This is a genomic window from Streptomyces sp. G45, assembly GCF_049542095.1.
Classification (GTDB): Bacteria; Actinomycetota; Actinomycetes; order Streptomycetales; family Streptomycetaceae; genus Streptomyces.
The window spans coordinates 1544924-1660266 of record NZ_JBMUZU010000001.1 but is presented as its reverse complement, the minus strand read 5'-3'; the positions used below and the strand labels follow the sequence as shown (position 1 = coordinate 1660266).

At 73.8% G+C, this 115343-nt stretch carries 87 protein-coding genes, 1 tRNA gene and 6 pseudogenes (2 of these 94 running past the window's edge); 73 read left to right on the top strand and 21 right to left on the bottom strand.

The genetic code is table 11. The annotated features are described in order from the left end of the window. Together ACOBQU_RS06570 and galE are read right to left on the bottom strand one after the other, a co-directional pair. A protein-coding gene (locus tag ACOBQU_RS06570; RefSeq protein ID WP_423624947.1) for a cation diffusion facilitator family transporter crosses the window boundary here: on the bottom strand, positions 1–910 show its 5' portion. Its footprint begins 23 nt before the window's first position; the window shows 910 of its 933 coding nt (coding positions 1–910); the start codon lies at positions 908–910; its stop codon lies beyond the left edge, outside the window. A 177-nt stretch (positions 911–1087) separates the two neighbouring features. Beyond that, a complete protein-coding gene (galE, locus tag ACOBQU_RS06565) occupies positions 1088–2080 on the bottom strand; it encodes a UDP-glucose 4-epimerase GalE (RefSeq protein WP_423624946.1) in 993 nt (330 codons plus the stop codon). A 264-nt stretch (positions 2081–2344) separates the two neighbouring features. Here galE and ACOBQU_RS06560 point away from each other — a divergent pair, with 264 nt between their 5' ends. From ACOBQU_RS06560 to ACOBQU_RS06470, 19 genes and pseudogenes are all read left to right on the top strand, one after another. Further along, positions 2345–4168, top strand: coding sequence for a DUF5941 domain-containing protein (locus tag ACOBQU_RS06560; RefSeq protein WP_423634296.1), 1824 nt, complete (start codon positions 2345–2347; stop codon positions 4166–4168). After that, complete coding sequence (locus ACOBQU_RS06555) at positions 4165–4917, top strand: sugar phosphate nucleotidyltransferase (protein ID WP_423624945.1); 753 nt, start codon at positions 4165–4167, stop codon at positions 4915–4917. The genes ACOBQU_RS06560 and ACOBQU_RS06555 overlap by 4 nt, the downstream gene beginning before the upstream one ends. Continuing rightward, complete coding sequence (locus ACOBQU_RS06550; protein WP_423624944.1) at positions 4905–5969, top strand: iron-containing alcohol dehydrogenase family protein; 1065 nt, start codon at positions 4905–4907, stop codon at positions 5967–5969. The genes ACOBQU_RS06555 and ACOBQU_RS06550 overlap by 13 nt, the downstream gene beginning before the upstream one ends. Then, positions 5947–6726, top strand: a complete 780-nt coding sequence (locus ACOBQU_RS06545; protein WP_423624943.1) for a CDP-alcohol phosphatidyltransferase family protein — start codon at positions 5947–5949, stop codon at positions 6724–6726. The genes ACOBQU_RS06550 and ACOBQU_RS06545 overlap by 23 nt, the downstream gene beginning before the upstream one ends. A 17-nt stretch (positions 6727–6743) precedes the next feature. Beyond that, on the top strand, positions 6744–7616 hold the full coding sequence (locus ACOBQU_RS06540; protein WP_423634294.1) for a glycosyltransferase family 2 protein: 873 nt from the start codon (positions 6744–6746) through the stop codon (positions 7614–7616). A gap of 95 nt (positions 7617–7711) precedes the next feature. Next, positions 7712–8641, top strand: coding sequence for an ABC transporter permease (locus ACOBQU_RS06535; protein ID WP_423624942.1), 930 nt, complete (start codon positions 7712–7714; stop codon positions 8639–8641). Continuing rightward, positions 8634–9419, top strand: a complete 786-nt coding sequence (locus ACOBQU_RS06530; protein WP_423624941.1) for an ABC transporter ATP-binding protein — start codon at positions 8634–8636, stop codon at positions 9417–9419. Before ACOBQU_RS06535 ends, ACOBQU_RS06530 begins: the two co-directional genes overlap by 8 nt. 333 nt (positions 9420–9752) lie before the next feature. Further along, a pseudogene (gene hpnC / locus ACOBQU_RS06525) lies at positions 9753–10654 on the top strand (squalene synthase HpnC). Then, complete coding sequence (hpnD, locus tag ACOBQU_RS06520) at positions 10651–11601, top strand: presqualene diphosphate synthase HpnD (protein WP_423624940.1); 951 nt, start codon at positions 10651–10653, stop codon at positions 11599–11601. Before hpnC ends, hpnD begins: the two are co-directional and overlap by 4 nt. A 109-nt stretch (positions 11602–11710) precedes the next feature. Continuing rightward, positions 11711–13315, top strand: a complete 1605-nt coding sequence (gene hpnE / locus ACOBQU_RS06515) for a hydroxysqualene dehydroxylase HpnE (protein ID WP_423624939.1) — start codon at positions 11711–11713, stop codon at positions 13313–13315. Further along, positions 13312–14436 (top strand): polyprenyl synthetase family protein, encoded by a 1125-nt coding sequence (locus ACOBQU_RS06510; protein ID WP_423624938.1) that lies wholly within the window; start codon positions 13312–13314, stop codon positions 14434–14436. Before hpnE ends, ACOBQU_RS06510 begins: the two co-directional genes overlap by 4 nt. Before the next feature lie 105 nt (positions 14437–14541). Then, entirely contained in the window at positions 14542–16533 is a 1992-nt protein-coding gene (shc, locus tag ACOBQU_RS06505) for a squalene--hopene cyclase (RefSeq protein WP_423624937.1), read from the top strand. Next, positions 16533–17182, top strand: a pseudogene (locus ACOBQU_RS06500) (1-hydroxy-2-methyl-2-butenyl 4-diphosphate reductase). The gene shc and the pseudogene ACOBQU_RS06500 overlap by 1 nt, the downstream one beginning before the upstream one ends. 5 nt (positions 17183–17187) lie before the next feature. After that, a complete protein-coding gene (gene hpnH / locus ACOBQU_RS06495; protein ID WP_384795990.1) occupies positions 17188–18207 on the top strand; it encodes an adenosyl-hopene transferase HpnH in 1020 nt (339 codons plus the stop codon). Between the two features lie 4 nt (positions 18208–18211). Then, the gene (gene ispG / locus ACOBQU_RS06490; RefSeq protein ID WP_423624936.1) at positions 18212–19378 is read left to right on the top strand and encodes a flavodoxin-dependent (E)-4-hydroxy-3-methylbut-2-enyl-diphosphate synthase; all 1167 of its coding nucleotides are present in this window, start codon (positions 18212–18214) and stop codon (positions 19376–19378) included. Positions 19379–19415: 37 nt separating this feature from the next. Further along, positions 19416–21434, top strand: a complete 2019-nt coding sequence (dxs, locus tag ACOBQU_RS06485; protein ID WP_423624935.1) for a 1-deoxy-D-xylulose-5-phosphate synthase — start codon at positions 19416–19418, stop codon at positions 21432–21434. Then, complete coding sequence (locus ACOBQU_RS06480) at positions 21431–22900, top strand: aspartate aminotransferase family protein (RefSeq protein ID WP_423624934.1); 1470 nt, start codon at positions 21431–21433, stop codon at positions 22898–22900. Before dxs ends, ACOBQU_RS06480 begins: the two co-directional genes overlap by 4 nt. 104 nt (positions 22901–23004) lie before the next feature. Then, complete coding sequence (locus ACOBQU_RS06475) at positions 23005–23646, top strand: helix-turn-helix domain-containing protein (protein ID WP_423624933.1); 642 nt, start codon at positions 23005–23007, stop codon at positions 23644–23646. A gap of 37 nt (positions 23647–23683) precedes the next feature. Next, positions 23684–23800 (top strand): DUF6126 family protein, encoded by a 117-nt coding sequence (locus ACOBQU_RS06470; RefSeq protein WP_423634292.1) that lies wholly within the window; start codon positions 23684–23686, stop codon positions 23798–23800. A 45-nt stretch (positions 23801–23845) separates the two neighbouring features. Here ACOBQU_RS06470 and ACOBQU_RS06465 read toward each other — a convergent pair whose 3' ends face one another. Next, positions 23846–24643: a tyrosine-protein phosphatase gene (locus ACOBQU_RS06465; RefSeq protein WP_423624932.1), complete on the bottom strand. Its 798-nt coding sequence runs from the start codon at positions 24641–24643 to the stop codon at positions 23846–23848. Positions 24644–24970: 327 nt separating this feature from the next. On the opposite strand from ACOBQU_RS06465, the gene ACOBQU_RS06460 reads away from it, so the two are divergent. The 3 genes from ACOBQU_RS06460 (at position 24971) to ACOBQU_RS06450 (ending at position 27892) form a co-directional block, all read left to right on the top strand. Then, a complete protein-coding gene (locus ACOBQU_RS06460) occupies positions 24971–26011 on the top strand; it encodes a glycoside hydrolase family 36 N-terminal domain-containing protein (RefSeq protein WP_423624931.1) in 1041 nt (346 codons plus the stop codon). A gap of 145 nt (positions 26012–26156) precedes the next feature. Continuing rightward, the gene (locus ACOBQU_RS06455) at positions 26157–26960 is read left to right on the top strand and encodes an SGNH/GDSL hydrolase family protein (RefSeq protein WP_423624930.1); all 804 of its coding nucleotides are present in this window, start codon (positions 26157–26159) and stop codon (positions 26958–26960) included. A 152-nt stretch (positions 26961–27112) separates the two neighbouring features. Continuing rightward, entirely contained in the window at positions 27113–27892 is a 780-nt protein-coding gene (locus ACOBQU_RS06450; protein ID WP_423624929.1) for an SIMPL domain-containing protein, read from the top strand. Positions 27893–28003: 111 nt separating this feature from the next. Here ACOBQU_RS06450 and ACOBQU_RS06445 read toward each other — a convergent pair whose 3' ends face one another. The 3 genes from ACOBQU_RS06445 to ACOBQU_RS06435 form a co-directional block, all read right to left on the bottom strand. Next, the gene (locus ACOBQU_RS06445) at positions 28004–28615 is read right to left on the bottom strand and encodes a TetR/AcrR family transcriptional regulator (protein ID WP_423624928.1); all 612 of its coding nucleotides are present in this window, start codon (positions 28613–28615) and stop codon (positions 28004–28006) included. A 10-nt stretch (positions 28616–28625) separates the two neighbouring features. Continuing rightward, complete coding sequence (locus ACOBQU_RS06440; protein WP_423624927.1) at positions 28626–29867, bottom strand: Glu/Leu/Phe/Val dehydrogenase dimerization domain-containing protein; 1242 nt, start codon at positions 29865–29867, stop codon at positions 28626–28628. Positions 29868–30004: 137 nt separating this feature from the next. Then, on the bottom strand, positions 30005–30583 hold the full coding sequence (locus ACOBQU_RS06435; RefSeq protein ID WP_423624926.1) for a carboxymuconolactone decarboxylase family protein: 579 nt from the start codon (positions 30581–30583) through the stop codon (positions 30005–30007). A gap of 301 nt (positions 30584–30884) precedes the next feature. Here ACOBQU_RS06435 and ACOBQU_RS06430 point away from each other — a divergent pair, with 301 nt between their 5' ends. The 15 genes from ACOBQU_RS06430 (at position 30885) to ACOBQU_RS06360 (ending at position 45599) form a co-directional block, all read left to right on the top strand. Further along, the gene (locus tag ACOBQU_RS06430; RefSeq protein WP_423624925.1) at positions 30885–32093 is read left to right on the top strand and encodes an MBL fold metallo-hydrolase; all 1209 of its coding nucleotides are present in this window, start codon (positions 30885–30887) and stop codon (positions 32091–32093) included. A gap of 501 nt (positions 32094–32594) precedes the next feature. Further along, positions 32595–34487: an ATP-binding protein gene (locus ACOBQU_RS06425; RefSeq protein ID WP_423624924.1), complete on the top strand. Its 1893-nt coding sequence runs from the start codon at positions 32595–32597 to the stop codon at positions 34485–34487. A 77-nt stretch (positions 34488–34564) separates the two neighbouring features. Next, positions 34565–35011 carry a roadblock/LC7 domain-containing protein gene (locus ACOBQU_RS06420; RefSeq protein ID WP_423624923.1) on the top strand — a complete coding sequence of 149 codons (447 nt, stop codon included), beginning with the start codon at positions 34565–34567 and terminating at the stop codon, positions 35009–35011. A 2-nt stretch (positions 35012–35013) separates the two neighbouring features. After that, positions 35014–35385, top strand: a complete 372-nt coding sequence (locus ACOBQU_RS06415) for a DUF742 domain-containing protein (protein WP_423624922.1) — start codon at positions 35014–35016, stop codon at positions 35383–35385. Then, a complete protein-coding gene (locus ACOBQU_RS06410) occupies positions 35363–35959 on the top strand; it encodes a GTP-binding protein (protein ID WP_423624921.1) in 597 nt (198 codons plus the stop codon). The genes ACOBQU_RS06415 and ACOBQU_RS06410 overlap by 23 nt, the downstream gene beginning before the upstream one ends. Before the next feature lie 16 nt (positions 35960–35975). Next, positions 35976–36623, top strand: coding sequence for a GAF domain-containing protein (locus ACOBQU_RS06405; RefSeq protein WP_423624920.1), 648 nt, complete (start codon positions 35976–35978; stop codon positions 36621–36623). A 147-nt stretch (positions 36624–36770) separates the two neighbouring features. Further along, positions 36771–37955 (top strand): Gfo/Idh/MocA family protein, encoded by a 1185-nt coding sequence (locus ACOBQU_RS06400; protein WP_423624919.1) that lies wholly within the window; start codon positions 36771–36773, stop codon positions 37953–37955. A 294-nt stretch (positions 37956–38249) separates the two neighbouring features. Further along, positions 38250–39278, top strand: coding sequence for an L-threonine 3-dehydrogenase (gene tdh / locus ACOBQU_RS06395; protein WP_423624918.1), 1029 nt, complete (start codon positions 38250–38252; stop codon positions 39276–39278). A 61-nt stretch (positions 39279–39339) separates the two neighbouring features. Next, positions 39340–40539, top strand: a complete 1200-nt coding sequence (locus ACOBQU_RS06390) for a glycine C-acetyltransferase (protein WP_423624917.1) — start codon at positions 39340–39342, stop codon at positions 40537–40539. Between the two features lie 207 nt (positions 40540–40746). Next, the gene (locus tag ACOBQU_RS06385) at positions 40747–41652 is read left to right on the top strand and encodes a LysR family transcriptional regulator (protein ID WP_423624916.1); all 906 of its coding nucleotides are present in this window, start codon (positions 40747–40749) and stop codon (positions 41650–41652) included. Positions 41653–41725: 73 nt separating this feature from the next. Next, positions 41726–42313, top strand: a complete 588-nt coding sequence (locus tag ACOBQU_RS06380) for a helix-turn-helix domain-containing protein (protein WP_423624915.1) — start codon at positions 41726–41728, stop codon at positions 42311–42313. Next, entirely contained in the window at positions 42310–42834 is a 525-nt protein-coding gene (locus ACOBQU_RS06375; RefSeq protein WP_423624914.1) for a GNAT family N-acetyltransferase, read from the top strand. Before ACOBQU_RS06380 ends, ACOBQU_RS06375 begins: the two co-directional genes overlap by 4 nt. A gap of 136 nt (positions 42835–42970) precedes the next feature. Then, positions 42971–44134 (top strand): serine hydrolase domain-containing protein, encoded by a 1164-nt coding sequence (locus ACOBQU_RS06370; protein ID WP_423624913.1) that lies wholly within the window; start codon positions 42971–42973, stop codon positions 44132–44134. 110 nt (positions 44135–44244) lie between these two features. Next, the gene (locus ACOBQU_RS06365; RefSeq protein ID WP_423624912.1) at positions 44245–45171 is read left to right on the top strand and encodes an alpha/beta fold hydrolase; all 927 of its coding nucleotides are present in this window, start codon (positions 44245–44247) and stop codon (positions 45169–45171) included. Between the two features lie 71 nt (positions 45172–45242). After that, positions 45243–45599, top strand: coding sequence for an MmcQ/YjbR family DNA-binding protein (locus ACOBQU_RS06360; protein WP_423624911.1), 357 nt, complete (start codon positions 45243–45245; stop codon positions 45597–45599). A gap of 41 nt (positions 45600–45640) precedes the next feature. Here the strand turns inward: ACOBQU_RS06360 and ACOBQU_RS06355 are convergent, their stop codons facing one another. Both ACOBQU_RS06355 and ACOBQU_RS06350 read right to left on the bottom strand, forming a co-directional pair. Next, on the bottom strand, positions 45641–46591 hold the full coding sequence (locus ACOBQU_RS06355) for a transketolase family protein (protein WP_423624910.1): 951 nt from the start codon (positions 46589–46591) through the stop codon (positions 45641–45643). 100 nt (positions 46592–46691) lie between these two features. After that, positions 46692–47414, bottom strand: coding sequence for a transketolase (locus ACOBQU_RS06350; protein ID WP_423624909.1), 723 nt, complete (start codon positions 47412–47414; stop codon positions 46692–46694). A gap of 128 nt (positions 47415–47542) precedes the next feature. Between ACOBQU_RS06350 and ACOBQU_RS06345 the strand changes: the two genes are divergently transcribed. The 3 genes from ACOBQU_RS06345 to ACOBQU_RS06335 all read left to right on the top strand — a co-directional run bounded on the left by ACOBQU_RS06345 (position 47543) and on the right by ACOBQU_RS06335 (position 49428). Next, a tRNA-Pro gene (locus tag ACOBQU_RS06345) sits at positions 47543–47616 on the top strand. Positions 47617–47854: 238 nt separating this feature from the next. After that, positions 47855–48412 carry a hypothetical protein gene (locus ACOBQU_RS06340; RefSeq protein WP_423624908.1) on the top strand — a complete coding sequence of 186 codons (558 nt, stop codon included), beginning with the start codon at positions 47855–47857 and terminating at the stop codon, positions 48410–48412. A 179-nt stretch (positions 48413–48591) separates the two neighbouring features. Next, positions 48592–49428, top strand: a complete 837-nt coding sequence (locus ACOBQU_RS06335; protein WP_423624907.1) for a DUF4097 family beta strand repeat-containing protein — start codon at positions 48592–48594, stop codon at positions 49426–49428. A gap of 538 nt (positions 49429–49966) precedes the next feature. Here ACOBQU_RS06335 and ACOBQU_RS06330 read toward each other — a convergent pair. Next, positions 49967–51202: an IS701 family transposase gene (locus ACOBQU_RS06330; RefSeq protein WP_423624906.1), complete on the bottom strand. Its 1236-nt coding sequence runs from the start codon at positions 51200–51202 to the stop codon at positions 49967–49969. A 1301-nt stretch (positions 51203–52503) separates the two neighbouring features. Between ACOBQU_RS06330 and ACOBQU_RS06325 the strand changes: the two genes are divergently transcribed. Beyond that, positions 52504–53193, top strand: a complete 690-nt coding sequence (locus ACOBQU_RS06325; protein WP_423624905.1) for an LmbU family transcriptional regulator — start codon at positions 52504–52506, stop codon at positions 53191–53193. A 354-nt stretch (positions 53194–53547) separates the two neighbouring features. On the opposite strand, the gene ACOBQU_RS06320 is transcribed toward ACOBQU_RS06325, so the two are convergent. Continuing rightward, positions 53548–54192 carry an FMN-binding negative transcriptional regulator gene (locus ACOBQU_RS06320; protein ID WP_423624904.1) on the bottom strand — a complete coding sequence of 215 codons (645 nt, stop codon included), beginning with the start codon at positions 54190–54192 and terminating at the stop codon, positions 53548–53550. A 400-nt stretch (positions 54193–54592) separates the two neighbouring features. Between ACOBQU_RS06320 and ACOBQU_RS06315 the strand changes: the two genes are divergently transcribed. Beyond that, positions 54593–55927: a lysine N(6)-hydroxylase/L-ornithine N(5)-oxygenase family protein gene (locus tag ACOBQU_RS06315; protein ID WP_423624903.1), complete on the top strand. Its 1335-nt coding sequence runs from the start codon at positions 54593–54595 to the stop codon at positions 55925–55927. Positions 55928–56120: 193 nt separating this feature from the next. Here the strand turns inward: ACOBQU_RS06315 and ACOBQU_RS06310 are convergent, their stop codons facing one another. Next, entirely contained in the window at positions 56121–56345 is a 225-nt protein-coding gene (locus tag ACOBQU_RS06310) for an MbtH family protein (RefSeq protein WP_423624902.1), read from the bottom strand. A gap of 674 nt (positions 56346–57019) precedes the next feature. On the opposite strand from ACOBQU_RS06310, the gene argJ reads away from it, so the two are divergent. The 5 genes from argJ (at position 57020) to ACOBQU_RS06285 (ending at position 63140) form a co-directional block, all read left to right on the top strand. Further along, the gene (gene argJ, locus ACOBQU_RS06305) at positions 57020–58171 is read left to right on the top strand and encodes a bifunctional glutamate N-acetyltransferase/amino-acid acetyltransferase ArgJ (RefSeq protein WP_423624901.1); all 1152 of its coding nucleotides are present in this window, start codon (positions 57020–57022) and stop codon (positions 58169–58171) included. Then, positions 58168–59076, top strand: coding sequence for an acetylglutamate kinase (gene argB / locus ACOBQU_RS06300; RefSeq protein WP_423624900.1), 909 nt, complete (start codon positions 58168–58170; stop codon positions 59074–59076). Before argJ ends, argB begins: the two co-directional genes overlap by 4 nt. 61 nt (positions 59077–59137) lie before the next feature. Further along, positions 59138–60379 carry an acetylornithine transaminase gene (locus ACOBQU_RS06295; RefSeq protein WP_423624899.1) on the top strand — a complete coding sequence of 414 codons (1242 nt, stop codon included), beginning with the start codon at positions 59138–59140 and terminating at the stop codon, positions 60377–60379. Between the two features lie 392 nt (positions 60380–60771). Further along, the gene (locus ACOBQU_RS06290; RefSeq protein ID WP_423624898.1) at positions 60772–61611 is read left to right on the top strand and encodes a DUF4097 family beta strand repeat-containing protein; all 840 of its coding nucleotides are present in this window, start codon (positions 60772–60774) and stop codon (positions 61609–61611) included. A gap of 275 nt (positions 61612–61886) precedes the next feature. Further along, positions 61887–63140 carry a cytochrome P450 gene (locus ACOBQU_RS06285; RefSeq protein ID WP_423624897.1) on the top strand — a complete coding sequence of 418 codons (1254 nt, stop codon included), beginning with the start codon at positions 61887–61889 and terminating at the stop codon, positions 63138–63140. A gap of 420 nt (positions 63141–63560) precedes the next feature. On the opposite strand, the pseudogene ACOBQU_RS06280 reads toward ACOBQU_RS06285, so the two are convergent. Continuing rightward, a pseudogene (locus ACOBQU_RS06280) lies at positions 63561–63932 on the bottom strand (hypothetical protein); the annotation flags it as partial. A gap of 862 nt (positions 63933–64794) precedes the next feature. On the opposite strand from ACOBQU_RS06280, the gene ACOBQU_RS06275 reads away from it, so the two are divergent. From ACOBQU_RS06275 to ACOBQU_RS06265, 3 genes are all read left to right on the top strand, one after another. Beyond that, positions 64795–67053, top strand: a complete 2259-nt coding sequence (locus tag ACOBQU_RS06275; RefSeq protein WP_423624896.1) for an MMPL family transporter — start codon at positions 64795–64797, stop codon at positions 67051–67053. Between the two features lie 728 nt (positions 67054–67781). After that, positions 67782–68780, top strand: coding sequence for an ABC transporter ATP-binding protein (locus ACOBQU_RS06270; protein WP_423624895.1), 999 nt, complete (start codon positions 67782–67784; stop codon positions 68778–68780). After that, a complete protein-coding gene (locus ACOBQU_RS06265) occupies positions 68777–69559 on the top strand; it encodes an ABC transporter permease (RefSeq protein WP_423624894.1) in 783 nt (260 codons plus the stop codon). The genes ACOBQU_RS06270 and ACOBQU_RS06265 overlap by 4 nt, the downstream gene beginning before the upstream one ends. 54 nt (positions 69560–69613) lie before the next feature. Here ACOBQU_RS06265 and ACOBQU_RS06260 read toward each other — a convergent pair whose 3' ends face one another. Beyond that, positions 69614–71113 (bottom strand): amidohydrolase family protein, encoded by a 1500-nt coding sequence (locus ACOBQU_RS06260; RefSeq protein ID WP_423624893.1) that lies wholly within the window; start codon positions 71111–71113, stop codon positions 69614–69616. A gap of 141 nt (positions 71114–71254) precedes the next feature. On the opposite strand from ACOBQU_RS06260, the gene ACOBQU_RS06255 reads away from it, so the two are divergent. Beyond that, positions 71255–72253 (top strand): Ppx/GppA family phosphatase, encoded by a 999-nt coding sequence (locus tag ACOBQU_RS06255; RefSeq protein ID WP_423624892.1) that lies wholly within the window; start codon positions 71255–71257, stop codon positions 72251–72253. 178 nt (positions 72254–72431) lie between these two features. Here the strand turns inward: ACOBQU_RS06255 and ACOBQU_RS06250 are convergent, their stop codons facing one another. The 3 genes from ACOBQU_RS06250 to ACOBQU_RS06240 form a co-directional block, all read right to left on the bottom strand. After that, positions 72432–73493, bottom strand: coding sequence for a mechanosensitive ion channel family protein (locus ACOBQU_RS06250; protein ID WP_423624891.1), 1062 nt, complete (start codon positions 73491–73493; stop codon positions 72432–72434). 133 nt (positions 73494–73626) lie between these two features. Then, positions 73627–74583: a hypothetical protein gene (locus ACOBQU_RS06245; RefSeq protein ID WP_423624890.1), complete on the bottom strand. Its 957-nt coding sequence runs from the start codon at positions 74581–74583 to the stop codon at positions 73627–73629. Continuing rightward, positions 74580–75605, bottom strand: a complete 1026-nt coding sequence (locus tag ACOBQU_RS06240) for an SPFH domain-containing protein (protein WP_423624889.1) — start codon at positions 75603–75605, stop codon at positions 74580–74582. The genes ACOBQU_RS06245 and ACOBQU_RS06240 overlap by 4 nt, the downstream gene beginning before the upstream one ends. Positions 75606–75864: 259 nt before the next feature. Between ACOBQU_RS06240 and ACOBQU_RS06235 the strand changes: the two genes are divergently transcribed. From ACOBQU_RS06235 to ACOBQU_RS06210, 6 genes are all read left to right on the top strand, one after another. Beyond that, positions 75865–76992, top strand: a complete 1128-nt coding sequence (locus ACOBQU_RS06235) for an ROK family protein (protein WP_423624888.1) — start codon at positions 75865–75867, stop codon at positions 76990–76992. Between the two features lie 50 nt (positions 76993–77042). After that, positions 77043–78305 (top strand): ABC transporter substrate-binding protein, encoded by a 1263-nt coding sequence (locus ACOBQU_RS06230; protein ID WP_423624887.1) that lies wholly within the window; start codon positions 77043–77045, stop codon positions 78303–78305. After that, entirely contained in the window at positions 78302–79249 is a 948-nt protein-coding gene (locus ACOBQU_RS06225) for a carbohydrate ABC transporter permease (protein ID WP_423624886.1), read from the top strand. Before ACOBQU_RS06230 ends, ACOBQU_RS06225 begins: the two co-directional genes overlap by 4 nt. Further along, a complete protein-coding gene (locus ACOBQU_RS06220) occupies positions 79242–80081 on the top strand; it encodes a carbohydrate ABC transporter permease (RefSeq protein WP_423624885.1) in 840 nt (279 codons plus the stop codon). The genes ACOBQU_RS06225 and ACOBQU_RS06220 overlap by 8 nt, the downstream gene beginning before the upstream one ends. Before the next feature lie 133 nt (positions 80082–80214). Further along, on the top strand, positions 80215–81246 hold the full coding sequence (locus tag ACOBQU_RS06215) for a Gfo/Idh/MocA family protein (protein WP_423624884.1): 1032 nt from the start codon (positions 80215–80217) through the stop codon (positions 81244–81246). Then, the gene (locus ACOBQU_RS06210) at positions 81243–82250 is read left to right on the top strand and encodes a Gfo/Idh/MocA family protein (protein ID WP_423624883.1); all 1008 of its coding nucleotides are present in this window, start codon (positions 81243–81245) and stop codon (positions 82248–82250) included. The genes ACOBQU_RS06215 and ACOBQU_RS06210 overlap by 4 nt, the downstream gene beginning before the upstream one ends. Before the next feature lie 205 nt (positions 82251–82455). Here ACOBQU_RS06210 and ACOBQU_RS06205 read toward each other — a convergent pair whose 3' ends face one another. Continuing rightward, a complete protein-coding gene (locus ACOBQU_RS06205) occupies positions 82456–83835 on the bottom strand; it encodes a CAP domain-containing protein (RefSeq protein WP_423624882.1) in 1380 nt (459 codons plus the stop codon). Between the two features lie 267 nt (positions 83836–84102). Between ACOBQU_RS06205 and ACOBQU_RS06200 the strand changes: the two genes are divergently transcribed. From ACOBQU_RS06200 to ACOBQU_RS06185, 4 genes are all read left to right on the top strand, one after another. Beyond that, positions 84103–85446, top strand: coding sequence for a radical SAM protein (locus ACOBQU_RS06200; protein WP_423624881.1), 1344 nt, complete (start codon positions 84103–84105; stop codon positions 85444–85446). 123 nt (positions 85447–85569) lie between these two features. Beyond that, positions 85570–85758 (top strand): hypothetical protein, encoded by a 189-nt coding sequence (locus ACOBQU_RS06195; RefSeq protein ID WP_423624880.1) that lies wholly within the window; start codon positions 85570–85572, stop codon positions 85756–85758. Positions 85759–85848: 90 nt separating this feature from the next. Beyond that, on the top strand, positions 85849–86577 hold the full coding sequence (locus ACOBQU_RS06190; RefSeq protein ID WP_423624879.1) for an SDR family NAD(P)-dependent oxidoreductase: 729 nt from the start codon (positions 85849–85851) through the stop codon (positions 86575–86577). Positions 86578–86588: 11 nt separating this feature from the next. Next, the gene (locus tag ACOBQU_RS06185) at positions 86589–87170 is read left to right on the top strand and encodes a GNAT family N-acetyltransferase (protein WP_423624878.1); all 582 of its coding nucleotides are present in this window, start codon (positions 86589–86591) and stop codon (positions 87168–87170) included. 16 nt (positions 87171–87186) lie between these two features. Here ACOBQU_RS06185 and ACOBQU_RS06180 read toward each other — a convergent pair whose 3' ends face one another. Next, a complete protein-coding gene (locus ACOBQU_RS06180) occupies positions 87187–88170 on the bottom strand; it encodes a DUF5937 family protein (protein ID WP_423624877.1) in 984 nt (327 codons plus the stop codon). 205 nt (positions 88171–88375) lie between these two features. Between ACOBQU_RS06180 and ACOBQU_RS06175 the strand changes: the two genes are divergently transcribed. Then, the gene (locus tag ACOBQU_RS06175; protein ID WP_423624876.1) at positions 88376–88888 is read left to right on the top strand and encodes a nuclear transport factor 2 family protein; all 513 of its coding nucleotides are present in this window, start codon (positions 88376–88378) and stop codon (positions 88886–88888) included. Positions 88889–88995: 107 nt separating this feature from the next. On the opposite strand, the gene ACOBQU_RS06170 is transcribed toward ACOBQU_RS06175, so the two are convergent. Then, entirely contained in the window at positions 88996–90507 is a 1512-nt protein-coding gene (locus tag ACOBQU_RS06170; protein WP_423634290.1) for an amino acid permease, read from the bottom strand. Positions 90508–90819: 312 nt separating this feature from the next. Next, positions 90820–91818 (bottom strand): hypothetical protein, encoded by a 999-nt coding sequence (locus ACOBQU_RS06165; RefSeq protein ID WP_423624875.1) that lies wholly within the window; start codon positions 91816–91818, stop codon positions 90820–90822. A 446-nt stretch (positions 91819–92264) separates the two neighbouring features. Between ACOBQU_RS06165 and ACOBQU_RS06160 the strand changes: the two genes are divergently transcribed. From ACOBQU_RS06160 to ACOBQU_RS06145, 4 genes and pseudogenes are all read left to right on the top strand, one after another. After that, on the top strand, positions 92265–93707 hold the full coding sequence (locus tag ACOBQU_RS06160) for an FGGY family carbohydrate kinase (RefSeq protein ID WP_423624874.1): 1443 nt from the start codon (positions 92265–92267) through the stop codon (positions 93705–93707). Beyond that, positions 93707–95155, top strand: a complete 1449-nt coding sequence (locus tag ACOBQU_RS06155; RefSeq protein ID WP_423624873.1) for an FAD-dependent oxidoreductase — start codon at positions 93707–93709, stop codon at positions 95153–95155. The genes ACOBQU_RS06160 and ACOBQU_RS06155 overlap by 1 nt, the downstream gene beginning before the upstream one ends. Beyond that, positions 95155–96150: pseudogene (locus ACOBQU_RS06150) on the top strand (NAD(P)/FAD-dependent oxidoreductase); the annotation flags it as partial. The gene ACOBQU_RS06155 and the pseudogene ACOBQU_RS06150, both read left to right, overlap by 1 nt. A 508-nt stretch (positions 96151–96658) precedes the next feature. Further along, the gene (locus ACOBQU_RS06145; protein WP_423624872.1) at positions 96659–97471 is read left to right on the top strand and encodes an AfsR/SARP family transcriptional regulator; all 813 of its coding nucleotides are present in this window, start codon (positions 96659–96661) and stop codon (positions 97469–97471) included. Between the two features lie 147 nt (positions 97472–97618). Here ACOBQU_RS06145 and ACOBQU_RS06140 read toward each other — a convergent pair whose 3' ends face one another. Then, positions 97619–99136 carry an AMP-binding protein gene (locus ACOBQU_RS06140; RefSeq protein WP_423624871.1) on the bottom strand — a complete coding sequence of 506 codons (1518 nt, stop codon included), beginning with the start codon at positions 99134–99136 and terminating at the stop codon, positions 97619–97621. Between the two features lie 279 nt (positions 99137–99415). Here ACOBQU_RS06140 and ACOBQU_RS06135 point away from each other — a divergent pair, with 279 nt between their 5' ends. The 7 genes and pseudogenes from ACOBQU_RS06135 to ACOBQU_RS06105 all read left to right on the top strand — a co-directional run. Continuing rightward, the gene (locus tag ACOBQU_RS06135; RefSeq protein ID WP_423624870.1) at positions 99416–100408 is read left to right on the top strand and encodes a 4-aminobenzoate N-oxygenase; all 993 of its coding nucleotides are present in this window, start codon (positions 99416–99418) and stop codon (positions 100406–100408) included. Positions 100409–100527: 119 nt separating this feature from the next. Next, positions 100528–104471: pseudogene (locus ACOBQU_RS06130) on the top strand (type I polyketide synthase); the annotation flags it as partial. Next, entirely contained in the window at positions 104445–106325 is a 1881-nt protein-coding gene (locus ACOBQU_RS06125; protein ID WP_423634288.1) for a type I polyketide synthase, read from the top strand. The pseudogene ACOBQU_RS06130 and the gene ACOBQU_RS06125, both read left to right, overlap by 27 nt. A 131-nt stretch (positions 106326–106456) precedes the next feature. Further along, positions 106457–108676, top strand: coding sequence for an aminodeoxychorismate synthase component I (gene pabB / locus ACOBQU_RS06120; protein WP_423624869.1), 2220 nt, complete (start codon positions 106457–106459; stop codon positions 108674–108676). Positions 108677–108725: 49 nt separating this feature from the next. Next, a complete protein-coding gene (locus ACOBQU_RS06115) occupies positions 108726–109640 on the top strand; it encodes an aminotransferase class IV (protein WP_423624868.1) in 915 nt (304 codons plus the stop codon). Between the two features lie 50 nt (positions 109641–109690). After that, a complete protein-coding gene (locus tag ACOBQU_RS06110) occupies positions 109691–110926 on the top strand; it encodes a cytochrome P450 (protein ID WP_423624867.1) in 1236 nt (411 codons plus the stop codon). A 195-nt stretch (positions 110927–111121) separates the two neighbouring features. Beyond that, positions 111122–115343, top strand: a pseudogene (locus tag ACOBQU_RS06105) (type I polyketide synthase); its annotated part runs 4298 nt beyond the window's last position; the annotation flags it as partial.

Here is a 115343-nt window from a genome sequence, read left to right as displayed (position 1 = left end):
GCTCCGCGTGGCCGCTCGGCTCCAGTTGGAACGTGCAGTGCTCGACGTCGAAGTGGTCGCCGAGGCAGCCCTGGAGGTCGTGCAGCATCTTCTCGTGGCCGATGGCGCTCAGCGTCTCGGTGCTCACCACGACGTGCGCGGACAGCACCGGCATGCCCGACGTGATGGTCCAGGCGTGCAGGTCGTGGACGTCCTCGACGCCGGGCAGGGCCAGGATGTGGGCGCGCACCTCGGCCATGTCGACGCCCTTGGGCGCCGCTTCGAGCAGCACGTTCAGGGTCTCGCGCAGCAGCTTCCAGGTGCGCGGGACGATCATGAGGCCGATGACGATCGAGGCGATCGGGTCGGCCGCCTGCCAGCCCGTGAGCAGGATCAGCGCCGCCGAGACGAGCACGGCCACCGAGCCGAGCGCGTCCGCCATGACCTCAAGGAAGGCGCCGCGCACATTGAGGCTGTCCTGCTGGCCGCGCATCAGCAGCGCCAGCGAGACCAGGTTCGCCACCAGGCCGATCAGGCCGAAGACGATCGTCAGGCCGCCCTCGGTCTCGGACGGCGTGACGAACCGCTGGACCGCCTCGTACAGGACGTAGCCGCCGACGCCGAAGAGCAGCAGGCAGTTGGCGAGCGCCGCGAGGATCTCGGCGCGGGCGTAGCCGAAGGTCCGGTTCTCGCTCGCCGGGCGGTTCGCGACGTGGATGGCGAGCAGGGCCATGCCGAGGCCGAGCGCGTCCGTGGCCATGTGCGTCGCGTCCGCGATCAGCGCGAGCGAATCCGCGACGATGCCGCCGACGATCTCCACCACCATGACGGTGAGCGTGATCGTCAGGGCGATGCGCAGCCGCCCCCGGTACGCGGCGGTCGCCGTGCCGCTCGCGGGCGGCGCGTGGCCGTGGTCGTGTCCAGCCCCCATGGCGCGGTCCTTCCGTGTCGGGATTCCTCCGTGGTCGCGATCTCAGTGAACTACGGGTGGGGGGTATGTGCAACACGCTTCTGAACACCGTTGTCATATGCTGTGACCTGCGTAAACGCTTAAAGCGGCGATCCGCAGGTCAGGGCGCCGACTACGGGGCGACGTCCGCTCGCGGGGCTAGCCGCGCCGGGCGTCGGGGTGGCGCAGGCACCAGCCCGCCCACGCCGACTCGACCATCTCGCGCACCCCGCGCCGCGCAGTGAAGCCCAGTTCCTTGGCGGCGAGGCGCACGTCCGCCACGGCGTGCGGCGCGTCGCCGGGGCGCCGCGGCTCGATCACCGGGGCGCGCCGGTCGCCGGTGACCTCCCCGATGACAGTGATGAGTTCGCGTACGGAAACGCCCTCGCCGCGGCCGATGTTCACCGTCAGATCGGTGCCGGGCGCGGCCGGGCGGCGCGCGGCGGCCAGATGGGCCTCGGCCAGGTCGCTCACGTGGATGTAGTCGCGCACACAGGTGCCGTCCGGTGTCGGGTGGTCCGTGCCGAAGATCCGCGGGGCCTCGCCGCGGGTGAGCCGGTCGAAGACCATCGGGATCACGTTGAAGATCCCGGTGTCGGCCAGGTCGGGGCGCCCGGCGCCCGCCACGTTGAAGTAGCGCAGACAGGTCGTCGTGATCCCGTGTGCCCGCCCCGCCGCGCGCACCAGCCACTCACCGGCCAGCTTCGTCTCGCCGTACGGACTCACCGGCGCGCATGGCGTCCGCTCGGAGACCAGCGCGTCCGGCGCGCCCCCGAGCGGCGGATCGCCGTACACCGCGGCGGACGACGAGAACACGAACCGGTCGATCCCCGCCCCGGCGACCACGTCGAGCAGCGTCACCAGGCCCCCGACGTTCTCCCGGTAGTAGCGCAGCGGCTGCTCCACCGACTCCCCGACCTGCTTGCGCGCCGCCAGGTGCACCACGCCCGTCACCGCGTGCTCCGCGCACACCCGGCGCAGCAGCTCCCCGTCGAGCGCCGACCCCCGTACGAGCGGAACGTCCGACGGCAGCCGCTCCGGCACCCCGGAGGAGACGTCGTCCAGCACCACGACCCGCTCCCCGGCACCCGTCAGGGACCGCGTCACATGTGCCCCGATATATCCCGCCCCACCTGTGATCAGCCATGTCATGGGCGTCCACCTTAGGCGGGGTTGAGCGGGTCCGGGCCCTCGCGGTTTGTGGCCGCGGGCCGCCATCGACCATGATGATCAGGGCGCCCGCGGCCCCAGCGGACCGCGCTGACCGGAGCGTGAACGGGCGGTGAACGCCCGCTTCCCATCATCCGATAGCCTCTGCCGACATGCCGCCCGGCCGCGCCGAGACGCTGAGGCCGGGTGCCCCCCGTCACGCACGTGCCCGCGCGAGCCGCGCCGGTATCCAAGGAGTGAGTTCGTCTGTCGACCGCCATCCTCACCGGCCGACCGGTGCCCGGTTCGCCGCTCGAAGGCGATCTGCGGTCCCTCGGCTTCGACGTGCACACCGCCCTGGACGCGGCCGACGCCGAGGCGCTCGTGCGCTCCGTCCCCGCCGACCAGCGCGTCGCCGTCGTCGACACCCGCTTCGTGGGCCACGTCCACGCGCTGCGCCTGGGTCTGACCGATCCGCGCTTCGCGGTCTCCGCCGTGACCGGCGCGGTGACCGCCAAGCCCGAGGCCCGCGCGGCGCTCACGCGGGCGCTGGGCGCGGCGGTCGGCACGGGCGCCACCACCGGCGGCACGGGCGGCACGCTCAGCGCCGTCGGCGCCGTGCCCGACAAGATCGCCGCCGCCATCGAGGCCGACCCCGCCGCCCGGGTCGCCGTGCACCGGCCCGACCTTGGCACCCTCGTCGCGGCCGTGCCCGAAGGGCCCGAGGCCCGCAACGCCGCGCGCCAGTCCGTCGCCGCCGTCGACGAGGAGGCGGTGCGCCTGCGCAGCGCGGTCAAGGCCCGCGACGGGTTCTTCACCACATTCTGCATCAGCCCCTACTCCCGCTACCTCGCGCGCTGGTGCGCCCGCCGGGGCCTCACGCCGAACCAGGTCACCACGGCCTCGCTGCTCGTCGCCCTGGTCGCGGCGGGCTGCGCGGCCACCGGCACCCGCGGCGGCTTCGTCGCGGCGGGCCTGCTGCTCCTCTTCTCCTTCGTCCTGGACTGCACCGACGGCCAGCTCGCCCGCTACTCCCTCCAGTACTCCACGCTGGGCGCCTGGCTGGACGCGACCTTCGACCGCGCCAAGGAGTACGCCTACTACGCGGGCCTCGCGCTCGGCGCGGCCCGCGGCGGCGACGACGTGTGGGCGCTGGCGCTCGGCGCGATGGTCCTGCAGACCTGCCGCCACGTCGTGGACTTCGCCTTCAACGAGGCCAACCACGACGCCACCGCCAACACCAGCCCCACCGCCGCCCTCTCCGACCGGCTCGACAGCCGCGGCTGGACGGTCTGGGCCCGCCGCATGATCGTGCTGCCCATCGGCGAGCGCTGGGCGCTGATCGCCCTCCTGACGGCGCTCACCACCCCGCGCGTCACGTTCACCGTGCTCCTGATCGGCTGCGGCCTCGCCGCCTGCTACACCACCGCGGGCCGCGTCCTGCGCTCCCTGACCCGCAAGGCGAAGCGCACCGACCGCGCGGCCACGGCCCTCGCCGACCTGGCCGACACCGGACCGCTGGCCGCGGCCGTCGCCGCGCTCAAGGGCGCCCCGGCGCTCGCCCCGGCCCTCGCCTTCCTCGGGGGCGCCGCCGTCGTCGGCACCGCCGCCCTCACCTCGTACGGCAGCGCCTGGCCCGTCGTCGGCGCCGCCGTCTACGCGATCACCTCGGGCCTGGCCGTCTCCCGCCCCCTCAAGGGCGCCCTCGACTGGCTGGTTCCGCCGTTCTTCCGCGCCGCCGAGTACGGGACCGTACTGGTACTGGCAGCCAAAGCGGACGTGAACGGGGCGCTTCCCGCGGCTTTCGGCCTGGTGGCCGCGGTCGCCTACCATCACTACGACACCGTGTACCGCATTCGCGGTGTCGTAGCGCCCCCGCGCTGGCTGGTGCGGGTGATCGGCGGGCACGACGGCAGGACGCTGGCGGTCACGCTGGCCGCCGCCCTGCTGACAAACACAGAGTTCACCGCCCTGCTCACGGCGCTCGCCGTGGCCGTGGCCCTCGTGGTGCTCGTCGAGAGCATCCGCTTCTGGGTGACCGCGCACAACCGTGGCGCACCCGCCGTACACGATGAAGGAGAACCCGCATGATCGGCCTCGTCCTGGCCGCCGGCGCCGGCCGGCGTCTGCGCCCCTACACCGAAACGCTGCCGAAGGCGCTGGTGCCCGTGGTGGGCGAGGGAACCGAGAACGAGCTGGCCGTCCTCGACCTCACCCTGAAGAACTTCGCGGAGATCGGCCTGACCGAGGTCGCGGTCATCGTCGGCTACCGCAAGGAGGCCGTGTACGCGCGCAAGGAGGCCCTGGAGGCCAAGTACGGCGTCAAGCTCACCCTCATCGACAACGACAAGGCCGAGGAGTGGAACAACGCCTACTCCCTGTGGTGCGGCCGTGATGCCATCAAGCACAGCGTGATCCTCGCCAACGGCGACACCGTGCACCCGGTCTCCGTCGAGAAGACCCTGCTCGCCGCCCGCGGCGACGGCAAGAAGATCATCCTCGCCCTCGACACGGTGAAGCAGCTCGCCGACGAGGAGATGAAGGTCGTCGTCGACCCCGACAAGGGCGTCCAGAAGATCACCAAGCTGATGGACCCGGCCGAGGCCACCGGCGAGTACATCGGCGTCACCCTCATCGAGGGCGAGGCCGCCGACGAGCTGGCCGACGCCCTGAAGACCACCTTCGAGCGCGACCCCGACCTGTACTACGAGGACGGCTACCAGGAGCTCGTCAACCGCGGCTTCAAGGTCGACGTCGCGCCCATCGGCGACGTCAAGTGGGTCGAGATCGACAACCACGACGACCTCGCCAAGGGACGTGAGATCGCGTGCCAGTACTGACGAGGCTCATCCCCTCGCCGGTCGTCGTCGACATCCGGGCGGGGGCGCTCAACGACCTCGCGAGCGTCCTCGCCGACCAGCGGATCTGCTCGGCGACCGGCAAGCTGGCCATCGCCATCAGCGGCGGCTCGGGCGCGGTGCTCCGCGAGCGCCTCGCCCCGTCGCTGCCGAACGCCGAGTGGTTCGAGGTCGGCGGCGGCACGCTCGACGACGCCATCAAGCTCGCCGACGCCCTGAAGAAGGGGCGCTACGACGCCCTCGTGGGCCTCGGCGGCGGCAAGATCATCGACTGCGCCAAGTTCGCCGCCGCGCGCGTGGGCCTGCCGCTGGTCGCCGTCGCGACGAACCTGTCGCACGACGGCCTGTGCTCGCCCGTCGCGACCCTCGACAACGACGCGGGCCGCGGCTCGTACGGCGTGCCGAACCCGATCGCCGTCGTCATCGACCTCGACGTCATCCGCGAGGCCCCGGTGCGCTTCGTGCGCTCGGGCATCGGCGACGCCGTCTCGAACATCTCCTGCATCGCCGACTGGGAACTCGCCAACCGCGAGACCGGCGAGGCCATCGACGGCCTGGCCGCCGCCATGGCCCGGCAGGCGGGCGAGGCGGTGCTGCGCCACCCCGGCGGCGTCGGCGACGACGGCTTCCTCCAGGTGCTCGCCGAGGGGCTCGTCCTCACCGGCATCGCGATGTCCGTCTCCGGCGACTCCCGTCCGGCGTCCGGAGCCTGCCACGAGATCAACCACGCCTTCGACCTCCTGTTCCCCAAGCGGGCGGCGAGCCATGGCGAGCAGGTCGGTCTCGGTGCGGCCTTCGCGATGCACCTGCGTGGTGCCCACGAGGAGTCCGAGCAGATGGCCGAGGTGCTGCGCCGCCACGGCCTGCCGGTGCTCCCCGCGGAGATCGGCTTCACCGTGGACGAGTTCGTCCAGGTCGTGGAGTACGCGCCGCAGACCCGCCCGGGCCGCTACACGATCCTCGAACACCTCAATCTGAACCACGACCAGATCAAGGACGCATACGCCGACTATGCCAAGGCCATCGGTAGCTGAACTCCGGCCCGTCGTTCACCCCGCCGGGGTGAAGGACCGCCGCAGCGGTGAGCACTGGGCGGGACGCCTGTACATGCGAGAGATCTCGCTGCGCTGCGACCGCTACCTGGTGAACACCAGGATCACGCCCAACCAGCTCACCTATCTGATGACCGTCGCGGGCGTCCTCGCGGCCCCGGCCCTGCTCGTTCCGGGGATCTGGGGCGCCGTGCTCGGCGTCGTCGCCGTTCAGCTCTACCTGCTGCTCGACTGCGTCGACGGCGAGATCGCCCGCTGGCGCAAGCAGTACTCGATGTCCGGGGTGTACCTGGACCGCGTCGGCGCCTACCTGTGCGACGCCGCGGTCCTGGTCGGCTTCGGGCTGCGCGCCGCCGACCTGTGGGGGTCCGGGCGGATCGACTGGCTGTGGGCCTTCCTCGGCACCCTGGCCGCGCTCGGCGCGATCCTCATCAAGGCCGAGACCGACCTGGTCGGCGTCGCCCGGCACCAGCAGGGCCTGCCGCCGGTGCAGGAGTCGGCGTCCGTGCCGCGCGCCTCCGGAGTGGCCCTCGCCCGCAAGGCGGCCGCCGCGCTGAAGTTCCACCGGCTGATCCTCGGCATCGAGGCGTCCCTGCTGATCCTGGTCCTCGCGGTCGTGGACGCGGTCCGCGACGACCTGTTCTTCTCGCGCCTGGGCGTCGCCGTCCTGGCGGGCATCGCCCTCCTCCAGACGGTGCTGCACCTGGTGTCCATCCTCGCGTCGAGCAGGCTGAAGTGAGCACCCCTGCCGAGCGGCTGCGGGTCGGCGCGGTCGTCATCACCATGGGCAACCGCCCGCAGGAGCTGCGCGCCCTCCTCGACTCGGTCGCCAAGCAGGAGGGCGACCCTGTCGAGGTGGTCGTGGTCGGCAACGGCGCGCCCGTGCCGGACGTCCCCGCGGGCGTCCGCACCGTGGAGCTGCCCGAGAACCTGGGCATCCCCGGCGGCCGCAACGCGGGCATCGAGGCCTTCGGGCCCGGCGCCCGCGACGTGGACGTCCTGCTGTTCCTCGACGACGACGGCCTCCTGGCGCACACCGACACCGCGCGGCTGTGCCGCGAGGCCTTCGCCGCCGACCCCCAGCTCGGCATCATCAGCTTCCGCATCGCCGACCCGGACACCGGCGCCACCCAGCGCCGCCACGTGCCGCGGCTGCGCGCCTCCGACCCGATGCGGTCCTCGCGCGTGACGACGTTCCTCGGCGGCGCCAACGCCGTGCGCACCCGGGTCCTCCAGGAGGTCGGCGGGCTGCCGGAGGCCTTCTTCTACGCGCACGAGGAGACCGACCTGGCCTGGCGGGCCCTCGACGCGGGCTGGCTGATCGACTACCGCGCGGACATGGTCCTGCACCACCCGACCACGGCCCCCTCCCGGCACGCGGTCTACCACCGAATGGTGGCCCGCAACCGCGTCTGGCTCGCCCGCCGCAACCTGCCCGCGCCCCTGATCCCCGCGTACCTGGGCGTGTGGCTGCTCCTGACCCTGGCCCGGCGCCCCTCGCGGCCCGCGCTGCGCGCCTGGTTCGGCGGCTTCAAGGAGGGCTGGACGAGCCCGTGCGGGCCGCGCCGCCCCATGAAGTGGCGCACGGTGTGGCGGCTGACCCGACTGGGCCGCCCTCCCGTCATCTGACAAGCTCGGATCTGAGAACATTCGGGCCGTATCCCGGTCCGCGGCCCACACCCACGCCCGACCGGCCGTGCACTTGAAGACGAAAGTTTCCACTCGTGAGTGAGACAACGCAGGACGGTGGCGTCGCCGTGACCGCGCCACCGTCGCCCGACGACGGGCTTACCCCGGCCGAGCTCGCCGCCAAGTACGGCCTGGCCGTCAGCGGCGCCCGTCCGGGACTCGTGGAGTACGTCCGCCAGCTCTGGGGGCGACGCCACTTCATCCTCGCCTTCTCCCAGGCGAAGCTGACCGCCCAGTACAGCCAGGCCAAGCTCGGCCAGCTCTGGCAGGTCGCGACCCCGCTGCTCAACGCGCTGGTCTACTTCCTGATCTTCGGCCTGATCCTCAAGGCCGACCGCGGGATGTCGCGTGAGGTGTACATCCCGTTCCTGGTGACGGGTGTGTTCGTCTTCACCTTCACACAGAGCTCGGTCATGGCGGGCGTCCGCGCGATCTCGGGCAACCTCGGCCTGGTGCGGGCGCTGCACTTCCCGCGCGCCTCGCTGCCCATCTCGTTCTCGCTCCAGCAGCTCCAGCAGCTGCTGTTCTCGATGATCGTGCTGTTCGTGGTGGCGATCGGCTTTGGCAGCTACCCGCGCCTGTCCTGGCTCCTGATCGTGCCGGTCCTGGCGCTCCAGTTCCTCTTCAACACCGGCCTCGCCCTGGTCATGGCCCGCCTCGGCAGCAAGACCCCGGACCTGGCCCAGCTGATGCCGTTCGTGATGCGTACGTGGATGTACGCGTCCGGCGTGATGTTCTCCATCCCGGTGATGCTCAAGGAGCACCCGGCGTGGATCGCCGACATCCTCCAGTGGAACCCGGCGGCCATCTACATGGACCTGATGCGCTTTGCGCTGATCGACGGCTACGGCTCGGAGAACCTGCCGCCGCACGTCTGGGCGGTCGCGCTCGGCTGGGCCGTGCTCGTCGCCCTCGGCGGCTTCGTCTACTTCTGGAAGGCAGAGGAGCGGTACGGCCGTGGCTGAGGACAAGAACGCGGGCCGCACCCATGTGCCCACGGTCATCGCGGATGAGCTGCACATCGTCTACCGGGTCAACGGCGGCAAGACCGGCAGGGGCAGTGCGACGGCGGCGCTGAGCCGGATCATCAGGCGGGGCGAGTCCCCGGGCGTGCGCAAGGTGCACGCGGTGCGCGGGGTGAGCTTCACGGCGTACCGGGGTGAGGCGATCGGGCTGATCGGGTCGAACGGGTCGGGCAAGTCGACGCTGCTGCGGGCGATCGCGGGGCTGCTGCCCGCCGAGCGCGGCAAGGTCTACACCGACGGCCAGCCCTCCCTGCTGGGGGTGAACGCGGCGCTGATGAACGATCTGACCGGGGAGCGCAACGTGATCCTGGGCGGTCTGGCGATGGGCATGAGCCGCGAGCAGATCAAGGCCCGCTACCAGGAGATCGTGGACTTCTCGGGCATCAACGAGAAGGGCGACTTCATCACGCTGCCGATGCGCACGTATTCCTCGGGCATGGCGGCGCGGCTGCGGTTCTCCATCGCCGCCGCCAAGGACCACGACGTGCTGATGATCGACGAGGCGCTCGCCACGGGTGACCGCAAGTTCCAGAAGCGCTCCGAGGCCCGCATCCGCGAGCTGCGCAAGGAGGCGGGCACGGTGTTCCTGGTCAGCCACAACAACAAGTCGATCCGTGACACCTGCGACCGGGTGCTGTGGCTGGAGCGCGGTGAGCTGCGGATGGACGGGCCGACCGACGAGGTCCTGAAGGAGTACGAGAAGTTCACCGGCAAGTAACCGGATGGCCGCCCCCGGGGCGGCCGGACGAGCGGGGCCCCGCCAGGATCATCTGGCGGGGCCCTGACATGTTTTCAGCCATGGTGCTCGCCTCAAGTCATGTGAGCTCAGGGAAGATTGAAGCCAATCGGTGCGTTCTTGTGATGTGCGGAACGCCCCGACGAACCGCTGTGCGTTGTACAACGTAAGCTGTACCGGTGCTGATTCGCGGCAAGTGGGGCGATATCGCTCCCTGCCTGGGGGTGACGCACGGTCCGCCGCGCGACGGCCTTGGCGGCGTGTCCGAAATAGGATGTATTGGGTCGGCAGTGTAGAACGGGAGATGTGACGGCAATGGCTACGGACGATCTCCGGCTCCGCGATGCGTCCGCCGTCCTCGCCAAGGCCGCGGACGAGAACTTCCCCGTGGCCCCGTTCTTCCTCCCGCGCGCCTGGCGCGAGGACCTCATGGCCGTCTACGGCTTCGCCCGCCTGGTCGACGACATCGGCGACTCCGACCTGGAGCGGGGCACCGCCCACGCCCGCTACCTGGGCCTTGACCCGGCCGCCGCCGGTGACCCGCTGGCCCTCCTGGACGCCTTCGAGGCCGACCTGCGCAAGGTCTTCGCCCCCGGGCAGCAGCCCGGCCACCCGCTGCTGCGGGCCCTGGAGCCCACCGTCCGGCGCCGCGACCTGACCCCCGAGCCGTTCCTCGGACTGATCGCCGCCAACCGCCAGGACCAGGTCGTCAAGAGGTACGAGACCTACGACGACCTGCTCGCCTACTGCGAGCTGTCCGCCAACCCGGTCGGCCGCCTGGTCCTCGCCATCACCGGCACCGCCACGCCCGAGCGCGTCCGCCTTTCCGACGCCGTGTGCACCGGGCTGCAGATCGTGGAACACCTCCAGGACGTGCGCGAGGACCTCGCGCGCGACCGCGTCTACCTCCCCCTCGAAGACATGAAGAGGTTTCATGTCCAGGAACGGGACCTGGGCGTGCCTACGGCAGGCGCGTCGGTGCGCGCACTGGTTGCATATGAAGCGGAACGCGCCCATCGCCTCCTGAATGAAGGCATCCCCCTGGTGGGTAGCGTCCACGGCAGACTCAAGCTGCTGCTGGCAGGGTTCGTGGCAGGGGGAGGGCGGCCGTCACCGCGATCGCCGCCGCGGGATACGACGTACTTCCAAGGCCGCCGAAGCCCACGAAGCCGCGCTTGCTGCGCGAGGTGGGTGCGGTTCTGCGAGGAGAGGGGTGAGCCGGACCGTGGAGTCAGAACCTCGCGTGTCCGCGCCGGTACTCGCCGCGTACAGCTATTGCGAGGCCGTGACCGGGCAGCAGGCCAAGAATTTCGCGTACGGCATCAGGTTGCTGCCGACGCCCAAGCGGCGCGCGATGTCCGCGCTCTACGCGTTCTCGCGGCGCGTGGACGACATCGGTGACGGCGCGCTCGCACCGGACGTGAAGCAGACGCGGCTCGACGAGACCAGGGCGGTGCTCACCCGGATCCGCGACGGAGCGGTGGAGGAGGACGACACCGACCCGGTGGCGGTGGCGCTGAGCCACGCCGCCCGGCACTTCCCCATCCCGCTCGGCGGGCTCGACGAACTCATCGACGGCGTCCTGATGGACGTGCGCGGCGAGACCTACGAGACCTGGGACGACCTGAAGGTCTACTGCCGCTGCGTGGCCGGAGCCATCGGCCGCCTCTCGCTCGGCGTGTTCGGTACGGAACCGGGGGCGCAGCACGCGGAGCGCGCGCCGGAGTACGCCGACACGCTCGGTCTCGCGCTCCAACTCACCAATATCCTCAGGGACGTTCGCGAGGACGCCCTGGAGGGGCGCACCTACCTTCCGGCAGAGGACCTCGCCAAGTTCGGCTGCTCCGCCGGGTTCTCCCGGTCCGAGCCGCCCGCCGGATCGGACTTCGCGGGCCTCGTCCACTTCGAGGTGCGCCGCGCCCGGGCCCTGTTCGCCGAGGGCTACCGCCTGCTGCCCATGCTCGACCGGCGCAGCGGCGCCTGCGTCGCCGCCATGGCGGGCATCTACCGCCGCTTGCTCGACCGGATCGAGCGGGAGCCGGAAGCGGTCCTTCGGGGCCGCGTTTCGTTGCCGGGCCGGGAGAAGGCGTATGTCGCCGTGCGCGGTCTGTCCGGGTTCGACGCGCGCAGCGTCTCCCGGGGGAGCGTCAGGAGGCGTACGTGACGCGCACCCGTGCCGACGCCGGGGCGCACGGTCCGGGCCGCCGCAAACGGCGGGCAACCCTCCGCATGACCTTGGCGTCCCAGACTGCGACCGCCGAAAGTGAGGATGCATGAGGCAGGACGACCGGTCGCCGCGCCCGGGGCGCTTCGCTGAGAAGGGCGAGGCGGATCCTCGTCCGGCCGCGGCGCCGTCGCGCCCGGACACGCAGTCCGCCTCCGGTGACCGAACGGCGTCCGGGCTCCAGGTGAACGGGTCCACGGGCGAAGCGGCCCGTGCCGACCGGGTCGCGGCCACGGCCTCCCTCAGCGCGGCGGCCGACGCCGCCCCGGGCGCCCGGTCCAGTGAAGGCGCCCCCGCCAGCAACCGTGCCGTGGTCGTCGGCGGCGGGCTCGCCGGGATCACCGCCGCGCTCGCCCTCGCCGACGCGGGCCTCGCCGTGACGCTGCTCGAAGGGCGGCCGCGCCTGGGCGGGCTCGCCTTCTCCTTCCAGCGCGGCGACCTCACCGTCGACAACGGCCAGCACGTCTATCTGCGCTGCTGCACCGCCTACCGCTGGTTCCTCGACCGCGTCGAGGGCGCGCACCTGGCACCGCTCCAGGACCGCCTCGACGTACCCGTGCTCGACGCCGACACCAACCGCCTCGGACGGCTGCGCCGCACCGCGCTGCCCGTGCCGCTGCACCTGGCCGCGAGCCTCGCCACGTACCCGCATCTGTCGCTCGCCGAGCGCGCCCAGGTGGGCCGCGCGGCGCTCGCCCTCAAGGGGCTCGACCCGGCCGATCCGGCGCTGGACAGCCAGGACTTCGGCAGCTGGCTGGCCGCGCGCGGCCAGTCGGCGCGCGCCATCGAGGCCCTGTGGGACCTCGTGGGCGTCGCCACCCTGAACGCCGTCGCGGGCGACGCCTCGCTCGGGCTCGCCGCGATGGTGTTCAAGACCGGGCTGCTCTCGGACCCGGGCGCCGCCGACATCGGCTGGGCGCGGGTGCCCCTCGGTGAACTCCATGACCGCCTGGCCCGCAAGGCGCTCGACTCCGCGGGCGTCCGTACCGAACTGCGAACACGTGTCACCTCCATCTCGCGTACTAAGAACGGCTGTTGGAGCGTGGAGGTTCCCGGCGAACGCGTCGAGGCCGAAACCGTCGTCCTCGCCGTGCCCCAGTCCGAGACCCACGACCTGCTCCCGGACGGCGCCCTGGACGAGCCCGACCGGCTGCTCGCCATCGACACGGCGCCGATCCTGAACGTCCACGTCGTGTACGACCGGAAGGTCCTCAAGCGGCCCTTCTTCGCCGCGCTCGGCTCGCCCGTGCAGTGGGTCTTCGACCGGACCGACGCCTCGGGCCTCAGCGAGGGGCAGTACCTCGCGGTGTCCCAGTCGGCGGCCAAGGACGAGATCGACGCGCCCGTGGCCGCGCTGCGCGAGCGCTATCTGCCGGAGCTCGAGCGGCTCCTGCCCGCCGCGCACGGCGCACGCGTCAAGGACTTCTTCGTGACCCGGGAGCGCACCGCCACGTTCGCGCCGACCCCGGGCGTCGGCCGCCTGCGACCGGGCGCGCACACCAAGGCGCGCGGCCTGTACCTGGCGGGCGCGTGGACGGCGACCGGCTGGCCCGCGACGATGGAAAGCGCTGTACGCAGCGGAATCTCCGCCGCCCGGGCCGCTCTGACCGCACTGGACCGCCCCCGCGGCCATCTCTTCGAGGAGGCGGCGTGACCCTCGACCTCCTGGGGCCATCGCCCCGGACCCCCAGCACCGGAACAAGAGGAGAAACTGTGCCGACTGTGCCCTCGGCCGAATCGGCCGCTGTGGACGTGACCTCGCTCCTTGAGCGGGGCCGGACGCTGGCCACCCCGGTGCTGCGGTCCGCGGTGGACCGCCTCGCGCCGCCCATGGACACCGTCGCCGCCTACCACTTCGGCTGGATCGACGCCGAAGGCAACCCGGCCGACGGTGACGGCGGCAAGGCCGTGCGCCCCGCGCTCGCGCTGCTCTCGGCCGAGGCCGCGGGCGCGCCCCCGCAGACCGGCGTGCCCGGCGCGGTGGCCGTGGAGCTGGTGCACAACTTCTCGCTGCTGCACGACGACCTCATGGACGGCGACGAGCAGCGCCGCCACCGCGACACCGTATGGAAGGTGCACGGCCCCGCACAGGCGATCCTCGTCGGCGACGCCCTGTTCGCCCTCGCCAACGAGGTTCTCCTGGAACTCGGCACCGTCGAGGCGGGCCGCGCCACGCGCCGTCTGACCACCGCCACGCGCGCCCTCATCGACGGCCAGGCCCAGGACATCTCCTACGAGCACCGCGAGCGGGTCACCGTCGAGGAGTGCCTGGAGATGGAGGGCAACAAGACGGGCGCCCTGCTCGCCTGCGCGGTCTCCATCGGCGCCGTGCTCGGCGGCGCGGACGACGCCACCGCCGACACCCTGGAGAAGTACGGCTACCACCTCGGGCTCGCCTTCCAGGCCGTCGACGACCTGCTCGGCATCTGGGGCGACCCGGAGGCCACCGGCAAGCAGACCTGGAGCGACCTGCGCCAGCGCAAGAAGTCGCTGCCCGTGGTGGCCGCGCTCGCCGCGGGCGGCCCCGCCTCCGAGCGGCTCGGCGAGCTGCTCGCCGCCGACGCCAAGAGCAATGACTTCGACAGCTTCTCCGAGGAGGAGTTCGCCGCGCGCGCCGCGCTCATCGAGGAGGCGGGCGGCCGCGAGTGGACCGCCGAGGAGGCCCGGCGGCAGCACACCGTCGCCCTCGAGGCCCTGGACGCGGTCCAGATGCCGGACCTGGTGCGGGCGCAGCTCACCGCGCTCGCCGACTTCGTCGTCGTACGGAAGAGATGATCACTATCGGGCACACCTGACTCGCAGTCGCCGAGCACCGCCGGGTGAAGGCGGTGTCCGACGGCGGACCCAGCAGAGAAAAAGCACTGCATCGAAGGGGAAGCCATGACAGCGACGACCGACGGTTCCACCGGAGCGGTGACGCCCCGCGCGGCCTCGGCCACCGAAACAACCGACACCACCCCCGGGGCGGCCGGGGCACCGGAAGCCGCCAAACGCGCCATACAACGGTCCACCGAGTTCCTGCTGTCCCGCCAGGACCCCCAGGGCTGGTGGAAGGGCGACCTGGAAACCAACGTGACCATGGACGCCGAGGACCTGTTGCTCCGTCAGTTCCTGGGCATCAGGGACGAGTCGACCACGCGCGCCGCCGCGCTCTTCATCCGCGGCGAGCAGCGCGACGACGGCACCTGGGCCACCTTCTTCGGCGGGCCCGGCGAACTGTCCACCACCATCGAGGCGTATGTCGCGCTGCGCCTGGCCGGGGACGCGCCCGACGAGCCGCACATGGCCAGAGCCGCCTCCTGGATCAGAGACCAGGGCGGCATCGCCGCGGCCCGGGTCTTCACCCGCATCTGGCTCGCCCTGTTCGGCTGGTGGAAGTGGGACGACCTGCCCGAACTCCCGCCGGAACTCATCTACTTCCCGAAGTGGTTCCCGCTCAACATCTACGACTTCGGCTGCTGGGCGCGGCAGACCATCGTGCCGCTGACGATCGTCTCCGCCAAGCGCCCGGTGCGCCCGGCGCCGTTCCCGCTCGACGAGCTGCACACCGACCCGCGCGTCCCCAACCCCGCCAAGCCCCTTGCCCCCGTGGCGAGTTGGGGCGGCGTCTTCCAGCGCCTCGACAAGGCGCTGCACCTCTACCACAAGGTCGCGCCGCGGTCGCTGCGCAGGGCGGCGATGAACAGCGCCGCGCGCTGGATCATCGAACGGCAGGAGAACGACGGCTGCTGGGGCGGCATCCAGCCCCCGGCCGTGTACTCGATCATCGCGCTGCACCTGCTGGGCTACGACCTCGACCACCCGGTCCTGAAGGCGGGCATCGAGTCCCTCGACCGGTTCGCGGTGTGGCGCGAGGACGGCGCCCGCATGATCGAGGCCTGCCAGTCGCCGGTGTGGGACACCTGTCTGGCCACCATCGCGCTCGCCGACGCCGGAGTGCCCGCCGACCACCCGCAGTTGGTGAAGGCCGCCGACTGGATGCTGGGCGAGCAGATCGTGCGGCCCGGCGACTGGGCGGTGCGCAAGCCCCATCTCACGCCCGGCGGCTGGGCGTTCGAGTTCCACAACGACAACTACCCCGACATCGACGACACCGCCGAGGTCGTGCTCGCGCTGCGCCGCGTCGCCCACCCCGACCAGCGGCGCATGGACAGCGCGGTCGCCCGGGGCGTGCACTGGAACCTGGGCATGCAGTCGAAGAACGGCGCCTGGGGCGCCTTCGACGTCGACAACACCAGTCCGCTGCCGAACAAGCTGCCGTTCTGCGACTTCGGCGAGGTCATCGACCCGCCGTCCGCCGACGTGACCGCGCACGTCGTGGAGATGCTCGCCTACGAGGGCAAGTCCCACGACCCGCGCACCCGCCGCGGCATCGAGTGGCTGCTCACCGAACAGGAGGCGAGCGGCGCCTGGTTCGGCCGCTGGGGCGTCAACTACGTCTACGGCACGGGCTCCGTGGTGCCCGCCCTGGTCGCCGCGGGCCTGCCCGCCTCGCACGGCGCGATCCGGCGCGCGGTGGCCTGGCTGGAGTCGGTGCAGAACGACGACGGCGGCTGGGGCGAGGACCTGCGCTCGTACCGCGAGGAGAAGTGGATCGGGCACGGCGAGTCCACCGCCTCGCAGACCGCCTGGGCGCTGATCGCGCTGCTCGCCGCAGGGGAGCAGGACTCCAAGGCCGTCGAGCGGGGCGTCGCGTGGCTCGTCGAGACCCAGCGCGCCGACGGCTCCTGGGACGAGCCGTACTTCACCGGGACCGGCTTCCCCTGGGACTTCTCCATCAACTACCACCTCTACCGGCAGGTCTTCCCGCTGACCGCGCTCGGCCGGTACGTCAACGGAGAGCCGCGCGTCGGCTCCGGCAAGGGGAGCTGATGTCCACGGACCCGGCCCCGCCGGGGCCCGCGCCGCTCCTCGTCGCCTGTGCGCTCGGCATCGAGCACCTCGCCCTGCGCACCGGCGAGCGGGGCGGCGCGAGCGGTCCCGTGACCGTGCTGCGCACGGGCATGGGGCCCAAGGCCGCCGGGCGCGCCGTCACCAGGGCGCTCGGCAGGGACGCCCTGCGGGACGCCGCCGTCGTGGCCACTGGCTTCTGCGCCGGGCTTGCCCGGGGATGCACCCGGGGGACCTGGTCGTCGCCGAGGAGACCCGGCACGACGGCGGCCGCACCCCGTGCGTGGGCACCGAACTCCTGGTGAAGGAACTGGTGCGGACCGTGCCCGACCGCACGGTGCACACCGGGCCGCTGACCGGCTCCGACCACGTGGTGCGCGGCCACGAGCGCGGCGAGCTGCTCGCCACGGGTGCGATCGCCGTCGACATGGAGTCCGCCGCCACACTGCACACCGCCGTGACCGCCGGACCCCGCCCGGTGGCGGCCGTCCGGGTGGTCGTCGACGCCCCCCAGCACGAACTCGTCCGCATCGGCACGGTGCGCGGTGGAATGAAGGCCTTCCGCGTCCTGCGTGCCGTGCTTCCCGCTTTCTTTGAATGGCACCGTTCTTCGTTGCTCCCCCGGAGGTGAGCCAGATGGCTATGCCGCTGCGTCAGTCAATCAAGGTCGCTACCTATCTTTTTGAACAGAAGCTGCGCAAGCGGGACAAGTTTCCGCTGATCGTCGAATTGGAGCCGCTGTTCGCCTGCAATCTGAAGTGCGAGGGCTGCGGCAAGATCCAGCACCCGGCCGGTGTGCTCAAGCAGCGCATGCCGGTGGCCCAGGCCGTGGGCGCCGTTCTTGAGTCGGGTGCCCCGATGGTGTCCATCGCCGGTGGTGAACCGTTGATGCACCCTCAGATCGATGAGATCGTGCGGCAGTTGGTGGCGAAGAAGAAGTACGTCTTCCTGTGCACCAACGCGATGCTGCTGCGCAAGAAGATGGACAAGTTCACGCCCTCGCCCTATTTCGCGTTCGCCGTGCACATCGACGGCATGCGGGAGCGGCACGACGAGTCGGTGGCGAAGGAGGGCGTGTTCGACGAGGCGGTGGCCGCCATCAAGGAGGCCAAGCGGCGCGGCTTCCGGGTGACCACCAACTCGACCTTCTTCAACACCGACACCCCGCAGACCATCATCGAGGTCCTGAACTTCCTCAACGACGACCTGAAGGTCGACGAGATGATGCTGTCGCCCGCCTACGCCTACGAGAAGGCCCCCGACCAGGAGCACTTCCTGGGCGTCGAGCAGACCCGCGAGCTGTTCAAGAAGGCCTTCGCGGGCGGCAACCGGCGCCGCTGGCGGCTCAACCACTCGCCGCTGTTCCTGGACTTCCTCGAGGGCAAGGTCGACTTCCAGTGCACGGCGTGGGCGATCCCCAACTACTCGCTCTTCGGCTGGCAGCGCCCCTGCTATCTGATGAGCGACGGCTATGTGCCGACGTACCGGGAGCTGATCGAGAAGACCGACTGGAGCAAGTACGGCCGCGGCAAGGACGACCGGTGCGCCAACTGCATGGCGCACTGCGGCTACGAGCCGACCGCCGTGCTCGCCACCATGGGCTCCCTGAAGGAGTCCCTGCGGGCCATGCGCGAGACCGTCAACGGGAACCGGTGACGCCATGACCGCTGGAGTGCCCGTCGCGCTGGGCCTCCCCGAGCTGCCGGTCCGGCCGATCGCGGAGCGCCGTGTGTCGCGGCGCATCCAGGTCGGACCGGTGGCCGTCGGGGGCGGCGCGCCGGTGTCGGTGCAGTCGATGACGACGACGCGTACGTCGGACATCGGGGCCACGTTGCAGCAGATCGCCGAGCTGACGGCGTCCGGCTGCCAGATCGTGCGGGTGGCGTGTCCGACGCAGGACGACGCGGACGCGCTCGCGACGATCGCGCGGAAGTCGCAGATCCCGGTGATCGCGGACATCCACTTCCAGCCGAAGTACGTGTTCGCGGCGATCGACGCCGGGTGCGCGGCGGTGCGGGTGAACCCGGGCAACATCAAGCAGTTCGACGACCGGGTCCGCGACATCGCGCGGGCGGCGTCCGCCGCGGGGGTCCCCATCCGGATCGGGGTGAACGCGGGCTCGCTGGACAAGCGACTGCTGGCCAAGTACGGCAAGGCCACGCCGGAGGCGCTGGTCGAGTCCGCCCTGTGGGAGGCGTCCCTCTTCGAGGAGCACGGCTTCCGGGACATCAAGATCTCGGTGAAGCACAACGACCCGGTGGTGATGGTGAATGCCTACCGGCAGCTCGCTGCCCAGTGCGACTACCCCCTGCACCTGGGGGTGACGGAGGCGGGCCCGGCGTTCCAGGGCACGATCAAGTCGGCGGTGGCCTTCGGTGCCCTGCTCTCCGAGGGCATCGGCGACACGATCCGCGTGTCGCTTTCGGCGCCCCCGGCGGAGGAGGTCAAGGTCGGCATTCAGATCCTGGAGTCGCTGAACCTGCGCCAGCGCCGCCTGGAGATCGTCTCCTGCCCGTCGTGCGGGCGCGCCCAAGTCGACGTCTACAAGCTGGCCGACGAGGTCACCGCCGGTCTTGAGGGCATGGAGGTGCCGCTGCGCGTCGCCGTCATGGGCTGCGTCGTCAACGGCCCCGGTGAGGCCCGCGAGGCGGACCTCGGTGTCGCGTCGGGCAACGGCAAGGGGCAGATCTTCGTCAAGGGCGAGGTCATCAAGACCGTGCCCGAGTCGAAGATCGTGGAGACCCTGATCGAGGAAGCGATGAAGATCGCCGCACAGCTGGAGGCCGCAGGCGTCCCGTCCGGGGTGCCCGACATCACCGTGAGCTGAGCAGGAGCTCAGGAACAACCAGTAAGGGGGCCCGAGCATGACCGTTCTGGAGACCATCCGGGGGCCGCGCGACCTGAAGGCGCTGACCGAAGCCGGCCTTGGCGAACTGGCGGAGGAGATCAGGGAGTTCCTGGTGCAGGCGGTCGCCAGGACCGGCGGACACCTCGGGCCCAACCTGGGGGTGGTGGAGCTGACCATCGCCCTGCACCGGGTCTTCGAGTCGCCCGTCGACCGCATCGTGTGGGACACCGGCCACCAGGCCTACGTACACAAGCTGCTGACAGGGCGTCAGGACTTCTCCAAGCTGCGCCGCAAGGGCGGTCTGTCCGGCTATCCGGCGCGCGAGGAGTCCGAGCACGACATCGTGGAGAACAGCCACGCGTCGACCGCGCTCGGCTGGGCCGACGGGCTTGCCAAGGCCCGGCAGGTGCTCGGGGAGCGCGGGCACGTCGTGGCCGTCATCGGCGACGGCGCCCTGACCGGCGGCATGGCCTGGGAGGCGCTGAACAACATCGCCGCCGCCAAGGACCGCCCGCTGATCATCGTCGTCAACGACAACGAGCGGTCGTACGCCCCCACGATCGGCGGCCTCGCCAACCACCTCGCCACGCTGCGCACCACCGACGGCTACGAGCAGGTGCTCGCCTGGGGCAAGGACGTCCTCCAGCGCACGCCCCTCGTCGGCCGCACCCTCTACGAGTCGCTGCACGGCGCCAAGAAGGGCTTCAAGGACGCCTTCGCCCCGCAGGGCATGTTCGAGGACCTCGGCCTGAAGTACGTCGGCCCCATCGACGGGCACGACACGGCGGCCGTGGAGTCGGCGCTGCGCCGCGCCAAGCGCTTCCACGGGCCGGTCATCGTCCACTGCATCACCGAGAAGGGCCGCGGCTACGAACCCGCGCTCGCCGACGACGCCGACCGCTTCCACACCGTCGGCGTGATGGACCCGCGCACCTGCGAGCCGCTCGCCCCCTCCAACGGGCCCTCCTGGACCTCGGTGTTCGGCGACGAGATCGTCCGCATCGGCGCCGAGCGCGACGACGTCGTGGCCATCACGGCCGCCATGCTGCACCCGGTGGGCCTCACCAAGTTCGCCGCGGCCTACCCCGACCGGGTCTGGGACGTCGGCATCGCCGAGCAGCACGCGGCGGTGTCCGCGGCCGGGCTCGCCACGGGCGGCCTGCACCCCGTCGTCGCCGTCTACGCCACCTTCCTCAACCGCGCCTTCGACCAGCTCCTGATGGACGTGGCGCTGCACCGGTGCGGGGTGACGTTCGTCCTCGACCGCGCCGGGGTCACCGGCGCCGACGGGCCCTCGCACAACGGCATGTGGGACATGTCGGTGCTCCAGGTCGTCCCCGGCCTCAGGATCGCCGCCCCGCGCGACGCCGACCAGCTGCGCGCCCAGCTCCGCGAGGCCGTCGCCGTCGACGACGCGCCCACGGTCCTGCGCTTCCCCAAGGAGTCGGTCGGACCCGCGATCCCCGCCGTCGACCGCGTCGGCGGCATGGACGTGCTGCACGCGGACGAGGGCGCGGACGTGCTGCTCGTCGCCGTCGGCGTGATGGCGCCGGTCTGCCTCCAGGCCGCCGAGCTGCTGCGGGGCCGGGGCATCGGCTGCACCGTGGTCGACCCGCGCTGGGTCAAGCCCGTCGACGCCGCGCTGCCGCCGCTCGCCGCGCGGCACCGCCTCGTCGCCGTCGTCGAGGACAACAGCCGCGCCTCCGGCGTCGGATCGGCGGTCGCCCTCGCCCTCGACGAGGCCGAAGTGGACGTCCCCCTCAGGCGGTTCGGCATCCCCGAGCAGTTCCTCGCGCACGCCAAGCGCGGCGAGGTCCTCGCCGACATCGGGCTCACCCCGGTCGAGATCGCCGGGCGGATCAGCGCCACGCTCGCCCGCAAGGAGGCCGCAGGCGAGGCCGGGGCGGCCGTCATCGGCGCGCAGCACACCCCGGACCCGGCCGCCGCCGTCGGCGCCGCCGGAACAGAGGAACAGGCCGGTGCCACCACCGGCACGGAGAGAGCCGGTGCGTCCGGCGAGGAGAACCGGGCATGACCAGCACGAGCGAGCCCCAGGTGACCAGCGAGACCCTAGCAGCCGGTGGGACCGGCCCCAGCGAGCCCCAACCGACCGGTACGGGCAAGGAGTTCGACCTCGGCAGGCTGCTGGCCGAGCGCGGCGGCGAGCGGTACGAGCTGCACAGCCGCCACCTCAACCACCAGCTGCCCCGCATGCTCCACACCATCGGCTTCGACAAGGTCTACGAGCGTGCCGAGGGCGCCTACTTCTGGGACGCCGACGGCAACGACTACCTCGACATGCTCGCCGGTTTCGGCGTGATGGGGCTCGGGCGCCACCACCCCGTCGTCCGCAAGGCGCTGCACGACGTGCTCGACGCCTCCCTCGCCGACCTGACGCGCTTCGACTGCCAGCCGCTGCCGGGCCTGCTCGCCGAGCAGCTGCTCGCCCACAGCCCGTACCTGGACCGGGTGTTCTTCGGCAACAGCGGCACCGAGGCCGTGGAGACCGCCCTGAAGTTCGCCCGGTACGCCACCGGCAAGCCCCGCGTGCTCTACTGCGCGCACGCCTTCCACGGCCTGACCACCGGCTCCCTCTCGGTGAACGGCGAGACCGGCTTCCGCGACGGCTTCGCGCCGCTGCTGCCCGACACGGCGGTGCCGCTCGGCGACCTCGACGCCCTGGAGCGCGAGCTGCGGCGCGGCGACGTGGCCGCGCTGATCGTCGAGCCCATCCAGGGCAAGGGCGTGCACGAGACCCCGCCCGGCTATCTGCGCGCCGCCCAGGAGCTGCTGCACCGGCACAAGGCGCTGCTGATCGCCGACGAGGTGCAGACCGGCCTCGGCAGGACCGGCGCGTTCTACGCCCACCAGCACGAGGAGGGCGTCGAACCCGACCTGGTGTGCGTGGCCAAGGCCCTGTCCGGCGGCTACGTACCCGTCGGGGCGACCCTCGGCAAGGACTGGATCTTCAAGAAGGTCTACTCGTCGATGGACCGCGTCCTGGTGCACTCGGCGAGCTTCGGGTCCAACGCGCAGGCCATGGCGGCCGGGCTCGCCGTGCTCGCCGTCATGCGGGACGAGCGGATCGTGGAGAACGCGCGGGCGACGGGCGAGCTGCTGAAGTCCCGGCTCGCCGCGCTCGTGGACCAGTACGAGCTGCTGAGCGACGTCCGCGGGCGCGGCCTGATGATCGGCATCGAGTTCGGCAGGCCCAAGTCGCTGAAGCTGCGCAGCCGCTGGGCAATGCTCCAGGCCGCCCGCAAGGGGCTGTTCGCGCAGATGGTCGTCGTACCGCTGCTGCAGAAGCACCGGATCCTCACCCAGGTCTCCGGCGACCACCTGGAGGTCATCAAGCTGATCCCGCCGCTGACCGTCGGAGAGAAGGAGGTCGACCGCTTCGTGGCGGCGTTCACCGACGTCATGGACGAGGCGCACGGCGGGGGCGGGCTGATCTGGGACTTCGGCAAGACCCTGGTGAAGCAGGCGGTGGCGAACCGGTAGGCGCGGGCCCGGCGGTGGCCACGGGCCCGGCGGCGGGCCTCGCGGAGCTTTGCCTCTGAGGCAAGAAAATTGCCCCAGAGGTAAAGCTCTGGCTCAATCGAGGTATGAGCCCCCCGAGCCCCGCTCCCTCGGGCGGCGGAGACGCGGCCGACGCGCTGCCCGCCGTCGCCCCCCAGCTGCGCGAGCTGCGCCGCAGGGCCGCACTGACCCTGGAGGCCGCGGCCTCGGCGGCGGGCCTTTCGCCCGCGCACCTGTCCCGCCTGGAGACCGGGCAGCGCCAGCCGTCGCTGCCGATGCTGCTCGCTCTCGCCCGTACCTACGGTACGACGGTCTCGGAGCTGCTCGGCGAGACGCCCGCCGACCGGGACGCCGTGGTCCGCGCCGCCGAGATGGAGCCCACCCCCGCCGGGGGCTGGACCTACTGGCAGGCGGGCGCTCGGGGCCGCGGCATGCAGGCGCTGCGCGTGCACGCGCCGTACGGCGCGCAGAGCGACATCGTGCGCGTCCACCCCGGAGAGGAGTGGCTGCACGTCCTCGACGGACGGGTGCGGCTGCGCCTCGGCGACACCTCGTACACCCTCGCGCCCGGCGACAGCGCGCACTTCGACTCGCTGACGCCGCACCGGATCACCGCCGTGGACCCGGGAGGCGCGGACTTCCTGTTCGTCCACACCTTGCTCCAGAGCCCTGCCGCCGCGCTCTGCCTCGGCGGCCCTACCAGGGGAGACCGACATGACGGACACTGACCCGCAGCCCTCGGGGCAGCCCGCGCGCCGCATGGCCATGGAGGAGAAGTTCCCGCGCGCCCTGTGGGTGCGCCTGATCATCTACGTGGCCGTGGGCCACCTGTTCGCGGGCTTCATCTATCTGCTGTTCGTCCTGGGCGGGCAGAACCAGTGACCGGACCGGCCGGGGCCGCCGGGGCGCCCCGGCCGGGCGGGCCGCTCAGTCCAGGAGCCGCTCGCGCAGGCGCTCCCGCGTCGTGTCGGTGAGCCCGAGCCCCTTGGCGAGGTAGGTGTCCGTGTCGCCCCAGGTCTGCTCCATGGTGGTGAAGGCCGCCGCCAGGTACTCGGCGCGGGCGTCGAACAGCGGGTTCAGCAGCTCCATGACCTCGGGCGACGTGCCGCCCGGCGCCGAGCTGCCGCGGCTGACCTTGTAGCGGCGGTGCGCCGCGTTCGACTCCAGGTAGTCCGCCACGATGGCGTCGCGCTCCACGCCCACGGCGAGCAGCGTCACGGCGATCGACAGGCCCGCGCGGTCCTTGCCCGCCGCGCAGTGCATCAGCGCGGGCAGGCTGTCCTCGGCCAGTGCGCGCAGCACCTGCCCGTGCTCGGCCGCGCGCTCCTTGACCATGACGCGGTACGAGGCCGCCATGCGCTCCGCGGCCCTGCCGTCGGCGAGGGCCGCGCGGAGCTGGTCGAGGTCGCCTTCGCGGACCATCTTCCAGAACTCGGCGCCGTCGGCCGGGTCCGTCAGCGGCAGGTTCACGTTGCGCACGCCCGGCAGCTCCACGTCCGGGCCCTCCAGGCGCTGGTCGGCGGCGTTGCGGAAGTCGAAGACGGTGTGCAGGCCGAGCGAGGACAGAAACGTCACGTCGGCCGCGGTGGCGTGCGCCAGGTGGCCGCTGCGGAAGAGGACGCCATGGCGCACCCTGCGGCCGTCGACGGTCGGCAGGCCGCCCACGTCACGGAAGTTGCGCACACCGGCGAGCTCGGGTTCGGTCGACGGGACCTGCTGCGTCACGGAGTCTCCTCTGGGTCGGGGCTCAGGGTGGGGGCGGCTCGGCCCCGCTGCCCGGCCGCACGCGGACCGCCGTCGGCCGACGGCGCCCACCGGGAAGCGGCGCCCGGCGTCCACCGCGCGCCGGGGCCGATGTCCACCGCGTACGGATGGTCGGACTGTGCGACTGGCTGCGCCTTCGACGATACGACATGGGTTCCTCAGGCAATCAGCTCCGTGCGGGGGCGTGCACGGGCGTTGCCCCGGCGGCCGGAAGGCCCCGAAGATGTGCGGTGACGCGCGTGCCTGTCGAGTTCAGCCGAGCCGGACCCAGGGACCCGTGGGGGTTTGATGATCGAGGTAGGCGACGACGGCCGCACCTGGCTGCTCTCCGGCCCCACCAGCAGCTACGCCCTCCACGTCACCGGCCGCCACGAACTGCTGCACCTGCACTGGGGGCCCCGGCTCGCGCTCACCGACGCCGAGGCCCTCGCCGCCGAACAGACCCCGCCCGGGCGGCTCTTCGAGCCGCCGACGCCCGGCGCGCGTGAGGAGTACCCCGTCGAGGGCGGCCCCCGCTGCGCGTACCCCGCCCTGTCGGTGCGCGGCGGCGGGCCGCGCGGCACCGCGTGGCGGTTCGACGGCGCCGACGCCGACGGCGACGCGCTCCGGCTCTCCTTCACCGTGCCCGCGCACCACCTGGAGGTCCTGCTCGGCTACCGGACGCGCGGCGACGTCGTCGAGCGGTACGCGGCCCTCGTCCACAGCGGCCCCGAAGGCTCCCCGGACCTGGAGGTGCTGCGCGCCGAGGCGGCGGCCTGGACGCTGCCGCCGCGCGAGCGCTGGCGCCTCACCCAGCCGCACGGGCGCTGGGCGGCGGCGTCCCGGCCGCTGCGCGGTGACCTGACGTACGGCGAGCAGGTCATCGGCGGCCGCACCGGGCGCCGGGACCTGCCCTGGGTGGCGCTCGACGCCGACGGCGCCACCGAGGAGCGCGGCGAGGTCTACAGCTGCGCGCTCGCCTGGTCCGGGCCGTGGCGCGTCGTCGTCCACCGGCTCCCCGGCGGGGCCGTGCGGATCACCGGCGGCTGCGGCCACGACGACTCCGGGCGGCAACTCCTCGCGCCCGGGACCGCCATGGTCACGCCCGTGTGCGCGGGGCTGTGGAGCGCGGGCGGCTTCGGCGGCACGAGCCGCGCCTGGCACGCCTACCGGCGCGCGCACGCCGTCCCGGCCGCCGACGAGGCGCGGCCGGTGCGCCACGACTCCTGGGCGGCCACCGGCCGCGACGCCCGCGCCGGGCAGCGGCGCGCACCCGCCACGTCCGCCCCGCGCGCGTGCGGGGCGCCGGGAGCACCGACCGCCCTCAGGCCCGGCCCCACGGCCGGGTGAGCCCGCCGCCGTCCCGCTGGCCCCCCGGCCCCCGGTACGGCCGTATTCCGGCTTGGCGCAATCTTGACCAATGGCCTATCTCACGCCTCGTCAACCCCTTATTACGATGGCGTAGGTCACTTGTCGCGCGGAAAGATGGGGCGACGTGAGAGCAGAGTCGACACCCATCACCAAGAACGCACCCACGGGCACCTTCACCTCCTACGTGGCGGTCGGCGACAGCTTCACCGAGGGCGTGGGGGACCCCGGGCCCGACGGGACCTTCGTCGGCTGGGCCGACCGGCTCGCCGTGCTGCTCGACGACCTGGCGCCGGAGCACACCTTCCGGTACGCCAACCTCGCCGTGCGCGGCAAGCTGCTCGACCAGATCGTCGCGGACCAGGTGCCGCGGGCCAAGGAGCTGGCGCCCGACCTGGTCACCTTCGCCGCGGGCGGCAACGACATCATCCGCCCCGGCACCGACCCCGACGAGGTCGCCGAGCGCTTCGAGCGGGCCGTCGCCGACCTGGCGTCCGCCGTCGGCACCGTCGTCGTCACCACCGGCTTCGACACCCGCGGCGTCCCCCTCCTGAAGCACCTGCGCGGCAAGATCGCCACGTACAACGGGCACGTCCGCGCGGTCGCCGACCGGTACGGCTGCCCGGTGCTCGACCTGTGGTCGCTGAGGTCCGTGCAGGACCGCCGCGCCTGGGACGACGACCGGCTGCACCTGTCGCCCGACGGGCACACCCGGGTCGCGCTGCGCGCCGCCCAGGTGCTCGGCATCGGCGTGCCCGCCGACCCGGAGCAGCCGTGGCCGCCGCAGCCGCCGCGCGGAACCCTCGAAGTGCGGCGCGACGACATCCACTGGGCGCGCGAGCACCTGGTGCCGTGGATCGGGCGACGGCTGCGCGGGGAGTCGTCGGGCGACCACGTGGCCGCCAAGCGGCCTGATCTGATGCCGCTGTAGCTCCGGAACGCGGGCGGCTCGTCACGCCGGGGCGGGTCGCCCGGTGGGGTGACGCGGCGGAGTGTCGGCCTCGCGCGCGCGTGCGCGCGTGCTGGCATGGGCGGTCCGCGTCCCTCGGGGCGCACGACCGGACCACCGGAAGGACCCCCGCCATGCCCGCACACCGCCCCGCCAGGCCCGCACCCCGTGCCGTCCGGCCCGCCCGGTGCCTCACCGCCGCCGTCGTCGTGCTGGCCGCGCTCGGCCTGCCCGCCGCGCAGGCCGCCGCCGCGCCCGCCCCGGCGCGCGTGGCCGCCGCCGCGCCGGAGCCCGAGGCCACCACCGTGACCGTCACGGGCACGGGCACCGCCAGCGCCGCACCCGACCTGGCGCTCGTCCTCGCGGGCGTCGAGACCACCGGCGCCACCCCCGAGAAGGCGCTCGCGGCGCACAAGACGGCCGCCGACGCGCTGCTCGCCGCCGTGCGCCAGGCGGGCGTGGCCGAGCGGGACATCCGTACCGAGAACCTCTCCGTGTCACCCGTGTACGAACAGCAGGACGGCACGTCCAAGCTCACCGGCTACCAGGCCACGCAGACGTTCTCGCTGAAGGTCCGCGACACGGACACCACCGGCCGGGTCGTCAAGGCCGCCATGGACGCCGCCGGGGACGCGGGCCGCGTCCACTCGGTGACCTTCGACGTCGCCGACCGTGACGCCCTGCGGACGCGGGCCCGCGAGGTCGCGTTCCGCGACGCGCGCGCCAAGGCCGAGCAGTACGCCAAGCTCAGCGGGCGCACCCTCGGCCGCCTCGTCTCGCTCGCCGAGAGCGGCGGGGCCGCCCCGCACCCGCTGCCCGCGCCCGCCGGCGCCCTCGGCAAGGACGAGGTGCCGGTCGCACCCGGCGAGATCGAGGACACGGTGACCCTGACGGCGGTGTACGCACTGGACTGAGCGGCACGCGTGCACGCGCTGGACCGAGCGGCACCGGTGCACGCACCTCACTGAGCGGCACCGGTGCACGCACCGCACTGAGCGGCGCGCCCTGGCCCCCGGGGCCGTCGCTCAGGCCCTCAGGTCAGCGACCGGCAGGCCGAGCTCGCGGGCCAGGGCCTCGTCCGTCCAGGCCCTGGCGCGGGCCCGGGACAGCGCGCCCGGGTAGGCGGTCATCTGCACGGCCAGGCCGTCGAGCAGGGCCGTCAGGCGCAGCGCCGCGCCCATGGGGTCCGCGCAGCGGAACTCGCCCGCCGCCACGCCCTCCGCGATGACCTCGGCCAGCGCCGCCTTCCAGCGCTGGTCGAGGTCGCGCGTCACCGACCGCAGGGCGGGCTCGCGCACGGCCGCCGCCCAGCCCTCGATCCACAGCCGCCAGCCCTTGGCCTGGCCCGTCGGGGCGTACCAGCGGACCGCCGCGCGCAGCCGCCGCAGCGCGGACGTGCGCCGCGCGAGCAGCCCGTCCAGGCGGGCCAGGTCGCTCTCGGCGGCGTGCGCGAACGCCGCCGCGACCAGCTCGTCCTTGGTCGAGAAGTGGTACAGCACGAGCGCGTTGCTCACGCCGAGCGCCGCCGCGACGTCGGCGATGCGCACCGCCGCCACGCCCCGCGCCTCGATCTGCTCGACGGTGGCGGCCAGCAGCTCCGCCCGCCGCTCCGCCACACTCAGCCGTACTCTCGTCACGCCCCGCACCCTACCCAGCGGGCGGGGCCCCTTCGGCGCGGGCCGCGGGGCCGTGCCAGCCGAAGCGCCCGGTGATCTCCGGGAGGCGGTCGCCGACCAGCGCGTGCGCGGCGGCGCGGGGCGTCGTGCCGTCCCGCCCGGCGCGGTCGAGCACCCGCCCGACGAGGGCGCGCATGGCCCGGCGGACGTGCCCGAAGGCCTCCTCGGCCGCGGCGGCGCCACGGGCCGCGCCGATGTCGCCGAACAGGGTCCACCACCACCAGGCGTTGGTCGCCGAGTTCACCACCACGTCCGGCAGCACCGTGACGCCGCGCGCCGCGAGCAGCCGCTCCGCCTCCGGCCGCACCGGCATGTTCGCGGCCTCGGCGATCCACCGCGCCGTGATCCGCTCCTGGTTGGCCGCGTCGATCGCGTACGACACCGCGGCGGGCACCAGCACCTCCGCGTCCGCGGCGAGCCAGGCGTCGCCCGGCAGTTCGCGGTCGTCCGGGCGCAGCGCCGCGCGGTCGACGGTGCCGTACGCGTCGCGGGCGGCGAGCAGCGCCTCCACGTCCAGGCCCGCCGGGTTGGCGACGGTGCCCCTGACGTCGGCGACGGCCACCACGGTGAGCCCGGCGCGGGCCAGGAAGCGGGCCGTCGCGCCGCCCATGGTGCCGAAGCCCTGCACCGCCACACGCGTCCGGCCCGGCTCGGCGCCCGCCGCGTCGAGCGCCGTCAGCACGGACTCCGCGACCCCGCAGCCGCCGACCAGCGCGTCCAGGCCGATCCCGTCGACGGTGACGGCGAAGGCGTCCGCGAGCCGCCGCCGCGCCGCCGCCTCGTCGTCCAGGAGCGGATAGACGGCCTGCACGGAGGAGACCAGGCCCGCGTCGGCCACGGCCCGGTCGACCACCTCCTGGGTCAGGCCCAGGTCCTCCCCGGTGGTCCAGCAGGACGCGACGTACGGGCCCATCGCGCGCAGGTAGCGCACCAGGACGCCGTACGCCTCGGGGGCCCGGGGGTCGCAGTCGATGCCGCCCTTGGCGCCGCCGAGCGGGACGTAGCGGGCCCGCGGGTCGTAGTGCAGGGCCTCCTTCATCGTCATGCCGCGGGCGAGCCCGGCGACCTCGTCGAGGGTGCAGCCCGGCCGCATGCGCAGGCCCCCGCTGCACACCCCGCGCACCAGCCGGTCCACGACGAGGAATCCCCGGCGGCCGGTGACGTGGTCGGTCCAGGTGAGCGACATGAAGGGCGGGGGCGTCGTCACGGGCATGGGACCTCCTGCGCGGCTACTGAACTTCCGGTCAGTAGAACACGCCGGGAGGGCGGCCCGTCGCGGCGGACCGTCCGGTTCCGGACAGCCGCCGGGACCGGGGCGGGCCGCCCGGCTCCGAGGCCGCCCCGCCGCGCTCACCCGGCCTGGCGGGTGCCCCGCGCGGGCGCCTCGCGCAGGTCGCAGAACTCCTTGAAGCCCTGGCTGGTGAGGCCCATCGCGGAGTTGAAGCGCGAGCGCAGGTTCTCCACGGCCACGATCATGGTCAGCTCGACGAACGCGGCCTCGCCGAGGCCCCTGAGCAGCCGCCCCGACAGCTCGTCGTCGACCTCCGGCGGGTTCGCGGTCATCGCCTCCGCGTACTCCATGACGTCCCGCTCCAGGGCGGTGTAGGCGTCGCTCTCCCGCCACAGCGGCACGTCGTGCAGCTTGCGCGGGTCCAAGCCGAGCTTGTGCCCCTCCCAGTAGCCGAAGTCCATGCACCAGGCGCAGCCGATCGAGGCCGCCGACGCCATCACCGCCAGCTCCTTCAGGTCCGCGTCCAGCGTGTTCCACTTGGCCACGGACTGCTCGAAGCGGAGGTACGACCACAGGGCGCGCCGGTGGTGGCCCATCGCCCGGCCCGGGTCCAGGACCTTGCCGTAGGCGCGCTTCGAGTACCACTCCATGGCGCGGAAGAGCAGCGTGCGGGGCGGGGTGAGCGAGATGCGGGCCACGGGGGCCACCTCCAGAGTCGTACGCGGCGAGGTTCGTCGCCGGGTCGAGCTGTCGTGTTGGTTGTCGTGTTGGGCTGTCGTGTTGAGCTGTCGTAGGGGGCTGTCTTGGCGAGTTCTCGTCGAGTCGTCTCGCCGGGCTCTCGGTGAGCCGTCTCGCCGGGCTCTCGTCGAGCGGTCCTGTCGGGCCGCTCACTGATGCGACGGACCGGGGGTGCGCGGATGTGACATCGGGGGAGGTCCGGACCTGGCACCGGGTGCCGCCGGGTCGGCCCGGCGGTCGATGTCGGTGGGGGCGCACATAATGGGGGAACCTGAGCAGCCTGTTCCTGGAGGTTCCGTGTCCCGGTCCCTGAGCCCCGCGCTGCGCCCCCTGCGGCCCGCCGCCTTCGGCGCGGAGCCGACCGGCGAGCGGCTCGCGCGCATCCGCAGATCGCCGCACTTCGAGAACGGCTCGTTCCAGAACCCGGTGGGCGCGCGGACCCGCCCCTCCGGCTCGGCCCTGGACTTCGCGAAGGTCTATTTCCGCCGGGAGGCGCGCGCCCGCCGCGCCCCCGCCACCCACGTGCCGGTGCACGCCACGACGCTCGCCGACCTGGCCAGGCCCCCCGCGAGTGGTCTCCGGCTCACCTGGATGGGGCACTCCAGCGTGCTCGCCGAGATCGACGGGCGGCGCGTGCTCTTCGACCCGGTGTGGGGAGAGCGCTGCTCACCGTTCGCCTTCGCCGGGCCGAGGCGGCTGCACCCCGTGCCGGTGCCGCTCGCGGCGCTCGGCCCGGTCGACGCGGTCGTCATCTCCCACGACCACTACGACCACCTGGACCTGCCCACCGTCAAGGCGCTCGCGGGCACGGACACCGTCTTCGCCGTGCCGCTCGGCGTCGGCGCGCACCTGGAGCACTGGGGCGTGCCCGCGCGGCGCCTGCGCGAGCTGGACTGGCACGAGTCCGCGGACGTGGCGGGCCTGACCCTGACGGCCACGCCCGCCCGCCACTTCTGCGGCCGGGGCCTGCGCAACCAGCAGCACACGCTGTGGGCCTCCTGGTGCGTCGCGGGCCCCGAGCACCGCGTCTTCCACAGCGGTGACACCGGGTACTTCCCCGGCTTCGCCGACATCGGCGACCAGCACGGGCCGTTCGACGCCACGATGATCCAGATCGGGGCGTACTCCGAGTTCTGGCCGGACATCCACATGCGGCCCGAGGAGGGGCTGCGGGCGCACCTCGACCTCCAGGGCGGTCGGGCGCGGGGCGTGCTCCTTCCGATCCACTGGGGGACCTTCAACCTCGCGCCGCACGCCTGGGCGGAGCCGGGGGAGGGGACGCTTGCCGCCGCTCGGAGCGAGGGGGTCGCGGTGGCGCTGCCGATTCCTGGGGAGCCGTTCGAGCCCTCGTCCGGTGCGGTGCCGGGGGCTCCCTGGTGGCGGGAGGTCGCCGTGGCCCCCGAAGGGGGTTGGGTGGAGGTGCCGCCGCCGTTCGGGGCCGCGGATCCGGAGGCGGCGCCGGTGGGGTGACGGGGCCCTCGCGGGGCGCCCCGGGCCCGCCCCTTTCCCGAAACCAGGGGGCGCCGCCCCCTGGCACCCCCGGTTGTCGCCGCTGCGCGGCTCGTCCTCAAACGCCGGACGGGCTTATTTCCCCGCCCACCCGCCCCTTTTTGGGGCGGGTGGGCGGAGAGCATCCGCCGCGAAGCGGCGGATCACGGACAGCCGAAGACGGCGAGGACGACAGATCCAGCCCGCCCGGTGTTTGAGGGCGAGCGCGCGGCGCGACGGGCGCCGACTGCTCAAGGCCCCCGGCCAGAATCGCTCGGGTGTGCGGGGCGTCATACCAGAGCGGGACGCTCCCCGGTGGACTTTGCCAACTGTCCACCGGGCGTGACGCGTTGACGACTACCGTGTGTGGCCGTCGGGCGACGCAGGGAGCACGTCACCGCCTGCCGGCCGGCACCGCGATGCCATCGACGAGGTGCCGCAGCCCACGCTGGGGCGCCCGTCGCGACGTACCCGAGGACGCTGATGTCTCACCTTCGCGCACCGGCAGCCCGCGCAGACCGCCGTGAGGGCGGGCGGCACGGCAGATCAGGGAGGAGCGCCGCCCCCGCGCCGTCCGCCGAGGCGCGCATACGGCCGCAGCTGCTGCGCATCGCGGTGCTGCCCGCCGTCGCCGTCGGCCTGTGCGGCTGCGCCGCCGTGCTCTACCTGCTGCGCACCGCACCGGCCCCGCCGCGGCAGTCCCTGCTCGTGGTGCTCGGCGCCGCCGCGCTGCTCGCCCTGGCGGGCGTCGTGATCGCCGCGGTGGCCGCCGAGCGCACCGCGCGGTCACTGCGCGAGCGCGTCGGCGCGCTGCGCCGGTCCACCGCGCGCGGCCAGGCCGACCTGCGGACCCTCGTCGAGGAACTGCGCCGCGGCGACGCGCCCGCGGTGCGCGAGCCCGTCACGCGGCCCCCCGCCGCGCCCGGCGACGAACTCGGCCTGCTCGCCGACGAGCTGGCCCGCGCGCACGACGGCGCCGTCACCGCCGTCGTGCGGGCCGCCCAGCTCTCCAGCCAGAAGGGCAACGAGCAGAAGGTCGAGGTCTTCGTCAACCTCGCCCGGCGGCTCCAGTCCCTCGTCCACCGCGAGATCTCCCTGCTCGACGAGCTGGAGAACGACGTGGAGGACCCCGAACTCCTCAAGGGGCTCTTCCACATCGACCACCTGGCCACCCGCATCCGGCGGCACGCCGAGAACCTCGCGGTGCTCGGCGGCGCCATGTCACGGCGCCAGTGGAGCAGGCCCGTGACGATGACGGAGGTGCTGCGGTCCTCCATCGCCGAGGTCGAGCAGTACTCGCGGGTCAAGCTGGTGCCGCCCATCGAGGGCACCCTGCGCGGCCACGCCGTCGCCGACGTCATCCACCTGCTCGCCGAACTCGTCGAGAACGCCACGGTGTTCTCCGCGCCGCACACCCACGTCCTGCTGCGCGCCGAACTGGTGACGGCGGGACTCGCCATCGAGGTGGAGGACCGCGGCCTCGGCATGCCCGCCGCCGAGCAGACCCGGATGAACCGGCTGCTCGCCGACCCCGACCAGGTCAACGTGGCGAGCCTCCTCCAGGACGGCCGCATCGGCCTCTTCGTCGTCGCGGCCCTCGCCCGCAGGCACGGCATCGCGGTACGCCTCCAGGGCAACATCTACGGGGGCGTGCAGGCCGTCCTGATCGTCCCGCAGAGCCTCCTCGGCACCGAGCCGGACGGCACCGCCACGGGACACGGCGGCCACCCCGGCGCGAGCGGCGCCCAGGTCAACGGCGCCCAGGTCAACGGCGCCCAGGTCAACGGCGCCCACGTCCAGCAGGCGAACGGCACCCACGTGAACGGCGTCCAGGGCACCCCGAGCGTCCAGGGCGCCCAGCTGAACGGCACGCACCCCGGCCGGAGCCAGCCCGACGCGACCCCCGCCAACGGCTCGCGCGCCAACGGCTCGCACGCCAACGGTTCACCCGTCGGCGACGCCCCCACCCCCCGGCGCGTCGCCAAAGGCACCCCGCCCGCGCCGCTCCCCGTGCGCGACCCCCGCGGCGAGCGGGCGACGCCCGCCGACGCCGTGCCCGGGATCCGGCCCGAGGAGCGGCACCTCACCGCCGAGCACAGCGGGGCGCCGCCCGTGCCCCGCAACGGCGCCGTGCACGGCGGCGGCGTCGGCAAGCCGCGGCTGCCCAAGCGCCGCGCCCAGGAGCACCTCGCCCCGCAGCTCCGCGAGGCCCCCGCCCCGCGCGCGGAGGACGACCAGCTCATCGGCCACGACCCCGGCCTGATGGCCGCCTTCCAGCGCGGCATCGGGCTCGCCCAGGCCGCCCAGGCCCGCGAGGCGGTGCCCGACGGGCCCGGCCGCCCCGCCCGCGGCGACCGTGGCGACCAGGGCGGCTGACCGCACCACCCCCACCCCGTCCGCCCCGCGGACGCCGAGCACTTCGAGACACACGTACTTCAAGGAGTCGATCCACCATGGCGAGCGATCTGCCGACCGGCCAGGTATCCGATCTCGACTGGCTGATGAGCGGCCTCGTCCAGCGCGTGCCCCACACCCGCAGTGCCGTCCTGCTGTCCTGCGACGGCCTGGTGAAGTCCGTTCACGGCCTCGACACGGACAGCGCCGACCACATGGCCGCGCTCGCCTCCGGGCTGTACTCGCTGGGGCGCAGCGCGGGCGTCCGCTTCGGCGACGGCGGGGACGTGCGCCAGGTGGTCGTGGAGCTCGACTCCACGCTGCTGTTCGTGTCCACCGCCGGTTCGGGCACCTGTCTGGCCGTCCTCGCCGGGCGCGAGGCGGACGCCGCGGTGCTCGGGTACGAGATGGCGATGCTGGTCAAGAGCGTGCGCCCGTACCTGGTCACCGCGCCACGGCAGCCCGCGGGCCAACCCGTGGGCCAACCCGCGACGATGAGGCGCTGACCGTGGGGGCCCCGCACGACGGGCCGTGGCTCGACGACGCCGCCGGGCGCCTGATCCGCCCGTACACGGTCAGTAACGGCCGCACCAGACCGACGGCGCGGCTCGACCTGCTGTCCCAGCTGATGGCGACCGGCACCGCCCCGGGGGGCTATCCGAGCCCGGAGCACTCGCTCGCGCTCGGCATGTGCGACGCGCCCACGTCGGTCGCGGAGATCGCCGCCCAGCTGAAGCTGCCCGTGGTGGTGACCAAGGTGCTCCTTTCCGACCTCGTCGACTGCGGGGCCCTCACCACCAGAGCCCCGGACTTCTACCACAACCCCACTGACCGGTCCCTGTTGGAGGCAGTGCTCGATGGACTACGACGACAGCTCTGACCCCTTCCCCACCGCGCTGAAGATCCTCGTCGCGGGCGGGTTCGGGGTCGGCAAGACGACGTTCGTGGGCGCGGTCAGCGAGATCGCGCCGCTCAGCACGGAGGAGTTGCTCACGACGGTCAGCGAGGGCACCGACGACCTGTCCGGCGTGGAGCACAAGACCACGACGACGGTCGCCATGGACTTCGGCCGGATCACCCTCGACCCCGAGCACGTGCTGTACCTGTTCGGCACGCCGGGGCAGGAGCGGTTCTGGTTCATGTGGGACGAGCTGTCCGAAGGGGCGCTCGGCGCGGTGGTCCTCGCCGACACGCGCCGCCTGGAGGACTGCTTCGCCGCCGTCGACTTCTTCGAGCAGCGCGGCATGGGGTTCGTGGTGGCCGTCAACGAGTTTGACGGCGCCTACCGCTACGAGCCCGACGAGGTGCGCACCGCCATCGACCTCGACCCGCAGGTCCCGGTGGTGCGCTGCGACGCGCGGATCTCCAGCTCCGGCATCCAGACGCTGCTCACGCTCGTCAAGCACCTGCTCGCGCACGCCCCTTCGGCCCCCACCTCCGGAGCCCACACATGACCCATGGAGCACGCACATGATGTACGAAGCGACCGGCCGTCTGCTGCTGACCCCGGTCGACAGGGACGCGTCGGCGCGGGTGCGGCGGCTGCGGGAACTCGGCCTGGGCGAGCGGCCGGAGCCCGGCCTCGACGCGTTCGCCGACCGGCTCGCACGGATCATGGACACGCCGTACGCCATGGTCAACTTCCTTGACGAGCACGGCCAGTTCTACGCCGGACTGCACGCCCCGGAGGGCGGACTGCACGCCCCCGAGGGCGGACGGCACGCCCCGGAGGGCGGCCCCGCCCCTGCCGAACCGCTCGCCGGGGTCATCGCGCCGGACGAGTCGGCGCCGGGCGGCGTCCCGGAGCGGCGGGTGGCGCGCGAGCGCGGCTACTGCCCGCACGTGGTGGCCCGGGGCAAGGCCCTGGTCCTCGAGGACGTGGCCGACTACCCCCGCTTCGCCGGGAACCCGGTGGTCGACGAGCTGGGAATCCGCTCCTACCTGGGGGCGCCGCTGATCGACCGCACCGGGATCGCGCTCGGCACGGTGTGCGTGGCGGACGTGGAGCCGCGCCCATGGGGCAGGCCGGGCCTCGACACGATCAAGTCGACGGCGGCGGAGCTGACGGAGCGGATCCACCGGCGGGAGGCGGAGGGCGAGCCGGGCGCGCCCTGGTGAGACCCGCGCGGGGCGGGCGTCCCTGGCGGGAGACGGCACCCGGCACCCCGGGCGGCACGCGGTGTTGACCTGCCGCGCGGGCGGTCACTACGGTGCGGGCCCCGGCCGCACGCCGGGGAACCGGCCGGACACCGCGGGAGGCAGCCCATGACCGACCTACGCCTCGGCGTCCTCGGCTACGGCCTGCGCGGCTCCCTCGCCCGCACGGCGCACCGGCCCGGCGCGGGGGCCCGCGTCACCGCGCTCGCCGACCCCGACCCGGCCGCCCGCGACCGCGCCGCCGCCGACCTGCCCGGCGTCCGCACGTACGACGACGCCCGCAAGGTGCTGGACGCCCCCGACGTCGACGCGGTCGTCGTCCTCACCCCCGACCACACCCACGCCCCGCTCACCCAGGACGCCCTGCGCGCGGGCAGGCCCGTCTTCGTGGAGAAGCCCCTGGACATCGCCGTCGAGGCGTGCGACGCGGTGCTGCGGACCGCGTACGAGACCGGGACGCGACTGTACGTGGGGCACAACATGCGCCACATGCCCGTGGTCCGGCTGATGCGCGACATCGTCGCGCGCGGCGAGATAGGCGAGGTCAAGACGGTCTGGGTGCGCCACTTCGTGGGGCACGGCGGCGACTGGTACTTCAAGGACTGGCACGCCGAGCGGCGGTACACCACCGGCCTGCTGCTCCAGAAGGCCGCGCACGACCTGGACGTCGTGCACTGGCTCGCGGACGGCTACACCCGCCGGGTGCAGGCGCTCGGCGACCTCATGGTGTACGGCGGCCTCCCGCACCGCCGCGCCCCGGGCGAGCCCAAGCCCGACGACTTCTACGCCCCGGAACGCAACTGGCCGCCGCACACCCAGCGCGACCTCAACCCGGTCATCGACGTCGAGGACGTGTCCCTGGTCAACCTGCGCCTGGACAACGGCGTCCTCGCCGCCTACCAGCAGTGCCACTTCACCCCCGACTACTGGCGGAACTACACCGTCATCGGCGACGCGGGCCGCCTGGAGAACTTCGGCGACGGACCCGGCGGAGTCGTCCGGGTGTGGAACGGGCGGCGCTCCCCGCACCGGCCCGAGGGCGACGCCGCGTACGCGATCCCGGACGCGCAGGACGAGGCCGGGCACGGCGGCGCGGACCCGCTCCTGATCGACGAGTTCCTGCGCTTCGTACGCCACGGGGGACGCACCGACACCTCGCCGGTGGCCGCCCGCATGGCCGTCGCGGCGGGCGTCCGGGCGACCGAGTCGCTGCGGGACGGCGGGGCGCCGCGCGAGGTGCCGCCGCTGGATCCGGAGCTGGCCGCCTACTTCGAACGGGGCCAGACGCGCTAGGCGGAACGGCTGAGAAGCCGGGGTTCCGGTTGACGCGCGGGGCGTCGCGCGCGGGGGCTTCGCCTGGGGTCTGAAGGAAAGCTGCGGCCGTGGTTAAGAAATCCTCGATGGACCAGGGGCCAGGGTTACGGAAGATTGCTTCAGACGCGTTCCCGGGCGCGCTCGCCCGCGTGCCGTCGGCCTGTCCGTCGGCTTGTCCGCTGGCCTGCCCGTCGGCCTGTCCGCTGGCCCGCCCGCTGCCGGGCCGACCTGTCCGGGACGCACCCCCATCTGCCGTACGACAGGAGCCGTGGCGTGAAGGCGCTGGTCAAGGAGAAAGCGGAGCCGGGCCTCCGTCTCATGGACGTCCCGGAGCCGGTCATCGGCCCCGGCGACGTCCTGATCAAGGTGCTGCGCACCGGTATCTGCGGCACCGACCTGCACATCCGTGCCTGGGACGGCTGGGCCCAGCAGACGATCCAGGCGCCGCTGGTGGTCGGCCACGAGTTCGTCGGCGAGGTCGTCGAGACCGGCCGGGACGTCGCCGACGTCAAGCCGGGCGACCTGGTGAGCGGCGAGGGCCACCTGGTGTGCGGCAAGTGCCGCAACTGCCTGGCCGGGCGGCGCCATCTGTGCCGCGCGACGGTGGGCCTCGGCGTGGGCCGCGACGGCGCGTTCGCGGAGTACGTCGCGCTGCCCGCGACCAATGCGTGGGTGCACCGGGTGCCGGTGGACCTCGACATCGCGGCGATCTTCGACCCGTTCGGCAACGCCGTGCACACCGCCCTGTCCTTCCCGCTGGTCGGCGAGGACGTCCTGATCACCGGCGCCGGGCCGATCGGCCTGATGGCTGCCGCCGTCGCCCGGCACGCCGGGGCCCGGCACGTCGTCGTCACCGACGTCAGCGAGGAGCGCCTCCAGCTGGCCCGCAAGGTCGGCGTCAGCCTCGCCCTGAACGTCGCCGAGTCGACCATCGCCGACGGCCAGCGCGAACTCGGCCTGCGCGAGGGCTTCGACGTGGGCCTGGAGATGTCCGGCAACCCGCGCGCCATGCGCGACATGGTGGCCAACATGACGCACGGCGGCAAGATCGCCATGCTGGGCCTGCCGTCCGAGGAGTTCGCGGTCGACTGGGCGCGGATCGTCACCTCCATGATCACGATCAAGGGCATCTACGGCCGTGAGATGTTCGAGACGTGGTACGCCATGTCCGTGCTGCTCGAAGGCGGCCTGGACCTCACGCCCGTCGTCACCGGACGCTACGGCTACCGGGACTTCCAGGCGGCCTTCGACGACGCGGCGAGCGGCCGCGGCGGCAAGGTCATCCTGGACTGGACCGCCTGAGCCCCGTCCGTCCCGTCCGTCCCGTTCGCCCCGCCCGCCCGAACTCCCGAAGGAATCCCGCATGTTCGACTCCGTACGCGACGACCTGGCCGCCACCCTCGACGAGATCCGCGCCGCCGGTCTGCACAAGCCCGAGCGCGTCATCGGCACCCCGCAGTCCGCGACCGTCGCCGTCACGGCGGGCGGGCGCCCGGGCGAGGTCCTCAACTTCTGCGCGAACAACTACCTCGGCCTCGCCGACCACCCCGAGGTGATCGCCGCCGCGCACGAGGCGCTGGACCGCTGGGGCTACGGCATGGCGTCCGTGCGCTTCATCTGCGGCACCCAGGAGGTCCACAAGGAACTGGAGGCCCGGCTCTCGGCGTTCCTCGGCCAGGAGGACACCATCCTGTACTCCTCCTGCTTCGACGCCAACGGCGGTGTCTTCGAGACGCTGCTCGGCGCGGAGGACGCGGTGATCTCCGACGCCCTCAACCACGCCTCGATCATCGACGGCATCCGCCTGTCCAAGGCCCGCCGCTTCCGGTACGCCAACCGCGACATGGCCGACCTGGAGAAGCAGCTCAAGGAGGCCGTCGAGGGCGGCGCCCGGCGCAAGCTCATCGTCACCGACGGCGTGTTCTCCATGGACGGGTACGTCGCCCCGCTCGCGGACATCTGCGACCTCGCCGAGCGGTACGACGCCATGGTCATGGTCGACGACTCGCACGCCGTCGGCTTCGTCGGGCCCGGCGGGCGCGGCACGCCCGAACTGCACGGCGTCATGGACCGCGTCGACATCGTCACCGGCACCCTCGGCAAGGCGCTCGGCGGCGCCTCCGGCGGCTATGTCGCCGCCCGCGCCGAGATCGTCGCGCTGCTGCGGCAGCGGTCGCGTCCCTACCTCTTCTCCAACACCCTCGCCCCGGTCATCGCGGCCGCCTCCCTGAAGGTGCTCGACCTGCTGGAGGGCGCCGGTGACCTGCGGGAGCGGCTGACCGCCAACACCGCGCGGTTCCGGTCCCGGATGACGGAGGAGGGCTTCGACGTGCTGCCGGGCGACCACGCCATCGCGCCCGTCATGATCGGGGACGCGGCGAAGGCGGGGCGCATGGCGGAGCTGCTGCTGGAGCGGGGCGTGTACGTGATCGGCTTCTCGTATCCGGTGGTGCCGCAGGGGCAGGCGCGGATTCGGGTGCAGCTGTCGGCGGCGCACTCCGTGGGGGACGTGGACCGGGCCGTCTCCGCGTTCGTCGCTGCGCGGGCCGAACTGGAGGCGTAGCCGAGCCCTCGCGGGGGCGCCCCAGACCCGCCCCTTTCCCGAAACCATGGGGCTCCGCCCCCTGGCACCCCCGTTGATCGGCCTTCGGCCTCGTCCTCAAACGCCGGACGGGCTGGATATAGCCCGTCCGGCGTTTGAGGACGAGGCGCGGAGCGTCGATGGGCGGTGGTGGGCGCCCACGCCAGGGATGGGTGGGACAATCACCGCATGATCGAGGCGCGGCGGTTGCACATTCTTCGGGCGGTGGCCGATCACCGTACGGTGACCGCCGCGGCCGCCGCGCTCTACCTCACCCCGTCCGCCGTATCGCAGCAGCTCACCGCGCTGGAGCAGGAGACGGGCCACCGCCTGGTGGACCGCTCCGCGCGCGGCGTGCGGCTCACGCCCGCGGGCGAGATCCTGCTGGCCCACACGAACGCGGTGCTGGCCCAGCTGGAGCGCGCCGAGGCGGAGCTGGCGGCGTACAGCTCGGGCGCCGCGGGGACGGTCACGCTGGCGTCGTTCGCGACGGGCATCGGGCTGGTCGTCGCCCCGGCGCTGCGGCGGCTCGCCGAGACCTCGCCCGGCATCCGGGTCCGCGTCCAGGACGCCGAGGGCGACGCCAGCCTGCCGATGGTCCTGGACCGGCAGGTCGACGTCGCGGTGGCCGTGGAGTACCGGGGCGCGCCCGGCGCGGACGACCCGCGGCTGACCCGGGTGCCGCTGTACGCCGAGCCGTTCGACGCCGTGCTGCCGGTGGCGCACGCGCTCGCCGCCGCGGGGCGGGTGCCGCTCGGCGACCTGGCGAAGGACGCCTGGATCGGGCCGTTCCCCGGCAACCCTTGCCACGACGTGGTGGTCCTCGCCTGCGAGCACGCCGGGTTCCAGCCGGTCCTGGAGCACACGTCGGACGACTTCCGCGCGGTCGTGGCGCTGGCCTCGGCCGGGGCGGGCGTGGCCCTCGTACCGCGGTCCGCGCTGCGCGGCATGGACCTGGCGGGCGTGGTCATCCGGCCGGTGGACGGGATCGCCCCCACGCGGCGGGTGTTCGCCGCCGTGCGGCACGGGGCCGAGGAGCACCCGCTGATCGCCCCGGTGCTCGACGCCCTGGGCGACGCCGCGGCGGAGGACTGAGGGGACGGGGCCCGCCCGGGAAGCCGCCCCGCACCGGACCCTCGTATCCCGTATCTGGGATAGGGTCCCGTATATGGGATACGAGGAGGAGGGTGCCGTCGGCGGCACCGACGTCGACGCCCGGCTCGCGGCGCGCCTCGCCGGGCTGCGCGCCGAGCGCGGCTGGTCGCTGGGCGAGCTGGCGGAGCGCAGCGGGGTCAGCCGGTCCACGCTGTCGCGCGCCGAGCGGGCGGAGATCAGCCCCACCGCGGCCGTCCTGAACCGGCTGTGCGGGGCCTACGGGCGCACCATGTCGCAGCTCCTGAGCGAGGTCGAGGCCGAGCCCGCGCGGCTGGTGCGCGCCGCCGACCAGGCCGTGTGGACGGACCCCGGCGCCGGGTTCACCCGCCGGTCGGTGTCGCCGCCGCTCGCGGGGATGCGCGGCGAGGTCGTCGACGCGACGCTGGCGCCCGGCGCCGACGTCGCGTACGACCGGCCGCCCGTGCCCGGCCTGGAACAGCACCTGTGGGTCCTGGAGGGCGCGCTCGACGTCACGGTGCGGGACGAGACGCACGGCCTCGCGGCCGGGGACTGCCTGCGGTTCCGGGTGTGGGGCGCCACGCGCTTCCGCTGCCGCGGCGAGCGGCCCGCGCGGTACGCGCTCCTGGTGGTGGCGCCGTGAGCGCCGCGCGGCGCCTCGACGGCGGGCAGGTGGCGGCCCTCGCCGAGGAGTTGGGGGACCTCCTCGTCGACGCCGTGGACGGCGGCGCGTCCGTCGGCTTCCTCGCGGGCCTGGACCGGGCCGACGCCGCCCGCTGGTGGCGCGACCGGGCCCCGGACGTGACCGCGGGCCGCGTCGCGACCTGGGCGGTCAGCGACGGCGGGCGCCTCACCGGCACCGTCAGCCTCGCCTTCGCCGACAAGCCCAACGCCCGCCACCGCGCGGAGGTCGTCAAGCTGCTCGTCCACCGCGACGCCCGCGGGCGGGGCCTCGGCCGGGCCCTGCTGGCCCACGCCGAGCGCGAGGCGGCAGCGGCGGGCGTGACCCTGCTGCTCCTGGACACCCAGACCGACAGCCCCGCGGAGGCCCTGTACGCGTCGGCCGGGTGGACCCGGCTCGGCGTCGTCCCGGACCACGCGGCGGACCCGGCGGGCGTACTGTGCCCGACGACGCTGTTCTACAAGCTCCTGCGGACGGGGTGACCCGCGCCCCCAGCCCCCGCCTGCCCGCCCCCCGGCTGACACGCCCCGGCGGCGCGTGTGGGCCCCGTGCCAGTGGCGTGTCAGTGGCGTCACGCACAGTGGGCGGGTATCCACGCGACCCGAGGAGGGAAATGACGTGGCAGCCTACACAGGCCCCGGACGCGACACGCTGAGCGACGTCCTGGACTGGGCGGTGGTCAGGGGCGGCGCCCCCAGCGTCGCCGTCCAGGTCCAGGACGGCGACGGCACCTGGTTCGACGCCGCGGGGACGGCCGACGCCGCGACCGGGGAGGCCCGCGCGCCGGGCGAGCGGCTGCACTTGGGCGGCATCTCCCAGGCGTACACCGCCGCCACCGTGCTGAGCCTGGAGGCCGAGGGCAGGCTGAGCCTCGACGACACCGTGGAGCGGTGGCTGCCGGGCGCGCTCGCCGGGAACGGCTATGACGGCTCCCGGGTCACCGTCCGGCACCTGCTGTCCCACACCAGCGGCCTGTTCTCCACCGGCATGGCCCTGGAGGTGCAGCGCCGCTACGGCACCCGCGCCGCGTTCCGCGAGCACCGCTACGACGTCTGGCGGCGCGAGGACGTGCTGCGGCTCGCCGTGTCGGAGCCGCCCGCGGGCGCGCCGGGCGAGCGGTTCTGGTACTCCACGGGCGGCTACGCGTTCGCCGCGGCCATCGTGGAGGCGGCCACCGGCAACAGCTTCGAGTCCGAGGTCGACCGGGCCGTGGTCCGGCCGCTCGGCCTCACCCACACCTTCGTACGCCATCGCGCGGACCCCGGTTACTGGGGCCCGCACCCCAGGCTGCACTCGAAGATGTTCTTCAGGGACGGCGTGCGCCCCGAGGACGTCACACCCGACAACTGGCCGTCGCTCCTGGAGGATCCGGCGCTCCCGCCCCTGGACACCACCAAGGCCAACACGTCGTGGGCCTGGGGCGCCGCCAACGTCGTGGCGCCCCTCGACGAGCTGATCGTGTTCATGGACGCGCTGATCACCGGCGACCTGCTCCCCGAGGCCCAGCACCGCGCGATGTGGGCCACGGAGTCCACCAAGGGCGCCCACTGGCTCGCCCACACCGCCTACGGCCTCGGCGTGTACGAGCTGACGCTGTCCGACGGGCGGACCCTGCGCGGCTGCACGGGTGCGAGCACCGGCGCCCACGCCCTGGTCCTCGGCACCCCCGACGGCCGCCGCACCCTGGCCGCGCACGTCGCCAACGACTACTCCGGCTTCCCCGTCTTCGACCGTCTCCTGGAGGCCGAGTTCGGCGCGCCGGGCTTCGCGTACGACCGCTGAGGGGCCGCCGCCCGAGGGACCCTCGTCCGCCGCGAAGGGTTGGCGTCCCGCGCGCGGGGGAGGCGTTGCCGGGACAGCCGACGAAGCGCAGCCGCACAGGGGGCCTTTCGATGCCGTACACCTCGGGACTGATGACCGCGTCCGACGGCGTGCCCGTCGCCACCTACACCTGGACGCCCGCCGACAGGCCCCGCGCCGTCGTGCAGATCGCGCACGGCGCCGCCGAACACGCCCTGCGCTACGACCGGTTCGCCCGCCACCTGACCGCGCACGGCTACGCGGTGGTCGCCTCCGACCACCGGGGGCACGGGGCCACGGCACAGGCCACGGGCGGCTACGGGGTGGCGGAGGGGAAACCGGACGCCTGGCGCGCCATCGTCGACGACCTCAGGGGCGTCGGCGACCAGGTCCGCGCCCTGCACCCCGGAGTGCCCGTCGTGCTGTTCGGCCACAGCCTCGGCTCGATGCTCGCGCGGGACTACGCCCAGGAGCACGCCGACGGGCTCTCGGGACTCGTCCTGTGCGGCACGTTCCGCTCGCTGCCCGGCGCGGAGGTCGGCGGTGCCCTCGCCCACCTGGAGCGCGAGGTCGCCGAGCACGGGCCCGCGGCCCCCTCGTCCTTCGTGCCGCGCCTGTTCGCCTCCTTCAACGACCCCTATCCGCACCGCACCGGCTTCGAGTGGCTCTCCCGCGACGAGGCGGAGGTGGACGCGTACGTCGCCGACGAGCGCTGCGGCTTCCCGTTCTCGGCGGGCCTGTCCCTGGCCTGGACGCGCGCCGTCCGCAAGGTCAACGACCCCCGGCACCTGGCCGACATCCCCGCCGACCTGCCCGTCCACGTCGTCGCGGGCACCGAGGACCCCTGCAACCAGCGGATGACGCTGGTGTACGAACTCCTGGAGGACCTGCGCTACGCGGGCGTGCGCGACCTCACCTGGAAGGGCTACGAGGGCGCGCGGCACGAGATCCTGAACGAGACCAACCGGGACGAGGTGCACGAGGACCTCACGGCGTGGCTGGACGCGCGAGTGGGGTGAGGACCCACCGGGGAGGGCCGGGCGCCCGGCCCTGGAGGGTGATTGTCAGTGGGCTTGGCTACCGTCTTTCCATGGTCAACGCCGACGACGTACGCCGCACCGCCCTCGCCCTGCCCGACACCACCGAGAAGATCGCGTGGAGCATGCCGACGTTCCGCGTCGCGGGCAAGATGTTCGCCACGCTGCCCGAGGACGAGACGTCCATCGCCGTGCGCTGCCCGAAGCTGGAGCGCGACGAACTGGTGCTCGCCGAGCCGGACAAGTTCTGGATCGCCGACCACGAGGCGAGCTTCGCCTGGGTGCGGGTGCGCCTCAGAGCCCTGGACAAGGAGGAGCTGGGTGACATCCTCGCCGACTCCTGGCGCCAGGCCGCGCCGACGAAACTCCTCGACGCCCACCCGGAGTTGGGAGTGCCCGCCGCCGACTGACCGCCGCCGACTGACCGCCGGGGCCGCACCCCCGCGGGGCGCTACCGGCCCGCTGCCACGGCCGCCCGCCCGCCTGCCACGGCCGCCCGCTCGCCGAGGAAGGCGCTGATCCGCTCCCGCAGCGAGGCGGCGTCCAGGCCGTGCGCCCGCAGGTGCTCGTCGACGCGGCCGTAGCGGCGCAGCTCGCGGCGCCCCACACCGAGGCCGAGGACCCGGTGAGGTACGTCGGCGAGCGCGTCGTTGGCGGCGGCCGTCGACGTCCCCGCCAGGTACGGCTCGACCAGCACGACGTCGGCCGTGGCGCCGACGGCCCGGCGCAGCGCCGCCCCGTCGAAGGGCCGCACGGTCGTCGCGTACAGCACCGTCACGTCGAGCCCCTCGGTCGCCGCGAGCACGTGGTCGAGCATCGGCCCGACGGCGACCACGACGCCGCCGCGGCCCTCGCGCACGGTCAGGAAGCGCTCGCCGTCGACGGGCATCGGCGCCGCGTTGCTCTGCACGGACAGCCGGACGTAGACCCTGTCGTCCTTGCCGGTGCCCGCGCCGACCGCGTGCCGCAGCAGCGCCTCCGCCTCGTCGGGGTGGCCCGGCACGTGCGTGGTCCAGCCGTCGAGCGTGTCGATGAGCGCGACGTCGCCCGGCGACATATGGGTGAAGCCGCCCTCGGGCCAGTCGAACGAGGCCGCGGCGCTGACCAGCACCCCGCCCACGTTCTGGTGCCCGAAGTCCAGCTTGAGCTGTTCGAAGGGCCGCTCCACGAGGAAGCTCGCGAAGGTGTGCACGACGGGCCTGAGCCCCGCCAGCGCCAGCCCGGCACCGGCGCCGATGAGCAGCTGCTCCCGGATGCCGACGTTGATCACCCGGTCCGGGTGGGCGCGCAGCGCCTCGTCGAAGGCGCCCACGCCGATCTCGGCGAGCACGACGGCGACCCGCGGGTCCTCGTCGAGCAGTCGCGTCATCACCGGGGCGAAGCGGTCACGCATGGTGTCCATGGGAGGGGGTCCTTCCGGAAGTCCGAGGAGTGGGGGAGGGGAGGGAGGGGGCGGAGCCGCAGGGGAGGGGGAGCCGGTGGCGGCCGTGGTGGTGGCGGGGTCAGGCCACCCGCGGCTCCTGCGCCGACTCCCGGGGCTCCACGCGGGCGATGACCGCGTGCGGCCGCCCCGGATGCGGCGCGGTGTAGGCCTCGTACAGCGCGTCGTGGTCGCGGCCGTCGACGGTCCGGGTGGACCACCCGGCCGCCGCGAAGCGGGCGGCGATGCCGCCGGGCCGCGCGTAGCTCGCCGACGCGTTGTCGATCACGAGGGTGTGCAGCCGGTCCAGGCCCGCGGGCCCGGCGTAGGCGATGGCCTCGTGGTTGCTGCCCTCGTCCAGCTCCGCGTCCCCGACGAGCACCCACACCCGCGGGTCGGTGAGGCCGCGGGCGCGCAGACCGAGGGCGGTGCCGACCGCGAGCGGCAGCCCGTGCCCCAGCGAGCCGCTGCCTATCTCGGCGCCCGGCACGAGCACCCGGTCCGGGTGGTGCCCGAGCGGCGAGTCGTACGCCCCGAAGTCCGCGAGCCAGTCGACCGGCACGAAGCCCTTGGCGGCCAGGACCGCGTAGTACGCCATCGGTCCGTGCCCCTTGGAGAGCAGGAACCGGTCCCGCTCCGGGTCGTCGACGCGGTCGGGTGTGACCCTCAGCACGCGGTCGTACAGCACCCACAGCGCGTCGAGCGTCGACGTCGCGGCGGGTCCGTGCTTCTCGTCCCCCGTCATCCGGCTCATCAGGCCGGGCAGATCGGCATAGGTGAAGGTGCGCTGCGTTGTCGTCGTCATGCCGACGAGCGTGCAACCTCGACTTTGGTTGAGGTCAAGAGCCGAAAGGTGGGAGCGATCACCGGTCGGAGTGCGGTATTGTTTCGGTGCGCGTTCGGCCAGGGGGAAACCCCAGGTCACACGGGCAACGGGACGTGGCGCAGCTTGGTAGCGCACTTGACTGGGGGTCAAGGGGTCGCAGGTTCAAATCCTGTCGTCCCGACTTTTCGAAGTCGTACGCCAGAGGCCGCATCGGAGACAGCCGATGCGGCCTCTGGCGTTTCTCGCGCTCTGCTGGGGCGGCCCTTCGTCCGGACGCCTCCCTGCGCTGTTCGTGTGCCTCCGTGGGCCGTCCCCGCGCCTCCCATGGGGCATTGGTGTGCCAGGAGAGTGCCAAGGTCGGACGGGAGTGATGCCTCGAACGCTTGCGCGTGGCGCCAGAGTGGTGCGACGATGGCGCCATGGAACTCACGCGGTATGTCGACTACCTGCGCCAGGAGCTCTCGGGCGCGGTGGAGTCGGGAGACGAGGAGACGCGCGAACTCGCCGAGCGGCTGGTCGCGCCGCTGGCGTCCGCCGTCCGGCTCACCCTCCTCGACGCCCTGTCGGCCGCCGCGGACGAGATCACCCGTGACCTGGCTCCCGGCTCGGTGGAGCTGCGCCTGCGGGGCCTCGACCCGACCTTCGTCGTCTCCCCGCCCCCGGAGGGCCAGCGGTACGACGACGGCCCGGACCACCAGTACGACCACGGGCCGCACGGCATGGCGCCATCGCTGCGGCCCATGGCGCCAGTGGCGGTCAACGGGGACGACGGAGCGACATCCCGCATCAACTTCCGGCCACCCGAGCACCTCAAGGCCCGGATAGAGGAGGCCGCCGGGCGCGAGCGGCTCTCGGTCAACGCCTGGCTGGTCCGCGCGGTGTCCGCGATGCTCGACTACGACGACCGCGGCCGCCGCGCCGAACAGCGCCCCCGCGGGGCGCACCCGGCACGCCCCAGCGCTACACGGGCTGGGTGAACTAGACCGGCCCGCCCAAGCCCGGACCAGGCCACCAGGGAGCGCACGACGACCGACGACAGACGAGACCGAACGGGGACGCGGCCGGTCCGCACCGGCCGTTGAGAAAGACCGGCCGCGCCCCCGTATGAGAAGGCCAGTGACAAGGCCAGCGAAGCCCGCCGACGAGAAGGCCAGCGATGCCCGCGTATGAGACGCCACAGCCCATCTCCGTCACGATCGACCTCGTGATCGGGGACGTCCGGGTCGCCGCGGCGCCCCGCACCGACACGGACGTGGAGGTGCGCCCCAGCGACCCGCGGCGCCCGGCGGACGTCGCGGCGGCCGAGCGCACCCGCGTCGAGCACACGCGGGGCGCGCTGCGCGTGAGGGGGCCCCGGCAGCGGGGCTTCGGCAAGGCCGGTTCCGTGGCCGTGACGATCGCGCTGCCCGCGGGCTCGGCCGTGCGCGGCGCCGCGGGCGTGGCGGACCTGCGGGCGACGGGACGGCTCGGCGCGTGCCGGTTCACCACCTCCGTCGGGGACATCCGGCTTGAGGAGACCGGACCGCTCGACGTGTCCAGCTCGGCCGGGGACATCAGCGTGGACCGGGTGCGCGGCCGCGCCGAGGCCACCACCGGAACGGGCGACGTACGGATCTGCGAGGTCGCGGGCCCCGCCATCGTGAAGAACCGGAACGGCGACAGCTGGCTCGGCGAGGTGACCGGAGACCTGCGTCTGAGCGCGGCCAACGGCGCCCTCACCGTCGGCAAGGCCCACCGGGCGGTCGACGCCAGGACCGCCAACGGCGACATCCGGATCGGCGAGGTCGTGCGCGGCTCGGTGGTGCTCGACACCACCAGCGGGCGGCTCGACGTCGGCATCGGCAGCGGCACGGCCGCGCTGCTCGACGTCTCGTCCCGGGCGGGCAGCGTGCACAACTTCATGACGGCGGCCGACGGGCCGGGGACGTCCGACGACACCGTCGAGGTGCACGCCTGCACCCGCGCCGGTGACGTCGCGATCCACCGGGCCTGACCGACCGCGGGGCCGCGGACGCCGCGCCCCCCAGAGCCTCGGCACGAGCGTGCTGCCGCACGCCGGTGCCGATCCGGCGGCCCTGGAGACCGACCTCCCCCGGCGGTTTCCAGGGCCGCACCCCTGCCGGTGCGCGCCCGCGCGGGGCGGGGACACCGGACATCTCGCGCCGAATTCTAGGCGAGCCACGGCCCCCGGAGCGCGGTTCGCGAACACCGGCCGGAACCAGCCCCCGTACTCGTCGCCTTCGTACGCGTGCCCCGCACGCGTACCCACTCACGCTGTGGTGCCCACTCACGCTGTGTTCCCCAACGCGCCTCGCCGTTCGCGTAGTCGGCAACTCGCCCATAGCGCACGGACCGAACAATCTTGACGGAATCCGCGCTCCGTCAAGGGCCCGGCAAGGACCCATCAAGGCCCCGTCAAGGCACGTCGAGTAAGCGACCCCGCACCGGAATTCACGGTTTGTGCCGTGTTCCTGAATTCCCGTATGCGACACGCCAATTTCGCGGAGTGTGTTCCGGGCCGCCGAGAGGGGTCACACCAGGTGCAGGCGTTCCGGACTCATCCGGGGATGGGGTGCGGGACAGCGCGGAAGATGCCGGGGAACCGGCCGGTGGGTCAGCCGCTGATAGGTGTACGCGGCGGAAACGAGCGTCATGTGGTGGTACCAGCCGGGGAAGGAGCGGCCCTCGAAGTCGAGGAGCCCGAAGTGACGTTCCATCCCCGTGACCGCCGTGGTGGTGCCGGTGCGGAACGCGGCGAGTGAGGCAACGTTGTCGAGTCGGCGGTGCGTGAGACTGGTGATCCACATGCTGCCCGAGCGGCCCTCGGGGAGCACTTCGGTGAAGAGCCGGTACGGATACTCGGGGGTGGCGCCCGGGCGGGCGCCCGGAAGCCGGACGAGCACGGACCGCACCGCGACGCTGCGCTGCCGCCCGTCCGGCGTGGCGACGAGGACGGTGTCGCTGCCGCCGGTGGTCACATGGGCCCGGGCGCTGACCGGCTCCGGGCAGCCCAGGGCGCGCTCGCCCACCGGCAGGACCTTCAGGTGCTGGGGGACGGCGATCACGAAGTCCCGCGCCCGCTGGCTGAGTCCGCGCAGGAAGAGCCCCACGTCGGGGTCGTCGCTCATGTCGGCGACGACGGGCGCGGACGTGGGCTCCGTGCGCGACTCCAGGGTGTCGACCAGGTCCAGGGCCTGGGCCCACAGCGGGCGGTAGCGCACCTCGTCCGGTATGCGCGCGCGGCGGCGCAGCTGGGCGTCCTCCGTCCACGGCGCGGGCAGCAAGAGCCGCCAGTCGACGGGGACTTGCAGGGCGCCGATGCACAGGAAGGCGCCGAGGCCGAGCTGGCAGTTCAGGGTGCGGCCGGTGGTGGGGTCGAAGTAGCGATGCACCCCCACGGAGCGGTCGCCGCGCTTGGGCAGCACCGCGCGGCCGATCGCCCAGGTGGGCGCCGGGCCGTGGCTCTCGGCCCAGCGCGTCAGCTCGTCCATCACCGGGGTCCAGTCCCAGGGGCTCAGGCTGACGAACTGGCGCAGCGACTGCACGGCGGTGGGGGAGGCCGAGACGGCCCCGGCCAGACGGCGCACGGACTTCTTGCCGGGCGTGACGAGCAGCCCCGCCAGATAGGCGCCCGCCCACTTGCGCTGGTCCGACCGGCGCAGATTCCGGAAGACCCGGTTGGTGAAGTCACTGAAGGGCGACGCGAGATGGGGACCCGGTTCCTCGTCGGACGGCGTCGACGTTGGCGATGCGCAGGGCACAACCATGCTGCGATCCCTCCCGGACGTCCCTGTGCGGCGGCTGCCGAGCGTCGAGTCTAGGATCCGAGAGCGCGTCACACCATCTTGCTGCGGGCGTGACTGATGTGGCAACCACGGTGGCAAACCAGGGCAACGCGCTTGTGAGGCACGGCCGGTGGTACACGGCCCGCCGAGGGGTGCAGGGACGGGGGCGCGCGTGCGGCGGGCGCCGGCGGTGCGGGGCTCGTGCTCCCCGAGCCTCCTCGGCGGCTCCGCTTCCGCTTGCCCGGGTCCTTCCCCGCCCGCCCCTCCGCGGGCTCCGCTACCCATGGGTACGTCGCCGTGCACCTCCCCCTCCATGAGTACGGCGGAACTCCGCATGGTTGGCGGGCACATGGCGACCGAGGGGGCGCACTCGGCGCTTCAGGAGACAGGTCGGGGAAAGGCGTTAAAGGTTCGTATGGAAAGTGCTAGAGTCCACTAGCACCCTGGGGATTCGGCTACTGAGCAGTAAAGGTGACGATATGTCACTTTTTGTGAAGGTTCGGGTCCCGGTGAACTCGACGAGAGGTTCCGGCCTCCTGTAGGTCCCCTTCTCTTCTGCAACAGTTCGAGTTCACAGGGTGGTTGGCCGAATTCTTGCCGCCGCTGGCGGAAGTTGATCGGCAAAGCCCCCGCTCCCGGGGTCCTGAGGAGGCTCGCGCCACACCAGGACAGGGATAGCGGTGCTGGGCTATCTTGTTCGGACTTCGAAAAGTCGCGACGAGCGACGGCCTCTTCCTTGAATCACCAACAGGGACCGGGTTCTACTCGGGTAGGCCTTTGGAAGAGACCGCTGTGAAGCCGGGCCATCGGAACCGACGGGGGACACGTCGCCCGCCGATGGCAGGGTCGGGGCAGCGGTCGAGGCGAAACGGGGCGAGTAGTTGAACGGGGCGAGTAGTTGATGTACGTATCCGCACACATGCCGACTGAATGCCTTCCGCGCAGCCCTGAGGGATGCGCCGAACGGCCGGACCTGCCCGTGCTCTGTGCCGGTGGCCTCCTCGAACGGTGAGGGCGGCCCGACGGCGGGATGCGCTCACGCGGCCACCCCGGCGGGTTCACCTGTGAGTTGACGGAACTCTGACGACCCGACTCGGCAGTGGCTCGAAAGGGCTCTCATCCGGCCGATCGGCTGTGATTCATCGGCCAGCCCGTGCCGCGCGCCACGCGCGGCGGACCGGTCCCCCGCGGACCGGGTCACGGCTGTCCTACCCGCATGGCTTTCTCCGTTCGGACGCGGCCTGTTGGGCCTGCGTCCGTACGAAGTTCATTCACATGGAGGCATGATGACGAACCAGGTCGGCGACCTTGAGGACTCGAAGGTGGTGCTGTTCCGTAGGGGCGCGAACGCGGTCCCGCGGCAGCGCCGAGTGGACGAGCGTCGTGGCCAGGTACTGACGACGAAGGTCGGCCTGCAGATGCCGGTCGGGCTGACCTTCGAGGACTGGGAGCGGGCCGGACGCCAGCTCTCCGGAATCGTAAACTCCTCTTCCTGGTGGCTCGGGGACTGGCTGGTATACGGCAAGGACCACTACACCGACCGCTACCAGCGCGGCATCCGCGCGGCGGGCCTCCAGTACCAGACCCTGCGCAACTACGCGTGGGTCTCCCGCCGCTTCGACTTCAGTCGGCGCCGCGCGGCGCTCAGCTTCCAGCACCACGCCGAGCTGGCCTCGCTGCCGATCGACGAGCAGGAGCTGTGGCTGGACCGCGCCGAGCAGATGCAGTGGACCACCAAGCAGCTGCGCAGCGCCATCCGCGTGGCGCGCGAGGACGAGGCCCGCGACGGCACCCAGACGCCGGAGACCATGCGGCGCCTCGCGGTGCCGGGCAGCCGACTCCAGTGGTGGCACAAGGCGGCCGAGCAGTCCGGCATCGACTTCGAGCAGTGGGTGCTCGCGACGCTGGACAACGCGGCCGAGCGCGCGCTTGAGGACGACGAGAGCGACGAGAAGACGGGCATCAGCGCCTGACGACCCGTCGGCTGACGGCATCCATACGTGAGCCCGTACTCCCAAGAGGGGTACGGGCATCGCGTGTTGATTCCCCGTCAGGCGTTCGCCTCAACGGTTGTGCCGCCAACAGGCCGAGCACGGTCGAGAGGCGGCGCAGGGTTTAGAGGTGGCGCAGGGCCTAGAGGCGGCGCAAGTGAACTGATTAACCGTCAGAAAAGCGGCACAAGCCGCAGCGCCCGGCGGCGCGAGCCCGAAGTCCCGTGAGTGACGAGGGTGGAGTTGGGCTCACACCACCGGGCGCGGAGCCGGGCGCGCACGGCCGCCGGTCGGTCGCCCGGCGGCCCGGCGGCCCGGCGGCCCGGCTCAGGCCGGTTACGGCAGCTTCTCCATGAGCGCCGCCGCGGCCTGGTGCCGCGTGCACTCGCGCGCGCCGAACGAGCTGCGCACCCGCTCCTGGATCTCGTCCGGCTGCTCCTGGCTCAGCTTGAACATGCCCTCGGCGCCCGTCACCTTGAAGGTGAACGCGCCCACCGCGGGCACGATCTTGCGGAAGTAGTCGAGCGATTCGGACATGTCCCATCCGGCGCCGAAGTCACCCTCGTAGGCCCGCACGGTGGCCTTCACGACCTCCAGGGTCTCCTCTATGCCGTCGATCTTCTCCACCACGCCGTGCACATGGACGGAGGTGAAGTTCCAGGTCGGCGCCGCCGGTGTCTTCTGGTAGACCGTCGGGGAGACGTAGCCGTGCGGGCCGGTGAACGTCAGCAGGTTCACGGTGCCCGACTCCAGCGCCTTCCAGTGCGGATTGGCGCGGTTCATATGCCCGAGCAGTCGACCGCCGGACAGGTCCTCGGACCACTCGCCGGTCCACTCCGGGTCCCTGATGACCGGCAGATGCGTGGCGAACGGGCCCGCTTCGGGAGTGCCGTTGCTGACGAACAGCGCCAACGGGTTGGAGCGGATCAGCTCGACCATCCACGAGCTGTCCGGCTGACGGTACTGGCTCGGAACGAACATCCGGAGTTCACCCTTTCGTTATTCTCACTCACGGTACGGCGCCAAGTCGCCGACGCTACCAACGCTTTGCGTGGCGTCACCAAAGAATGCGGGCGCGGGACACTTCTGTCCCGTCGGCGGGACAGTGACGGGCGCCCGCCGGGCGTCGCGGACCAGGCCCTCTTGAAAGGTCCGTCCGGCCCATCTAAGTTGGCGTGGCGGTGTTCCACGGCGCAATACTTAATGCGTGTCTCCCGGACCGACCGGTCGAGATGTTCGTCACCGTGAGGCGGGCCTGAGAAACGAGAGTTGACAGCCAAGAGTCAGCAGCATTTCAGACCAAGGCCCTCTTGGGTAACCGCAAATGCCTCACCGAAGATGCGGAAGTCCCTGTCGAAGCTACACCAGCGGGAGATTGTCTATGGGTACGCGTGCACACGAGATACACGACATCGTCGGCATCGGGTTCGGCCCGTCCAACCTGTCCTTGGCCATCGCCCTGGAGGAGCACCAGGCCAGCGCCGAAGGGCAGCCGGTCAGCGCGGTCTTCTTCGAGCGCCAGGAGGCGTTCGGCTGGCACCGCAACATGCTCCTTCCGCAGGCGACGATGCAGATTTCGTTCCTGAAGGACCTGGCCACGTTCCGGAACCCGCATTCGCGGTACAGCTTCGTGTCGTACCTGCACGCTTCGGACCGTCTGGTGCAGTTCGTCAACAACCAGGACTTCTTCCCGACCCGGCAGGAGTTCCACCAGTACCTGGAATGGGCGGAGGCGAACTTCCGGGACCGCGTCAGCTACAACTCGGAAGTCACCGGAATCCGGCTTTCCGAAGGCGCGGACGCGGCGGAATCCGGCGCCGGGCAGCACCTCGAAATCGAGGTCCGGGACACCGTGAGCGGTGCCACCCGCGTGGTGCGGGCACGCAACGTGGCCGTCTCCACCGGCCTGGTGCCGCGCATGCCCGACGGCATGGAGCGCGACGAGCGCGTCTGGCACAGCTCGGAGTTCCTGGACCGGTACGGCAGGATGAAGCCCGAGGAACTGGGGCACGTGGCCGTGGTGGGCGCCGGGCAGAGCGCCGCCGAGATCACCAAGTTCCTGCACGACATGCTGCCGCAGGCCCAGGTGTCCGCGATCCTGCCGTCGTACGGCTACTCCGTCGCCGACGACACCCCCTTCGCCAACCAGGTCTTCGACCCGGCCGCGGTGGACCACTACTACTTCGGCAGCGACACCACGCGCGACGCGTTCTGGCGCTACCACAAGAACACCAACTACTCCGTGGTGGACACCGACGTCATCCGCGAACTGTTCCGGCGCGCGTACGAGGAGGAGGTCGCCGGGCACAAGCGGCTGAACTTCCTGAACCTGACCCGGGTCAAGGAGGTCAAGCGCTCCGGCAACGACACCCGCGTCGTCCTGCACTCGCTGCTCGACGGCGAGGGCGAGCAGGAGGTGGACGTCGACGCGCTCGTCTTCGCGACCGGGTACAGCACCATGGACGCCACCGGCCTGCTCGGCGACCTCGACCGGTTCTGCCGCCGCGACGAGCAGGGCAAGCACCGCGTGGAGCGCGACTACCGCATCGTCACCGACCCCGAGCTGACCTGCGGCATCTACCTCCAGGGCGGCACCGAGCACACCCACGGGCTCACCTCGTCCCTGCTGTCGAACATCGCCGTGCGCAGCGGTGAGATCGCCGACTCCGTCGTCCGGCGCCGCGCCGGGGCCGCCCCGGCCCCCGCGGCCGACTAGGACCACCCACCGTGACGGCCCGTCAGCGCCGCTGACGGGCCGGTCGTGCGTGGTGCGTACACTGAGCGGCATGCACGGAGCGCGTACACGGACCGACGGTGTGTGCACGGACACGGACATAGGGTGGGCCCCGCGGCCGTCACCGGCCGCGGGGCCCACCCTTCGTCACGCGCTCAGCGATGCGCCGCCGACGTCACGCGGCGCCGTCCGCCGCCATCGCGTCGCGCAGGCTCTTGGGCCGCAGGTCGGTCCAGTTCTGCTCCACGTAGTCCAGGCACTCCTGGCGGCCCGCCTCGCCGAAGACGATCCGCCAGCCGGCGGGGACCTCGGAGAACGACGGCCACAGCGAGTGCTGCTCCTCGTCGTTCACCAGGACGTAGAACCGGCCATCCGCGTCGTCGAACGGGTTGCTGCTCATGCTCACTCCATTTCCGAGGGTCTGTGGTCGGCCGGACGGCTCCTCGGGCTCCGCGGATTCCCCGTCCTGCGGAGCATCGGCGAAAGGAGAGACCGGCCGGTGTGCCGGGCGCCCCGTCGCGGACCTGCCGCCCGCGGGCAGAGCACCGGCCCGGCCATTGTCGTTCGCGACGGCCCCGGCGTCCAGGCCTCCTCGGCCCGCACCGAATTACCCTGTGCCCCGGCCCGTTCGCATTGCCGGACCGTGAAATCCTCACAGCCACGGGAACGAAATACCGTGAGAAAAGCCCCGGTCCACCGGAACGGCCCGCACGGCGGAGACCGGGCGGATGGTGAGCGCGCTGTCCCGTCCACGGGACAGCGCCAGTGCCCGAAGCCCTGAATTGCCTGTAGTTTGTTGCAGGTTGTCGGACGGTGACGTCCGGTGTCCGTCGCCCGGTGAACCTCTGCGCCGCCCCCCATTCGACGCGATACGAGGCTTCGGAGGTCAGAACCCATGCGTGGCGGCACGGGTGCGCGCGGCAGCGCTGCCCGCGGGACCGGCGGACGGTTGTCGAGTTACGGTGCGCTGCCGTCGGAATCGATGAATGCGGCGGCGCGGATCATGTCATTGCGGGTGGTCCCCCTCGGCCTTCCCGGGCAACTGGGAACTTCCACTATAGGAGTAGTAGCGCCATGAGCGTCACGGCAGCACAAGGATTTACGGCCGCAGGCGTGGCGGCCGGAATCAAAGACAACGGAAATCCCGATCTGGCCCTGGTCGTGAATAACGGCCCGCGCCGGGCGGCGGCGGGCGTCTTCACCGCGAACCGCGTGAAGGCCGCGCCGGTGGTGTGGAGCGAGCAGGTCATCAGGACCGGCTCGGTCGGCGCCGTCGTCCTCAACTCCGGCGGCGCCAACGCCTGCACCGGCTCCGCGGGCTTCCAGGACACCCGCGCCACGGCCGAGAAGGTGGCCGCGGGCCTCGGCCTGCGCGCCGGAGAGGTCGCGGTGGCCTCCACCGGACTCATCGGCGTACGCCTGCCGATGGACAAGCTCCTGCCGGGCGTGGAGACCGCGGTGGCGGCCCTGTCCGAGGACGGCGGCGAGGCGGCGGCCATCGCCATCAAGACCACCGACAGCGTCCACAAGACGGCCGTGTACGAGGGCGAGGGCTGGACGGTCGGCGGCATGGCCAAGGGCGCGGGCATGCTCGCCCCCGGCCTCGCCACCATGCTGGTCGTCCTCACCACCGACGCCGACCTCGACGGCAGGGCCCTGGACAAGGCGCTGCGCGCGGCGACCCGGGTGACCTTCGACCGGGTCGACTCCGACGGCTGCATGTCCACCAACGACACCGTGCTGCTGCTGGCCTCCGGGGCCTCCGGGGTGGCGCCGGAGCACGCCGCGTTCGCCGCGGCCGTGCGCGCGGTGTGCGAGGACCTCGCGCGGCAGCTCATCGGCGACGCCGAGGGCGCCTCCAAGGACATCCGCATCGACGTCATCAACGCCGTCACGGAGGACGACGCCGTGGAGGCCGGGCGCTCCATCGCCCGCAACAACCTCCTGAAGTGCGCCATCCACGGCGAGGACCCCAACTGGGGCCGGGTCCTGTCCGCGATCGGCACCACCTCCGCCACCTTCGAGCCGGACCGCCTGAACGTCGCCATCAACGGCGTGTGGGTGTGCAAGGACGGCTCCATCGGCGCGGACCGCACGTCCGTCGACATGCGCGGCCGGGAGGTCGTCATCACCGCCGACCTCGCCGCGGGCACCGAGTCCGCCACGCTGTGGGCCAACGACCTGACCGCCGAGTTCGTCCACGAGAACAGCGCGTACTCGTCATGAGGACCAGCACCCACGAACATCCCGCACTGGTCAAGGCGCAGTCCGTCATGGACGCGCTGCCGTGGCTGGACCGCCACCAGGGCATGATCTGCGTCATCAAGTTCGGCGGCAACGCCATGATCGACGACGAGCTGAAGGCGGCCTTCGCCCACGACGTCGTCTTCCTGCGGCGCGCCGGACTGCGGCCCGTCGTCGTGCACGGCGGCGGCCCCCAGATCAGCGCCGCGCTGAAACTGCACAACATCGAGAGCGAGTTCAAGGCCGGGCTCAGGGTCACATCCCCGGAGGCCGTCGACGTCGTCCGGATGGTGCTCGCCGGTCAGGTGCAGCGCGAACTGGTCGGCCTGATCAACCAGCACGGCCCGCTCGGGGTCGGCATCACCGGTGAGGACGCCGACACCATCACCGCCGTCAAGCACTGGCCGGTGGGCGACGACGGCGAGAAGGTCGACATCGGGCGCGTCGGCGAGATCGTCGGCGTCAACCCCGGTGCCGTGGAGGCCCTGTTGGCCGACGGCCGGATACCGGTGATCTCCCCGGTGGCCCGCAGCGTCGACGACCACCACATCTACAACGTGAACGCCGACACCGCCGCCGCCGCGGTCGCCGCCGCCCTGAACGCGCACACCCTCGTCTTCCTCACCGACGTCGAGGGACTGTACGCGGACTGGCCCAACAGCGACGAGGTGATCAGCAGGCTCAGCGCCAGCGAGCTGGAGCAGCTGCTGCCGACGCTCGCCGACGGCATGGTCCCGAAGATGGCGGGCTGCCTGCACGCGGTGCGCAACGGCGTCGGCAGCGCCCGGGTGATCGACGGCCGGGTGCAGCACTCGGTGCTCCTGGAGATGTTCACGCGCGAGGAGATCGGCACGCTGGTGATGCCGGACGAACAGGGCCCGCGGTGAGCGCCGCCGGGCGGGGGCCGCGACGGGCGCGGCCGACACGAGCCGACGAAGAGGGGACGGGATGAGCGAGGGCACACCGGGCGCCGACGGCACCGCGGGGCCGGACGGCACGGGCGGCAACGCGCGGCTCACCGCGCGCTGGCAGGCGTCGCTGATGGACAACTACGGCACGCCGCGCGTGCCGTTGACCCGCGGTGAGGGCGCCGCGTTCTGGGACGCGGACGGCAGGAAGTACCTGGACTTCGTCGGCGGCATCGCGGTGAACTCCCTGGGCACCGCGCACCCCGCCGTCGTCCGCGCCGTCAGCGAACAGGTCGGCAGGCTCGGCCACGTGTCGAACCTGTTCGTCGCCGAGCCGACCGTGCGGCTCGCCGAGCGCCTGCTCCGGCTGACCGGGCGCACCGGCCGGGTGTTCTTCGCCAACTCCGGTGCCGAGGCCAACGAGGCGGCCTTCAAACTCGGCAGGCTCACCGGGCGCCGCCGCGTGGTCGCCACGGAGGGCGGCTTCCACGGCCGCACCATGGGCGCGCTCGCCCTGACCGGCCAGCCCGGCAAGCGCGCCCCCTTCGAGCCGCTGCCCGGCGACGTCACCCACGTCCCGTACGGCGACACCGAGGCGCTGCGCGCGGCCGTGGACAGCGACACCGCGCTCGTGGTGATCGAGCCCATCCAGGGCGAGAACGGCGTGGTCGTCCCGCCGCCCGGCTACCTGACGGCCGCCCGCGAGATCACCCGCGCCACGGGCGCCCTGCTCGTCCTCGACGAGGTGCAGACCGGCATCGGCCGCACCGGCCACTGGTTCGAGTGCCAGGCGCAGGGCGTCGAGCCGGACGTCCTCACGCTCGCCAAGGGCCTCGGCGGCGGCCTGCCGATCGGCGCGACCCTCGCCTTCGGCCCGGCAGCCGACCTGCTGACGCCCGGCACCCACGGCACCACGTTCGGCGGCAACCCCGTCGCCTGCGCCGCCGCGCTCGCCGTACTCGACACCATCCACGCGGACGGGCTGCTCGACCACGTCAAGCGCCAGGGCGAGGCGCTGTGGCGGGGCATCGAGGACCTCGGCCACCCCCTGGTGGACCGGGTCCGCGGCGCCGGGCTGCTCCTCGGCATCGTCCTGACCGAGCCGCTCGCCGCCCTGGTGCAGCAGGCCGCCCAGGACGCGGGCCTGCTGGTGAACGCCGTCGCGCCGGACACGATCCGGCTCGCCCCGCCACTGATCGTCGGCGAGGACGAGGTGACGACGTTCCTGCGGGCGCTGCCCGGCGTACTCGACCGGGCGCGGCGGGAGGCGGGCGCGGGCTGATCCGCACCCACCGAGCGCTCCGCTCCGTACGAAGCGGGTGACCGGCCGTACCGGACCCGAGCCAGGCGCACAGGGCCGACCGAGCGAGGCGTACTGAGCCGAGCGGGCCCGACAGGGCCGACAGGGGCCGACAGGGCCGAGGGCCGTCCACGTACCGGTGGGCGGCCTTCCGGTCATCGGGCCGCGGGCCGTGTGCCGCGGGCAGCGCGTCTCGGGCCGCGTCGGTTTGAGCCATGTCGCCTTGCGGTGGCGCCATGGTGATGCCATCATGGCGTCACTGATCGGATCGTGGGGCGCGCGATGAGGGCGCCGCGCGCTCCGGCGCCCTCCCGCCGCCGCACCACCGACGTCCCCCGCGGACACCCGACGGAACTCACCAGGACGGGGCAGCCATGCCGACCTTCGACACCCCCGAGCCCATCTCGGTCGCGGTCCAGATCAATGCGGGCTCCCTGCGGGTGCACGCGTCCGGGCGCACGAAGACGGTCGTCGAAGTGACTCCGAGCAGCGGCCGCAGCCCGTCCGACAAGAGCGCGGCCGAGCAGACCCGCGTCGAGTTCGCGCAGGGGCGGCTGCTGATCCGCACCCCCAAGCGCCGCAGCCTCTTCGGCACCGGCGGCTCCGTCGACGTGAGCGTCGAGCTGCCCGAGGGCTCCCGGCTCACCGGCGAGGGCACGGTCGCCGACCTGTACGGCGAGGGCGATCTCGGGGAGTGCGAGTTCAAGACCGGGCAGGGCACCATCCACCTGGAGCGGACCGGACGGCTCCAGCTCAACAGCGGGTACGGCGACATCACCGTCGGCGGCGTCATCGGCGAGGCCGACATCCGCGCCGCCTCCGGCGACATCCGGCTCGGCCCGGTCGACGGCGCCCTGACCCTGAAGAACTCCAGCGGCGACACCGACGTCGAGGAGGTCACGGGACCGCTGCGCGTGACCGTCAACCGCGGTGACGTGAGCGTCGGCCGGGCCCGCGACAGCGTCAGCGCCCGCGCGGTCACCGGCGACATCCGCGTCGGCGACGTCGCCCGAGGCCGCGTCGAACTCAGGGCCGCCGTCGGCCAGTTGGAGGTCGGCGTCAGGAAGGGCACCGCCGCCTGGCTCGACGTGCACACCAAGTTCGGGTACGTGCGCAACGAACTAGGCGGGACCGGCGCGCCCGCCGCGCCGGACGAGGCCGTGGAGATCCACGCCGTCACCAGCCGCGGCGACATCGTCATACGCCGCGCCTGATCACGGCGCCCCAGCGCACTCCGAGGACGGCGACCGGCCCCGCGCTCCGCAACGCGGCGACCGGTTTCGCGCCCCGAGGACGGCGACCGGCACCGCGTTCCGAGCGCGGCGACCGGCAGCGCGCCCCGACGCACGGTGACCGGCGCCGCGCCCGGGCGCGGCTCGCGGGCCGTTCCACGTGATCAGGCGGTACCCCCCGCGCTCCGCTGCTCCGCCGCCCGCCGCTCCCGGCGTCGCGGCGGCGCTCCCGTACGCCTCGAAACTGGTGACATCTCATGACAGAACGGACCCTGGGCGCCTCGCCCCTGGACGCCCTGGTCGACTCCTGGGGCGCGCCCCCCGAGCACTTCTGGCTCCGCGGCGAGCGGCCGCCGCGGCCGGTCGTGCACGACGAGGCCCTCGGCCTGTGGAACGTCTACGGCCACCCGGAGGCCGTCGAGGTCTTCGCGGACCCGGCGGCCTTCTCGTCCGACATCGGGCGCTACTTCACCCCCGACGTCCCTAAGGAGGAGACCGAGGGCCTGCTCACCCAGATGGACCCGCCCGAGCACCGCGCGCTGCGCCAAGTGGTCAGCCGGGCCTTCACGCCGAAGCTGGTGGCCGGGCTCGCGCCGCGGATCGCCGCCTTCACCCACGACCTGCTCGACCAGGCGGAGGGCCGCGGCACCCTGGAGTTCGTCGAGGACCTCGCGTACCCGCTGCCGGTGACCGTCATCGCGGAACTGCTCGGCGTGCCGAGCGAGGACCGCGCCATGTTCCGGGAGTGGAGCGACCAGATCCTGGCGCGCACACAGCTCCCCGCGGCGGGCGGCGACGCGGACAGCGCGGAGGTGGAGTCCGCCCTCGACCTGGCGCGGCGCATGACCGAGTACTTCGACGGCCACGCCGAGGAGCGCAGGCGGCACCCCCGGGAGGACCTGCTCACCAAGCTCGTCCAGGCCGAGGTCGACGGCGAGCGGCTGAGCCCGCGGGTCCTCGGGAACTTCGCCCAACTGCTGTTCATCGCCGGGCACATCACGACGACGATACTGCTGGGCAACACGGTGCTCTGCCTCGACGCCCACCCCGAGTGGTGGCAGCGGCTGCGGCGGGACCGGACGGCCGTCCCGGGGGTCATCGAGGAGTCGCTGCGCCTGCTGACCCCCTTCGAGGTCTTCTACCGGGCGACCACCAGGGACGTCGACCTCGGCGGGCACCGGGTGCCCGAGGGGCGGGTCGTCGCCCTGTACACCGGGGCGGCCAACCGGGACGAGCGGGTCTTCGCCGACCCGGATGTCTTCCGCCCCGAGCGCGACCCCAACCCGCACCTGGCCTTCGGCCGGGGCATCCACTTCTGCCTGGGGGCGCCGCTCGCCCGCCTGGAGGCGCGCATCGCCCTCGAGGTCCTGCTGGACCGCTTCCCCGACCTGCGGACCGACCCCGCCAACCCGCCGGTCCTGATGGGGAGCCCGGAGCTCACGGGACCGCGGACGCTGCCGCTGCTCACCGCGCGGGCCCGGACCGGCCCCGCGCGGGCGGCGGCGGTGTGACCCCGGCGGGCCGCGCGTCGGGGGCGCGCGGCCCGCCGGTCATCCGGCGTCGCCCTTGGGGGAGCGGCCGGAGGGGACTCCCTCGTCGGCCTCGGGGTGGCCGGTGAGGGAGAAGAAGACGTCGTCGAGGTCGGGGGTGTGCACCGTGAGCGCGGTGGGCTCGACCGCCGCCTCGTCGAGGGCGTCCAGGACGGCGCGCAGGATGGGGATGCTGCCGTCGCTCGGCAGGTGCAGGGCGAGCGCGTCGTGGTCGACGGCGGCGTACGGGAACAGGGCCGCGGCCCGGTGGAGTCCACCGGCGGTGGCGAACCGCAGCCGGATGTGGCCCGCGGCGAGCGTGTCGCTGAGCAGGGCCGGGGGAGTGGGGCGGGCCGCCCGTCCGGGCTCGTCCCGGGGCGCGTCCCGACCGGGCTCCGGCGCCGTGGCCCCGGGCTCCGGCGCCGCGGCTGTCGGCTCCGCTGGCGCCGTCGCCGCCGAGACCGGCTCCGGTGCCGCCGCGACGGGCCGGGGCGCCCCCGTCGTCGGCGGCGGTGTCCCGACCGGCCGCGGCGGCGGGGGCGTCACCACGAACTCCGGGTCGATTCCTCGTAGTTGGACGACGACCGAGCCCGGCGCCAGCTCGCGGGACACCTCGCCCATGGCGGCGGACAGCGCGTTGAGCAGCGTGAGCCGGGCCGCGGACGTGAGCGGGGCGGTCAGCTTCCGGGCCAGGGCTCTGGCCTCGTCTCCGCCCGCCTCCGCGGCGACCGCGAGCTCGTGCCGGAAATCGTCGACATAGGGCGTGAGGTCCATGACGCCATGATGGCACAAGCGTGGCGCCATTCAAGCGCCATCTGGCTCCATGGGGTGGAGCTGACCGAATCCGCTCGCCTCCGGAGCCGTCCGGCTCCGCGTGGCCTTTCGGGCAGGGGCATGCCAGGTGGCTGCAAGTCGACCGTCCGGGGTGCCCCCTACATGCTTCGCCGACGTGAGCGGATTCATGCGCCTGAGGTGCGGACTTCTGGCGGGAAATGGCTGGATCTCGCGCGTTGGCCGACGGCTGTGACCGCTGTGGGCGGCGGGGGCGGAGAGTGTGCGTGTGGGGAGTGAAGGGCTGGTGAAACCGGGTTCTCGGAGCGGAGGCGCGGGTTCAGATGCGGTGCGCCACTGGCACCGCGCGGGCTCTCCCGTCGCCCGCCCGGCGGTACAGGGGGGCATGAGGCGCCCGGGGAGGGGAAGAGTGAGGGGCGTGGCCATGGCTGGCTGGTGCCGCCTGTGTGCCATGTCTGGCTTGCAATGGCGCCATAGTGGTGCCATCGTAGCGCTGTGGGCTTCACGCCGAGGCCGGGAGACGCGTCGCACCCCTGGACGCGCCGCCCGCGGCGGAGGACCGCGGAGCAGGACCCGGGCACGCGTGCCGCGACGCACCTCGCGGCACGCGCCGCGCCCGCACCCCGTACCGCACACCGCTCCACCCGAAGCACAGGCATGACCCACAGCAACGGGCCGCCACCAGCCGCTGACACCGGCCCGGCAAGGACGGCCGGGGCGTACGGCTCCCCAACTGCCGTACGCCGCCCCGCGGCCCGCCCCCGGCGGGGCCCGCGGGAACCGCACGATCACCGCCGTTCTCGCCCTGTCCCCAACCGACCGACCCGACGGGAGTCCCTTCGCCGTGGCTACCATCCTTTACAAACTGGGCCGTTTCGCCTTCCGGCGACGCGGCCTGATGGCACTGCTGTGGGTGCTGATCTTCGGTGGCGTGGGCTTCGCGGCCTCGACCGCGCCGGCGCCGCCCGCCGACACGTTCTCCATGCCGGGCACGGAGTCCCAGAAGGCGTACGACCTCCTCGACGACAAGTTCCCCGACGCCAGCGCCGACGGCGCCACCGCCCGCGTCGTCCTGCGCGCGCCCGACGGCAAGAAGATCACCGACCCGGCCGAGAAGGCCAAGGTCGCAAAGGTCGCCGCGGAGCTGCGCAAGTCGCCGCAGGTCGCCAGCGTCAGCGACCCGTACGCCGCGGGCGGCGCCGCCGTCAGCAAGGACAAGACCACCGTCTATGTCTCCGCCACGTACAAGGTCGTCCAGACCGAGGTGAACGACAAGGCGCACGACGCCATCGACGCCACCCTGGAGCACGCCCGCGACAGCGGCCTCACGGCCGAGGCGGGCGGCGACGCCGTCAAGGTGGAGCAGGGCGTGAAGGGCTCGTCGGAGGCGATCGGCATCGTCGTATCGGCGATCGTCCTCATCCTGACCTTCGGCTCGATGATCGCCGCGGGCATGCCGCTGCTCACCGCCCTCGTCGGCGTCGGCGTCGGCATCTCCGGCATCACCGCGCTCGGCACCACGCTCGGCCTGTCGTCCACGACCACGACGCTCGCCATGATGATCGGCCTCGCGGTCGGCATCGACTACGCCCTGTTCATCGTCTCCCGCTACCGCTCCGAGGTCACCGACGGCCGCGCGCGCGACGACGCCGCGGGGCGCGCCGTGGGCACCGCGGGCACGGCCGTCGTGTTCGCCGGGCTCACCGTCGTCATCGCCCTCGTGGGCCTGGCCGTCGTGAACATCCCGATGCTCACCAAGATGGGCATGGCCGCCGCGGGCACCGTCGCGGTCGCCGTCCTCATCGCCGTGACGCTGGTGCCCGCGCTCCTCGGCTTCGCGCCCGTCAAGGTGCTCGCCCGCAAGGACCGCGCGCGGTTCCGCGGCAAGCCGCTGTCGGAGAAGCAGCAGCGCAAGGCCGAGCAGCGGCAGCTGAAGCTCCAGCGGCCCAACATGGGCGCCCGCTGGGCGCAGTTCATCCTGCGCCACCCGGTCGCCGTGCTGCTGCTGGCCGTCGTGGGCCTCGGCGCGGTCGCCGTGCCCGCGGCGAACATGAAGCTCGGCCTGCCGAGCGAGGGCACCATGGCGCCCGACACCACGCAGCGCAAGGCCTACGACATGATGTCGGACTCCTTCGGCAAGGGCTTCAACGGCCCGCTGATGGTCACCATCGAGGCCCCGGGCGTGAAGGCCAAGGCCGAGGGCGTCCGCGCCCGGATGGAGAAGGAGCCGGGCGTCGAGTCCGTCGGCGCGGCCGCGGTCAACAAGGCGGGCGACACCGCCATCGTGAACGTCGTGCCGCAGACCGGCCCGGCCGAGGACAAGACCAAGAACCTGGTCAAATCCCTGCGAGGGATGGCAAAGGACATCAAGGCGGACAACGGTCCGGACATCCTGCTGACCGGTCAGACGGCGATGTTCATCGACTTCTCCAAGACCCTCGACGACGCGCTGCTGCCCTATCTGGGCACGGTCGTGGGCCTGGCCTTCGTCCTGCTGATGCTGGTGTTCCGCTCGGTCCTGGTGCCGCTGAAGGCGGCGCTCGGCTTCCTCCTGTCGGTGGCCGCGGCCCTCGGCGCGGTCGTGGCGGTCTTCCAGGAGGGGCACCTCGCCGATGTCTTCGGCGTCGACCAGCCGGGCCCGATCGTGAGCACGATGCCGATCTTCATGATCGGCGTGGTCTTCGGCCTCGCGATGGACTACGAGGTGTTCCTGGTGACGCGGATGCGCGAGGCGTACGTCCACGGGGCCGACCCGCGGGAGGCGGTCGTGACCGGCTTCCGGTTCGGCGGCCGGGTGGTCGCGGCGGCCGCGGTCATCATGATCAGCGTCTTCTCCGGCTTCATCCTGGAGGAGAACGACCTGGTGAAGATGATCGGCTTCGGTCTCGCCGCCGCCGTCCTCTTCGACGCCTTCGTGGTCCGCATGACCCTGGTGCCCGCGCTGTTCGCCCTGCTCGGCCGGGCCGCGTGGTGGCTGCCCAGGTGGCTCGACTGGCTGCTGCCGAACATGGACGTCGAGGGCGAGAAGCTGGCCCGGCGCCTGGCGGCGGACCAGCAGGTGCCGCCGCAGCAGCGCCACCCGGAGCCGCAGTACCGGCGCTGACGTCTGGTGCCGCAGTACCGGCGCTGACGTCTGGTGCCGCGGCGCCGGGGCTGACGCCCGGTGCCGCGGTGCTGGGGCGCTGGTGCTGGGGCTGACGCCCGGAGCGGCGGCGCCAGGGGCGATGCCCGCCGGGGCCGCGTCGAGGTGTGCGCCCCGAGGCCCGGAAGGCCCCGACCGCGCTCCCGCCGCTGATGTTGACCTGATCCCGTCCGGTTCCACGACCGGGCGGGATCTCTTTGTCCCCGAACGTTCCCGACGGCGTGTCCTGGTCGCCGGGACGAAGCGGCGTCAAGGATGCGTAGGGGCGCCAGGCGTGGGCGGCCGAAACCTGTTCGCGCCCCTGAGCCGGGGCTAGCGTCCTCGAAGGGCGCGATCGCGCCCCCGCGCGCCCGCCCGGCCCCAATGGATGGCGCGGGGGCGGTGGCGCGAGCCGAGTGGCTCCCGGCGTGCTGGTGCCACCTTGGCTCGTCATGGCGCTATTGATGTGCCATTGTGGCATCATAGCGTCGGCGTCGCGGGCGCTGCCCGGCGGAGGACGTCGCCGTGCGCCGCGCGGGAGACCGCCCGCGAGCGTGCTGCCGCCAGGGGGCGCCGTCGCCACCCGGGGGGGCAGACGCGCGGCCCGCACCACGGTGATCGCCGACGCCGGGGCAGCCCCGCCTGGGCCGCGCCCCCCGACACCGCCGAGCACGACCTCGACAACCCCCAAGGAAACGAGAAGGGCCACGATGACCGCCACCACCCAACCGACCAGGGCGACCAAGGGCATCAGCGCCCAGGGGCTGCGCAAGTCGTACGGCGACAAGGTCGTGCTCGACGGGATCGACCTGGCCGTGACCCCTGGCACGATCTTCGCCCTGCTCGGGCCGAACGGCGCGGGCAAGACCACCACCGTGCAGATCCTCACCACGCTCATCGGCGCGGACGAGGGCGAGGCCACGGTCGCCGGGCACTCGCTGCGGCGGGACCAGGACGCCGTACGGTCCGAGATCGGGGTCACCGGGCAGTTCGCGGCGGTCGACGGTCTGCTGACCGCCGAGGAGAACCTGCTCCTGATCGGTGACCTGCTGCACCTGGACCGCGCCGAGAGCCAGCGCCGCGCCGCCGAACTCCTTGAGCGCTTCGAGCTTGCGCAGAGCGCGAAGAAGCCCGCGTCCACGTTCTCCGGCGGTATGCGCCGCAAGCTGGACCTGGCGATGACGCTGATGGGGAAGCCGAGCATCATCTTCCTGGACGAGCCGACGACGGGTCTGGACCCGCGCAGCCGTCGCACGATGTGGGAGATGATCCGGGATCTGGTCGCGGGGGGTACGACGATCTTCCTGACGACGCAGTACCTGGAGGAGGCCGATCAACTGGCCGACCGGATCGCGGTGCTGGACGGCGGGAAGATCGTGGCCGAGGGCACGGCCGACGAGCTGAAGCGCCGCATCCCCGGCGGCTACATCCGCCTCCGGTTCGCCGACGCGCTCCACCTCGACGCCGCCGCCCGCATGCTCGGCCAGGCCGTGCGCAACGACGAGGAGCTGACCCTCCAGCTTCCCAGCGACGGATCCATCCCGTCGCTGCGCTCCGTCCTCGACGGCCTGGAGCGCTCGGCGATCCGGGCGGAGGCCCTGACGGTCCACACCCCCGACCTCGATGACGTGTTCCTGGCCCTGACCGGTCAGGGCCGTGGACGCGCTGGCGCGGACAGCGCGGGCGCTGTGAAGGAGACCCTGCGATGAGCACCACCTCGTACGCCGTGCGTGACTCGATGACGATGCTGCGCCGCAATCTGAAGCGGGCGCAGCGGTATCCGTCGATGACGTTGTCCGTGGTCGCGATGCCGGTGCTGATGCTGCTGCTGTTCGTGTACGCCTTCGGCGGGGCGCTGGGCAACGGTATGGGCGGGGACCGGGGGGATTACACCAACTACGTCACGCCCGGCATTCTGTTGATGGCGATCACGTCGGGGGCGATCTCGACGGCGGTGGCGGTGTGTTCGGACATGACCGAGGGCATCATCAACCGGTTCCGCACGATGGCGATCTCGCGGTCGTCGGTGCTGGTGGGGCATGTGGTGGGCAATGTCATCCAGACGCTGGTCAGCCTGGTGCTGGTGATCGGGGTGGCGCTGGCGGTGGGTTTCCGGCCGAACGCGAACGTGGTGGAGTGGCTGGCGGCGATCGGGATGCTGGTGCTGCTGGCGTTCGCCCTGTCGTGGGTGTCGGCGGCGATGGGGTTGGGGTCGGACAGTGTGGAGACGGCGTCCAACGCGCCGATGCCGCTGACGTTCCTGCCGTTCCTGGGGTCGGCGGTGGTGCGGCCGGAGTCGATGCCGACGGTGCTGGAGTGGTTCGCGAAGTACCAGCCGTTCACGCCGATCAACGAGACGCTGCGCGGTCTGATGCTGGGCACCGAGATCGGCAACGACGCGTGGATCGCCCTCGCGTGGCTGGTCGGGCTGACCGTGGTGGGCTACCTGTGGGCGCAGTCCGCGTTCAACAAGGACGCCAAGAACTGACGTTCCACAAGGACGCCACGCACTGAAGCCCGCCCACGGGCACCGCCGAGCGGTTCAGCGGCGCACCGGCCGCCCCGGCAGCGCGTCCGGCAGCAGCTCCCCGTCACGCACCACCGGGACGCCGCCGACCAGGACGTGCCGGTGCCCCGTGGACGGCCTGACGCTGTCGGCGTACGTCGCCCGGTCGCCGACCGCGTCCGGGTCGAAGGCGATCAGGTCGGCGTCGCAGCCGACCTGGACGCGGCCCTTGTGGCGCAGGGCGGGCACCCCGGCCTCCAGGATGCGCGCCGGGAACAGGCTCGCCCGCGCCACGGCGTCCATCAGGCTCAGGGCGCCCAGCTCGCGCACGTACCGGCGCAGCATCTTGGAGAAGGTGCCCGCGGTGCGCGGGTGCGTGACCGCGGCGCCCTGCGGCAGCGGCCACGCCAGCGGGTCGGCGGCCGGGTCCCTCCAGGTCAGCGGCATCGCGTCGGAGCCGATGACGGCCGCCGGATGCAGCAGGGCCCGGTCGAGGAACGCCCGCTCGTGCTCCTTGGACTCGTCGAGGAAGTGCAGCAGCGCCAGGGCGCCGGGGTCCGCGGCGCGCAGCTCGCGCAGGCGCGCCAGGTCCCGCAGGCGCTCCCCGGTGGCGGCGTACACGATGTCCGACACGTCGCGGTCGGACGCGGCCACCTCGTCCGGGTCGAGGAACGCGGCACCGATCGCCGTCATGCCCGCGCCGTACGGATACGCCTCCGTCGACACCCGGGCACCCTCGGCGCGGGCCCGGTCGAGCACCGCGAGGACCCGGTCGACGTGCCGGTGCGAGGTCGACGGCACATGGCAGTAGTGGGCGTGCACCCCCGTCTCGCCCGCGGCCCGCGCGATCTCCTCGGCGCCGTCGACCAGCGTGCCGGGGTCGTGCTCGACGAGGCCGCGCGCGTGCGTGTACGTCGGCACGCCCGCGGCGGCGGCCAGGCGGCTCACCGCCAGGTACTCCTCGGGCCGCACCCGTGGGGCGTACCCGACGATCACGCCGATGCCGAGCGCCCCGTCGTCCAGGTCGCGGCGCAGCAGCGCGAGCAGCGCCGCCTCCTCGGCCCGGGTCGCCTCCCGCTGCCAGGCGGCGTCGCCCAGGCTGCCGAGCGCGGCGAGCGCGCCGCCGCCGTGCGGCAGTCCGCCGACGACCGCCATACGGGCCTGCGCCCAGGACGCGGAGAAGCCGTAGTTGAGCGGCCGCCCCTCGGCCGCCGCCGCGCGGTACGCGGCGTCGACGGGGGACAGGCCCAGTTCCAGCTCCAGGACCGTGGTCACGCCGTCCAGCGCCTGAAGGCGGTGGCCCGCGACCGTGTGCGTGTGGCTGTGCGGGTCGATGAAGCCCGGCGCGACGACCAGCCCGGAGACGTCGACGACCTGGTCCCCCGTCAGCTCCGTGGTCGAGACCCCGGAGATCCGGTGCCCCGTCACCCCGACGTCGGCCACCGCGTCGAGCCCGCTCTCCGGATCGAGGACCCGACCGCCGCGCAGGACGAGTTGGTGGCGGACGGGGGCGGCGGGAAGAGTCGGTGAAGTCATGCCTCCACGCTAGGCGGTGAGGGCAGGGGGCGCCGCAGGCGCGGCGGAGGGCGTCCCGGGAGCCAAGGCAGCTGGCCACGCCCGACGGAGCGGGGCGTACCCGCGGGCGTGTCCGATGCCCGTGCGGGTACGTGAGGGTGCATGCGAATCAGCGTGTTGGACGTGGGATCACGCACCGTCAGACTCGTGGTGGCCGACGCGGACAGCGGGGCGCCCCTGCCGGTGCACACCGCCAAGTGGAAGCTGCGCCTCTATGAACGGGTGCGGCCGGGCGAGCCGTTCGGCTCCGGGGCCCGGCGCGACCTCGCGGACGCCGTCGCCGCCGCGGCCCGTACCGCCGAGTCCTGGGGCGCCACACCCCCGTTGGCCTTCGCGACGGCCTGCGTGCGGGACGCCCCGAACCGCGCCGAGATCCTGCGCGCGGTGCGCACCCGCGCCGGGGTCCGGCTGCGCACCCTGCCCGGGGAGCTGGAGGCCGAGCTGACCTTCCTCGGCGCCCGGCGGTGGCTGGGCTGGCAGGCCGGGCCGCTGGTGCTGCTCGACCTCGGCGGCGGCTCCCTCGAAGTGGCCTTCGGGCGCGGGCGGCTGCCGGACTTCGCGGTGTCGCTGCCGCTCGGCGCGCACCGCCTGACGCACGAGCACTTCCCCGGCGACGGCCCGCCACCCGCCCGCGCCGTCAAGGAGCTGCGCCGCCTGGTGCGCCACCAGCTGCGGGATGTGGCGGCCCGGATCCGCTGGGAGGGCCCGCGCTCCGCCGTCGCCACCTCCCGTACGTTCCAGCAGCTGGCCCGCCTCACCGGCGCGGCCCCCGGGCGGCACGGCCTGTTCGTGCCCCGCGTCCTGGACCGGGCGGGGCTGCGCCGGGCCCGCGACCAGCTCGCCCGGCTCTCCGCCGCCGACCGCGCCCGGCTCCCCGGCATCTCCGCGCCCAGGTCAGGGCAGAGCCTCGCCGGGGCGGTGGTCGGGCACACCGCGATGAAGCTGATGGGCGTCAAGACGGCGACCGTCTCGCCGTGGGGCCTGCGCGAGGGCGTGCTGCTGCGCCGCATCGAGGACGGCGAGCAGTGGTGGGATGAGCTGGACAGCGGCGACGGCGAGGGCTCCCGCAGCACGGCGGCCCTGCGGCTGGCGAGCACCTGACCGGAACCGCGGGTCACCGGCGGGCGCCCTCAGCTGCGGGCTGCGGGCTGCGGGCTGCGGGCTGCGGGCTTGCGGGCGGCGGACCATGGGCGGCGGTGGGCGGCGGGCGCCCTCAGCCGCCGCCCCCGGAGCCGCCGCGGCGCCCGCGCTCCGGGCGCCGTCGCCGGTGCGGTTCCGGTCAGGCGCGCTGGTGCGGGATCGCCACCGGCAGCTCGCCCTGACGGACGGTCACCGTCCGGGTCGGGGCGGGGACCGGGATGCCCTCGGCGCGGTAGCGGCGGTGCAGCCGCTTGATGAACTCGTGCTTGATCCGGTACTGGTCGCTGAACTCGCCGACGCCCAGGATCACCGTGAAGCCGATCCGGGAGTCCCCGAAGGTGTGGAAGCGGATCGCCGCCTCGTGGTCGGGCAGCGCCCCGGTGATCTCCGTCATCACCTCGTCGACGACCTCGATGGTGACCCGCTCGACGTGGTCGAGGTTGGCGTCGTAGCCGACGCCCGCCTGCACCAGGATCGACAACTCCTGCTCGGGGCGGCTGTAGTTGGTCATATTGGTGCCCGCGAGCTTGCCGTTCGGAATGATGACCAGGTTGTTGGAGAGGTTGCGCACCACCGTGTTGCGCCAGTTGATGTCGACGACGTAGCCCTCCTCCCCGCTGGTGAGGCGGATGTAGTCGCCCGGCTGGACCGTCTTCGCGGCGAGGATGTGCACGCCCGCGAACAGGTTGGCCAGGGTGTCCTGGAGGGCGAGCGCGACGGCGAGGCCGCCGACGCCGAGCGCGGTGAGCAGCGGCGCGATGGAGATGCCGAGGGTCTGGAGCACGATCAGGAAGCCGATCGCGAGCACTACGACCCGGGTGATGTTCACGAATATCGTCGCCGAGCCCGCGACGCCGGAGCGCGACTGGGCGAGCGACCTGACAAGCCCCGCCACGATCCGGGCGGCCGTGACGGTGGCCGCGAGGATCAGCAGCGCGGTGAGGACGAGGTTGACGGTGCGTCCGGTGCGGGGCGTCAGCGGCAGCGTGGCCGCCGCGGCGGCGATGCCCGCGGCGACCGCCGCGCACGGCAGGAAGGCGCGGGCCGCGTCCACCAGGACGTCGTCGCCGCCCCACTTCGTACGGCTCGCCCGCTCCCCGAGCCAGCGCAGCGTGGCGCGCACCAGCAGGGCCGCGGCGAGTCCGGCGGCCACCGCGATCCCGGCGATCGTCAGATCGTGCAGAGTCAGGCCTCGGTCCATCAATACGCTCCCCTGATCGGCCGGTACGCTCCCGCGGCCGGTAGACACGGCCGCCCATCCTGCCGCATCCGGTGGGCCGCCCCGCACCGGGCCCCGGGTGCTCCCACCTGCGATCTTCGTGCCGGGCGCGGCGTCAGACGGCCAGGCGCAGGCAGCGGGGGGACACGCCCACGCGGACGCTCTGGGACCAGGCCAGGCTCAGCGCGTCGGCCTCCATGCCGTCGCCGAAGGCCACCAGGTGGTCGGACTCGGCGGTGAGCCACAGGCGTTGGCCGCCGGTCAGTTCCCCGCGCACCCGGGAGGTGCCGGTCGCCGGGGACGCCCAGGCCTCGCGCACGCACCACAGCAGGCGCGCCTCGCGCGGCCCCGGCAGGCGCGGACCGCCGCCGCCCTGGCGCCACAGCGACCCGAGCCAGCCGGTGGCGCCCGTGCCGGTGCCGATCAGGACGCCGGAGGAGGCCTGCGCCTCGGTGCCGAGCCCGGCTCCGGCTCCGGCCCCGGTCCCGGCTCCGGCCCCGGTCCCGGCTCCGGCCCCGGTCCCGGCGCCGGAGCTGAGGCGGTAGCGGGCCGTCTGGTGCCCGGCCGAGCCGACGTAGATCTCGTTCAGGGCGCGCAGGCACTGGCCGTCGTCCGTGGTGGCCTCGACCATGGTCAGCTCCTCGGCCCCGGCCGCACCGGCCGCCGCGTGCGGCAGCAGCTTCGCCACGTCGGCGGGCCGGTGCCGCACCAGCACGCCGGGGTTGCGCCCCGGCTCGGCGTCCACGCCGACCACCGGCTGCCCGCTCAGGTATTTGGCGGCGTTGGCGACGAGTCCGTCCTGCCCGACCACGACCACCACGTCCTCGGGCGCGAACAGGAACCGGTCGAGGTCGGCGCGCTCCACCCGCGTCTGCCGCCAGCGCAGCGGCACCGCGGCGGCCACGTCGGCGAGCGCCCGCCGGGCCCGCCGGTGCCGCTCGGCGACCTCCTCGATGTCCCGGCCCCGCGAGGACAGGAAGAACGCGGCCTGCCCGTGCGTGCCGTGACGGGCCATCAGCTCCTCGTACTCGGTGACGCGGTGGACGAGCACCGCGCGCGGGGCGAGGCTCATGACGCGCGGCCCCCGTCGGCGGTGCCGTTGGTGCGGGCGAGCCCGGCCAGCAGCGCCGAGAGGGCGTCCGGTGCCAGGGTGAGGCTGTCGATGCGGGGCACGTTCTCGGCGAGGCGGGTGGCGGCGAGGGCGTGCAGCGTGGCGGTGTCGGCGGTGGCGTGGGCCGCGAGCCAGGAGGCCTGGGCGGCGGCGCGGGCCTCGCCGACGGTGCGCGCCGCCTCGGCCTCGGCGCGGGCGAGGCGCACCGTGCGGGCGGCCTCCGCCTCGGCGCGCACGGCGTCGGCGGCGGCGTTCTCCTCGGCCTCGCGGCGCGCGTTGGTGCCGCGCTGCTCCACCAACCGCTCCTCCTGGCGGGCCAGTTCGATGCGGCTGGCCAGCTCGTTCTCGGCGATGGCCCGCTCGCGCTCGACGGCCACGGCCCGGCGCTCGTACGTGGCCCGGTCCGCTTCCTGCTGGACGCGCTCCCGTGCCGGGGTGCGCAGCGCCCGCTCCACCTCGGGCTCCGGCCGGATCGCGACCACGCGGACGGCGACCACCTCGATGCCGGTCGCGGGCAGCCGCGGCTCGGCACCCAGGCCCCGGGTCATCCGCTCGCGCACCGCGCTGACGCCGTCCGCGAGGGCCTCGGCCAGCGGGGTGCGGGCGAGCACGGCCAGGGCGTGCTGCTGTGCGGACTCGGTGAGCAGCGTGGCCAGTTGCTCCAGGGGAGCGGAGCGCCAGGCGCCGGTGTCCGGGTCGACGGAGAAGTCCATGCGGGCCGCCGCGGCCGCGGGGTCGCTGATCCGGTACGTCACCGTCGCCTGCACGGTGACGTCCTGGAAGTCGGCCGTACGGGCGTGGAAGACCACCGCCAACTCCCGGTCGTCGACCGGCACTTCCGACAGCGCGGCGCTCAGCGGGCGGAACCAGAAGCTGAGCCCCGGGCCGTCGTGGACGAGCCGCCCGTGCTGGTGGTGGCGGATGTGAGCCGTGGGCGCGGAGCGCAGATGGCGCAGTCCGAGGCGCCGGGTGATGTCGGCCATGGTGGCGGTCCTCCTGTTTTCGTCAGGAAGACGATATTGCCCACTCCTGCTTATCGTCAAGTAGACGAAATGTGGGTCGGCCCCCTTCCGGCCCCCTTCCGGGTGCCGGACGGCCCCACGGGAAAGTGCGTGCGGGGGGTCTTCCCGGGGCCGCCGCTTTCTGCAACTCTCCTCGCTAATCCCGGTGGACGACGGGTCCCACGCCCCCAACCAGGCGGCTCCCTCACGCCGTTCGGAGTGCAGAAGTGATGCGTAAGTGATGCGTAAACGCGTGCGCGGCCACGACCTGGCAGCCCTGCGCAGGCTGAACACCACGGTGGTGCTGCGCGCCCTGCACCGCCGCAGCCCGCAGACGCTCGCGGAGCTCGCCACCGGCACCGGCCTGTCCCGGCCCACCGTGGAGGCCGCCCTCGAAGAGCTGGGCGGCCACGGCTGGGTCACCGAGGCGGGCGTGGGGGAGCGGGCGCGCGGACGGCCCGCGCGGCGCTTCCGGTTCCGCGGCGAGGCCGGACACGTCGTCGGCGCCGACATCGGCCTGCACAAGATGGTGCTGCTCCTCGCCGACCTCGGCGGCACCGTGCTCGCCGCCGAACGCGCCGACGTCGACCCCGGCCTGGGCGGCGGCCCCCGGCTGGCGCTGCTCCGCCACCGCCTCGACGCCTTCCTCGACTCCCACGGGGTGCGCCGCGACACGGTGTTCGCGCGCTGCGTCGGCGTGCCCGGCGTCGTCGACGCGAGCGGCCACGTCACCTCCGTCGTCGTGCCGGAGTGGTCCGGCGTCGACCTCGGGCGGCTGCTCTCCGACGGGGAGCGCGGCCACACCCTGGTCGAGAACGACGTGAACCTCGCCGTCCTCGCCGAGCGCTGGCAGGGCGCCGCCACGCTCGCGGGCGACGTGGTGTGCGTCCTCACCGGTCACCGCGTCTCGTGCAGCCTGACCATCGGCGGCAGGCTGCACCGCGGCGGCCGGGGCGGGGCGGGCGAGCTTGGCCTGCTGCCGCTGCTCGGCCTGGACACCGCGCACGAGGCCCTGGCCTGGCCGGGCCCGCGCGCCGCCGACGAGTCGGAGGTGGCCGCGCTCGCCCGCGCCGCCGACACCGCCGACCCCCGCGCCCTCGCCGCGGTCGCGGACTTCGCCGACCGCGTCACGCCCGGCATCGCGGCCCTCGCGCTCGCCGTCGACCCGGAGCTGGTCGTGCTCACCGGCGGCGCCACCCCCCTCGGGGGCCACCTCGTCCCCCTCCTCCAGGAGCGGCTGCGCCCGCTCACCCTGCACGTGCCGAGGATCGCGCTCAGCTCGCTCGGCGAGCGCGGCGTGGCCCTGGGCGCCGTCCGCAAGGCCCTCGACCGCGTGGAGGAGGAACTGCTCGCGGACCTCACCGACTGAGGGTCCTCGGACCCGCACGAGCCCATCCCCAACCCGAAGCGGAGGCACGCATGCGCAGGAGGACCCTCCTGAGCACCGCCCTCGCGGCGGCGTCGGCACCCGCCCTCGCCGCCTGCTCGGACCGCGGCGGCGGCAACGACGGCGGCGGCCGCACCACCCTCTCGTACGGCATGTGGGACCCGGCGCAGGTGCCGGGCATGAAGCAGATCATCGCCGCCTTCACCCGGCGGCACCCGACGATCGACGTTCGCATCGAACTCACGCCGTGGGCGACCTACTGGACCACCCTCAAGACCTCGATGCGCGGCGGCACCGCACCCGATGTGTTCTGGATGAACGCCGTCAACTTCCAGCTGTACGCGGCGAACGGCGTCCTGGAGCCGCTGTCCGAGCACATCGCGCGCGACCGCACCCCGGTGGACCGCCACCCCGAGCAGCTCGTGCGGCTCTACGCCTACGACGGCACCCAGTACGGCCTGCCGAAGGACTTCGACACCATCGGCCTCTGGTACAACAAGGCCCTCTTCGACAAGGCGCGCGTCCCCTACCCCGACCCGGGCTGGACCTGGGACGACCTGCGGGACGCCGCCGCCGAACTCACCGACCCGCGCGAGCGCGTGCACGGCTTCGCCGCCGAGATGCAGCGCCAGATCGTCCTCTACCCGAGCATCTTCGCCGCGGGCGGCTATGTGCTGCGCGACGGGCGCTCCGGGTTCGGCGACGAGCGGACCATCGAGGGCCTGCGGTTCCTCACCGACATGATCGACCGCGGCTGGTCGCCACCGCAGAGCGCCATGGTCGAGAACGTCGCCCGGGTGCGCTACTGGTCGGAGAAGGCCGCCATGGTCTACGACCTGTCCGCGATGGCCGGGCAGATGTACGCCGTGCCCGCCCTCAAGGACCACGGCGGCGTCACCGTCCTGCCCCGGGGACGGCGCCGCGCCACCGTCATCCACGGCCTCGCCAACGTGATCTCCGCCAAGAGCGACAAGAAGGCGGCCGCCTGGAAGTTCGTCCACTTCATGGCGGGCCGCGAGGCCGCCGAGATCCAGGCGAAGTCCGGGGTGACGATCTCGTCGTACGCCGGAACGCAGGACGCCTGGCTGAAGTCCATGCCCGAGTTCGACCTCAGGGCGTTCCTCGACATGCAGGAGTACGCCGTCCCGTACCCCAGCTCCCGGAACACCGCCGTCTGGGAGAACCTCCAGTATCCGCTCCTCGGCGCCGCGTTCAGCGGCAAGGGCGGCATCGAGGGCGCCTGCCGCACGCTCGGCGAGCAGATGGACCGGGCACTGAAGGAGGAACGCGCGTGAACAGCGTCTTTCCCGCGACGGCGGCCGCGAAGGCCGCGGGCCGCGGCGGGCCCGCGACCGGCGCCCGCCCCCGGTCGCGCAACGAGAGGGCCGCGTACTGGTTCATCGCGCCGCTCGGCGTCGGCTTCGCCGTCTTCTACTTCTGGCCGATGCTCCAGACCTTCTACTTCAGCTTCACCGAGTTCGGCCCCTTCGGCGGGCACACTTGGGTCGGCGGCGACAACTACGCGCGCGTCGTGCGCGACGTCACGGTCTGGCAGGCCCTCGGCAACACCCTGATCTACTGCGGCATCGGCCTGACCGCGCTGCCGCTCGCCATCGTCGTCGCGGCGCTCCTCAACCGCCGGGGCCTGCGCGGGGTCGCGGTCTACCGCGCCCTGTACTTCGTGCCGTTCGTGACCCTGCCGGTCGCCGTCGGCCTCGTCTGGAACTGGCTCTACAACGGCGACTTCGGGCTGCTCAACGAGGTCCTCGGCTGGTTCGGCGCCGACCGCCGCTACTGGGTGTCCGACCCCTCGACCGCCGTCTTCGCCATCGGCACCGTGATGGTCTGGTCGACCACCGGCTACTACTTGATCATCTTCATGGCGGGCATCAAGGGCATCCCGAGGGACTACTACGAGGCCGCGGAGCTGGACGGGGCGGGCGTGCTGCGCCGGTTCTTCACCATCACGCTGCCGCTGCTCAGCCCCACGATCTTCTTCGCCTCCGTGATCTGCATGATCCAGTCGCTGCAGACCTTCGACCTGATCTACGTGATGATGCACGAGCGGAACCCGGCGATCGGCGACACCCAGTCCGTCGTCGGCCTGTTCTACAAGTGGGCGTTCATGGAGAACGCCCAGGGCGCGGCGGCCGCCCTCGCCTTCCTCCTCATGGTGCTCATCGCCGCCCTGACGTACCTTCAGTTCCGGCTCCAGAGGAAGTGGGTGCACTATGGCTGAACCGCGTCGGCGGCGCCTCGACCCCGGCTCCGTCGCCACTCACCTGGCGCTGTCGTTCGGCGCGCTCGTGATGGTCTTCCCGCTCTTCTGGCAGCTCCTCACCGCGCTGAAGTCCCTCGCCGAGGTCTCCCGCGTGCCGCCGACGTTCCTCCCCGACGACTGGAACGCCGCCAGCTTCGACGAGGTCTTCACCGCCATGCCGTTCCGGGAGATGCTGACCAACAGCGCGATCAACACCCTGGGGCGCACCGCGGGGCAGCTCGTGTTCTGCTCGCTCGCCGCCTACGCGTTCGCGCGCATGCGCTTCCGGGGCCGGGACGTGCTGTTCGGTCTGTTCCTGTCCGTCCTTATGGTGCCGAGTTCGCTCCTGGTCCTGCCGCAGTACGACATCGTCCAGCGGCTCGGCCTGCTCAACTCCGCGCCCGCGCTGTTCCTGCCCGGCATGTTCAGCGCGTTCGGCACCTTCTTGCTGCGGCAGGCGTTCCTGGCGCTGCCCAAGGAGCTGGAGGAGGCCGCCCGCATCGACGGCGCGGGCTCGCTGCGGATCTTCTGGTCGGTGATGCTGCCGCTGATCCGGCCCGCGCTCGCCGCGCTCGCCGTCATCACCGGCATGGCCGCCTGGAACGACCTGCTGTGGCCGCTGATCGTCAACACCGACCCCGAGGCCATGCCGATCAGCGCGGGCCTGACCTCCCTGGAGGGCCAGTACGAGACCAACTACCCGGTGATGATGGCGGGTTCGCTCATCGCGAGCGTGCCCATGCTGGTCGTCTACGTCTTCCTCCAGCGGCACTTCGTGCAGAGCGTGGCCGCCACCGGCTCCAAGGGCTGACGCCGCGCTCACCCTCGTACGCACCCCTGTACGCACCCTCAAGTACGCACCGCAGTACGCACCCCCCGTACGCACCCCCGTACGCACCCGTGCCCACCCGCGCGCACCCGGTGCAGAAAGGACCGTGACCTCCATGGAACGGCTTCAGGTCGGCCTGCTCGGCGCGGGCGGCATCGCCCGCGCCCACCTGCCCGGCTGGCTGGAACTCGGCGCCGCCGTGCGCGTGCACACCCACGACGGCTCCGCCGAGAAGCTCGCCGCGGAGTACGCCGGGCGCGGCCACGACGTCACCGCCGTGGCCACGCTCGACGAACTCGTCGACCGCTGCCGCGCCGTCGACATCTGCACCCCGACCCCCACCCACAAGGACCTCGCCCTGGCCGCGATCGCCGCGGGCCGCCACGTCGTGTGCGAGAAGCCGCTCGCCCTGACGGTGGCGGACGCGGTCGCCATGGCCACGGCCGCCGACGCGGCGGGCGTCCGGCTGCACCCGGCGCACGTCGTGCGCTACTTCCCGGCGTACGCCGCCATGCGCCGGGCCGTCCTCGGCGGCGAGCTGGGCCCGCTGGCCGTGCTGCGCTTCACACGGAGCAGCGCCCGGCCCCAGTGGGCGCCGTGGTTCGGGGACCCCGCCCAGTCCGGCGGCGTCCTGATGGACCTGATGGTGCACGACCTGGACATCGCGCGCTGGGTCGCGGGCCCGGTGGTGCGCGTGCACGCCCAGACCCGCGGCGCGGAGCGCGCCACCGGCACGCCCGCCGACGTGGTCACCGCGACCGCCGTGCTCACCCACGCCTCCGGCGCCATCAGCCACGTCAGCGGCCTGTGGGGGCTGCCGGACCAGCCGTTCCGCACCACGTTCCGCGTCGCCGGGGCCGACGGCGTGCTGCACCACGACTCGGCGGCGGTGCCCGGCTTCCGCATCACCGCGCAGGGCGTGCGCGCCCCCAACGAGGGCATCCCCTCGACGCCGATGACCGAGAGCCCGTACCTGAGCGAACTGCGCGAGTTCGCCGCGGCCTGGGACGACCCCGGCCTCGTACCGCGCGTCACCGCGCGCGACGGCGTCGAGGCGATCCGGATCGCCCGCGCCGCCATCGAATCGAGCCGCACCGGCCGGGCCGTGCAACTAGAGGCCGTGCAACTGGAGGAGGTCACGCGATGAAGGTCGCCGTCCTGTCGTTCGCCCATGTCCACGCGGCCACGTACCTCAAGCTGCTGCGGGCCATGCCGGGCGTGGAGGTCCTGGGCAGCGACCCGGACACCGACGCGGCCGCGCCCGGCGAGACCCGCGGCCGGACCGTCGCCGAGCCGCTCGGCGTCGCCTATGCCGACACCTACGAGGAGGCGTTCGCCTGGGGGCCGGACGCGGTGATCGTGTGCGCGGAGAACGCCCGCCACCGCCCGCTGGTGGAGCTGGCCGCCGCGCACGGCGTCGACGTGCTGTGCGAGAAGCCGCTGGCGACCACCGTCGCGGACGGCGAGGCGATGCTCGCCGCGTGCCGCGCCGCCGGGGTGCGGCTCGCGGTCGCCTACCCGGTGCGCTTCAGCCCGGCGTACGCGGCCGTGCGGCGCGCCGTCACCAGCGGCGAGACCGGCAGGGTCCTCGCCGTGACCGGCGCCAACAACGGGCAGCTGCCGACCCGGGCCCGCCGCTGGTTCGCCGACCGGGCGCTCGCGGGCGGCGGCGCCCTGATGGACCACACCGTGCACATCGCCGACCTGCTCGACGACCTGTTCGCTGCCCGCGCCGTCGAGGTGTACGCGCAGACCAACAACGTCCTGTACGAGGACGAGACCGACGTGGAGACCAGCGGCCTCGTCACCGTCCGCTACGACAACGGCGCGGTCGCCACCCTCGACTGCAGCTGGTCGCACCCCCGCTCCCACCACTGGTGGGGCGGCCTGGAGCTGACCGTCGTCGGCGAGCGGGCCACCCTGGAGATGGACGCCTTCGACCAGCGCGTCGAGGGCTTCAGCGAACGCCGCCGCACCGGCTTCGCCGTCCCGTTCGGCATCGACCTCGACGAGCGGATGCTGCGCGTGTTCCTGTTCGGCCCGGGCGCGGACGGCATGGACGTCGCGGACGGGGAGGGCGGGGTGCGCACGGTGCGGATCGTGGAGGCGGCGTACGCGTCGGCGCGGGCCGGGGCGCCGGTGGTGCTCTGAGGGGTGGGGGGGCTGGTGCTGGGGGCGTCTGCGGGTGTGTCGCGGTGGCTCGCGCAGTTCCCCGCGCCCCTTCGGGGGCGCGGCTGGTCGGCCCTTGGACAACTGCGTCCAGTACGTCCCCGCCGTGGCGTGCTGGCGTTGGGTCGTCGTGTGCGGGTGGGTCGTGGTCGCTCGCGCCGTTCCCCGCGCCCCTTTCGGGGCGGCTTCAGCCGCCGAACAGTTGCGTCCAGTACGTCCCCGCCGCGCCGCCTCCCACGAAGCCCACTCCCAGGTGGGTGAAGGACGGCTTGAGGATGTTCGCCCGGTGGCCCGGGCTGTTCATCCAGCCGGTGACGACCTCGGTGGGGGAGCGCTGCCCACAGGCGATGTTCTCCCCGATCCGACGATGCGTACTGCCCGCGGCGGCGGCCCGGTCCCAGGGCTCGCTGCCGTCCGGCGCGGTGTGCGCGTAGAACCCGCGGGCCACCATGTCCGCGCTGTGGCCCTGCGCCGCGGCGGCGAGCCGCGGATCCGGGGCGAGCGGGCCGAGCCCGGCCGCGGCCCGGTGGCCGTTGGTGAGCGCCAGCACCTCGGCCGTGGCCCTGGCGAGCCCGCCCGGCGAGAACGGCTCCGCCCACACCGCCGTCCAGAACACGTCGTCCCCGCGCCGGTCGGTGACCTCGGCCACCCCGACGTGCGTGAAGGCCCGCTCCAGGACCGTGCCCCGGGTGCGGTCCTGGCCCAGGCAGTAGTCGAGGAAGCCCACGGGGTCGCGCGGGCCCGACACCAGGTGCTCGCCGATGGCCAGGTACGCGTACCCGGTCGCCGACACCCGCTGGTAGAGCGACGTCCCGTCCGGGCCCTCCGTCGCCAGCGCGCCCCGCTGCGCCATGCCAGCCGAGTGCGCCCGGGCGGCCTCGGTCAGGCGGGCGTCGAGCTGGACAGCGGGGGCGCCCGCGGCGGCGCGCGCCGCGTTCACCTGAGCGAGGAAGCCCTGGAGCGGGCCCGGCGGCGCGGCGGTGGGCGCCGGGGCGGGCGCGGCCGCCGACACGCGGGGGCGCGGCATCACCACGGTGACGGCCTCGCTGGCGGGCACCGGCGCACCCGGCGGGTCCGCCGGGTCCGGCTCGTCCGTCACGTCCAGGCCGAAGTCCCGTGCGACCCCCGCGAGCCCGTCCGCGTACCCCTGGCCGAGCGCGCGCAGCTTCCAGGCCGGGCCCCGGCGGTAGATCTCCGCGACCAGCAGCGCCGTCTCCTCGCGGGGCCGGGGCGCGGCGAAGCGGGCGACGGGCTCGCCGCGCGGCCCCTCGACCCGCAGCGCGACGGCGGGCAGCCGGCCCAGCGGCGTCTCCGGCTCGGCGGGGCTGACCACCAGCGTGACGCGGCTCGCGCCGGGGCGCAGCCGGGCGGCGTCGACCGTGAGCGCGTCGGCGCCGAGGCGGGCGCCGGGGGCCGTCGGCTGGTTGTAGAACACGAAGTCGGCGTCGCCCGCGACCTTGCCGTCGTCGCCGGTGATCACGGCCGACAGGTCGAAGGGGCCCGGCACCCGCAGGGTGAGGGGGCCGGGCGGCAGGGGCGCGTTGCCCCCCGGGACCAGGTCGTACATCGGCACCGCCTGTTCGCTTCGGTCGCGGACACTGACCGGGGAACGCGCGAACGGCCCACGAGGGTTCCCTCGCGGGGGGCGCCCCAGACCCGCCCCTTTCCCGAAACTGGGGCTCCGCCCCAGACCCCGCTCCTCAAACGCCGGAGGGGCTGGATCTTCCGGCCCTCCGGAGTTCGGGCGCCCCCCGGCCGGACCGCGCCCGCGGCGGTATTAGCGTGGACCCCGTACACGGATGTAAACGCCCGACAGGATCCGAGGTGTCCGCCCATGCCCAGGCGTACGGAGTTGATCGAAGGACTCATGCAGCGGCACCCCAAGGTGCCGCGCGAGGCCGTGATCAAGGAGGACCTGCTGCGCGGCGGCGTGGCCTTCGACGAGTCCGCGCTCAGCGACAGCGCCAACGAGGCCTCGGGCGACGTCAAGCCGAAGTCGTACTTCATCTTCTCCTTCGACCACGGCACGCTGCCGGAGCTGGGCGCCGCCGCCCTGCGCCGCCCGCCCGAGGAGATCGTGCTGACCGGCGGCCCCTACGAGCTGCGCCGCACGGTGGTGTCCGTGCGGGTCAACCCGTCGTCCCCGTACCGCGTGGCCGCCGACGACGACGGCGTGCTCGGGCTCTACCTGGACGGCCAGCGGATCTCGGACGTCGGCGTGCCGCCCATGCCGGAGTACTACCGGCACAAGCTGGCCAACGGGAAGTCGGTGATGGAGGTCGCCCCCACCATCCAATGGGGGTACCTGATCTACCTCACGGTCTTCCGGGTCTGCCAGTACTTCGGCGCCAAGGAGGAGTGCCAGTACTGCGACATCAATCACAACTGGCGCCAGCACAAGGCGGCGGGCCGCCCCTACACGGGCGTCAAGCCCGTCGAGGAGGTCCTGGAGGCCCTGGAGATCATCGACCGGTACGACACCGCGAAGGCCTCCACCGCCTACACCCTCACCGGCGGCGCCGTCACCTCGCACATCGGCGGCAAGGACGAGGCCGACTTCTACGGCCAGTACGCCAAGGCCATCGAGGAGCGCTTCCCCGGCCGCTGGATCGGCAAGGTCGTCGCCCAGGCGCTGCCCAAGGCGGACGTCCAGCGCTTCCACGACTACGGAGTGCGGATCTACCACCCGAACTACGAGGTGTGGGACCCCTACCTGTTCGAGCGCTACTGCCCCGGCAAGGAGCGCTACGTCGGCCGCGACGAGTGGCACCGCCGCATCCTCGACTCCGCCGAGGTCTTCGGGCCCCGCAACGTCATCCCGAACTTCGTCGCGGGCGTCGAGATGGCCGAGCCCTTCGGCTTCAAGACCGTCGACGAGGCCATCGACTCCACCGTCGAGGGCCTGCGCTACTTCATGGCGCACGGCATCACCCCGCGCTTCACCACCTGGTGCCCCGAGCCCACCACGCCCCTCGGCAAGGCCAACCCGCTGGGCGCGCCCCTGGAGTACCACGTGCGGCTGCTCCAGGAGTACCGCGCCACCATGGAGGAGTTCGGCCTGTCCTCGCCGCCCGGCTACGGCCCGGCCGGTCCCGGCAACGCCGTGTTCTCGGTCAGCTCCTTCATGGACAGCCTCCCGGCGGAGGAGGCGGCGCCCGAGGCACCCGAGAAGGTCTAGCGCGCTCCGGGCGCCGTGGCGCATCGATTCTGCGGCCTCGTCCGGGTGACGCGGCGCGTACCGGGACACCGCCTCGGGCAGCTCTGCGGAGGATCACCCACCTCGTACGCAGAAAGGCTGTTCATGCGCCGTATCGCTGCCCTCGCCGTTGGAACGCTCGCCGTCCTCGGGGCGCTCGCCGCACCGGCGAGCGCCGTTCCCGACCCGGTGGCCACCGTCGACTGCGCGGTCCAGGAGGTGACGGGCCTCGTGGACCTCGCGAGCCCCGGCGTCCCGACCGAGGTACCGGCCACGGGGTGCCTCGCGCCGTGACCTGAGCGCGGGGGCCCGGGACCCGTCCCGGGCCCCCGGCCGTCGCCTCGTACACTGCGGCCACAAGATCGTCGAGTTCGGAGGGGCCGCATGACCCAGCGCGTCACCGTGATCACCGGCGGCAGCCGCGGCATCGGCGCCGCCGTCGCCCTGCGCCTCGCCCGCGACGGGCACGACATGGCCCTCGGCTACCGCTCGGACGCGGCCGCCGCAGAGAAGGCCGCCGACGCCGTCCGCGGCACCGGCCGCCGCTGCGTCACCGTCCGCCTGGACACGGCCGACGAGCACGACGTCGACCGGCTCTTCGACACCGCCGCCGCCGAACTCGGCCCGGTCACGGGCCTGGTGAACAACGCGGGCGTCAGCGGCCCGAACGGGCCCCTCGCCGAGGCCGACGCGGCGGGCATGCGCCGCGCCCTCGACGTGAACGTCCTCGGCTATCTGCTCTGCGCCCGCCGCGCGGTCCGCGACATGACCCGCACCGGCGGCGCCATCGTGAACGTCTCCTCGGCCGCCGCCACGCTCGGCAGCCCCGGCCAGTACGTCCACTACGCCGCCACCAAGGCCGCCGTCGACACCATCACCGTGGGCCTCGCCAAGGAGGTCGCGCCGCTCGGCATCCGCGTCAACTGCGTGGCCCCCGGCATCATCTGGACCGAGTTCCACGAGGACCCGCAGCGCCCCGCGAAGCTCGCCGACACCATCCCGCTCGGCCGCGCGGGCCGCCCCGAGGAGGTCACCGGGGCCGTCTCCTGGCTCCTGTCGGACGACGCCTCGTTCACCACCGGCGCGGTGCTCCGCGTCGCGGGCGGAATGTGAGGGAGCGGGCCGTGGAGCTGCGCACCGCACGCCTCACCGACACCGTCGTGCTGCGCCCGGCGGCCCCCGCCGACGCCGAGGCCCTCGCCCGCGCCCACCGGCACAACCGCGCCCACCTCGCGCCCTGGGACCCCGAGCGCCCGCCCGAGTTCTTCACGGCCGCGGGCCAGCTGGCCGGGCTGCGGGCGTACGAGCAGGAGCGCGCGAAGGGGCTGCGGGCGCGCTGGCTGCTGTGGGACGAGGCCCCGGAGGGCCTGCGCGGGAGCGGCCCCGCGGTCGTCGGGGCCATCACCCTGTCGAACATCGTGGGCGGCCCGTTCCGCAGCGCCAACGTCGGCTACTGGATCGACGGGGCGTACACGGGCCGGGGCCTGGCCAGCGCCGCGGTGACCGCGGTGTGCGCCGCCGCGGACGCCGACCTGCGGCTGCACCGCCTGGAGGCGGGCACCCTGCCGCACAACGCGGCGTCGCAGCGCGTGCTGGCCAAGTGCGGCTTCGAGGAGTACGGCCTGGCGCGGGCCTATCTGCACATCAACGGCGCCTGGCAGGACCACCGGCTGTTCCAGCGCATCCTCAACGACCGCGAACCCTAGGGACGCTGACCCTCCGTCACCCGCCGGGCCGCCCGTCGAGCAGCGCGTCGCCCTCCGCGCTGCGCCGGTAGCGCACCACCTGCCGGTCCCGCTCCTTGAGCACCAGGCCGGTGCGGTACAGCACGCCCAGGTGGTACGAGACGGTGGCGGGCGCCAGGCGGTGGCGGGCGGCGAGTTCGCCGGTGGTGCGCGGCGCCGCGAGGTCGCCGAGCAGGGCGGCCCTGCTGCGGCCGAGCAGCCTGCCCACGCCGGGGCGGCGCGGCCGGTCCGCGGCGGAGCCGAGCCCCGCCGCCGGATAGCCGAGCACCGCGTTGCCCGGCTCGGCCACCTGGGCGCTGACGTGCGGCCAGCACGCGGCGGTCGGCGCGAGGACCAGCTCCGCGCCGTGGAAGTGGGCCGACTCCACGTAGTTCTTGCGGATCGACAGGCGGCCCCCGTCCCAGCTGACGTCGGGGTGCAGCGACCTCAGCAGGTGCCCCACGCCGTACGTGGCGATGTCCGTGGCCCGCGCGGCCACGTCCGCCTCCAGGGGCGCCCGCAGCGCGCTCCACCCGTCGGCGACCGCGTCCAGCCAGAACTGCCGCAGCCCGCTCGCGGCCCGCTCGGCGAAGGTCCCGTCCTCCACTGCCGTCCGCACGTCGGCGGGGACCGGGCCGCCCAGGAAGCGCTCCTCGTACACCTGGCGGGCGACCGTCTCCGGCGGCGTGGCGTCGACGGCCTCCACCTGCTCGGTGAACGCCCGCGCCGCCGGGACGAGCGGGGGCTTCGGGGTGAGCAGGTCGGGCATGTAGGTGGGGCCGCCCGGCACGGACAGGCAGCGGGCGACGAGCGCGACGTCCGGGTGGCGCAGCGACCAGCGGGCGGCGGCCCCCGGGTCGCCGAGCACCGGGTGCCGCCCGCCGGTGTACGCGTACCGCAGCCACCAGACGGCTTCGAGGGCGGGGGACGGGGCGAGGCGGACCCTGCCGAGGGACTCCGAGTCCAAGTGCGCGTGGATCACGCCTGTGGAGCGTAGCCCCGATGCGGGGGGCGGCCGCCATGCCAGAGTCGGCCATTCGACACGCCGGGTCGGCCATTCGACATGGTGGGGGCGGCCATTCGAACCTCGTCGAATTCCTTCTCAACGCCGCTTCCGGGAACTTGGCTGGGTGCCGGAAGGGAAGCGGGCGCGGGGCGGCGCGCCCGGCCGGAGGTGAGGAGGGTTGATGGTGCGGATGTGGCGGAACGTCGTGCTGACCGCCCTGCTGTGCGCGGCCACGGCGGTCGCGGCGACGGCCGGTGTCGCGGCCACCGGCGGCGTCGCCTCGGGCGGGCGGGAGCGGTCGGACTCGGGCACCGAAACCCGGCGCTGCGTCGAGCAGTTCGGCGCGGCCGTGCGGGCGTACGCGACGGCGACGCGGGAGCGGGACGCCGAGCGGTACAAGGCCCTGGTGCACGACGGCTACACGATCGTCTCCGCCGACGGCGAGGTCCGGTCGGGGAAGGCGGACTCGATGGCGTTCGTCGAGGAGCTGTTCGCCGACCCGTCCTGGCGCCGGACGCTCCACGAGCGGCGCCGGGTGGTGTCCGGCTGCGACACCGGGTTCGTGCTGTTCGACTCGGAGTACTCCAAGCCCGCCGACGGCCACCGGGCGCGGCTGCGGACCGGCCTCGGCTTCACCCGGGCCGACGGCCGCTGGCTGGTGCTGCACGACCAGAGCAGCCGCGTCGGCCGCTGAGGCGGCCGAGGCGGTGGGCGGCGGCCGGTGACGGTCTTGCCCGGACCGCGGTGCCGGGGCTCGCACGGGGGTCGGGCCCCGGCACCGCTTGGCCGTGCGTCAGGGCGTCAGATGATGCCCTCGGCGATCTCGGCCTGCTCCTTGTCGCTGCCGTACGCGGCGGGCGTGCTGTAGGAGCGGCGCGCCACGAACCACCAGATGGTGGCGAGGATCAGCACCACGGCGAGCGCGATGGACGCGTAGTTCATGGTGTCGACGGTCACCGGCGAGGCCTGCGGCAGGCAGAACAGGACGGTGACGAAGCCGACCCAGCACACGGCGATCCAGCCCACCGGCTTGCTCCAGCGGCCCAGGTTCCACGGGCCCGGCTGGAACCGGTCGCCCGCCTTGAGGCGCAGCAGCACGGGGATGGCGTAGGCGGGCGTGATGCCGATGACGTTGATCGCCGTGACGGCGCCGTACGCGGTGGACGAGTACAGCGACGGCAGCGCGATCACGCCCGCGAGGCCCACGGAGAGCCACACCGCGGGGACCGGCACCTGGGTGCGCGGGCTGACCTTGCGCCAGATGGCCGAGCCCGGCAGGGCGTTGTCCCGGCTGAACGCGAACACCATGCGGCTGGCGGCGGCCGTCTCGGCGTTGCCGCAGAACAGCTGCGCCACGATCACGATGAGCAGCAGCGCGGTCGCCCCCGACGTGCCGAGGCCGTCGATGAAGATCTGTGCGGGCGGCACTCCGGTGGCGGACTTCTGCGTGCCCACGTAGTCCTGGATGGCGAAGGTGAGGCCCGCGAGCAGGATGAAACCGGCGACCCAGGACGCCCAGATGGCCCGCACGATGCCGCGCGCGGCGGTCACCGAGGCGTTGGAGGTCTCCTCGGAGAGGTGCGCCGACGCGTCGTACCCGGAGAACGTGTACTGGGCGAGCAGCAGGCCGATCATGCACACGTACAGCGGGCTGGACCAGCCGGTGTCGTTGACGAACTCGCCGAAGACGAACGACGGCGACTTGTGCGAGTCGGGCACGATCGCGAGGACACCGACGATGACCGCGACGCCCGTCAGGTGCCACCACACGGAGATGGAGTTGAGGAGGCTGACCAGGCGCACGTTGAACAGGTTGAGCAGCGCGTGCAGCAGCAGGATGCACAGGAATATGACGAACGTGGAGCCCGCGGTGGGCGTGAAGTCGCTGTGCATGCTCACCAGGGCGCCGGTGAACAGGGCGGCGCCGTAGTCGATGCCCGCGATCGCGCCGAGCAGCCCGAGGAGGTTCAGCCAGCCCGTGTACCAGCCCCAGCGGCGCCCGCCGAGCCGGTCCGCCATGTAGTACAGGGCGCCCGAGGTCGGGTAGGCGCTGGTGACCTCGGCGAGCGCGAGGCCGACGAACAGGACCATCAGGCCGACGCCGACCCAGCCCCACATCATCACGGCGGGCCCGCCGGTGCTCAGGCCGAAGCCGTAGAGCGTCATGCAGCCGGACAGGATGGAGATCACGGAGAAGCTGATGGCGAAGTTGCCGAACCCGCCCATGCGGCGGGCGAGTACGGGCTGGTAGCCGAGCTCTCTGAGCCGCTGTTCCTCGTCCTGGTGCGGGGGCACCGGGACGGAGCTCGACATGGTGGTGCGTGACACGGTTCAACCTCCGGAAACGGGGGGTGCGGGGGTGTGTGGGGGTAAGGGGTGTGGGGGTAGGGAGTGTGGGGGGTGTGGGGGACTGTGGGGGGTGTGGGGGACTGTGGGGCGTGTGGGGGAGTACTAGGGGCGTGGGTACGCCGGATGCGCCGGTGTGCGGGGGCGCGGGGGTACGGGAAGGCGTTACGGGGGTGAGAGGGGCTAACGGTGTTGTGGGTGGTAAGGGGGCGGTAGGGGGCGGTGCCGCAGTGAGAGGGTGTTACGGGGGTGAGGGGGCAAGGGGGTGTTGGGTGCGCCTCAGCGCTGCCCGGGGCCCCGCGCCGCGTGGTAGCAGCGCGCGCGGGCCTGCACGAACGCCTCCGTGGCGGCCTCCGTGTCCCCGGGCGACTGGGTGCGGTACGTCCACGGCACGACGGTGAAGAACGGGTCGAGCACCTCGAAGACCCGGACCGCGTCGTGGAAGTGGTGCGCGCCCCACAGCGCGTGCGCCAGGTAGTTGAGGTCCAGCAGCGACGCCGACTCGGGGCGCGCGTGGTCGAACCACAACTGCAGGGCCCTGAGCGCGCTGCGCGTCGCGTCCTCCGCGACCCAGTGCAGGTCGAGGGCCCGCTCGCTGCCGCCGTCGCGCCGGTAGCGCTCCACCCGCACATACAGCGGCAGGACGTGCAGGGGCGAGCCCGCGGGCGCCGAAGCCGACGCCCAGTGCACGAAGTTCACCGCCTCCGTCAGCGGGGCGCCCGGCCTGCGGTGGTAGGCGAACTGGAGCATGCGGTGGTACGCCTCGCGGTTGCCGGGGTCGCGCTTGTCGGCCTCGGCGAGGATGTGCCAGGGGCCGGGGAACAGCATCGGCTCCGGGGCGGGCACCCGGTGCTCGTCCCACCGCTGGCCCTCGTCGAGCGTGGCGAGCGCGAGCAGGCAGATCCAGGGGACGGGGTCCTCGGGGGAGGTCTGCGAGGCGACGCGGCAGGCGTCGTTGGCCTCGCGCCACAGGTCGTTGGTGTGCCGGTGGCCCGCGCGGTGGGCGCGCAGGGCGCGCTCGACCGTGACGCGGGTGTGCAGGACCGTCGCGGCGACGCTGCGCGGCTCCTCGGAGAGCCAGGCGCGCACCACGTCGGAACCGGCGACGGCCGCCGCCAGGATCTGCGTGCGCTGGGTCCACAGGCCCCAGTCCGGGGTCTCGGTGAGCAGGTTCCTCGTCGACACCCAGCGGCCTGCCTTGAGGTCCTGGAGTACGGCGCGCAGCGGCGCGTCGTGACCGGCCGGGTGGTACACCGGGCGGGTTAAGGGCATCGACATGGGGTCCTCTGGGATTGGACGGGGGCTGGGCTTCGGCTGTTTCGTTCGGGGCGCCCGGGGGCGCTCGGAGGCGTACATGGGGCACATCTGGGGCGTACGTGGGGCTCGTGGGCGGTGGTAGCGCTGTGTCCTGTGTGTTTCTTGAGTGATGAACTGGTGTACGAGTGTGCGATGTTGTTTCGGCGGTCAGTGTAGAGCCGAGTCTTCCGATTACTGGGCGGTCCTCGGATCTTTCTTGACCAAGTTGTGTCAACGCGGCGCGCCGGTGTGAAGTTTGGGTTCCTTCTTGATCAACAGGAGTGTGGAACCCGACATTTGGGCGCTGAAGCCTCGGACCGGACGGTCCCCGCACCTCCCTTGACGGTCCCGCGCCCGGTGTAGCAGGCTGCCGCCGTGATCATGACCTCCCCCGGCGCGTGCGCCCCCGTGCGCCCCCGGCGGCCCCGATGACCGGCCAGGGTCCCGTCCTCGCCGTCGACCAGGGCACCTCCGGCACCAAGGCCCTCGTGGTCTGCCCCGAGCGGGGCGTGATCGGCTCCGGCGCCGCCCCCGTGCGCCCCCGCCACCTGCCCGGCGGCCTGGTCGAGGTGAGCCCCGGCGACCTGCTGGACTCGGTGCTCGACGCGGGCCGCGCCGCCCTCGCCGACGCGGACGAGCCGGTCACCGCCGTGGGCCTGGCGAACCAGGGCGAGACCGTGCTCGCCTGGGACCCGGCGACCGGTGAGCCGCTGACCGACGCCCTGGTGTGGCAGGACCGCCGCGCCGAGCCGCTGTGCGCCGAACTCGCCGAGCACGCCGAGGAGCTGCGGGCCCTCACCGGCCTGCCCCTCGACCCCTACTTCGCCGCCCCCAAGATGGCGTGGATCCGCCGCCACCTCACCCGCGACGGCACCGTCACCACCAGCGACGCCTGGCTGACGCACCGGCTCACCGGCGCCTTCGTCACCGACGCCGCCACCGCGGGCCGCACCCAGCTCCTCGACCTGGACACCGCCGCCTGGTCCGAGCGCGCCCTCGCCCTCTTCGGCCTCGACGGCGAGGCGCTGCCCCGCGTGGTCGACGCCGCCGAACACATCGGCACCACCACGGACTTCGGGTACGGGATTCCGCTCACCGGCCTCCTCGTCGACCAGCAGGCGGCGCTGCTCGCCCAGGACGTCACCGAGCCGGGCAGCGCCAAGTGCACCTACGGCACGGGCGCGTTCCTGCTCGCCCAGACCGGCGACCGGCCGCGCCGCGGCGACTCGGGCCTGGTCGCCTGCGTCGCCTGGCGCCTCGGGGGCCGCAGCAGCTACTGCCTGGACGGCCAGGTGTACACGGCCGCGTCCGCCGTGCGCTGGCTCACCGACCTCGGCGTGATCTCCGGCGCCGAGGACCTCGACGCGGTCGGCTCGGCCGTGCCGGACAGCGGCGGCGTCACCTTCGTGCCCGCGCTCGCCGGGCTCGCGGCGCCCTGGTGGCGCGGCGACCTGCGGGGCTCCCTCACCGGTCTCGGCCTGGACACCGCTCCGGGCCATGTGGTGCGCGCCCTGTGCGAGGGCATCGCTGCCCAGGTCGCCGAGCTGGCCGACGCGGTCGCCGCCGACCTCGGCGAGCCGCTGCGGAGCCTGCGCGTCGACGGCGGCCTGACCCGCTCGGCCCTGCTGATGCAGACCCAGGCGGACCTGCTCCAGCGCCCCGTGGAGGTCTCCGCCTTGCCGGACGTCACCGCGCTCGGCGTGGGCGCGGTCGCCCGCCTCGGCGCCGACCCGGGCCTCGCCCTGCGCGACGTCATACCGGCGTGGCGGCCCGCCGCCGTGTACGAGCCGCGCGTCAGCGCCGACGAGGCGGCGGCCCGGCGCGCCGCGTTCCGCTCCGAAGTGACGGCACTGCTGTCCCGTACGTCGTGATGAACTTCATGAACCAGGCCATGCCAGGGCGCGTCACCCGGAGCGGCGCGCTGCCGTCCGAGCCGTACGACGTCCTGGTCGTCGGCGCCGGAGTGGTCGGCGCCGCCATCGCCCGCGAACTGGCCCGGTACCGGCTGCGCACCGCGGTCGTGGAGGCCTCCGGCGACGTCGGCGAGGGCACCTCCAAGGCCAACACCGCGATCCTGCACACCGGTTTCGACGCCGTGCCCGGCTCCCTCGAGGCCCGGCTCGTGCGCGAGGGGCAGCGGCTCCTCGCCGACTATGCCGCCGAGACCGGCATCCCCGTCGAGCCGGTCGGCGCCCTCCTCGTCGCCTGGGACGAGGAGCAGCGCGCCGCCCTGCCCGGCCTGTTGGCGAAGGCCGAGCGCAACGGCCACCACGAGACCCGGCTGCTCGACGCCGCGGCCGTCCGCGCCCGCGAACCGCACCTGGGCCCCGGCGCCCTCGGCGCCCTCGACGTGCCCGGCGAGAGCGTCATCTGCCCCTGGACGACCCCCCTCGCCTACGCCACCCAGGCCGTGCGCTCCGGCGTGGACCTGCACCTCTACTGCCGGGTGAGCGCGGTCAGCCAGGGCGACGCGTCCGACGGCACCCCGCACACGCTGACCACCAGCCGCGGCCCCGTCCGCGCCCACCACCTCGTCAACGCCGCGGGCCTGGGCGCCGACACCGTCGACCGCATGCTCGGCCGCACCACCTTCACCGTCACGCCGCGCCGCGGCCAGCTCCTCGTCTTCGACAAGCTCGCCCGCGACCTGGTGCGCCACATCCTGCTCCCCGTGCCCACGGCCCTCGGCAAGGGCGTGCTCGTCGCACCCACCGTGTACGGCAACGTGCTGCTCGGGCCCACCGCCGAGGACCTGGACGACAAGCGGGCCACCGGCTCCACGGCCGAGGGGATCGCGGACCTGCGCGAGAAGGGCGCGCGGATCCTGCCCGCACTCCTCGACGAGGACGTCACCGCCGTCTACGCGGGCCTGCGCGCGGCCACCGAACACGCCGACTACCGCATCGACGCCTGGCCCGAGCAGCGCTACGTCACCGTCGGCGGCATCCGCTCCACCGGCCTGACGGCCTCCCTGGCCATCGCCGCGTACGTCGTGGACCTGCTCGCCGACACCGGCCTGCGCCTGGGCGAGGCGGGCGAGCTGGCGCCGCTGCGCATGCCGAACCTCGGCGAATCGTTCCCCCGGCCCCATCAGCGCGCCGACCTCATCGCCGCCGACCCGGAGTACGGCAGGATCGTCTGCCACTGCGAGCGCGTCACGCGCGGCGAGATCCGCGACGCCCTGCTGAGCACCGTGCCGCCCGCGTCCCTCGACGGGCTGCGGCGCCGCACCCGCGCCCGCGCGGGCCGCTGCCAGGGCTTCTACTGCGGTGCCGCCGTGCGGGACCTCTTCGAGCGGCGCGACTGGCTGGGGGCGTGATGAGGCACGAACGCGCGGTCGACGTGCTGGTCGTCGGCGCCGGTCCCGCGGGGCTCGCGGTCGCCGCCGCACTCGCCGCGGCGGGCGCGGGCCGCGTCGAGGTCCTGGAGCGCGAGGAGCGGGCGGGCGGCGTCCCGCGCCACTGCCACCACGGCGGCTTCGGCGCCCGCACTCTCGCGGGCCTGACCGGGCCCGGCGTCAGCGGCCCCCGGTACGCGCGGCGCTGCCTCGACGCCGCGATCCGCGCGGGCGCCACCGTCCGCACCGGCGTCACGGCCACCGGCTGGGCCGGTCCCCGCACCCTCGACACCACGTCACCCGCGGGCCTGGAGCGGCTCACCGCACGGGCGGTGGTGCTCGCCACCGGCGCCCGCGAGCGCCCCCGCACCGCCCGCCTCGTCCCCGGCAGCCGTCCCGCGGGCGTCTACACCACGGGGGAGCTCCAGCAGGCCGTCCACCTGTACGGCCAGGACGTCGGCCGCCGCGCGGTGGTGGTCGGCGGCGAGGCCGTGGCGTACGCGGCGCTCGGCACGCTGCGGCGCGCGGGCGTCGAGGTGGCCGCCCAGGTGACCGCCCGGCCGCGCCACGAGACCACGGCGTGGCAGGCCGCCGACGCGCGGCTGCGGCTCGGCGTGCCGCTCCTGACCGGCACCGAGGTCACCGAACTGCTCGGCCAGGGGCGGCTGTCCGCCGTCCGGCTGCGGCACCGCACCGGCCGCAGCACCCGACTCGCCTGCGACACCGTCGTGTTCACCGGCGACTTCGTGCCCGACCACGAGCTGGCGCGCCGGGGCGGCGTGCCGCTGGATCCCGCCACGCGCGGGCCCGCCGTCGACGCGGCGTTCCGCACCGCGGTCCACGGGGTCTTCGCGGTCGGGAACGCGGTCCACGAGGTGCGGCGCGCCGGTGCGGTGGCCGCCGAGGGGCGCCGCGCCGCGGTGGAGGTGCGGCGCTTTCTGTCCTCGGGGGAGTGGCCGCCCGCCGCGCGCCCTCTCGCGTAACCCCCTGTTCCTTCCTTTGAGCCAGTGCGCCCTCCCGCCGGGGGCATACCGGCGCGGCCGCCGGGTAGGAAAGGTTGTTTCTTCACACGCGAAGGGCTGCCCGGCCGTCTTGAATTGCTCGAACACGCCTTTGTTATTCGCAGAGGAATCGGTGAATCGAACACCGTGGCCCGTTGGCGCGCCCAGTCGCGGCGCCCGGCCGGAGATCTTCAGAGAACTTGCGTAACTGCCCAACGTATCCCAGGGAAATCCCTGGGAGTAACCGCAGTTTCACGCCATCAGGTCAGGTCAGCGGCATGGGTTAGCAAAGAGTGCGGGCCTAGAGTAACGCCCGGTCGAATGGGGAACGCTTCCCCCTCATTGCTTGTGCGGGACATATGAAAAGTCCACCCGTGAACCGGCAGGGCGCTCGGACGGGCGATGTGGACGGCGTTCCGACCATCGGCAGGGGGAGATCGGTGACCATTGAAAAACAGTGTTATCAGGGGGAGTAGTGATGTCTGTGAAAACTGTTGCGGAACTGACCGGTGAACTCTCCTTCAGCATCCTGGGGCCGCTCGCGGTGTGGTCGCCCGGCGGCCCCCTGCCCCTGGGCCCGGCGCGCCAGCGCGCCGTCCTGTCGGCGCTGCTGCTCGCCCCCGGGCAGGTGGTGGGCGCCGAGCGGCTGACGGAGGCCATCTGGCCCGCCGGACCACCCGGCAACGTGGTCGCGAGCCTGCACAGTTACGTCTCCCATCTGCGCCGCCAGCTGGAGCCGGACTGCCCGCCCCGCGGCCGCAACCGCATCCTGCGCCGCGAGCCGCACGGCTATGTGCTCGCCGTCGAGATGGAACGGGTCGACGCCTGCCGCTTCGAGGGCCAGCTCCGGTACGGGCGCCAGCTGCTGAGGGACGGCCGGTTCGCGGCGGCCAGCCGCGCCCTCGCCGGGTCCCTCGCGTTATGGCGCGGCGCGCCGTACGCCGAACTCGGCGACTACGAACCGGCCGTGCGCGAGGCGGCCCGCCTGGAGGAGCTGCGCCTGGTCACCTGGGAGGCCCTGTGGGAGGCCGAGCTGGCCTGGGGCCGGGACAACGGCACGGCGGTGGCCGAGCTGTCCGCGCTCAGCGCCCGCTACCCCACCCGCGAACGCCTCGGCTGGCTGCTCATGGTGGCGCTGTGCGAGGTCGGCCGACAGGCGGAGGCGGTCCGCGTCTACCACCGCATCCGCGGCGCCCTCGCCCAGGAACTCGGCGTGGACCCGGGCCGCGACCTCAGGGTCCTGTTCACCCGCATCCTGCGGGACGAGTCCGTCGGGCGCATGTGCCTCCAGCCCTGAGCGGGCGCGGCGGCGTCCGCCGCGGCGCGGTACGGGCGAGGGGCGCGGGGCCGTGCGGCTGTGCCGCGCGGGCGCGCCCGGCCGCCGCGAAGCCGTGCACGGGCGGCGGCCCGTCGCGGCGCGGACCGCGGAACGTGGCGGCCGCCGTCAGTTGATCCGCCGGTCCTGACCCGCCCAGTACGGCTCCCTGAGCCTGCTCTTGCGGACCTTGCCGTTGCTGGTGCGGGGCAGCGCCTCGCGGAACTCCACGGACGTGGGCGCCTTGTACCGGGCGAGCCGCTCCTTGCAGTGGGCGATCAGCTCGCCCTCGGCAGGCCGGGCCCCGGGGGCGGGCACGACGAGCGCCTTGACGGTCTCGCCCCACCGCTCGTCCGGCACGCCGACGACGGCCGCCTCCGCCACCGCCGGATGGCTCAGCAGGCACTCCTCGACCTCCACCGACGACACGCTCTCCCCTCCGGAGACGATGACGTCCTTCAGCCGGTCGAACAGCTCCAGGTGCCCCTCGCCGTCGAAGGACCCCACGTCACCGGTGTGGAACCAGCCGTCGTCGAGCGCCGCCGCGCTCGCCGCCCCGTCCTGCCAGTAGCCGTCGAGGACCATGTTGGAGCGCGCCAGCACCTCGCCGCGCTCCCCCGTCCGCAGCCGCACGCCGAGCGCGGGCACACCCGCCCGCGTCAGGCCCCCGCCGCCCGGGGCGCCCGGCAGCCGCCGGTTGAAGGTGAGCAGCGTCGTCTCGGTCAGCCCGTACACCTGGAGGAACTCCCAGCCCAGCTCGTCCTCCACCCGCGCCACCAGGCGCTCGCTCACCGGCGCGCCCGCGCAGATGATCCGCACCTTGCCGCGCCCCGGCACCTCGCCCGGCCAGTCGCGGGCCGCCCGCAGCACGGCGTCCCACACCGCCGGGGCCCCGAACGCCAGCGTCACGCCGTGCTGCTGGACCCGCCGCAGGATCTCCGCGCCGTCGATCCGGCGCAGCAGCACCTGCCGCGCGCCGAGCCCGGCGAGCAGGAACGGTACGCCCCAGCCGTTGCAGTGGAACGTCGGCAGCGTGTGCAGATAGACGTCGCCCTCCCAGATCCGCGCGTGCACGCCGAACGTCATCGCGTTCAGCCAGACCGCGCGGTGGGTGAGCGCCACGCCCTTGGGGCGCGCGGACGTGCCGGAGGTGTAGTTGAGGGTCGCGACCGCGTTCTCGTCGGGCCGCGACCAGGGGCGCGGCTCGGTGTCGTACCGCATGACCTGCGTCTCGGTCTGCTCGCCGAGCACGAACCGCTTCGGCCCCTCGACCGTGCCGAGCGCCGCCTCCACGTCGGGGTCGGCGAACACCACCGACGCGTCGCACTGCCGCAGCACGTACGCGATCTCCTCCGGTGTGAGGCGGTAGTTCACCGGCACGCAGATCCGGCCGCTCGCCGTCACCGCGTACAACAGCTCAAGCAGGCGGGCCGAGTTGGGGCTCACCACCGCCACCCGCTCGCCCTCGCCGACGCCCAGCGCGTCCAGGCCCGCCTGCCAGGCCCGGATCCGGCGGAGCAGTCCGCCGTACGTGGTCGTCGGCAGCGGGCCGCCCGGCTGGTACGGCTCGTCGACGAGCGCGGTGCGGCCGTACGCGGCGGCCCCGGCGCGGTCGAGGAAGTCGGCCGTGGTGAGCGGTACGAGCATGATGCGTCCTCACAGGGAGTGCCGGTGGACGGTCAACGACGGTGCTCGGCGCGGCCGGACGGGGGCCGGGCGGGCCTGCCGAAGGCGCGGGCACGGGCGGTGGGCGCCCCGGTCACCTCGGCGTTCGCCCCATCCTGGCATCCCCGCCGCCCGGGAAGAAGCCCGCTTCGGCCGCCGCCAAGTCCCGTCCAAGAAACCGCCAAGAGCGGCCGGTGACGATGCAGCCGCACTGCGACCACCGGTACGAAGGCCGGGCGGACGACACGAGAGGAGCCGGGCGTGGTGACCACCTGGGCGGCCAAGGGGTGGACCGAGGAGCACGGCATAGGCAGCGCCACGCTGCGCCGACTGGTCGCCGCCTGGCCACGGCGGGCCGCCGTCGCCAACCGGCCCGAGGTCTTCCAGGAGCCCGCCGCCTACGACCCCGGGATACCCGACTACCCGCTGGACATCGTGCCGTTCGCCGAGCACCCGCGGTTCCTCGCGGCCAGCCCCGAGCAGCGGCAGCGGGTCCTGACGGGCCTGTGGATCGGCTACAACGAGCGCGTCATCGCCACCGAGCACCTCGTCGCCGAGCCCGCCTTCGACCTCGTCATGCGCGGCGTGTTCCCCGGCAGCGACGACCCTGTCGTCCGGCAGGGCGTGCAGCAGGCGATCGTGGACGAGAGCTTCCACACGTACATGCACATGCTCGCCATCTCCCGCACCCGGGAGCTGCGCCGGGTGACCAGCAGGCCCGAGCAGCCCCCGCTGGTCACCTACCGGAGGCTGCGCGAGACCCTCGCCACGATGCCCGAGCGGTGGGAGCGCGACGTGGCCGTCCTGGTGTGGGGCGCGGTCGCCGAGACCTGCATCAACGCGCTGCTCGCGCTGCTCGCCCGGGACACCGCGATCCAGCCCCTGCACTCCCTGATCACCACCCTGCACCTGCGGGACGAGACGGCGCACGGCTCGGTCGTCATCGAGGTCGTCCGGGAGCTGCACGCCCGGATGAACGCCGAGCAGCGCCGGACCCTCGCGCGCTGCCTGCCGCTCGCCCTCGACTCGTTCGCCGAGCAGGACCTGTCCACGCTGCGGCTCGAACTGGTCACCGCGGGCGTGGCGGGCGCCGACGAGATCGTGGCCGACCTGCGGACCGCCGCCACCGGGCGGCGGCTCGTGCGGGACTTCTCCGGTGCCCAGCGCCTGGTCGAGGAGCTGGGCCTGGCCGACGAGGTCGACTTCGACTTCCCCGAGCGGCCCGACTGGTCGCCCGGCGCGGCGGCGCGGTGACACGGCCGCCGCACCCGCAGGGCCCCACACGCCACAGGGAAGCCACAGGGAAGGAAGCAACGATGGAGTGGAACGAGGGCCGCGACCGGCCGCTGCGCCAGCGCCTCACGGCCACGCGCGAGGCGGACCGGCACCGCCTGCTCCTCGACCTGATCCGCACGCACACGGCCGCCGCCCTCGACCGCGCGGACCTCGTGCTCGACCCCGGCCGGGCCTTCGGCGCGCAGGGCGTGCGCGGACGCGGCGCCGCACGGCTGCGCGAGCGCCTGGCCGAGGCGACCGGCCTCACGCTGTCCGCGACCGCCCTGTTCGACTACCCGACGCCCGCCGCGCTCGCCGAGCACCTGCGGGGGCGGCTGCTTGGCTCGTACGGCTCGTACGACGAGAAGGGCGCGTCCGGCGCGGACACCGCGTCCGGCTCGTACGGCGAAGAGGCCGCCGCGGAGTCGGGGGCCGGGTCCGGCGGCGCGCTTCACGACGAGCCGATCGCTGTCATCGGCATGGGCTGCCGCCTGCCCGGCGAGGTCGCGTCGCCCGACGACCTGTGGCGCCTGGTGCGCTCCGAGACCGACGCGATCACCGAGTTCCCGCGTGACCGCGGCTGGACCGTCGAGCAGGACCCCGACCCCGACCACCTGGGCACCACCGTCACCCGGCACGCCGGATTCCTCTACGACGCGCCCGACTTCGACGCCGACTTCTTCGGCATCAGCCCCGGCGAGGCCGTCACCATCGACCCGCAGCACCGGCTGCTCCTGGAGACGTCCTGGGAGGCCGTCGAGCGCTCCCGGATCGACCCGACCACGCTGCGCGGCAGCCGCACCGGCGTGTTCGTCGGGATCATGTACAGCGAGTACGGCGCCCGCATCCGGCACGTGCCGCCGAGCGCCGAGGGCTACCGCGTGGTCGGCAGCATGCCGAGCGTGGCCTCCGGCCGCCTCGCCTACGCGCTCGGCCTCGAAGGGCCCGCCGTGACCGTGGACACGGCCTGCTCGTCGTCGCTGGTGGCCCTGCACCTGGCCGCCCAGTCGCTGCGCGCGGGGAGTGCTCGCTGGCGCTCGCCGGGGGCGCCACCGTGATGGCCACGCCCTGGGGCTACATCGAGTTCAGCCGCCAGCGGGGGCTCGCGCCGGACGGGCGGTGCCGGTCGTTCTCCGCCGACGCGTCCGGCAGCAGCTGGTCCGAGGGCGTGGGCGTGCTCGTCCTGGAGAAACTGTCCGACGCGCGGCGCAACGGCCACCGCGTGCTCGCCGTCGTCCGCGGCTCCGCCGTCAACCAGGACGGCGCCTCGAACGGCCTGACCGCGCCCAACGGCCCCGCCCAGCAGCGCGTCATCCGCCAGGCCCTGGCCCACGCGGGCCTCACCGCCGCGGACGTCGACTGCGTGGACGCGCACGGCGCGGGCACCCAGCTCGGCGACCCCATCGAGGCGCAGGCGCTGCTCGCCACCTACGGCCGGGGCAGGCCCGCCGACCGGCCGCTGTGGCTGGGCTCGCTGAAGTCCAACGTGGGCCACACCCAGGCCGCCGCCGGGGTGTCCGGCGTCATCAAGATGGTCCTCGCGATGCGGCACGGCGTGCTGCCGCGCAGCCTGCACATCGCCGAGCCGACCCCGCACGTGGACTGGTCGTCCGGCGCGGTGCGGCTGCTCACCGAGGCCCGCGACTGGCCGCGGGCCGACCGGCCGCGGCGCGCCGCCGTGTCGTCGTTCGGCGTGGGCGGCACCAACGCCCACGTCATCCTGGAGCAGGCGCCCCCGGAGCCCGCCCCCGGCGCCTCGTCGGCGTCCGCCCCGGAGCCGTCCCTTGGGGTGGCGCCCGCCGACGACGGGCAGCGGCGCCCGCTGCCCTGGCTGGTGTCCGGCAGCGGCGCGGACGCGCTGCGGGCCCAGGCGCGCCGCGTCCGGGACTTCCTCGCGTCCGGCCCCGAGGCGCCGGACGCCGACGTGGCGTACTCCCTGGCGCGCACCCGGGCGGCCCTGGTGGACCGGGCCGTCGTGGTGGCCGAGGACCGCGCGGAGGCGATCGCCCGGCTCGGCGCGCTCGCCGACGCCGCCGACGGCGCGCACGACGACCGGACGGCCCGCGGCGTCGCCACCGCCCGCGACCGCGTCACGTTCGTGTTCCCCGGGCAGGGCTCCCAGTGGCCGGGCATGGCGGCCGAACTCATGAGCACCTCCACGGTGTTCCGCGCGTCCATCGAGGCCTGCGCCGAGGCGCTCGCCCCGCACACCGACTGGTCCCTGACGAAGGTGCTGCGCGGCGAGTCGGGCGCGCCCACCCTCGACCGCGTCGACGTGGTGCAGCCCGCGCTGTTCGCCGTGATGGTGTCGCTGGCCGCGCTGTGGCGGTCGTACGGGGTGGAGCCCGCCGCGGTCGTCGGGCACTCGCAGGGGGAGATCGCCGCCGCGCACGTCGCGGGCGCGCTGTCCCTCAAGGACGCCGCCCGCGTGGTGGCCGTGCGCAGCCGGGCGCTGCGCGTGCTGTCCGGGCGCGGCGGCATGGCCTCGGTCGTCGCGCCCGCCGAGCAGGTCCTGGCGAGCCTGGAGCCGTGGCGCGGCGCCGTGTCGCTCGCGGCGGTCAACGGGCCCCGCTCCGTGGTCGTCTCCGGGGACCCGCGGGCCCTGGACGAGGCGCTGGCCGCGTTCGACGCGGGCGGGGTCAGGGCCCGCAGGATCGACGTCGACTACGCCTCCCACTCGGCGCACGTCGACGAGATCCGCGACACCCTCCTCGACGCGCTGTCCGGCGTCGAGCCGCGCCCGGCGAGCGTGCCGTTCTACTCGACGGTGACCGGCGAACCCGTCGACACCACCGGGCTCGACGTCGCCTACTGGGTGCGCAACCTGCGCGACCCCGTCCAGTTCCACCGCACCGTGGACCGCCTCCTCGCCGACGGGCACACCACGTTCGTGGAGCTGAGCCCGCACCCCGTGCTCACCGTCGGCGTCCAGGAGGCCGCCGCCGAGGCCTCCGTGGGCGGCGCGGGCGGCGCGGACGTGCTGACCGTGGACTCGCTGCGGCGCAACGAGGGCGGCCTCGCCCGGATCCTCACCGCGCTCGCCGAGGCCCACGTCCACGGCGTGCCCGTCGACTGGACGGAGGCCTTCGCCCCCGCGCGGCCGCGCCTGACGGACGTGCCGACGTACGCCTTCCAGCGGCGCCGCTACTGGCTCGAAGACGCGGCGCCCCCCGACGCGGACGTGGCGTCGGCCGGACTCGACGGCGTCGACCACCCGCTGCTCAAGGCCGCGGTGCCGCTCGCGGACGGCAGCGGCGGCACCCTGTTCACCGGGACGCTGTCCGCCCGCACCCACCCCTGGCTCGCCGACCACGGCGTCGCCGACGTCCTCGTCGTACCCGGCACCGCGCTCGTGGACATGGCGCTGCACGCCGGGGCGCAGACGGGCCCCGAGGCGCTGGAGGAACTCGTCCTCCAGGCCCCGCTGATCCTGCCCGACGAGGGCACCGTCCGCGTCCAGCTCGCCGTCGCCGGGCCCGACGCGGACGGGCGGCGCGCCCTGACGCTGCACTCCCGGGCGGGCGACGCCGCCGCCGACGAGCCCTGGACCCGGCACGCCGAAGGCACCCTCGCGCCCGGCGGGCAGGGCGCGGAGCCGCCGCCGTCGGCCTGGCCGCCGCCCGGCGCCGAACCGGTCGACCTCGACGACTGCTACGGCGAACTGGCCAAGACGGGCCTCCACTACGGGCCCGCGTTCCAGGGGCTGCGCCGCTGCTGGCGCCTCGACGACGCGCTGTACGCGGAGGCCGAACTCCCCGAGAGCGCCGGGAGCGCCACCGGCCACGGGCTGCACCCCGCCCTGTTCGACGCCGTGCTGCACGCCGCCGCCCTCGCCGGGCAGCCGGGCGCGGCGCCCGGTGAGACCCGCCTGCCGTTCTCCTTCAGCGGCGTCTCCCTGCACGCCACGGGCGCCACGCGGGTGCGGGCCCGGCTGCGGTTCACCGGCCACGGCGGGCTCGCCGTCACCGTCACGGACCCCGCCGGGCGGCCGGTGGCCAGCGTCGGCACGCTGGGGATGCGGCCGGTGGCGGCGGAGTCCCTGCGGCGGGCCGCCGCCCTCGCGGACGCCTCGCTGCTGCGCCTGGAGTGGCGGCCCGCGCGGCCGCCTGCGCCGTCAGGGCCGTCAGGGCCCCGGGAGCAGCGGTGGGCGTGGCTCGGCGCCTTCGACGCGGGTGAGGCGCTGCGCGCCCGGGGCGTCGACTGCGCGCACCACCCCCGACTGGCCGCCCTGCTCGCCGACCTGGACACCGGGGGCGGCGCCCCCGACGTCGTCGTGCTCGCCGAGCGGCCGGACCCGGACGCCGTCGACCTGGCCGCCGCCGCGCACGCGGCCACCGGGCGGGTCCTGACCGCCGTACAGGACTGGCTGGCCGACGCCCGGCTCCAGGACTCCCGGCTCGCCGTCGTCACGCGCGGCGCGGTCGGGGCCGGTGGCGCCCCTGATCCGGTGCTGGCCGCCGTCTGGGGCCTGGTGGCGTCCGCCCAGGCGGAGCACCCGGGCCGGATCGTCCTCGTGGACCACGACGGGCTCGGCCCCTCGCTCGCCGCGCTGCCCGAAGCGGTGGGCGGTGACGCGCCCCAAGTCGCCCTGCGGGACGGGGTATCGCTGGTGCCGCGCCTGGCCCGCGTGACGGAGCCGGTGCCGTCCGGCGGACCGCCGTGGCGTGCGGACGGCACGGTCCTGGTGACGGGCGGCCTCGGCACCCTCGGCCGCCTCGTGGTGCGGCACCTGGTGACCGCGCACGGCGTCCGGCGGCTCGTGATCGTGTCCCGGTCCGGCGCGTCGGGCGACGGCGCCGCCGAGTTCCTGAAGGAGCTGCGCGCCGAGGGCGCCGCACTGCGCGTCGTCGCCGGGGACGCCGGTGACCGGGCCGTCGTCGACGAGGCCCTTGCGGCGGTCCCCGACGAGCACCCGCTGTCGGCCGTGGTCCACCTCGCCGGTGTCCTGGACGACGGCGTCCTTCAGGCGCAGACCCCCGAGCGCGTCGACCGGGTCCTCAGGCCCAAGGCGGACGGCGCCTGGCACCTGCACGCGGCGACGGCGGCGCGGGAGGCGGACGGGGCCGACGTGGCGTTCGTCGCGTTCTCGTCCGTGTCGAGCGTCCTCGGCCCCGCGGGACAGGCCGGATACGCGGCGGCCAACGCGTTCGTGGACGCCCTGATGGCCCGCCGCCGGGCCGCGGGCCTGAGGGGCGTCTCCCTCGGCTGGGGCCTGTGGGCCGCCCGCTCGGGCCTGACCGGCGACCTCGACGACGCCGACGTACGCCGCATGGCCCGCTCCGGCGTCAAGCCGCTCGCCAGCGACCAGGCCCTCGCCCTGCTCGACCTCGCCTGCGCCACCGGCGAACCCGTGCTGTTCCCGCTGCGCCTGGACACCGCGTCCCTCGGCGGCGGGGCCGCGGCGGACGTGCCGCCGCCGCTGCGCGGGCTCGCCCGCACCCCCGTGCGCCGCGCCAGCGTCGACGCCGAACAGGCGCCGGACGACGGCTCGTTGGCGGACCGCCTGGCCGGGCTGCCCGAGGGCGAGCGGGACGCGCTGCTGCTGAACCTGGTCCGCACCCACGTCGCCGCCGTCCTCGGCCACGACGACCCGCGGACCGTCGGCGAACGGCGCCCGTTCGCCGACATCGGCTTCGACTCGCTGCGCGCCCTCCAGCTCCGCAACCGCCTCGGCGGCGCCACCGGACTGCGCCTGTCGCCCACCCTGGTCTTCGACCACCCCACCCCGCTGGCCCTCGCCCAGCGGCTGCGCACCCTGCTGCTGCCCGACGTGCCGCACCAGGCGCCCGCCGGGCCCGAGCCGGAGCACCGCACCGGCGACGAGGTCAGGGACCGGCTCCGCTCGGCGTCCCCCGAGGAGGTCTTCGACTTCATCGACGACCTGCTCGGCGAGTAGCGCCAGCGGATCGAGCAGGCCGCCCCCGGCGCCCCGGACCGGAGCGCCGCGGGCCCGGCCGCACCCGGTCCCCAGCGGTCCCGCCCGGTCCCGCCCGGCCCCACCCGGTCGAACCCGACAAGGAATGGTCGATGCGTGCGCTGCTGATCGACAACTACGACTCCTACACCTACAACCTGTTCCAGCTTCTCGCCCGGGTGTACGGCAAGGAGCCCACGGTCCTCGTCAACGACGACCCGTCGTGGGCGCGCCGGGACCCGGCCGGGTTCGACTGCGTCGTCATCTCGCCGGGGCCCGGCCGCCCCCAGCGCCCCACCGACCTCGGCTGCTGCCCGGACCTCCTGGACCGCTGGCGGGACGTGCCGGTCCTCGGGGTGTGCCTCGGCCACCAGGCCATCGCCCACCACCACGGCGGGCGGGTGGCGCCGGGCACGCCCCGGCACGGCCATCTGACGCGGGTGCGCCACGGCGGCGAGGACCTCTTCGACGGCCTGCCGCAGAACTTCACCGCCGTGCGCTACCACTCGCTGCGCGTCACCGAGCCGCTGCCCGCGGAGCTGCGGGCCACCGCCTGGGCGGAGGACGGCACCGTCATGGCGCTGCGCCACTGCCGACTGCCGCGCTGGGGGCTCCAGTTCCACCCGGAGTCCGTCGCCAGCGAGTGGGGCGCCCAGCTGCTGCGGAACTTCGCCGAACGCCTGGGCGGCCACTACGCGGCCCCGCCCCCGCGGTACGCCCGCTGGGCCCGCCCCCGCGAGGACGCGAGCGCCGCCGCCCTCGACCTGACCGTGGAGGTCGTCGACCGGGCGGTGGACACCGCCGCCCTGTTCACCGCGCTGTACGCGCGCAGCGACCCCTGCTTCTGGCTGGACAGCAGCGCGCCCGGCGTCGGCGGGGCCCGCTTCTCCTTCCTCGGCGACACTCGCGGCCCCCTCGCCGAGACCCTCACCTACCGGACCGGGCGGCACACCGTGACCGTCCGCGACGCCGACGGCGAACACACCGAGGACGGCACGATCTTCGAGGTGCTCCAGGCCCGCCTGCGCGCCCGCCGCCTCGACGCGCCCGATCTGCCCTTCGACCTCAACGGCGGCTACGTCGGCTACTTCGGCTACGAACTCAAGGCCGAGTGCGGCAGCCCCAACGCCCACACCGCCGAAACCCCCGACGCCGTATGGATGTTCGCTGACCGGCTCGTGGCGGTCGACCACCAGGAGGACCGCACCTATGTGCTCGCCCTCAGCGGCGGCCGGACGGGCGAGGCGGAGGCCGCCCGCGCCTGGGTGACCGCCACCGCTCGGCGCGCCCGCGACCTGCCCGGCCCCCGGGCCGCGCCCCCCGGCACGCGGCCGCTGCCGGAGACGGCCGCGCCCCTCACCCGGGACCGCGCCGCGTACGTCGCCGACATCGAGCGGTGCCTCGACGAGCTGCGCGGCGGCGAGAGCTACGAGATCTGCCTGACCAACCGCGTGAAGCTGCCGCCGGTGCGCGACCCGCTCGCCTACCACCTGCTGCTGCGGCGCCTCAACCCCGCCCCCTACGGCGCGTTCCTGCGCCTCGGCGACACCGGCGTGGTCTGCTCGTCCCCGGAGCGGTTCCTGCGCATCGACCGCGACGGGACCGTGGAGAGCAAGCCCATCAAGGGCACCGCGCCCCGCGGCGCGGACCCCGACAGCGACGAGCGGCTGCGCCGGTCCCTGACCGCGTCCGCCAAGACCCGCGCCGAGAACCTCATGATCGTCGACCTGCTCCGCAACGACCTGGGCCGGGTGTGCGAGGTGGGCTCCGTCGACGTGCCCGCCTACATGGTCACCGAGTCGTACGCGACCGTGCACCAGCTCGTCACCACCGTCCGGGGGCGGCTGCGCCGCGACGTCGACCCCGTCGGCTGCGTGCGGGCCTGCTTCCCCGGCGGCTCCATGACCGGCGCCCCCAAGCTGCGCACCATGGCCATCATCGACCGCCTGGAGCAGGAGGCGCGGGGCGTCTACTCCGGCACCATCGGCTACTTCGGGCTGTGCGGCGGCGCGGACCTCAACATCGTCATCCGCACCGCCGTGACCTCCCCCACCGGCACGGTGATCGGCGCGGGCGGCGCCATCGTCCTGGACTCCGACCCCGACGACGAGTTCGACGAGGTGCTGCTCAAGGGCCGGGCCCTGGTGCGGGCCCACGCGCTCCTCACCGCGCGGGGCGGTGCGCACGAGGGCGACGGGGGTGACGAGGGTGACGAGGGCGACGAGGGTGACGAGGGTGACGAGGGCACGGACACCGCGCAGCCGGGGGCGTCGGACAGCGCGTCCATCGCGCACACCGCGTACAAGGGGACCTGTGAGCACTCAACCGACTGACCCGACTGACCCGACTGACCCGACTGACCCGACTGACCTGCCTGGCCCGGTGGCGTCCGCGCACGCGGCACCCGGCCCCGCGGCACCCGCCCGCGCGGCCATCACCCACCTCGACGGCACCCCCGCGACCCCGGACGACCTGTCCGCGCTCGCCCTGTACAACTACGGGCACTTCACCAGCCTGCGCGTGGAGAGCGGCGGCCGGGTCCGCGGGCTCGGACTGCACCTGCGGCGCCTCGCCGACGACTGCCGGGCGCTGTTCGACACCGACCTCGACACCGACGCCGTACGGGAGGCGCTGCGCCGCGTCGCCGACCGGCACACCGCGCCCGTCACCGTGCGGGTCACCGTCTGCGACCCCGCGACCAGCCTCGACGGCGTCGGCCCGGCGTCGCCCGTCGCGCTGCTCAGCGTCCGGCCCGCCTCCACCGCCGTGCCCCCGCCGCTGCGCCTGACGGGCGCCACGTACGTGCGCGACCTGCCCGAGGTGAAGCACACCGCGCTGTTCGGGGTGCTGCGGCTGCGCCGGGCGGCCCGGCGGGGCGGCTTCGACGACACGCTGCTCTTCGACCACCACGGCCACGTCCAGGAGGGCACCACCTGGAACGTCTGCTTCTGGGACGGCGCCCGCCTGGTGTGGCCCCGGGCGCGCTGCCTGCCCGGCGTCACCGCGCGCCTGCTGCGCGAGGCGGCCGTCGCGGCGGGCGTGCCGGTGGCCGACGCGTTCGTCGCCCGGCGCGAACTCGGCTCCCTGCGGGCCGCGTTCGCCACCAACGCGGCGTTCGGGGTGCGCCCCGTCGCCCGCGTCGACGACGTGACGTACGCCGAGGACCGCGACCTGCTGGCCACGCTGCGCGCCCTGTACGCCGATGTGCCCGCCGACGACCTCGACGCCCCGCGGGCCGGGCCGCGCGGCGCCGCCCATGATCCAAGCCGGGTCCAAGAAGGCGCCAAGAGCCACTGAACACAATGCGGTGCGCCAGCGCACCCGACTCCCCGAGGGAAGGACCGACCATGTCTACCGCCGCAGCGCCCGGGACATCCTGGCAGGACCTGCCGTTCCTGGACATCACCGTGCCCGACTTCGACTGGGACTCGCCCGAGGTGGCCGAGGCCCGGGAGCGGTCCTGGGTCGCCAGTACGCCGCTGGGCCTGCTGGTGCTGCGGTACGCCGAGGCCCACGCCCTGTCCCGCGACCCGCGCCTGGTGTCGGGCTTCCGGGGCGTCGTGGACCTGGTCGGGCCGTCCGAGGGCATCGTCCGCGAGTTCATGCGGGACTTCATGCAGAGCCTGGAGGGGCCCGACCATCGAAGGCTGCGCGGCCTGGTGACACACGCGTTCACCTCGCGGCGGATCGCCGCGCTGCGGCCGTTCGTCCGCGCCACCGCGGAGCGCCTCGCCGACCGGCTCGCGGCGGGCGGCGAGGGCGACTTCGTGGCCGCGTTCGCCGACCCGCTGCCCGCGGCCGTCGTCTGCGAACTGCTCGGCTTCCCGCCCGAGGACCACGCGACGGTGGGCCGCTGGTGCAAGAGCACCAACCTGGTCCTCGCCCTGGGCCCCGACCAGAGCCGCGTCGGCGAGGTCGAGGAGGGCCTCGCGGGCATGTACGACTACTTCGAGGCCGTCGTCCAGGAGCGCAAGGCCCGCCCCGGCGACGACCTGTTCTCCGACGTGCTGCGCGCCCAGCGGGAGGACGGCGCGCTCGACGACCGCGAGCTGCGCACCCTGATCGCCACGCTGCTCGTCGCCGGGTACCAGACGACGAGCCACCAACTCGGCCACGCCATGGTGGCGTTCGCCGCCCACCCCGAGCAGTGGAAGCTGCTGCGGGAGCGGCCGGAGCTGGCGCCGGACGCCGTCGAGGAGGTGCTGCGCTGGTGCCCCACCACGACCGTGGTGGCCACCAAGTCCGCCGCCGAGGACTTCACCGTCAACGGCCTGCCCATCCAGGCCGGTACGCCCGTCTGGCTGTGCGCGCACTCCGCGCAGCGCGACCCGCTGGTGTTCCGCGACGGCGACGCCTTCGACATCACCGCGCGCCGCGAGGCCGCCCCGCTGGCCTTCGGCGGCGGCGCGCACTTCTGCCTGGGCGCCGCCCTGGCCCGCGTCGAACTCGCCGAGGCCTTCCAGGCGTTGACCGCCCGCCTCGACCCGCCGGAGGTCGCCGGGCCGATCACCTGGCGGCCCTCGACCGGCGTCTCCGGCCCCGATGTGCTGCCGCTGCGGTTCGGCGCGGCGGCCACCGCCTGACCGGCCCCGGCTCACGCGGTCCGACATCCTCGCGGGAAGGGCAGCACGTTCGACATGACGCACGGCACCCCAGGCACCCAGGACCCCCACGCCGCCAGGACCCTCGACTACCTCAAGCGGCTCACCGCCGACCTCGCCGACACCCGGGAGCGCCTCAGGCGGGCCGAGGCGGCGGGCCGGGAGCCGATCGCCCTGGTGTCGATGGCCTGCCGCTTCCCCGGCGGCGTCGCGACCCCCGAGGACCTGTGGCGCCTCGTCGCCTCGGGGACCGACGGGATCTCCCCGCTGCCCGCGGACCGCGGCTGGGACGTCGACGGGCTCTACCACCCCGACCCCGACCGGCCCGGCACCAGCTACGCGCGCGAGGGCGGATTCCTCACGGACGCCGCCGCCTTCGACGCGGCCCTGTTCGGGATCAGCCCGCGCGAGGCCCTGGTGATGGACCCGCAGCAGCGGCTGCTCCTGGAGGTGTCCTGGGAGGCCTTCGAACGCGCCGGGCTCACACCCGAGGCGGTGGGCGGCAGCCGCACCGGGGTGTTCACCGGGATGATGGGCCAGGACTACACCGCCCGGCTGCCCGGGACCCTCCCGGAGTACGAGGGCCAGTTGGAGACCGGGCGCGCGGCGAGCGTCGCCTCCGGGCGCGTGGCCTACGCCTTCGGCCTCGAAGGCCCGGCGGTCACCCTCGACACGGCCTGCTCCTCGTCCCTCGTGGCGCTGCACCTCGCCGTGCAGGCCCTGCGCAACCGCGAGTGCGACCTCGCGCTCGCCGGGGGAGTCACCGTCATGTCGAGCCCGGCGACGTTCCTGGAGTTCAGCCGCCAGCGGGTGCTGTCCCCCGACGGCCGGTGCAAGGCGTTCGCCGGGTCCGCCGACGGCACCGGGCTCGCCGAGGGCGTCGGCGTGGTCCTGGTGGAGCGGCTCGCCGACGCCCGGCGGCACGGCCACCCCGTGCTCGCCGTCGTCCGCGGCTCCGCCGTCAACCAGGACGGCGCGTCCAACGGCCTGACCGCGCCCAACGGCCCCTCCCAGGAACGCGTCATCCGCCAGGCCCTCGCGGGCGCCGGGCTCGCCCCCGCCGACGTGGACGCCGTCGAGGCCCACGGCACGGGCACCAGCCTGGGCGACCCGATCGAGGCCCAGGCCCTCCTCGCCACGTACGGCGAGGGCCGCCCCGCCGACCGCCCCCTGTGGCTCGGTTCCCTCAAGTCGAACATCGGGCACACCCAGGCGGCGGCGGGCATCGCGGGCGTCATGAAGACGGTCCTGGCGCTGCGCCACGGCCTGCTGCCGCGCACCCTGCACGTCGACACGCCGACGCACCACGTCGACTGGTCCGCGGGCACGGTGCGCCTCCTGACCGAGGACCGCCCCTGGCCCGACACCGGCCGCCCCCGGCGGGCGGGCGTGTCGTCGTTCGGCATCAGCGGGACCAACGCGCACGTGATCGTGGAGGCGGCCGAGGAGGAGGGGGCCCGTGCCCGCGGTGAGCTTCCCGAGGGGCAGCGGGCGGACGGCGGGCCCGTGGACCCGGGCGTCGTCCCCTGGGTGCTGTCCGGCGGGACCCCCGACGCGCTGCGCGCCCAGGCGCGCCGCCTGCGCGAGCACGTGGCCGCCCGCCCGCGTCCCGTCGACCTCGCGTACTCCCTGGCGACCACCCGCGCGGCCCTGGAGCACCGGGCCGTCGTCGTGGGCCGCGACCACGACGACCTGCTGCGCGGGCTCGGCGCCCTCGCCGACGGCGAGCCCTGCGCGGACCTCGTGGAAGGGGTCGCGCGCGAGCCGGGGCGGACCGTGTTCGTCTTCCCCGGCCAGGGCTCCCAGTGGGCGGGGATGGCCGTGGACCTGTGGCACGCGTCCGACGTGTTCCGCACCCGCATGGAGGAGTGCGCGGCGGCCCTCGCTCCGTACGTCGACGACTGGTCGCTGCGTGACGTGGTGTTCGGGGCCGTCGACGACGGGGTCGGGGAGCGCGTCGACGTGGTGCAGCCCGTGCTGTGGGCGGTGATGGTGTCGCTGGCGGAGCTGTGGCGGTCGTACGGGGTGGAGCCCGACGCCGTCGTGGGGCACTCGCAGGGGGAGATCGCCGCCGCCTGCGTGGCCGGGGCGCTGTCCCTGGACGACGGGGCGCGGGTGGTGGCGCTGCGGTCGCGCCTCATCGCGGCGAAGCTCGCCGGGGCGGGCGGCATGGTGTCGGTGACCGCCCCGGTGGCCGACGTGCGGGACCGCCTCGCGCCGCTCGCCGACCGCGTGTCCCTCGCCGCCGTCAACGGGCCCTCGTCGGTCGTGCTCTCCGGAGACCCCGGGGCGCTGGACGACCTGGTCGCCGCCTGCGAGCGCGACGGTGTCCGCGCCCGGCGCGTCGCCGTGGACTACGCCTCGCACTCCGCGCACGTCGAACTGCTCCGCGCCGACCTGCTCGCCGCCCTGGCGGGCCTGCGCCCTCGCGCGGGCGCGCTGCCGCTGTACTCCACGGTCACCGGCGGCGCCCTCGCGGGCGAGGAGCTGACCGCCGACTACTGGTACCGCAACCTGCGGCGCACGGTCCGCCTCGCGGACGCCGTCGAGCGCCTGGCCGCCGCCGGGCACGGCACGTTCGTGGAGTGCGGCCCCCACCCGGTGCTCGCCCTCGGCCTGACCGAGACCCTGGGCGCCCTCGGCCAGGACCCGCTCGTCACGGGCACCCTGCACCGGGGCGACGGCGGCCTCGACCGGTTCCTGCGCTCGCTCGGCGCGCTCCACGCGGGCGGCCGTTCCCCCGACTGGGAGCGGGTCTTCGCCGGGACCGGCGCCCGCCGGGTGCCGCTGCCCACGTACGCCTTCGACCGGCGGCGCTACTGGCTCGACGCCGCACCGCCCGCCGGTGACGTCGCCGCCGTCGGTCTGAGCCCGCTCGACCACCCGTGGTGGGGCGCGGCCACCGACCTGCCCGACTCCGGCGGCACCCTGCTCACCGGAGTGCTGTCCCGCGACACCCACCCCTGGCTGGGCGACCACGCGATCGGCGACACTGTCCTGCTGCCCGGCACGGCCTTCGTGGAGCTGGCCGTCCGGGCCGCCGAGCACACCGGCTGCGCCGCCGTCGCCGACCTCGCCCTCGAAGCGCCCCTGACCCTGCCGCCGCGCGGCGGGACGCACCTGCGGGCCGCCGTCGGGCCCGCCGACGCCGCCGGGGACCGCCCCTTCACCCTCCACGCCCGCCCTGCGGACGCCCCCGGCCTGCCGTGGACCCGGCAGGCCACCGGAACGCTCACCACCGCGGCCGCACCCGCCCCGGCCCGCCTCGACGCCTGGCCCCCGCCCGGCGCCGAACCCCTTCCGGTGGACGGCGCGTACGAGGACCTCGCGGCGCTGTCCCTGCGGTACGGGCCCGCGTTCCGGGGGCTGCGCGCCGCCTGGCGCCTGGGCGACGAGGTGTACGCCGAGGTCGTGCTTCCGGAGGAACGCGCCGGGGACCGGGCGGGGGAGGGCGACGGCGACGGCGACGGGTTCGCCGTGCACCCGGCGCTGTTCGACGCCGCCGTGCAGGCCGCGGCCCTCGCCCGGCCCGCCACCGGCGAGGACGCCGCTCCGCGGCTGCCGTTCGCATGGTCCGGCGTACGGGTCCACGCGGTCGGCGCGACCCGCCTGCGGGTGCGGATCACGCCGCTCGGCCCCGACGCCGTCACCCTGGAGGCGGCCGACGCGACCGGCGCGCCCGTCGTCTCCGTGGAGTCCCTGGCCGTGCGCCCGGTGGCACCCGACCAGCTGCGGTCGGCCGCCACGGGGCCCGCCGACGCGCTGTTCGCCGTGGACTGGGTTCCGGCGCGCGGCGCCGCCGCCGTCCCGCCGCCGCAGTCGTGGGCGGTCATCGGAGGCCACACCGGCCACGCCACCGACATCGCCGCCGCTCTGCGCGCGACCGGGGCCCAGGTCCGCACGGAGCCGGACGTGGCGGCGCTGGTGGCCGCGCCGGACGTTCCCGACGCGCTGCTGCTGGCGCTCCGGCCGAGCGAGGACGACCCGCTGCACGAGGGCGACCCGGCGGTGGACAGGGGCGGCCCCGCGGTGGACCGGGGCGACCTGGCGGCGACCGCCCGGGACACCGTCACCGATCTCCTGACGTTCCTTCAGGACTGGCTGGCCGCCGACCCGTTGGCCTCGGCGCGGCTCGTCGTGGTGACGCGCGGCGCCGTCGCGGCGTACGACGGCGAGACGGCCGACCCCGCGCTCGCCGCCGCCTGGGGGCTGCTGCGCTCGGCGCAGGCGGAGAACCCGGACCGGCTCGTCCTGGTCGACTGGGACGGCGATCCGGCCTCCGGTGACGCGCTGCCCGGTGTCGTCGGCGGTGACGAGCCGCAGGTGGCGCTGCGGGCGGGCGACGCGCTCGTGCCCAGGCTGCGCGGGGTGCCGGTGCCGACCGATGCCGCCGGGGGCT

Bases quoted from the DNA above. Each gene is read 5' to 3' on its own strand.
- ACOBQU_RS06450 (WP_423624929.1), top strand. From the start codon at position 27,113: ATGCCCGCACACCGCCCCGCCAGGCCCGCACCCCGTGCCGTCCGGCCC.
- ACOBQU_RS06425 (WP_423624924.1), top strand. From the start codon at position 32,595: ATGTCTCACCTTCGCGCACCGGCAGCCCGCGCAGACCGCCGTGAGGGC.
- ACOBQU_RS06125 (WP_423634288.1), top strand. From the start codon at position 104,445: ATGCGGCCGGTGGCGGCGGAGTCCCTGCGGCGGGCCGCCGCCCTCGCG.
- ACOBQU_RS06170 (WP_423634290.1), bottom strand. From the start codon at position 90,507: ATGTCGAGCTCCGTCCCGGTGCCCCCGCACCAGGACGAGGAACAGCGG.
- shc (WP_423624937.1), top strand. From the start codon at position 14,542: ATGACAGCGACGACCGACGGTTCCACCGGAGCGGTGACGCCCCGCGCG.
- ACOBQU_RS06555 (WP_423624945.1), top strand. From the start codon at position 4,165: ATGATCGGCCTCGTCCTGGCCGCCGGCGCCGGCCGGCGTCTGCGCCCC.
- ACOBQU_RS06290 (WP_423624898.1), top strand. From the start codon at position 60,772: ATGCCGACCTTCGACACCCCCGAGCCCATCTCGGTCGCGGTCCAGATC.
- ACOBQU_RS06215 (WP_423624884.1), top strand. From the start codon at position 80,215: ATGGAACGGCTTCAGGTCGGCCTGCTCGGCGCGGGCGGCATCGCCCGC.
- ispG (WP_423624936.1), top strand. From the start codon at position 18,212: ATGACCGCTGGAGTGCCCGTCGCGCTGGGCCTCCCCGAGCTGCCGGTC.
- ACOBQU_RS06320 (WP_423624904.1), bottom strand. From the start codon at position 54,192: ATGTTCGTTCCGAGCCAGTACCGTCAGCCGGACAGCTCGTGGATGGTC.
- ACOBQU_RS06420 (WP_423624923.1), top strand. From the start codon at position 34,565: ATGGCGAGCGATCTGCCGACCGGCCAGGTATCCGATCTCGACTGGCTG.
- ACOBQU_RS06360 (WP_423624911.1), top strand. From the start codon at position 45,243: ATGGTCAACGCCGACGACGTACGCCGCACCGCCCTCGCCCTGCCCGAC.
- galE (WP_423624946.1), bottom strand. From the start codon at position 2,080: ATGACATGGCTGATCACAGGTGGGGCGGGATATATCGGGGCACATGTG.
- ACOBQU_RS06315 (WP_423624903.1), top strand. From the start codon at position 54,593: ATGGGTACGCGTGCACACGAGATACACGACATCGTCGGCATCGGGTTC.
- ACOBQU_RS06400 (WP_423624919.1), top strand. From the start codon at position 36,771: ATGACCGACCTACGCCTCGGCGTCCTCGGCTACGGCCTGCGCGGCTCC.
- ACOBQU_RS06270 (WP_423624895.1), top strand. From the start codon at position 67,782: ATGACCGCCACCACCCAACCGACCAGGGCGACCAAGGGCATCAGCGCC.
- ACOBQU_RS06380 (WP_423624915.1), top strand. From the start codon at position 41,726: ATGGGATACGAGGAGGAGGGTGCCGTCGGCGGCACCGACGTCGACGCC.
- ACOBQU_RS06230 (WP_423624887.1), top strand. From the start codon at position 77,043: ATGCGCAGGAGGACCCTCCTGAGCACCGCCCTCGCGGCGGCGTCGGCA.
- ACOBQU_RS06350 (WP_423624909.1), bottom strand. From the start codon at position 47,414: ATGACGACGACAACGCAGCGCACCTTCACCTATGCCGATCTGCCCGGC.
- ACOBQU_RS06310 (WP_423624902.1), bottom strand. From the start codon at position 56,345: ATGAGCAGCAACCCGTTCGACGACGCGGATGGCCGGTTCTACGTCCTG.
- ACOBQU_RS06440 (WP_423624927.1), bottom strand. From the start codon at position 29,867: ATGCCCGTGACGACGCCCCCGCCCTTCATGTCGCTCACCTGGACCGAC.
- ACOBQU_RS06110 (WP_423624867.1), top strand. From the start codon at position 109,691: ATGTCTACCGCCGCAGCGCCCGGGACATCCTGGCAGGACCTGCCGTTC.
- dxs (WP_423624935.1), top strand. From the start codon at position 19,416: ATGACCGTTCTGGAGACCATCCGGGGGCCGCGCGACCTGAAGGCGCTG.
- ACOBQU_RS06255 (WP_423624892.1), top strand. From the start codon at position 71,255: ATGCGAATCAGCGTGTTGGACGTGGGATCACGCACCGTCAGACTCGTG.
- ACOBQU_RS06430 (WP_423624925.1), top strand. From the start codon at position 30,885: ATGGGGGAACCTGAGCAGCCTGTTCCTGGAGGTTCCGTGTCCCGGTCC.
- ACOBQU_RS06335 (WP_423624907.1), top strand. From the start codon at position 48,592: ATGCCCGCGTATGAGACGCCACAGCCCATCTCCGTCACGATCGACCTC.
- ACOBQU_RS06390 (WP_423624917.1), top strand. From the start codon at position 39,340: ATGTTCGACTCCGTACGCGACGACCTGGCCGCCACCCTCGACGAGATC.
- ACOBQU_RS06155 (WP_423624873.1), top strand. From the start codon at position 93,707: ATGAACTTCATGAACCAGGCCATGCCAGGGCGCGTCACCCGGAGCGGC.
- ACOBQU_RS06475 (WP_423624933.1), top strand. From the start codon at position 23,005: ATGAGCCCCCCGAGCCCCGCTCCCTCGGGCGGCGGAGACGCGGCCGAC.
- ACOBQU_RS06195 (WP_423624880.1), top strand. From the start codon at position 85,570: ATGCGCCGTATCGCTGCCCTCGCCGTTGGAACGCTCGCCGTCCTCGGG.
- ACOBQU_RS06470 (WP_423634292.1), top strand. From the start codon at position 23,684: ATGGAGGAGAAGTTCCCGCGCGCCCTGTGGGTGCGCCTGATCATCTAC.
- ACOBQU_RS06210 (WP_423624883.1), top strand. From the start codon at position 81,243: ATGAAGGTCGCCGTCCTGTCGTTCGCCCATGTCCACGCGGCCACGTAC.
- ACOBQU_RS06355 (WP_423624910.1), bottom strand. From the start codon at position 46,591: ATGGACACCATGCGTGACCGCTTCGCCCCGGTGATGACGCGACTGCTC.
- ACOBQU_RS06265 (WP_423624894.1), top strand. From the start codon at position 68,777: ATGAGCACCACCTCGTACGCCGTGCGTGACTCGATGACGATGCTGCGC.
- ACOBQU_RS06165 (WP_423624875.1), bottom strand. From the start codon at position 91,818: ATGTCGATGCCCTTAACCCGCCCGGTGTACCACCCGGCCGGTCACGAC.
- ACOBQU_RS06385 (WP_423624916.1), top strand. From the start codon at position 40,747: ATGATCGAGGCGCGGCGGTTGCACATTCTTCGGGCGGTGGCCGATCAC.
- ACOBQU_RS06325 (WP_423624905.1), top strand. From the start codon at position 52,504: ATGATGACGAACCAGGTCGGCGACCTTGAGGACTCGAAGGTGGTGCTG.
- ACOBQU_RS06175 (WP_423624876.1), top strand. From the start codon at position 88,376: ATGGTGCGGATGTGGCGGAACGTCGTGCTGACCGCCCTGCTGTGCGCG.
- ACOBQU_RS06200 (WP_423624881.1), top strand. From the start codon at position 84,103: ATGCCCAGGCGTACGGAGTTGATCGAAGGACTCATGCAGCGGCACCCC.
- ACOBQU_RS06220 (WP_423624885.1), top strand. From the start codon at position 79,242: ATGGCTGAACCGCGTCGGCGGCGCCTCGACCCCGGCTCCGTCGCCACT.
- ACOBQU_RS06410 (WP_423624921.1), top strand. From the start codon at position 35,363: ATGGACTACGACGACAGCTCTGACCCCTTCCCCACCGCGCTGAAGATC.
- pabB (WP_423624869.1), top strand. From the start codon at position 106,457: ATGCGTGCGCTGCTGATCGACAACTACGACTCCTACACCTACAACCTG.
- ACOBQU_RS06140 (WP_423624871.1), bottom strand. From the start codon at position 99,136: ATGCTCGTACCGCTCACCACGGCCGACTTCCTCGACCGCGCCGGGGCC.
- ACOBQU_RS06480 (WP_423624934.1), top strand. From the start codon at position 21,431: ATGACCAGCACGAGCGAGCCCCAGGTGACCAGCGAGACCCTAGCAGCC.
- ACOBQU_RS06460 (WP_423624931.1), top strand. From the start codon at position 24,971: ATGATCGAGGTAGGCGACGACGGCCGCACCTGGCTGCTCTCCGGCCCC.
- ACOBQU_RS06295 (WP_423624899.1), top strand. From the start codon at position 59,138: ATGAGCGAGGGCACACCGGGCGCCGACGGCACCGCGGGGCCGGACGGC.
- hpnH (WP_384795990.1), top strand. From the start codon at position 17,188: ATGGCTATGCCGCTGCGTCAGTCAATCAAGGTCGCTACCTATCTTTTT.
- ACOBQU_RS06205 (WP_423624882.1), bottom strand. From the start codon at position 83,835: ATGTACGACCTGGTCCCGGGGGGCAACGCGCCCCTGCCGCCCGGCCCC.
- ACOBQU_RS06545 (WP_423624943.1), top strand. From the start codon at position 5,947: ATGCCAAGGCCATCGGTAGCTGAACTCCGGCCCGTCGTTCACCCCGCC.
- ACOBQU_RS06405 (WP_423624920.1), top strand. From the start codon at position 35,976: ATGATGTACGAAGCGACCGGCCGTCTGCTGCTGACCCCGGTCGACAGG.
- hpnE (WP_423624939.1), top strand. From the start codon at position 11,711: ATGAGGCAGGACGACCGGTCGCCGCGCCCGGGGCGCTTCGCTGAGAAG.
- argB (WP_423624900.1), top strand. From the start codon at position 58,168: ATGAGGACCAGCACCCACGAACATCCCGCACTGGTCAAGGCGCAGTCC.
- ACOBQU_RS06365 (WP_423624912.1), top strand. From the start codon at position 44,245: ATGCCGTACACCTCGGGACTGATGACCGCGTCCGACGGCGTGCCCGTC.
- ACOBQU_RS06340 (WP_423624908.1), top strand. From the start codon at position 47,855: ATGGAACTCACGCGGTATGTCGACTACCTGCGCCAGGAGCTCTCGGGC.
- ACOBQU_RS06250 (WP_423624891.1), bottom strand. From the start codon at position 73,493: ATGGACCGAGGCCTGACTCTGCACGATCTGACGATCGCCGGGATCGCG.
- ACOBQU_RS06190 (WP_423624879.1), top strand. From the start codon at position 85,849: ATGACCCAGCGCGTCACCGTGATCACCGGCGGCAGCCGCGGCATCGGC.
- ACOBQU_RS06330 (WP_423624906.1), bottom strand. From the start codon at position 51,202: ATGGTTGTGCCCTGCGCATCGCCAACGTCGACGCCGTCCGACGAGGAA.
- argJ (WP_423624901.1), top strand. From the start codon at position 57,020: ATGAGCGTCACGGCAGCACAAGGATTTACGGCCGCAGGCGTGGCGGCC.
- ACOBQU_RS06245 (WP_423624890.1), bottom strand. From the start codon at position 74,583: ATGAGCCTCGCCCCGCGCGCGGTGCTCGTCCACCGCGTCACCGAGTAC.
- ACOBQU_RS06240 (WP_423624889.1), bottom strand. From the start codon at position 75,605: ATGGCCGACATCACCCGGCGCCTCGGACTGCGCCATCTGCGCTCCGCG.
- ACOBQU_RS06235 (WP_423624888.1), top strand. From the start codon at position 75,865: ATGCGTAAACGCGTGCGCGGCCACGACCTGGCAGCCCTGCGCAGGCTG.
- ACOBQU_RS06160 (WP_423624874.1), top strand. From the start codon at position 92,265: ATGACCGGCCAGGGTCCCGTCCTCGCCGTCGACCAGGGCACCTCCGGC.
- ACOBQU_RS06285 (WP_423624897.1), top strand. From the start codon at position 61,887: ATGACAGAACGGACCCTGGGCGCCTCGCCCCTGGACGCCCTGGTCGAC.
- ACOBQU_RS06260 (WP_423624893.1), bottom strand. From the start codon at position 71,113: ATGACTTCACCGACTCTTCCCGCCGCCCCCGTCCGCCACCAACTCGTC.